106 protein-coding genes, 1 tRNA gene and 2 pseudogenes (2 of these 109 running past the window's edge) are annotated in these 109,531 nt (G+C 67.4%); 54 read left to right on the top strand and 55 right to left on the bottom strand.

All coding sequences use genetic code 11. The annotated features are described in order from the left end of the window. The 3 genes from WIX39_RS14970 to WIX39_RS14960 form a co-directional block, all read left to right on the top strand. Positions 1–526, top strand: the 3' portion of a protein-coding gene (locus WIX39_RS14970; RefSeq protein WP_081270118.1) for an HD domain-containing protein. 65 nt of this gene lie to the left of the window's left edge; the window shows 526 of its 591 coding nt (coding positions 66–591); its start codon lies beyond the left edge, outside the window; the stop codon is at positions 524–526. 18 nt (positions 527–544) lie between these two features. Further along, positions 545–1,312, top strand: coding sequence for a class II aldolase/adducin family protein (locus tag WIX39_RS14965; RefSeq protein WP_081270119.1), 768 nt, complete (start codon positions 545–547; stop codon positions 1,310–1,312). A gap of 143 nt (positions 1,313–1,455) precedes the next feature. Further along, a complete protein-coding gene (locus WIX39_RS14960; RefSeq protein ID WP_106934850.1) occupies positions 1,456–3,741 on the top strand; it encodes a glycoside hydrolase family 3 N-terminal domain-containing protein in 2,286 nt (761 codons plus the stop codon). An 18-nt stretch (positions 3,742–3,759) separates the two neighbouring features. Here WIX39_RS14960 and WIX39_RS14955 read toward each other — a convergent pair whose 3' ends face one another. Next, positions 3,760–4,113 (bottom strand): hypothetical protein, encoded by a 354-nt coding sequence (locus tag WIX39_RS14955; RefSeq protein ID WP_106934851.1) that lies wholly within the window; start codon positions 4,111–4,113, stop codon positions 3,760–3,762. Positions 4,114–4,288: 175 nt separating this feature from the next. Between WIX39_RS14955 and WIX39_RS14950 the strand changes: the two genes are divergently transcribed. Further along, positions 4,289–4,639, top strand: a complete 351-nt coding sequence (locus WIX39_RS14950; RefSeq protein ID WP_106934852.1) for a VOC family protein — start codon at positions 4,289–4,291, stop codon at positions 4,637–4,639. Between the two features lie 19 nt (positions 4,640–4,658). On the opposite strand, the gene WIX39_RS14945 is transcribed toward WIX39_RS14950, so the two are convergent. From WIX39_RS14945 to urtA, 9 genes are all read right to left on the bottom strand, one after another. Continuing rightward, positions 4,659–5,957: an aspartate carbamoyltransferase gene (locus WIX39_RS14945; protein ID WP_106934853.1), complete on the bottom strand. Its 1,299-nt coding sequence runs from the start codon at positions 5,955–5,957 to the stop codon at positions 4,659–4,661. Between the two features lie 112 nt (positions 5,958–6,069). Next, positions 6,070–6,420, bottom strand: a complete 351-nt coding sequence (locus WIX39_RS14940) for an alpha/beta hydrolase (RefSeq protein WP_081270124.1) — start codon at positions 6,418–6,420, stop codon at positions 6,070–6,072. A gap of 160 nt (positions 6,421–6,580) precedes the next feature. Then, a complete protein-coding gene (locus tag WIX39_RS14935; protein ID WP_081270125.1) occupies positions 6,581–6,922 on the bottom strand; it encodes a zinc ribbon domain-containing protein in 342 nt (113 codons plus the stop codon). 14 nt (positions 6,923–6,936) lie between these two features. Further along, on the bottom strand, positions 6,937–8,169 hold the full coding sequence (fmdA, locus tag WIX39_RS14930) for a formamidase (protein ID WP_081270126.1): 1,233 nt from the start codon (positions 8,167–8,169) through the stop codon (positions 6,937–6,939). A 39-nt stretch (positions 8,170–8,208) separates the two neighbouring features. Then, positions 8,209–8,898: an urea ABC transporter ATP-binding subunit UrtE gene (gene urtE / locus WIX39_RS14925; RefSeq protein WP_106937481.1), complete on the bottom strand. Its 690-nt coding sequence runs from the start codon at positions 8,896–8,898 to the stop codon at positions 8,209–8,211. Between the two features lie 308 nt (positions 8,899–9,206). Then, on the bottom strand, positions 9,207–9,950 hold the full coding sequence (urtD, locus tag WIX39_RS14920) for an urea ABC transporter ATP-binding protein UrtD (protein WP_081270127.1): 744 nt from the start codon (positions 9,948–9,950) through the stop codon (positions 9,207–9,209). Between the two features lie 17 nt (positions 9,951–9,967). Beyond that, positions 9,968–11,158, bottom strand: coding sequence for an urea ABC transporter permease subunit UrtC (urtC, locus tag WIX39_RS14915; RefSeq protein WP_106937482.1), 1,191 nt, complete (start codon positions 11,156–11,158; stop codon positions 9,968–9,970). 32 nt (positions 11,159–11,190) lie between these two features. Continuing rightward, the gene (gene urtB / locus WIX39_RS14910) at positions 11,191–12,105 is read right to left on the bottom strand and encodes an urea ABC transporter permease subunit UrtB (RefSeq protein ID WP_081270128.1); all 915 of its coding nucleotides are present in this window, start codon (positions 12,103–12,105) and stop codon (positions 11,191–11,193) included. Between the two features lie 154 nt (positions 12,106–12,259). After that, positions 12,260–13,525, bottom strand: a complete 1,266-nt coding sequence (gene urtA, locus WIX39_RS14905) for an urea ABC transporter substrate-binding protein (protein ID WP_106934854.1) — start codon at positions 13,523–13,525, stop codon at positions 12,260–12,262. Positions 13,526–13,769: 244 nt separating this feature from the next. On the opposite strand from urtA, the gene WIX39_RS14900 reads away from it, so the two are divergent. The 3 genes from WIX39_RS14900 to WIX39_RS14890 all read left to right on the top strand — a co-directional run bounded on the left by WIX39_RS14900 (position 13,770) and on the right by WIX39_RS14890 (position 18,938). Beyond that, complete coding sequence (locus WIX39_RS14900) at positions 13,770–17,165, top strand: hybrid sensor histidine kinase/response regulator (protein WP_199851928.1); 3,396 nt, start codon at positions 13,770–13,772, stop codon at positions 17,163–17,165. Beyond that, positions 17,143–18,045, top strand: coding sequence for a response regulator transcription factor (locus tag WIX39_RS14895; RefSeq protein ID WP_106934856.1), 903 nt, complete (start codon positions 17,143–17,145; stop codon positions 18,043–18,045). Before WIX39_RS14900 ends, WIX39_RS14895 begins: the two co-directional genes overlap by 23 nt. A gap of 122 nt (positions 18,046–18,167) precedes the next feature. Then, positions 18,168–18,938 carry a TIGR04325 family methyltransferase gene (locus tag WIX39_RS14890; RefSeq protein ID WP_081270132.1) on the top strand — a complete coding sequence of 257 codons (771 nt, stop codon included), beginning with the start codon at positions 18,168–18,170 and terminating at the stop codon, positions 18,936–18,938. A gap of 23 nt (positions 18,939–18,961) precedes the next feature. On the opposite strand, the gene WIX39_RS14885 is transcribed toward WIX39_RS14890, so the two are convergent. Further along, a complete protein-coding gene (locus WIX39_RS14885) occupies positions 18,962–19,444 on the bottom strand; it encodes a Spy/CpxP family protein refolding chaperone (protein ID WP_409195313.1) in 483 nt (160 codons plus the stop codon). 172 nt (positions 19,445–19,616) lie between these two features. Between WIX39_RS14885 and WIX39_RS14880 the strand changes: the two genes are divergently transcribed. The 3 genes from WIX39_RS14880 to WIX39_RS14870 all read left to right on the top strand — a co-directional run bounded on the left by WIX39_RS14880 (position 19,617) and on the right by WIX39_RS14870 (position 21,657). Beyond that, a complete protein-coding gene (locus tag WIX39_RS14880) occupies positions 19,617–20,513 on the top strand; it encodes an SPFH domain-containing protein (protein ID WP_409195312.1) in 897 nt (298 codons plus the stop codon). A gap of 28 nt (positions 20,514–20,541) precedes the next feature. Then, on the top strand, positions 20,542–20,739 hold the full coding sequence (locus tag WIX39_RS14875; protein WP_106934860.1) for a hypothetical protein: 198 nt from the start codon (positions 20,542–20,544) through the stop codon (positions 20,737–20,739). 96 nt (positions 20,740–20,835) lie between these two features. Beyond that, a complete protein-coding gene (locus tag WIX39_RS14870) occupies positions 20,836–21,657 on the top strand; it encodes a substrate-binding domain-containing protein (protein WP_081270136.1) in 822 nt (273 codons plus the stop codon). A 102-nt stretch (positions 21,658–21,759) separates the two neighbouring features. Here the strand turns inward: WIX39_RS14870 and WIX39_RS14865 are convergent, their stop codons facing one another. From WIX39_RS14865 to WIX39_RS14845, 5 genes are all read right to left on the bottom strand, one after another. After that, the gene (locus tag WIX39_RS14865; protein ID WP_409195311.1) at positions 21,760–24,294 is read right to left on the bottom strand and encodes a response regulator; all 2,535 of its coding nucleotides are present in this window, start codon (positions 24,292–24,294) and stop codon (positions 21,760–21,762) included. Continuing rightward, complete coding sequence (locus WIX39_RS14860; protein WP_081270138.1) at positions 24,287–24,745, bottom strand: response regulator; 459 nt, start codon at positions 24,743–24,745, stop codon at positions 24,287–24,289. The genes WIX39_RS14865 and WIX39_RS14860 overlap by 8 nt, the downstream gene beginning before the upstream one ends. After that, the gene (locus WIX39_RS14855; RefSeq protein WP_234382857.1) at positions 24,738–27,011 is read right to left on the bottom strand and encodes an ATP-binding protein; all 2,274 of its coding nucleotides are present in this window, start codon (positions 27,009–27,011) and stop codon (positions 24,738–24,740) included. The genes WIX39_RS14860 and WIX39_RS14855 overlap by 8 nt, the downstream gene beginning before the upstream one ends. Before the next feature lie 103 nt (positions 27,012–27,114). Beyond that, positions 27,115–27,774: a biliverdin-producing heme oxygenase gene (locus WIX39_RS14850; RefSeq protein ID WP_106934863.1), complete on the bottom strand. Its 660-nt coding sequence runs from the start codon at positions 27,772–27,774 to the stop codon at positions 27,115–27,117. A gap of 11 nt (positions 27,775–27,785) precedes the next feature. Then, a complete protein-coding gene (locus WIX39_RS14845; RefSeq protein ID WP_081266746.1) occupies positions 27,786–28,202 on the bottom strand; it encodes a response regulator in 417 nt (138 codons plus the stop codon). Between the two features lie 165 nt (positions 28,203–28,367). On the opposite strand from WIX39_RS14845, the gene WIX39_RS14840 reads away from it, so the two are divergent. Then, positions 28,368–29,120, top strand: coding sequence for a transporter substrate-binding domain-containing protein (locus WIX39_RS14840; protein WP_106937483.1), 753 nt, complete (start codon positions 28,368–28,370; stop codon positions 29,118–29,120). Between the two features lie 4 nt (positions 29,121–29,124). Here WIX39_RS14840 and WIX39_RS14835 read toward each other — a convergent pair whose 3' ends face one another. The 4 genes from WIX39_RS14835 to alaS form a co-directional block, all read right to left on the bottom strand. Further along, positions 29,125–29,544, bottom strand: coding sequence for a hypothetical protein (locus WIX39_RS14835; RefSeq protein ID WP_106934864.1), 420 nt, complete (start codon positions 29,542–29,544; stop codon positions 29,125–29,127). A gap of 14 nt (positions 29,545–29,558) precedes the next feature. Continuing rightward, positions 29,559–31,805: a M1 family metallopeptidase gene (locus tag WIX39_RS14830; RefSeq protein ID WP_106934865.1), complete on the bottom strand. Its 2,247-nt coding sequence runs from the start codon at positions 31,803–31,805 to the stop codon at positions 29,559–29,561. A gap of 705 nt (positions 31,806–32,510) precedes the next feature. Next, positions 32,511–33,527 (bottom strand): 2-dehydropantoate 2-reductase, encoded by a 1,017-nt coding sequence (locus WIX39_RS14825; RefSeq protein WP_285413320.1) that lies wholly within the window; start codon positions 33,525–33,527, stop codon positions 32,511–32,513. 36 nt (positions 33,528–33,563) lie between these two features. After that, a complete protein-coding gene (gene alaS, locus WIX39_RS14820; RefSeq protein ID WP_106934867.1) occupies positions 33,564–36,188 on the bottom strand; it encodes an alanine--tRNA ligase in 2,625 nt (874 codons plus the stop codon). 249 nt (positions 36,189–36,437) lie between these two features. On the opposite strand from alaS, the gene WIX39_RS14815 reads away from it, so the two are divergent. From WIX39_RS14815 to WIX39_RS14805, 3 genes are all read left to right on the top strand, one after another. Continuing rightward, positions 36,438–37,259, top strand: a complete 822-nt coding sequence (locus WIX39_RS14815; protein WP_106934868.1) for a ferritin-like domain-containing protein — start codon at positions 36,438–36,440, stop codon at positions 37,257–37,259. Between the two features lie 192 nt (positions 37,260–37,451). Then, positions 37,452–37,766, top strand: coding sequence for a hypothetical protein (locus WIX39_RS14810; protein ID WP_081266740.1), 315 nt, complete (start codon positions 37,452–37,454; stop codon positions 37,764–37,766). 773 nt (positions 37,767–38,539) lie between these two features. Then, positions 38,540–38,809 (top strand): hypothetical protein, encoded by a 270-nt coding sequence (locus tag WIX39_RS14805; RefSeq protein ID WP_106934870.1) that lies wholly within the window; start codon positions 38,540–38,542, stop codon positions 38,807–38,809. Positions 38,810–38,851: 42 nt separating this feature from the next. Here WIX39_RS14805 and WIX39_RS14800 read toward each other — a convergent pair whose 3' ends face one another. Then, a complete protein-coding gene (locus WIX39_RS14800; protein ID WP_106934871.1) occupies positions 38,852–39,553 on the bottom strand; it encodes a Crp/Fnr family transcriptional regulator in 702 nt (233 codons plus the stop codon). A gap of 94 nt (positions 39,554–39,647) precedes the next feature. Continuing rightward, positions 39,648–39,929, bottom strand: coding sequence for a hypothetical protein (locus WIX39_RS14795; RefSeq protein WP_409195310.1), 282 nt, complete (start codon positions 39,927–39,929; stop codon positions 39,648–39,650). A gap of 95 nt (positions 39,930–40,024) precedes the next feature. On the opposite strand from WIX39_RS14795, the pseudogene WIX39_RS14790 reads away from it, so the two are divergent. The 5 genes and pseudogenes from WIX39_RS14790 to WIX39_RS14770 all read left to right on the top strand — a co-directional run. Next, a pseudogene (locus WIX39_RS14790) lies at positions 40,025–40,156 on the top strand (helix-turn-helix domain-containing protein); the annotation flags it as partial. A 264-nt stretch (positions 40,157–40,420) separates the two neighbouring features. Continuing rightward, positions 40,421–40,903, top strand: a complete 483-nt coding sequence (locus tag WIX39_RS14785) for a hypothetical protein (protein WP_106934873.1) — start codon at positions 40,421–40,423, stop codon at positions 40,901–40,903. A gap of 42 nt (positions 40,904–40,945) precedes the next feature. Next, complete coding sequence (locus WIX39_RS14780) at positions 40,946–41,077, top strand: hypothetical protein (RefSeq protein ID WP_267898716.1); 132 nt, start codon at positions 40,946–40,948, stop codon at positions 41,075–41,077. Positions 41,078–41,107: 30 nt separating this feature from the next. After that, entirely contained in the window at positions 41,108–41,254 is a 147-nt protein-coding gene (locus tag WIX39_RS14775; RefSeq protein ID WP_159053621.1) for a hypothetical protein, read from the top strand. 38 nt (positions 41,255–41,292) lie between these two features. Then, complete coding sequence (locus WIX39_RS14770) at positions 41,293–41,730, top strand: immunity protein Imm33 domain-containing protein (RefSeq protein ID WP_159053622.1); 438 nt, start codon at positions 41,293–41,295, stop codon at positions 41,728–41,730. 64 nt (positions 41,731–41,794) lie between these two features. On the opposite strand, the gene WIX39_RS14765 is transcribed toward WIX39_RS14770, so the two are convergent. Next, positions 41,795–42,244, bottom strand: a complete 450-nt coding sequence (locus WIX39_RS14765; RefSeq protein ID WP_106934875.1) for an SMI1/KNR4 family protein — start codon at positions 42,242–42,244, stop codon at positions 41,795–41,797. A gap of 134 nt (positions 42,245–42,378) precedes the next feature. Here WIX39_RS14765 and WIX39_RS14760 point away from each other — a divergent pair, with 134 nt between their 5' ends. Further along, the gene (locus WIX39_RS14760; protein ID WP_106934876.1) at positions 42,379–42,678 is read left to right on the top strand and encodes a hypothetical protein; all 300 of its coding nucleotides are present in this window, start codon (positions 42,379–42,381) and stop codon (positions 42,676–42,678) included. Between the two features lie 89 nt (positions 42,679–42,767). Here WIX39_RS14760 and WIX39_RS14755 read toward each other — a convergent pair whose 3' ends face one another. Then, positions 42,768–43,214: a hypothetical protein gene (locus WIX39_RS14755; RefSeq protein WP_409195309.1), complete on the bottom strand. Its 447-nt coding sequence runs from the start codon at positions 43,212–43,214 to the stop codon at positions 42,768–42,770. 193 nt (positions 43,215–43,407) lie between these two features. On the opposite strand from WIX39_RS14755, the gene WIX39_RS14750 reads away from it, so the two are divergent. Continuing rightward, a complete protein-coding gene (locus WIX39_RS14750; protein WP_106934878.1) occupies positions 43,408–43,761 on the top strand; it encodes a hypothetical protein in 354 nt (117 codons plus the stop codon). 239 nt (positions 43,762–44,000) lie between these two features. On the opposite strand, the gene WIX39_RS14745 is transcribed toward WIX39_RS14750, so the two are convergent. Together WIX39_RS14745 and WIX39_RS14740 are read right to left on the bottom strand one after the other, a co-directional pair. Continuing rightward, positions 44,001–44,219, bottom strand: a complete 219-nt coding sequence (locus tag WIX39_RS14745; RefSeq protein WP_106934879.1) for a hypothetical protein — start codon at positions 44,217–44,219, stop codon at positions 44,001–44,003. Positions 44,220–44,225: 6 nt separating this feature from the next. Further along, on the bottom strand, positions 44,226–44,981 hold the full coding sequence (locus tag WIX39_RS14740; protein WP_409196345.1) for an integrase arm-type DNA-binding domain-containing protein: 756 nt from the start codon (positions 44,979–44,981) through the stop codon (positions 44,226–44,228). A gap of 299 nt (positions 44,982–45,280) precedes the next feature. Between WIX39_RS14740 and WIX39_RS14735 the strand changes: the two genes are divergently transcribed. Further along, positions 45,281–45,354 (top strand) — tRNA-Gly (locus tag WIX39_RS14735). 20 nt (positions 45,355–45,374) lie between these two features. On the opposite strand, the gene WIX39_RS14730 is transcribed toward WIX39_RS14735, so the two are convergent. Next, entirely contained in the window at positions 45,375–46,286 is a 912-nt protein-coding gene (locus tag WIX39_RS14730) for a LysR family transcriptional regulator (protein ID WP_409195308.1), read from the bottom strand. Positions 46,287–46,410: 124 nt separating this feature from the next. Here WIX39_RS14730 and WIX39_RS14725 point away from each other — a divergent pair, with 124 nt between their 5' ends. The 3 genes from WIX39_RS14725 to WIX39_RS14715 all read left to right on the top strand — a co-directional run bounded on the left by WIX39_RS14725 (position 46,411) and on the right by WIX39_RS14715 (position 49,507). After that, on the top strand, positions 46,411–47,406 hold the full coding sequence (locus tag WIX39_RS14725; protein ID WP_081266734.1) for a Bug family tripartite tricarboxylate transporter substrate binding protein: 996 nt from the start codon (positions 46,411–46,413) through the stop codon (positions 47,404–47,406). A 10-nt stretch (positions 47,407–47,416) separates the two neighbouring features. Beyond that, entirely contained in the window at positions 47,417–48,964 is a 1,548-nt protein-coding gene (locus WIX39_RS14720; protein ID WP_409195307.1) for an amidase, read from the top strand. A gap of 168 nt (positions 48,965–49,132) precedes the next feature. Further along, positions 49,133–49,507 (top strand): hypothetical protein, encoded by a 375-nt coding sequence (locus WIX39_RS14715; protein WP_285413326.1) that lies wholly within the window; start codon positions 49,133–49,135, stop codon positions 49,505–49,507. A gap of 5 nt (positions 49,508–49,512) precedes the next feature. On the opposite strand, the gene WIX39_RS14710 is transcribed toward WIX39_RS14715, so the two are convergent. Further along, a complete protein-coding gene (locus WIX39_RS14710) occupies positions 49,513–50,421 on the bottom strand; it encodes a LysR family transcriptional regulator (RefSeq protein ID WP_409195306.1) in 909 nt (302 codons plus the stop codon). A 113-nt stretch (positions 50,422–50,534) separates the two neighbouring features. Here WIX39_RS14710 and WIX39_RS14705 point away from each other — a divergent pair, with 113 nt between their 5' ends. The 4 genes from WIX39_RS14705 (at position 50,535) to WIX39_RS14690 (ending at position 53,697) form a co-directional block, all read left to right on the top strand. Then, on the top strand, positions 50,535–51,806 hold the full coding sequence (locus tag WIX39_RS14705) for an SGNH/GDSL hydrolase family protein (RefSeq protein WP_409195305.1): 1,272 nt from the start codon (positions 50,535–50,537) through the stop codon (positions 51,804–51,806). 78 nt (positions 51,807–51,884) lie between these two features. Further along, positions 51,885–52,106: a hypothetical protein gene (locus tag WIX39_RS14700; RefSeq protein ID WP_081266774.1), complete on the top strand. Its 222-nt coding sequence runs from the start codon at positions 51,885–51,887 to the stop codon at positions 52,104–52,106. Positions 52,107–52,116: 10 nt separating this feature from the next. After that, on the top strand, positions 52,117–52,635 hold the full coding sequence (locus tag WIX39_RS14695; protein ID WP_409195304.1) for a 2'-5' RNA ligase family protein: 519 nt from the start codon (positions 52,117–52,119) through the stop codon (positions 52,633–52,635). Positions 52,636–52,668: 33 nt separating this feature from the next. After that, positions 52,669–53,697: a phosphotransferase gene (locus WIX39_RS14690; RefSeq protein ID WP_409195303.1), complete on the top strand. Its 1,029-nt coding sequence runs from the start codon at positions 52,669–52,671 to the stop codon at positions 53,695–53,697. A 16-nt stretch (positions 53,698–53,713) separates the two neighbouring features. On the opposite strand, the gene WIX39_RS14685 is transcribed toward WIX39_RS14690, so the two are convergent. From WIX39_RS14685 to imuA, 4 genes are all read right to left on the bottom strand, one after another. Beyond that, positions 53,714–54,643 carry a hypothetical protein gene (locus WIX39_RS14685; RefSeq protein ID WP_409195302.1) on the bottom strand — a complete coding sequence of 310 codons (930 nt, stop codon included), beginning with the start codon at positions 54,641–54,643 and terminating at the stop codon, positions 53,714–53,716. A 71-nt stretch (positions 54,644–54,714) separates the two neighbouring features. Then, entirely contained in the window at positions 54,715–58,068 is a 3,354-nt protein-coding gene (locus tag WIX39_RS14680) for an error-prone DNA polymerase (RefSeq protein WP_409195301.1), read from the bottom strand. Next, positions 58,061–59,413, bottom strand: a complete 1,353-nt coding sequence (locus WIX39_RS14675) for a Y-family DNA polymerase (RefSeq protein WP_409195300.1) — start codon at positions 59,411–59,413, stop codon at positions 58,061–58,063. Before WIX39_RS14675 ends, WIX39_RS14680 begins: the two co-directional genes overlap by 8 nt. Next, positions 59,382–60,191 carry a translesion DNA synthesis-associated protein ImuA gene (gene imuA, locus WIX39_RS14670; protein ID WP_409195299.1) on the bottom strand — a complete coding sequence of 270 codons (810 nt, stop codon included), beginning with the start codon at positions 60,189–60,191 and terminating at the stop codon, positions 59,382–59,384. Before imuA ends, WIX39_RS14675 begins: the two co-directional genes overlap by 32 nt. Positions 60,192–60,365: 174 nt before the next feature. On the opposite strand from imuA, the gene WIX39_RS14665 reads away from it, so the two are divergent. Together WIX39_RS14665 and WIX39_RS14660 are read left to right on the top strand one after the other, a co-directional pair. After that, entirely contained in the window at positions 60,366–61,214 is an 849-nt protein-coding gene (locus WIX39_RS14665) for a CmcJ/NvfI family oxidoreductase (protein WP_409195298.1), read from the top strand. Continuing rightward, positions 61,211–61,816: a 2-hydroxychromene-2-carboxylate isomerase gene (locus WIX39_RS14660; RefSeq protein WP_106934892.1), complete on the top strand. Its 606-nt coding sequence runs from the start codon at positions 61,211–61,213 to the stop codon at positions 61,814–61,816. Before WIX39_RS14665 ends, WIX39_RS14660 begins: the two co-directional genes overlap by 4 nt. Here WIX39_RS14660 and WIX39_RS14655 read toward each other — a convergent pair. Beyond that, a complete protein-coding gene (locus WIX39_RS14655; RefSeq protein ID WP_081266724.1) occupies positions 61,805–62,719 on the bottom strand; it encodes a LysR substrate-binding domain-containing protein in 915 nt (304 codons plus the stop codon). The two genes, WIX39_RS14660 and WIX39_RS14655, sit on opposite strands and share 12 nt — an antisense overlap. Positions 62,720–62,833: 114 nt before the next feature. Here WIX39_RS14655 and WIX39_RS14650 point away from each other — a divergent pair, with 114 nt between their 5' ends. After that, positions 62,834–63,757 carry an aldo/keto reductase gene (locus tag WIX39_RS14650; RefSeq protein WP_409196344.1) on the top strand — a complete coding sequence of 308 codons (924 nt, stop codon included), beginning with the start codon at positions 62,834–62,836 and terminating at the stop codon, positions 63,755–63,757. On the opposite strand, the gene WIX39_RS14645 is transcribed toward WIX39_RS14650, so the two are convergent. The 7 genes from WIX39_RS14645 to WIX39_RS14615 form a co-directional block, all read right to left on the bottom strand. Then, a complete protein-coding gene (locus tag WIX39_RS14645; protein WP_409195297.1) occupies positions 63,744–64,715 on the bottom strand; it encodes a Bug family tripartite tricarboxylate transporter substrate binding protein in 972 nt (323 codons plus the stop codon). The genes WIX39_RS14650 and WIX39_RS14645 overlap by 14 nt on opposite strands. Before the next feature lie 14 nt (positions 64,716–64,729). Then, positions 64,730–65,857 carry a porin gene (locus WIX39_RS14640; protein WP_409195296.1) on the bottom strand — a complete coding sequence of 376 codons (1,128 nt, stop codon included), beginning with the start codon at positions 65,855–65,857 and terminating at the stop codon, positions 64,730–64,732. Positions 65,858–65,982: 125 nt separating this feature from the next. Next, positions 65,983–67,683 carry a dihydroxy-acid dehydratase gene (locus tag WIX39_RS14635; protein WP_106934895.1) on the bottom strand — a complete coding sequence of 567 codons (1,701 nt, stop codon included), beginning with the start codon at positions 67,681–67,683 and terminating at the stop codon, positions 65,983–65,985. Then, the gene (locus WIX39_RS14630) at positions 67,680–68,132 is read right to left on the bottom strand and encodes an aconitase X swivel domain-containing protein (protein WP_081266720.1); all 453 of its coding nucleotides are present in this window, start codon (positions 68,130–68,132) and stop codon (positions 67,680–67,682) included. The genes WIX39_RS14635 and WIX39_RS14630 overlap by 4 nt, the downstream gene beginning before the upstream one ends. Further along, positions 68,129–69,424 carry an aconitase X gene (locus WIX39_RS14625; RefSeq protein ID WP_409195295.1) on the bottom strand — a complete coding sequence of 432 codons (1,296 nt, stop codon included), beginning with the start codon at positions 69,422–69,424 and terminating at the stop codon, positions 68,129–68,131. The genes WIX39_RS14630 and WIX39_RS14625 overlap by 4 nt, the downstream gene beginning before the upstream one ends. A 53-nt stretch (positions 69,425–69,477) precedes the next feature. Beyond that, on the bottom strand, positions 69,478–70,320 hold the full coding sequence (locus WIX39_RS14620) for an IclR family transcriptional regulator (RefSeq protein WP_106934898.1): 843 nt from the start codon (positions 70,318–70,320) through the stop codon (positions 69,478–69,480). Positions 70,321–70,405: 85 nt separating this feature from the next. Continuing rightward, positions 70,406–71,860, bottom strand: a complete 1,455-nt coding sequence (locus WIX39_RS14615; RefSeq protein ID WP_409195294.1) for an FAD-dependent oxidoreductase — start codon at positions 71,858–71,860, stop codon at positions 70,406–70,408. A 155-nt stretch (positions 71,861–72,015) separates the two neighbouring features. On the opposite strand from WIX39_RS14615, the gene WIX39_RS14610 reads away from it, so the two are divergent. Then, a complete protein-coding gene (locus WIX39_RS14610) occupies positions 72,016–73,011 on the top strand; it encodes a Bug family tripartite tricarboxylate transporter substrate binding protein (protein ID WP_081266717.1) in 996 nt (331 codons plus the stop codon). Then, positions 73,008–74,024, top strand: a complete 1,017-nt coding sequence (locus tag WIX39_RS14605; protein ID WP_081266716.1) for a Bug family tripartite tricarboxylate transporter substrate binding protein — start codon at positions 73,008–73,010, stop codon at positions 74,022–74,024. The genes WIX39_RS14610 and WIX39_RS14605 overlap by 4 nt, the downstream gene beginning before the upstream one ends. A gap of 15 nt (positions 74,025–74,039) precedes the next feature. On the opposite strand, the gene WIX39_RS14600 is transcribed toward WIX39_RS14605, so the two are convergent. Next, complete coding sequence (locus tag WIX39_RS14600) at positions 74,040–74,897, bottom strand: alpha/beta fold hydrolase (RefSeq protein ID WP_409195293.1); 858 nt, start codon at positions 74,895–74,897, stop codon at positions 74,040–74,042. A gap of 8 nt (positions 74,898–74,905) precedes the next feature. Further along, positions 74,906–75,478, bottom strand: coding sequence for a cytochrome b (locus WIX39_RS14595; protein WP_106934902.1), 573 nt, complete (start codon positions 75,476–75,478; stop codon positions 74,906–74,908). Positions 75,479–75,606: 128 nt separating this feature from the next. On the opposite strand from WIX39_RS14595, the gene WIX39_RS14590 reads away from it, so the two are divergent. After that, complete coding sequence (locus WIX39_RS14590; RefSeq protein WP_409195292.1) at positions 75,607–77,064, top strand: glycosyltransferase family 2 protein; 1,458 nt, start codon at positions 75,607–75,609, stop codon at positions 77,062–77,064. Positions 77,065–77,068: 4 nt separating this feature from the next. Here the strand turns inward: WIX39_RS14590 and WIX39_RS14585 are convergent, their stop codons facing one another. The 6 genes from WIX39_RS14585 to WIX39_RS14560 all read right to left on the bottom strand — a co-directional run bounded on the left by WIX39_RS14585 (position 77,069) and on the right by WIX39_RS14560 (position 83,874). After that, the gene (locus WIX39_RS14585; protein WP_409195291.1) at positions 77,069–77,893 is read right to left on the bottom strand and encodes a DODA-type extradiol aromatic ring-opening family dioxygenase; all 825 of its coding nucleotides are present in this window, start codon (positions 77,891–77,893) and stop codon (positions 77,069–77,071) included. A 123-nt stretch (positions 77,894–78,016) separates the two neighbouring features. Then, positions 78,017–78,901, bottom strand: coding sequence for a LysR family transcriptional regulator (locus WIX39_RS14580; protein WP_409195290.1), 885 nt, complete (start codon positions 78,899–78,901; stop codon positions 78,017–78,019). Positions 78,902–78,977: 76 nt separating this feature from the next. After that, a complete protein-coding gene (locus tag WIX39_RS14575) occupies positions 78,978–79,700 on the bottom strand; it encodes an ABC transporter ATP-binding protein (RefSeq protein ID WP_081266711.1) in 723 nt (240 codons plus the stop codon). 34 nt (positions 79,701–79,734) lie between these two features. After that, complete coding sequence (locus WIX39_RS14570) at positions 79,735–81,660, bottom strand: branched-chain amino acid ABC transporter ATP-binding protein/permease (RefSeq protein ID WP_409195289.1); 1,926 nt, start codon at positions 81,658–81,660, stop codon at positions 79,735–79,737. Between the two features lie 25 nt (positions 81,661–81,685). Continuing rightward, complete coding sequence (locus WIX39_RS14565; RefSeq protein ID WP_409195288.1) at positions 81,686–82,561, bottom strand: branched-chain amino acid ABC transporter permease; 876 nt, start codon at positions 82,559–82,561, stop codon at positions 81,686–81,688. Between the two features lie 83 nt (positions 82,562–82,644). Next, positions 82,645–83,874 (bottom strand): ABC transporter substrate-binding protein, encoded by a 1,230-nt coding sequence (locus WIX39_RS14560; RefSeq protein WP_081266708.1) that lies wholly within the window; start codon positions 83,872–83,874, stop codon positions 82,645–82,647. A gap of 219 nt (positions 83,875–84,093) precedes the next feature. On the opposite strand from WIX39_RS14560, the gene WIX39_RS14555 reads away from it, so the two are divergent. Continuing rightward, a complete protein-coding gene (locus tag WIX39_RS14555) occupies positions 84,094–85,950 on the top strand; it encodes an ABC transporter ATP-binding protein (protein WP_199851930.1) in 1,857 nt (618 codons plus the stop codon). A 14-nt stretch (positions 85,951–85,964) separates the two neighbouring features. On the opposite strand, the gene WIX39_RS14550 is transcribed toward WIX39_RS14555, so the two are convergent. Then, positions 85,965–86,396, bottom strand: a complete 432-nt coding sequence (locus WIX39_RS14550) for a VOC family protein (protein WP_081266706.1) — start codon at positions 86,394–86,396, stop codon at positions 85,965–85,967. 83 nt (positions 86,397–86,479) lie between these two features. On the opposite strand from WIX39_RS14550, the gene WIX39_RS14545 reads away from it, so the two are divergent. From WIX39_RS14545 to WIX39_RS14535, 3 genes are all read left to right on the top strand, one after another. After that, a complete protein-coding gene (locus WIX39_RS14545; protein ID WP_409195287.1) occupies positions 86,480–87,061 on the top strand; it encodes a TetR/AcrR family transcriptional regulator in 582 nt (193 codons plus the stop codon). Between the two features lie 346 nt (positions 87,062–87,407). Then, positions 87,408–88,811, top strand: a complete 1,404-nt coding sequence (locus WIX39_RS14540) for a DUF2868 domain-containing protein (protein ID WP_409195286.1) — start codon at positions 87,408–87,410, stop codon at positions 88,809–88,811. After that, positions 88,808–90,232 carry a GTPase/DUF3482 domain-containing protein gene (locus WIX39_RS14535; protein ID WP_081266703.1) on the top strand — a complete coding sequence of 475 codons (1,425 nt, stop codon included), beginning with the start codon at positions 88,808–88,810 and terminating at the stop codon, positions 90,230–90,232. The genes WIX39_RS14540 and WIX39_RS14535 overlap by 4 nt, the downstream gene beginning before the upstream one ends. 6 nt (positions 90,233–90,238) lie before the next feature. Here WIX39_RS14535 and WIX39_RS14530 read toward each other — a convergent pair whose 3' ends face one another. Beyond that, positions 90,239–91,234: a sialic acid TRAP transporter substrate-binding protein SiaP gene (locus tag WIX39_RS14530; RefSeq protein WP_409195285.1), complete on the bottom strand. Its 996-nt coding sequence runs from the start codon at positions 91,232–91,234 to the stop codon at positions 90,239–90,241. Between the two features lie 177 nt (positions 91,235–91,411). Between WIX39_RS14530 and WIX39_RS14525 the strand changes: the two are divergent. The 5 genes and pseudogenes from WIX39_RS14525 to WIX39_RS14505 all read left to right on the top strand — a co-directional run. Beyond that, positions 91,412–91,552 (top strand): annotated as a pseudogene (locus WIX39_RS14525) (O-acetyl-ADP-ribose deacetylase); the annotation flags it as partial. A gap of 5 nt (positions 91,553–91,557) precedes the next feature. Continuing rightward, positions 91,558–92,328: a class I SAM-dependent methyltransferase gene (locus tag WIX39_RS14520; RefSeq protein WP_409195284.1), complete on the top strand. Its 771-nt coding sequence runs from the start codon at positions 91,558–91,560 to the stop codon at positions 92,326–92,328. Between the two features lie 136 nt (positions 92,329–92,464). Then, the gene (locus tag WIX39_RS14515; protein ID WP_409195283.1) at positions 92,465–93,877 is read left to right on the top strand and encodes a glycerophosphodiester phosphodiesterase family protein; all 1,413 of its coding nucleotides are present in this window, start codon (positions 92,465–92,467) and stop codon (positions 93,875–93,877) included. 37 nt (positions 93,878–93,914) lie between these two features. Then, positions 93,915–94,538: a PAQR family membrane homeostasis protein TrhA gene (trhA, locus tag WIX39_RS14510; RefSeq protein WP_409195282.1), complete on the top strand. Its 624-nt coding sequence runs from the start codon at positions 93,915–93,917 to the stop codon at positions 94,536–94,538. A 47-nt stretch (positions 94,539–94,585) separates the two neighbouring features. Next, entirely contained in the window at positions 94,586–95,443 is an 858-nt protein-coding gene (locus tag WIX39_RS14505) for an amidohydrolase family protein (RefSeq protein WP_409195281.1), read from the top strand. A 10-nt stretch (positions 95,444–95,453) separates the two neighbouring features. Here WIX39_RS14505 and WIX39_RS14500 read toward each other — a convergent pair whose 3' ends face one another. Continuing rightward, positions 95,454–95,771: a hypothetical protein gene (locus tag WIX39_RS14500; RefSeq protein ID WP_081266698.1), complete on the bottom strand. Its 318-nt coding sequence runs from the start codon at positions 95,769–95,771 to the stop codon at positions 95,454–95,456. 202 nt (positions 95,772–95,973) lie between these two features. Beyond that, positions 95,974–96,861, bottom strand: a complete 888-nt coding sequence (gene bla, locus WIX39_RS14495; RefSeq protein WP_409195280.1) for a class A beta-lactamase — start codon at positions 96,859–96,861, stop codon at positions 95,974–95,976. Positions 96,862–97,319: 458 nt separating this feature from the next. On the opposite strand from bla, the gene WIX39_RS14490 reads away from it, so the two are divergent. The 4 genes from WIX39_RS14490 (at position 97,320) to WIX39_RS14475 (ending at position 102,036) form a co-directional block, all read left to right on the top strand. Beyond that, complete coding sequence (locus WIX39_RS14490) at positions 97,320–97,580, top strand: hypothetical protein (protein ID WP_409195279.1); 261 nt, start codon at positions 97,320–97,322, stop codon at positions 97,578–97,580. 153 nt (positions 97,581–97,733) lie between these two features. Next, positions 97,734–98,297 (top strand): hypothetical protein, encoded by a 564-nt coding sequence (locus WIX39_RS14485; RefSeq protein ID WP_409195278.1) that lies wholly within the window; start codon positions 97,734–97,736, stop codon positions 98,295–98,297. 84 nt (positions 98,298–98,381) lie between these two features. Further along, a complete protein-coding gene (locus WIX39_RS14480) occupies positions 98,382–100,493 on the top strand; it encodes an ATP-dependent nuclease (RefSeq protein ID WP_409195277.1) in 2,112 nt (703 codons plus the stop codon). Between the two features lie 676 nt (positions 100,494–101,169). Continuing rightward, entirely contained in the window at positions 101,170–102,036 is an 867-nt protein-coding gene (locus WIX39_RS14475; protein WP_409195276.1) for a DUF2272 domain-containing protein, read from the top strand. Positions 102,037–102,061: 25 nt separating this feature from the next. Here WIX39_RS14475 and WIX39_RS14470 read toward each other — a convergent pair whose 3' ends face one another. Genes WIX39_RS14470 through WIX39_RS14460 form a run of 3 tightly spaced genes read right to left on the bottom strand, consistent with a single transcriptional unit; the run spans position 102,062 to position 103,375 of the window. Next, positions 102,062–102,337: a DUF3297 family protein gene (locus tag WIX39_RS14470; protein ID WP_409195275.1), complete on the bottom strand. Its 276-nt coding sequence runs from the start codon at positions 102,335–102,337 to the stop codon at positions 102,062–102,064. Positions 102,338–102,384: 47 nt separating this feature from the next. Further along, positions 102,385–102,852 carry a ribonuclease HI family protein gene (locus WIX39_RS14465; RefSeq protein ID WP_409195274.1) on the bottom strand — a complete coding sequence of 156 codons (468 nt, stop codon included), beginning with the start codon at positions 102,850–102,852 and terminating at the stop codon, positions 102,385–102,387. Positions 102,853–102,865: 13 nt separating this feature from the next. Then, the gene (locus WIX39_RS14460; RefSeq protein WP_409195273.1) at positions 102,866–103,375 is read right to left on the bottom strand and encodes a hypothetical protein; all 510 of its coding nucleotides are present in this window, start codon (positions 103,373–103,375) and stop codon (positions 102,866–102,868) included. Positions 103,376–103,428: 53 nt separating this feature from the next. Between WIX39_RS14460 and WIX39_RS14455 the strand changes: the two genes are divergently transcribed. From WIX39_RS14455 to WIX39_RS14430, 6 genes are all read left to right on the top strand, one after another. Beyond that, positions 103,429–104,169 carry a glutamine amidotransferase gene (locus WIX39_RS14455; protein ID WP_409195272.1) on the top strand — a complete coding sequence of 247 codons (741 nt, stop codon included), beginning with the start codon at positions 103,429–103,431 and terminating at the stop codon, positions 104,167–104,169. A 111-nt stretch (positions 104,170–104,280) separates the two neighbouring features. After that, complete coding sequence (locus WIX39_RS14450; protein ID WP_106934925.1) at positions 104,281–104,919, top strand: CDP-alcohol phosphatidyltransferase family protein; 639 nt, start codon at positions 104,281–104,283, stop codon at positions 104,917–104,919. Between the two features lie 27 nt (positions 104,920–104,946). After that, positions 104,947–105,528 (top strand): glutathione S-transferase family protein, encoded by a 582-nt coding sequence (locus WIX39_RS14445; RefSeq protein ID WP_081266686.1) that lies wholly within the window; start codon positions 104,947–104,949, stop codon positions 105,526–105,528. A gap of 94 nt (positions 105,529–105,622) precedes the next feature. Continuing rightward, positions 105,623–108,025, top strand: coding sequence for an acylase (locus tag WIX39_RS14440; protein ID WP_409195271.1), 2,403 nt, complete (start codon positions 105,623–105,625; stop codon positions 108,023–108,025). A gap of 13 nt (positions 108,026–108,038) precedes the next feature. Next, positions 108,039–108,689 (top strand): histidine phosphatase family protein, encoded by a 651-nt coding sequence (locus tag WIX39_RS14435; RefSeq protein WP_409195270.1) that lies wholly within the window; start codon positions 108,039–108,041, stop codon positions 108,687–108,689. A 58-nt stretch (positions 108,690–108,747) separates the two neighbouring features. Beyond that, positions 108,748–109,531, top strand: partial view of a DnaJ C-terminal domain-containing protein gene (locus WIX39_RS14430; protein WP_081266683.1) — the 5' portion only. 179 nt of this gene lie beyond the right edge of the window; 784 of the gene's 963 nt are visible here — the first part of the coding sequence; the start codon lies at positions 108,748–108,750; its stop codon lies beyond the right edge, outside the window.

Below are 109,531 nucleotides of genomic sequence, written 5' to 3'. Positions count from 1 at the left end.
CGGCGAATTCATGCAGTTCACGGGCGGCCTGCCCGCGCGCGTGATCAAGCATCTGCAGATCCTCGAGGGCGACTACGGCGGCTTCCCGGTCGACCGCTACACCCATTCGCTGCAGACCGCCACGCGGGCCCTGCGCGACGGCCGCGACGAGGAATACGTGGTGTGCGCGCTGCTGCACGACATCGGCGACACGTTGGGCAGCTTCAACCACCCCGACATCGCCGCCGCCATCCTGAAGCCCTTCGTGAGCGAGGCCAACCACTGGATGGTGCAGAACCACGGCATCTTCCAGGGCCACTACTTCTTCCACCACATCGGGCTGGACCGCAACATGCGCGACAACTTCAAGGACCATCCGCACTACGAGCGCACGGCCGAGTTCTGCGCGCTCTACGACAACCCCGCCTTCGACCCCAAGGCCGAGACGCTGCCCATCGGCGAATTCGAGCCCATGCTGCGCCGCGTGATGGCGCAGCCCAGGCAGAGCATCTACAAGGCCGCGCTGACCGAACCCGCGGCCGCCTGACATCGACAAGAGGAAACCATGAACGCCTTCTCCCAACCCGAAATCCAGAAGCTCGTCTCCGCCGAGGAGTGGCAGCTTCGCGTCGACCTCGCCGCCTGCTACCGCCTGGTGGCGCTCTACGGCTGGAGCGACCTGGTGTTCACGCACATCAGCGCGCGCATCCCGGGCCCGGAGCATCACTTCCTGATCAACCCCTACGGCCTGATGTTCGACGAGATCACCGCGTCGAGCCTGGTCAAGGTCGACCAGCAGTGCAACAAGATCATCGACTCGCCCTACCCTGTGAACCCGGCGGGCTTCGTGATCCACAGCGCGGTGCACGCCGCGCGCGAAGACATCCAGTGCGTGCTGCACACCCACACCAAGGCCGGCATTGCCGTGAGCGCGCAGAAGAACGGCGTGCTGCCCATCAGCCAGCAGTCGACCTTCGTGCTGGCATCGCTGGCCTATCACGACTACGAAGGCGTGGCCTTCCGCGACGACGAGAAGCCGCGCCTGCAGGCAGACATGGGCAACGCCAACTTCCTCATGCTGCGCAACCACGGCCTGCTGACCTGCGGCAAGACCATTGCCGACGCCTTTCTGTCGATGTACACCTTCGAGAACACCTGCCAGATCCAGATCGCGGCGCAATCGGGCGGCAGCGAACTCACGCACGTGAACCCGAAGATCGTCGAAGGCGTGGGCCAGGCCATGAAGGTGCAGACCGGCGGCCTCGGCGGCTCGTTCGTCTGGCCTTCGCTCATTCGCAAGCTGGACCGCATCGACGACAGCTACAAGCAATAAGCCACGCCGGCGACCGGTTTCCACGGCTGCCACCGCCTGCGCGACGGGTGTTGGCGGCCATTTTTTTGCCTTGCCACGCGGCTCGGGACAGCGCGCATCCATTTCTGCCGGGGCGACGGCCGCCATCTGCAGAATAGAGGCCCATGCACGTCCGATTCCCGCGCCCTTCGGCGCCCTCTTTCGCCCCCGCCTGCGCCCTCCTGCTCTGCCTCGCGCTCTTCCTGCCCGCCGCATCGGCCGCCCCCGACGCGGCGGACGCCGATGCCCGCATCGAGGCGCTCATCGCCCGCATGACGCCGCAGGAAAAAGCCGGGCAGCTCAGCCTCTACGGCCCGGCCGAGATCGACACGCCCAACAACCCCCAGGCCGGCTGGCGAAACGCGCAGCAGGAAACGGCCGACGTGCGCGCCGGCCGCCTCACCGGCCTGTTCAACAACGCGGGCCTCGAAGGCAAGCGGCGGCTGCAGCAGATCGCGGTGAAGGAGTCGCGGCTGGGCATTCCGCTGATCTTCGGCGCGGACGTGATCCACGGCTTCAGAACCATGTTCCCGATGCCCCTGGCCGAGGCCTCGAGCTGGGAGCCCGCGCTGGCCGAGCGCACGGCGCGCGCCGCGGCGGTCGAGGCCACGGCCGATGGTTTCCGCTGGACCTTCGCGCCGATGGTCGACATCGCACGCGACGCACGCTGGGGCCGCGGCCTGGAGGGCGCCGGCGAAGACGTGCTGCTGTCGAAGCGCTTCGCCGCCGCCCGCGTGCGCGGCTTCCAGGGGAGCGATCTTTCGCGCCCCGACGCGATGCTGGCCACGCCCAAGCACTTCGCGGCCTACGGCGCGGCCGAGGGCGGGCTCGACTACAACGTGAGCGACATTTCGGAGCGCACCTTGCGCGAGGTCTACCTGCCGCCGTTCCGTGCGGCCATCGACGCGGGCGCGCTGTCGGTCATGAGCGCCTTCAACGAGATCGGCGGCATCCCCTCCACCGCCAACCGCGACCTGCTGACCGGCGTGCTGCGCGACGAATGGAAGTTCAAGGGCTTCGTGGTCTCCGACTACACCGCCGACGAGGAACTGGTCGAGCACGGCTACGCCGCGAACCCGCGCGAGGCCGCCAAGCAGGCCTTCCTGGCCGGCACCGACGTCAGCATGCAGAGCGGCCTCTACATGCGCTACCTGCCCGATCTCGTGGCCTCTGGCGAGGTGCCGATGGCGCGGCTCGACGAGGCAGTGCGGCGCGTGCTGCACGTCAAGCAGAAGCTCGGCCTGTTCGACGACCCGATGCGCGGCCTGGACGGCCCGCCCGCGTCGCAGCGCGCGGAAAACCCCGAGTTCCTTGCGCTGGCCCGCGAGTCGGCGCGCCGCTCCATCGTCATGCTGAAGAACGACCGCATGCTGCTGCCGCTGCCCAAGGCCGGCACGAAGATCGCGCTGATCGGCCCCTTCGCCGAAGGCACCGTCGACCTGATGGGCGCCTGGAGCCTGTTCCCCGGGCAGTCGGCACCCGTGGGCATCGACCAGGGGCTGCGCGCGGCGCTGGGCGCCAACTCGTCGGTCACCGTGGTGCGCGGCTCGGGCATCGGCACGGCACTGCCGGGCGGCATCGACGCCGCGGTGGCCGCCGCGCGCAACGCCGACGTGGTGGTGCTGGCCATCGGCGAGAGCGAGAAGATGTCGGGCGAGGCGCGTTCGCGCAGCGACATCGGCCTGCCGCAGGCGCAGCAGGACCTGGCCGAAGCCGTGGCGGCCACCGGCAAGCCGGTGGTCGTGCTGCTGAGCAACGGCCGCGCAATGGCGCTGAAGGGCGCGGTGCGCAACGCACGCGCCATCCTCGTCACCTGGTTCCTGGGCGTGCAGACGGGCGGCGCCATCGCCGACGTGTTGTTCGGCGACTTCAATCCCTCGGGCCGGCTGCCTGTGAGCTTTCCGCAGACGGCGGGCCAAGTGCCCTACTACTACGCCCACAAGCGCACCGGCCGGCCCTCACCCGAGAGCGCGCCGGGCATGTCCTTCAAGAGCCGCTATCTCGACGCGACCCACGAAGCGCTCTACCCCTTCGGCTTCGGCATCGGCTATGCGCCGGTGCGCTACGACGACGTGGAGCTGAGCCAGGAGCGCATCACCATGTCGGACACGCTGCGCGTGCGCGCCACCATCACCAACACCGGGCAACGCGATGCGGAGGAAGTGGTGCAGCTCTACGTGGCCGAGCGCGCGGCCAGCGTGACGCGGCCTGTGCGCGAGCTGAAGGACTTCCGCAAGCTGAGCATCGCGCCCGGTGCGTCGGCGCAAGTCGAATTCACGCTCACCAAGGACGACCTGCAGTTCATCGGCCGGGACATGAAGCCCACGGTCGAGCCCGGCGAGTTCGACCTGTGGGTGGCGCCTTCGGCTGCCGGCGGCATCCGCAAGCGCTTCGTTCTCACGCGCGACTGAACGCGGCCGCGCGCAGCTTCATTCGCCGGACGCGCTCGATGTGCTTGGCAGGTTCGCGGAAGCCACCGGCGGCGCCACCTGCGATTCCATGACCTCCGTCGGATGGATGCCGGTGTTGGCACGGATCGCGTCGGCCTGCACCTGTGCGCGGTCGAGGCCGCTCACGGCCGGCGCGGGCTGCGACTCCAGCACTTCGGTGGCGTGCATGCCGTTGTTGGCGCGCACCGCATCCGCGGACACCGCATCGCGCGACTGCGTCGAATGCGACATCTGCGGGTAGTCGGGATCGGCGCGCCCGCTCGCATGCGCGAACGAGGCCAGCACCAGCGCGGGCACTGCGGCAATGCACAGGGTAACGGTACGGACTTTCATGTCTGTCTCCTTGAGTAGTAGCGACGCTTTCACTCTAGGACGGCGCACTTATTGGCCTCTGAGGGGCTGCTTATGCTGCGGTGAGAGTCGGCTTAGAGGGCCGTGAGAGTTCGGTTAGCAGCGTGTGAGGACCGTATATTCGCGAATCAAAGGCCACCATCAGGAAGCCCACCCCATGAAAGTCAAGCGCATCGTCGCCAACATCGCCACGCCCGCTCCCGCGCGCGCCGCCGTTTTCTACAAGGACGTGCTCGGCCTCGACCTGCTCATGGATCACGGCTGGATACAGACCTACGGCTTGCAAGCGGAAACGGCTGTGCAGCTGAGCTTTGCGTCGGAGGGCGGCTCGGGCACGCCGGTGCCCGATCTCTCCATCGAGGTGGACGACGTGAACGAGGCCTTCGAGCGCATGAAGGCCGCGGGCTTCGCCATCGAATACGGTCCGGTCGACGAGCCCTGGGGCGTGCGCCGCTTCTACGTGCGCGATCCCTTCGGCAAGCTCGTCAACATCCTCGCGCACGCCTGAGCGGCTGCGCGGCGCCGGCTCAGTCGAGCCCGTGGAACACGCTGTCGTCAGGCCCGATGTGCGACGGCGGCGTCCATGCGGCGTCGCGCATGGAGCGGCTCACCAGCTTGTCCACGCCCAGCAGCGTGGCGAAGATCGCCATGCGCACCGGAATGCCGTTGTCGGTCTGGCGGAAGATGGCCAGGCGCGGGTCGTTGTTCAGGTCGGTGCTCAGGTCGTGCGAGCCGGGCCGGCCGTCGCGCGGCAGCGGGTGCATCACCACCACGTCCTGCTTGCAGGCCGACTCGATCAGCGCGCGATTGATCTCGAATGCGTTGTCGAAGCCTTCCAGCACCTCGTCGTTCGCGAAGCGCTCTTTCTGGATGCGCGTGGCGTAGATGATGTCGGCGCCGGCCAGTGCCCGAGCCGGCGTGGCGGCGGTTTCCACCACGTGGCCGTTGCGGCTCACGGCTTCCAAGATGGCGGCCGGCATCGCCAGCGAAGGCGGCGAGATCAGCGTGAACTTCAGGCCCTTGTACAGCGCGAGCAGCTTGATGAGCGAATGCACGGTGCGGCCGTATTTCAGGTCGCCGACCATCGCGACGTGCGCGCCGTCCACCAGCTTGCCCAGGCGCGAGAACTCGCGCTGGATGGTGTACAGGTCGAGCAGCGCTTGGCTCGGGTGCTCGCCCGGGCCGTCGCCGCCGTTGATGACCGGCACGTTGGTGGCGCGCGCGAATTCGGCGACCGAGCCCTGCTCGGGGTGCCGCACCACCATCGCGTCGACATAGCCGCCGATCACGCGGCTGGTGTCGTAGATCGACTCGCCCTTGGCCATCGACGAGAAGGTGAAGCCAGTGGTGTCGCACACCGCGCCGCCGAGCCGGCAGAAAGCCGCGCCGAAGCTCACGCGGGTGCGTGTGCTGGCCTCGAAGAACAGGTTGGCCAGCACGGCGCCCTCGAGCACGCGGCTGACCTTGCGCCTGCGCGCAATGGGCTGCATGACGTCCGCGAGCTGGAACAGTTCGTCGATGGCGTCGCGGTTGAGCTGGTTGACTGAAAGCAGGTGATGCGCCCCGCCAGTGGCCATGGCCTTGCGCAAGGCGCCTTCATGTGCGCTCTGCGTATATTCTTCGCGCCGACCGTCCGAAGCCAAGATTTCGCTCACGAAGCGCCGCGCGACCTCGGGCATGGCCCTGAATTCGTTGGATTCGTCTGGCAGGAGCCAGGCGTCAAGAGCCCTCCTCCGGCTGCCGATGCGTTCGGCAAAAGCGTCGCGCGTCATGTTGAGTTGACGCATCGCGTCGCGGAGGAGCACCTGCTGCGGCATGTTGTTCATGGGCCGCGAATATATACTCAATGCGTATATTTTTGAAACGCTGAAGAAAAATGAACTCCGGAAATGAAGAAAGGGCCGTGAGGCCCTTCTTCATTCCTGCTCATGCAACGGCTTACAGGCCGGCCTGGCGCGTGAACGACACGCTGGGCTTCTTGTAGGCTTGCGGCACTTCGTCGCGGTAGAACGCGCGGCGGTCGAGGCTTTGCAGCGGGTCGTGCGCCTTGGCGACGGCTTCGGCCTGCACGGTGGCGCGGTTGGCGGTCGACGTGAAGGCTTGTGCGCCGGCGCTGGCGGCATCGCTGTATTCGTTGCCTGCACGTGCGGCGGCAACGGCTTGCGGTGCCACTTCAGCGCGGGAAACGGACGAGTTCACGACGTGCACGCCGTCGTAGGTTTCTGCATGGGCTCCGGCGGCAGCCAGGAGCGAGAGGGCAGCGGCGGCGAGGATCTTCGAGGCATTCATTTCAATCTCCTTCAGGGCAGACGGTTGGTTGGTGAGGAGAAGTTTGATCCTGAATGACCCCAAAAAACGCTCGCGAAAAGAACCGCGGCGTTCACAGGATTGAAACAATCCGGGCCTTGAAAAGCGCCCGGTCAATAGGGGTTGCCCCTGCGAAACCGCCTCAGTGGCTGATCATCCACGGCCGGCGCGACGGCGCGGACTTGGCGCCGTTGGGCGCGGTCACCGTCGCGCCCCGCTTGCCCGAACCGCAGCAGCCACAGCCCGCCGGATGCTTGAAGCGCGCATAGTCCCGCGAGCTGCCCGGCTCGTGTCGCGCCCGCTCGTTGGTCTCCATGGCACGGCGCGTGCCCGACGCCATCAGCGCCAGCCGCGGCGCGGCCGAGAGCACGCGCGGAGAAGCCGTTCCGCAATCCGGGCAGCAGGCGGGTTCGTCTCGCAGCCCCGAGGGCCGCAGCGCCTCGAAGCCGCCGCATTGCCCGCAGGCGTAGTCGTAGGTGGGCATGGGCTGGCCGTCCTTCAACGCAGGTCGTGCGACAGCGGCATGTCGATGCTGCCGTCGATGAACTTCACCGGGCCCGATGCGTTCGGGTTGATGTCGAAGTCGAAGATGCCCGTGGGCAGCCACAGCGTGGCGCACGAGTTCGGCACATCGACCACGCCGCTGATGTGGCCCTGCACCGGCGCCGTGCCCAGGATCGAATAGGCCTGCGCGCCCGAATAGCCGAACTTCTTCAGGTACTCGATGGCGTTCAGGCAAGCCTGGCGGTAGGCCACGTTCACGTCGAGGTAGTGCTGCTTGCCGCTCTCGTCGACCGAGATGCCTTCGAAGATCAGGTAGTCGTTGTACTGCGGCGTGATCGGGCTGGGCTTGAAGATCGGATTCTTGATGCCGTACTTGGCCATGCCGCCCTTGATGAGCGTGACCTTCATGTGCACCCAGCCGGCCATCTCGATGGCGCCGCAGAAGGTGATTTCGCCGTCGCCCTGGCTGAAGTGCAGGTCGCCCACGCTCAGGCCCGCGCCGTCCACGTACACCGGGAAGAACACCTTGGAGCCGCGAGACAGGTCCTTGATGTCGCAGTTGCCGCCGTGCTCGCGCGGCGGCACGGTGCGCGCGCCCTCCGCCGCAGCCTTGGCGCGTGCCTCGCCGGTCATCTTGCCCATGTGGGCCGTGCCGGCGAACGGCGGGTTGGCCAGGCCGGGCACGCGGTCCGGGTCGGTGGCGATGAGCGCCTTCTCGCGTTCGTTCCACATGTCGAGCATGGGCTTGTCGGGCAGGCAGCCGATGAGGCCGGGGTGGATCAGCCCCGCGAAGTTGACGCCCGGCACATGGCGCGAGCTGGTGAACATGCCCTTGAAGTCCCAGATCGATTTCTGCGCCTCGGGAAAGTGATCGGTCAGGAAGCCGCCGCCGTTCTTCTTCGAGAAGAAACCGTTGAAGCCCCAGAGGCTGTCCTGCTTGGCGCCGATGTCGAGCAGGTCGACCACCAGCAGGTCGCCGGGCTCGGCGCCCTTCACGCCCACCGGGCCCGAGAGGTAGTGCACGGTGCTCAGGTCGATGTCGCGCACGTCGTCTGCGCTGTCGTTGTTCTTGATGAAGCCGCCGGTCCAGTCGAAGGTCTCGAGGATGAAGTCGTCACCGGGGTTGACCCAGCAGGCCATCGGGATGTCCGGGTGCCAGCGGTTGTGGATGTTCTCGTTCTCGGTGGGCGACTTGGTCAGATCGACCTTGATCAGCGTGTCCGTCATTTGCGGTGGCTCCTGGTTGGGTTGTGGTTGAACGGAAAATCAAACGGAGAGGTAGGCCTTGATGTGATCCACGTCGGTCTTGTCGCGCGCGGTCTCGTGCACGAGCCGCCCGCCCTCGATGACGAAGAGCCGGTCCGCCACGTCCATCGCGAAGCTGAGCACCTGCTCGGACACGACGACGGTGATGCCGCGCAGCTTACGGATCTCGTTGAGCGCCTTGGCGATGTCCTTGATGATCGAAGGCTGGATACCCTCGGTGGGCTCGTCGAGCAGCAGGACCTTCGGGTCGGTGACGAGTGCGCGCGCTATGGCGAGCTGCTGCTGCTGGCCGCCGGAGAGGTTGCCGCCCTTGCGGCTCTTCATGTCCCACAGCACGGGGAACAGTGCGTAGATTTCCTCGGGGATGCGGCGGGTCTTCGAGTTCTCCAGGCCGGTCTGGATGTTCTCTTCCACTGTGAGCGTGGGAAAGATCATGCGGCCTTGCGGCACGTAGGCGATGCCTTTTGCCACGCGGCGGAAGCTCTCGTCGCGCGACACGTCTTGCCCCGCCACTTCGATGCGCCCGCTCTTCAATGGCAGCACGCCCATCAAGCTCTTGAACAGCGTGGTCTTGCCCATGCCGTTGCGGCCCATGATGGCGATGGTTTCGTTGGCCTTGCCTTCGAACGAGATGCCGTGCAGGGCCTCGCTCTGGCCGTAGGCTACGTGCAGGTCTTGCACCTTCAGCATGAGGTTGCTCATATTGCTGGGATCCTTTGGGTTGTGTTCGGGGGGCTTGCACAGGCCATCGGGTACTCCCCTCCGCGAATGTCCCCCGGGCTTCGCCCTCCTCCTTTATTTCGCTGCGGGGAGCACCCGACGCCCTGTGCAAGGGGACACGCTGCTGGTGCACGACTGATCAACGACTGCGCCGTCCAACGCTCGCGTCGATGGGGTGCCTTGCGCAGCGAAATAAAGGAGGAGGCCGCAGGCCGGGGGACATTCGCGGAGCAAGGTACCCCATCGACGCGAGCGCGCCCTGAAAAACCGCGCGTCATCTAGTGCCCCAGATAAACGTCGATGACCTTGGGATCCGCCTGCACCTTCTCCATGGGCCCCTCGGCAAGGATCTTTCCCTGGTGCATCACGGTGACCTTGTGCGCGATCTGCTTCACGAAGGCCATGTCGTGCTCGATGACGATCACCGCGCGGTTCTGGCAGATGCGCTTGAGCAGGTCGGCCGTGAGCTCGCGTTCGCGCGCGCTCATGCCGGCAATGGGCTCGTCGAGCATCAGCAGTTCGGGCTCCTGCATCAGCAGCATCCCTATCTCCAGCCACTGCTTCTGGCCGTGGCTCAGCAAGCCGGCTTCGGTATCGAGGCGGTCCGCCAGGCCGATCTCTTCCGCAACCGCCTGCACCTTGGCCTTGACCTCGTCGTCGCACTTGAAAGCCAATGCGCCGAACACCGAGCGCCCCTTGGGGAACGACACCTCCAGGTTCTGGAACACGCTCAGGTTCTCGTAGATCGACGGGGTCTGGAACTTGCGCCCTATGCCAAGCCGCACACGCTTGTGCTCGGCCATCTTCGTGAGCTCGGTGTTCTTGAACTTGATGCTGCCGGCGCTGGCGCGCGTCTTGCCGCAGATCAGGTCGAGCAGCGTGGTCTTGCCGGCGCCGTTGGGGCCGATGATGACGCGCAGTTCATTGCGGTCGATGTACAGCGTGAGGTCGTCGATGGCCTTGAAGCCGTCGAAGGACACGGTGAGGTCTTCCACCGCCAGCGCGAAGTCTGTGTTGCTCATGAATGTGTGGCTCCGGTTCAGGCGCGCTGGCTGCCGACGCCTTCTGGCAGCGCGGGCTCGGGTGGTTGTGCTGCGGGCGGTACGGGTGCGGTTGATGCCGGCGGCTTGACGGCGGCATCGCGCAGCGCCTGTCGGCGCGACTTCCACCACGGGCGGATCTTTTCTTCCCACACCCCGGCCAGCCCCATCGGAAAGGCCATGGTCACGCCGATGAACAGGCCCGCCATCAGGAACAGCCACAGGTCGGGGAAGCTCTCGGAGAACAGCGTCTTGCCCGCGTTCACCAGCAGCGCGCCGTACACCGCGCCCACCAGGCTCATGCGTCCGCCGACGGCGCAGAAGATCACCATCTCGATGGAGGGCACGATGCCCACGAAGCTCGGCGACATGAAGCCCACCTGCAGCGCGAACATCGCGCCGCCGATGCCCGAGAGCCCGGCCGCGAGGCAGAAGATGAAGACCTTGAAGTTCGACACGTCGTAGCCGGAGAAGCGCACGCGGTCTTCCTTGTCGCGCATGGCCAGCAGCAGCGTGCCCAGCTTGCTGGTCTGGATCCAGCGGCACAGCAGGATGCTCAGCACCAGCAGGCCGACGCACACGTAATACAGCACGTACTTGGCGCCGTCGGTGCGCGTGTCCCAGCCCAGCAGTGTCTTCAGGTCGGTCATGCCGTTCACGCCGCCGGTGTAGCCCTGCTGGCCGATGATGAGCACGGTGCAGATCAACGCCACCGCCTGCGTGATGATCGCGAAGTACACACCACCCACCCGGCGCTTGAACATCGCGAAGCTCACGAGCCAGGCCAGCGCCATCGGCGCCAGCACCACCAGCGCGAGGCTCAGCGGCAGGCTCTTGAACGGCAGCCACAGCGTGGGCAGTTCGGTGATCTGGTTCCAGTCCATGAAGTCCGGGATGCCGGGCGTGGTCTGGATCTTGGTGGCGACGGGGTCGGAGGCTTCGAGCTTGAGGAACATCGCCATCGCATAGCCACCGATGCCGAAGAACACGCCCTGCCCCAGGCTCAGCACGCCGCCGTAGCCCCACACCATGACGAGGCCCACGGCCACGAAGGCGTAGGTGAGGTACTTGCCCACGAGGTTGAGGCGGAAGATGTCGAGCGACAGCGGCAGCACCACCGCGAGCAGCAGCACCAGGAGCAGCAGGCTGCCGAGCTGGTAGCGCTGGATCGAGGCCTTGATGAAATTCATCGGAACGTTCTCCTGCAAGGGAATCGGGTTCATCAGCGGCGGACCTTGACGGCGAAAAGTCCCTGCGGCCGCATCATCAGGATCAGCACGATCAGCGACAGCGTCAGCACCTTGGCCATCGAGCCGGTCATGAAGAACTCGGAGATCGACTGGGTCTGCGCAATGCCGAAGGCCGAGACCACGGTGCCGAAGAGGCTCGCAGCACCGCCGAAGGTGACGACCAGGAACGCGTCCACGATGTAGAGCGAGCCCGAGGTCGGCCCGGTCGAGCCGATGGTGGTGAAAGCCGCGCCCGCCACGCCGGCAATGCCGCAGCCGATGGCGAATGTCAGGCGGTCGGTCTTCTTCGTGTCGATGCCGGTGGCGTTGGCCATCGTGCGGTTGGCCACGGTGGCGCGCACCCGCAGGCCCCAGCGGCTCTTGTGCAGCGCGACCAGCACACCGCCCGTCACCAGCGCGGTGAGCGCCAGCACGAAGAGGCCGTTGATCGGAATGTCCAGGCCCTCATGCGGCGTCCAGGAGCCCATGAGCCACTCGGGCAGCGTGGGGCTCACTTCCTTGGGGCCGATGAAGGTGCGAAAGATCTGCTGCAGCCCCAGGCTCACGCCCCAGGTGGCGAGCAGCGTGTCGAGCGGCCGCTTGTAGAGATGGCGTATCAGCACCCACTCCACGATCCAGCCGGCGATGAAGGCGAACACGAAGGCCAGCGCGATGGCGATCGGGAAGTAGTACGGCATGAACTCGGGCGCCAGGCTTTCGGTGACGCGCGCGGCCAGGTAGATCGAATAGGCGCCGATGGTCATGAACTCGCCATGCGCCATGTTGATCACGCCCATCTGGCCGAAGATGATCGCCAGGCCCAGCCCCATGAGCAGCAGCACCGCGAAGAGGCTCAGCCCCGCGAAGCCCTGCATGAGGCCGATGTTCATCATGTCCGACAGAGTCATGGCAAGCTGTTCCGAAGTTGGGGTGTTGGCTCCTTCCCCCTCTGGGGGAAGGCTGGGATGGGGGCCTACCGGCGATCGCAAGCGCAAGGCTTCATCAACTGCCGCCGAGCCCCCACCCCTGCCCTCCCCCAGAGGGGGAGGGAGAAAGACAGGATTACTGGTAGCCCTTCGGGAACGGATCGGGCTTGATCAGCTCAGCCGACTCCGCCACCACCTTGAAGGTCCCATCCGGTTGCCCCTGCCCGATGCGTGCCTTGCTCCACAGGTGGTGGTTGGCGTCGAGCTTCACGTAGCCCTCGGGCGCCGTCTTCAGTTCGATGCCGGGCGAGCTGGCCACGACCTTGTCCACGTCGAAGCTGCCGGCCTTCTCCACCGCCGCCTTCCAAAGCCACGGGCCGAGGTAGCCCGCCTGCGTCACGTCGCCGATGACGGCGTCCTTGCCGTACTTGGCCTTGAAGGCTTCCACGAACTTCTTGTTGTTCGGGTTGTCCAGCGTCTGGAAGTACTTCATCGACGAGTAGAAGCCCGCGAAGTTCTCGCCGCCCACGCCGGTCATCTCGTCTTCCGTCACGGCCAGCGTCAGCAGGAACTGCTTGTCGCCGGTGATGCCGGCGGCCTTGAGCTGCTTGTAGAAGGCCACGTTCGAGCCGCCCACCACGGCCGCAAAGATGCAGTCGGGCTTGGCCACCTTGATCTTGTTGATCAGCGAGTTGAAGTTGGTGTGGCCCAGCGGGTAGTACTCCTCGCCCTTGACCGAACCCTTCTGGAAGTTCTCGATGTGCTTGCGCGCGATCTTCATCGAGGTGCGCGGCCAGATGTAGTCGGAGCCCACCAGGAAGAAGGTCTTGGCCTTCTTCTCCTTCGCGCCCCAGTCCAGGCCCCAGATGATCTGCTGCGTGGCTTCCTGGCCCGTATAGATCACGTTCTTGCTCTGCTCCAGGCCTTCGTAGAAGGTCGGGTAGTACAGCAGGCCGTTCTCCTTTTCGAACACCGGCAGCACGGCCTTGCGCGATGCGCTGGTCCAGCAGCCGAACACGGCCGCGCAATGGTCGTTGACCAGCAGCTTCTTCGACTTCTCGGCGAACGTGGGCCAGTCGGAGGCGCCGTCTTCCTTGATGACCTTGATCTTGCGGCCCAGCACGCCGCCCATTGCGTTGATCTGGTCGATGGCCAGTTGCTCGGCCTGGATCGAGCCGGTTTCCGAGATGGCCATGGTGCCGGTGGACGAATGCAGCTGGCCCACCGTCACCTCGGTGTCGGTCACGGCGAGCTTGGTGGTGTTGACCTTGGCCGTGGGGAACTGCCCCTGGCCGAAGCTCAGGCCGCTCAGGCCCATCACGGGCAGCGCCGCGGCGCCCTGCAGCAGACGGCGGCGGCGCAATGCCAGGGCATCGAGGGAAGAATCGGAATCACGCGACATCAGGAAACTCCAGGCAGGTTGTTGGAAAGGAAGGCCGCGCACCATCGCAGTGCATCGGACGGTGCCCCGAGCACCATGGCTGGAACTTTAGAAATCAGCGGCGTATGCGCGAATACGTCATTCAACGTAGCGGCGACAACCGGCCCTGCCCGCAGACTCGCGAGCCGGAGATCGGCGAAAAAAGGGCCCAGGGAGCGCTTCTTGCTGTACCCGCCCCATGCAACCGCCGCCGCGAGAACCCGCCATGCAATCCGTCTCCGGACAGAAGATCTTTCGCATCCGCCGCGACTACAACGCCTGGGTCGCGAACGAGACGCTGGAGGACTACGCCCTGCGCTACACGCCGCGCAGCTTCCGCAAGTGGTCGGAGTTCCGCGTGGCCAACGCGGCCTTCGGCGCCACCTCGTTCCTGGCGCTGGAGGCCATCGGCGGGGCCATCGCCCTGAGCTACGGCTTCTCGAACGCGCTGTGGGCCATCCTGGTCGTCGGGCTCATCACCTTCCTCACGGGCCTGCCGATCTCGTACTACGCGGCGCGCCACGGCGTGGACATGGACCTGCTCACGCGCGGCGCGGGCTTCGGCTACCTGGGCTCCACCCTCACCTCGCTGATCTACGCGAGCTTTACCTTCATCTTCTTCGCGCTGGAGGCCGCCATCCTCGCGCTGGCGCTGCAGATGTACCTGGACTGGCCGCTGTGGCTGCTGTACATGGTGTCGTCGATCGTCATCATTCCGCTGGTGGCGCGCGGCATCACGCTCATATCGGGGCTGCAGCTGTGGACGCAGCCGATCTGGATCGTGCTGTTCGTCTGCCCCTTCGTGGCGGTGCTGGTGAAGAAGCCCGAGCTGTACGCCGACTTCACCGGCCTCGTGGGCCGCACCTCGGACAGCAGCGGCTTCGACCCGCTGATGTTCGGCGCCGCCGCCACGGTGGCCTTCTCGCTCGTCGTGCAGATCGGCGAGCAGGTCGACTACCTGCGCTTCCTGCCCGAGAAGACCGCCGCCAACCGCGTGCGCTGGTGGACGGCGGTGCTGGTCGCCGGGCCGGGCTGGATCGTGCCGGGCATGCTGAAGATGATGGGCGGCGCCTTCCTCGCCTTCCTGGCGCTGCAGCACGAGATACCGGGCATCCACGCGATCGAGCCCACGCAGATGTACCTCACCGGCTTCTCGTACGTGCTGCGCGATCCGGCCTGGGTGCTGGGCGTGACGGTGCTTTTCGTGGTGGTCTCGCAGATGAAGATCAACCTCACCAACGCCTACGCGGGCTCGCTGGCGTGGTCGAACTTCTTCGCCCGGCTCACGCACAGCCACCCGGGGCGCGTGGTGTGGCTGGTGTTCAACGTGGTCATCGCGATACTGCTGATGGCGCTGGGCGTGTTCGCGGCGCTGGAGCATGTGCTGGGTTTCTACAGCAACATCGCCATCGCCTGGGTCGGCGCGCTGGTGGCCGACCTGGTCATCAACAAGCCGCTGGGCTGGAGCCCGAAGGCCATCGAGTTCAAGCGCGCGCACCTGTACGACATCAACCCGGTGGGTCTCGTCGCGATGCTGGTGGCGGCGGCGCTGGCGATGCTGGCCTACTCGGGCGCGCTGGGGCATTGGGCCAAGGCTTTTTCGCCCTTCATCGCGCTGGTCACGGCCATGGCCGTTTCGCCGCTGCTGGCGTGGCGCACGCGCGGGCGCTACTACCTCGCGCGCAACGACATCGAGCGCTGGGCGCCCGGCCAGAGCGTGAAATGCTCGGTGTGCGACAACAGCTTCGAGTCGGAAGACATGGCGCACTGCCCGGCCTACAGCGCGCCCATTTGCTCGCTGTGCTGCACGCTCGAATCGCGCTGCCACGACCGCTGCAAGACCGACTCGCGCGCGGCCGAGCAGATGAGCGGATGGCTGCAGGCGCTGCTGCCGCCGGCCCTGTCGGCGCGGCTCAACTTCCGCGTGGCGCACTACCTGCTGGTGGCCACGTCGCTCATCGCGCTGCTGGCCACGGTGGTGGGCGTGGTCTATGCGCAGGAGGCCATCGCCGGCACCAGCGACTCGACCATGGCCACGGCCCTGCTGAAGGTGTTCGCGCTGCTGTCGGTGGTGGCCGCGGTGGCGGCATGGTGGGTGGTGCTGGGCAGCGAAAGCCGGCAGATGGCGCAGGAGGAATCGAACCGCCACAACAACCTGCTCGCGCTGGAGATCGAGGCGCACCGCCGCACCGACGCCGCGCTGCAGACGGCCAAGGAAGCCGCAGAGGCCGCCAACCAAGCCAAGACGCGCTATGTGGCCGGCATGACGCACGAGCTGCGCACGCCGCTCAACAGCATCCTGGGCTACTCGCAGATCCTGCTCAAGGGCGATGCAGTCACGCCGCCGCGCGAAGCGGTGCAGACCATCCACCGCAGCGGCGAACACATGCTGGGCCTGATCGACGGGCTGCTCGACCTGGCGCGCATCGAGGCCGGCCGGCTGCAGCTGGAGCCCGCGCCGCTGGCGCTGCCGGCCTTCCTGGACCAGCTGGTGCACATGGTGCGGCCGCAGGCCGAGAACAAGGGCCTGGCGTTCGTCTACACGCACGCCGGCCGGCTGCCGCCCTGGGTGCATGCCGACGCCAAGTGGCTGCGGCAGATCCTCATCAACCTGCTGACGAATGCGGTGCGCTTCACCGACAGCGGCACGGTGACGCTGCACGTGGATGCGCGCCGCGAGGTGCTGCGCTTCGACGTGGTCGACACCGGCATCGGCGTGGCGCCGCAAGACCACCAGCGCATCTTCCTGCCCTTCGAGCGCGGCGCGGCCGGCCGGCGCAGGGGCGAGCCCGGCACGGGGCTGGGCCTCACCATCACCGGGCTGCTGACCTCCCTGATGGGCGGCGAACTCAAGCTGGCCTCGACCTCGTCGCAAGGCAGCACCTTCAGCGTGCGCGTGTACCTGCGCGAGGTGGCCGACCCCGGCCCGCAGGCCAGGGCGGGGGCGCCGCGCCAGCCGGTGTCGGGCTACCTCGGCGCGCGCCGCACGCTGCTGGTGGTCGACGACCAGCCGGTGCAGCGCCAGATGCTCGCCGGCATGCTCGTGCCGCTGGGCTTCGAGGTGCGCGAGGCCGCGAGCGGCACCGAGTGCCTGGACAGCCTGCGCGAGGAACTGCCCTCGGCCATCCTGCTCGACCTGACGATGGACGACATGGACGGCTGGCAGACCGCCACGTCGGTGCGCGCCTCGGGCTTTCGCGACATCCCGATCATCATCGTCTCGGCCAACATGTTCGAGAACCAGGCCGAGCGGCTGCGCGCCGCGGGCTGCCAGGCTTTCGTGGGCAAGCCGGTGATCGAGTCGGAGCTGATCGCGACGCTGGAACGCCACCTCGGGCTCGAATGGCTTTCGCCCGGCGATGCGCAGCCACCCGCCGCCGATGACGACGAAACGCCCCTGCGTCCGCCCCGGCTCGACCTGTCGGAAGACGACCGCGCCGAACTCATGCGGCTGGTGCAGATGGGCCACGTGCGCGGCCTGCACACCGCGCTCGACCGGCTGGCCGCCGCATCGCCCTCCGCGGCGGCCACCTGCACCTGGCTGCGCGGCATGGTCGCGCGCTTCGAACTCGACAACCTCCGCAACGCACTGGCAGAAGATGCTGACACCCTCTCCCCTTGAATCGCCCTCGGCCGAACGCCCCGTGGTGCTGGTGGTCGACGACGCGCCCAGCAGCCTGGGCATGCTGTGCGACACGCTCGAGGCCAGCGGCTACACCGTGCTGGTGGCGGCCGACGGCGAGGCCGCGCTGCAGCGGCTCGAGCTGGTGGTGCCCGACGCGATCCTGCTCGACGGCCTGATGCCCGGCCTCTCGGGCTTCGAGACCTGCCGGCGCATCAAGGCCAACCCGGCGCTCGCGCACATTCCGGTGCTGTTCATGACGGGGCTGTCCGAGACTTCGCACGTGGTCGAGGGCTTCGAGTGCGGCGGTGTCGACTACGTGGTGAAGCCGATCCGCGCGCAGGAAGTTCTGGCGCGGCTGCACACGCACGCGCGCAACGCCCGCATCACGCGCATGGCGCGCGACGCGGTCGACGTGGCCGGCATGGGCGTGGTGTTCGTCGACACGCGCGGGCGCATCGCGTGGCGCTCGCCGCAGGCCGCGCTGTGGCTGCATGCGCTGGAAGACCCGGTGGCACCGGGCCTGCTGCCCGCATCGCTCGAGGCGGCGCTGGCGCCGGGCGCGGCCGTTGCGGTCGGCACCGCCACGGGCATGCGCCTGTCGGTGCGCAACCTGGGCGCCGCGGCGCTCGGCGAGACCATGCTGCTGTTCGCGATGCAGCGCGAAGGCCCGGCCACGCGGCTGGCGGAAGCGGCGCTTACGCCGCGCGAGACCGAGGTGCTGTCATGGCTCGCCAAGGGCAAGACCAACCGCGACATCGGCGAAATCCTGGGCACCAGCCCGCGCACGGTGAACAAGCACCTGGAGCACATCTTCGAGAAGCTGGGGGTGGAGACGCGGGCTGCGGCCGCGGCGCTGGCGAGCGGGCAACTGGTGTGATGCCGGACACCCGGGGCGCGAACGGTAGGTAACCCCCGCGGGGTAACCGCCCCAACGGCGCAGGGCTTTGCCCCTTCGAGGCCCCTGTCGCGCTCAGAATCAGGCGCCACCGGAGCAAACAAATGCTGTCAAGCCTTCTGCAGTTTCCGCCCCGCGAAAGCGCCTACAAGCGCAAGTTCCTCAACAACCAGGACGAGAACCTCTTCATGGGCTCGTTCGAGAGTTTCGCCGCGGCCGAGGCCGGCGCGCCGCCCAGCAAGGCGGTGGGCTACGACAACGCGGAGGCCGCCAAGCTCTACAGCCCGCAGATCTATTTCTACGACTACCCGGCGCTTTTCTGGCTCGGGCGTTCGATCGATGCGGGCCTCACGCGGGTGTTCGACCTGGGCGGGCACATCGGCATCAAGTACTACGCGTTCCGGCGCGTGCTGAGCTACCCCGACAACCTGCACTGGACCGTGTGCGACGTGCCCGGCGTGGTCGAGAGCGGGCGCGCGCTGGCGGTGCAGCGCGAGGCCACGGCGCAGCTCGACTTCACCACCGACCCGCGCGACGCCAGCGGCTGCGACCTGCTGTATGCATCGGGCAGCCTGCAATACCTGCCGCAGCGCATCGACGCGATTCTTGCGTCGCTGGCGGTGAAGCCCAGGCGCATCATCCTGAACACGACGGCGGTGCATCCCGAGCGCACGATCTACACGCTCAACAGCATCGGCGTGGCGGTGTGCCCCTATCGCATCGAACACTACGACGAGCTGATGGCGGAGCTCATGCGCTCGGGCTACAAGAAGCGCGATGCATGGCGCAACGAAGGCAAGCCGATCGAGGTGCCCTTCGTGGACGGCGGCGACAAGCCCTACTACGCGGGCTGCTGCTTCGACCTCGGCACCTGAAGCCGCGAAGCCGCGAACCCCCGTCAGGGAATGACGGCGGGCAGGTTCTGGTCCGCGATGTGGCGCTGCTCGGGCGACAGCGTGTCGTAGAGGCTGGAGAGCGCATCGCTCACTGCCTGTGCGCGGCGGGCCCGGTCTGCTGCCAGCGTTGCGCGCTGCTGCGCGAACTGCACCGCGGTCTGGTCGTCCGCCGACGCCGCGCTGGCCAAGCCGCCGCGACCGGCCAGGTCCCACACGGCATCCGAGAAACGGTCCCATAGCGGCGACTGTTCCGGGGTGACCATCAACTGCAGCCGCAGGTCGTAGAGCTTGTCGCGCACCTTGGCCGCCGCGGTGGCGGGCGTGGACAGGCCGTCGCCCGTGCGCTGGCTCGACGCGTTGTCGCTGCGCGCGCCGCGCCGGCCGCCACCCATGCCACCGCCGCCGAACTGAGCGAAGCCGTGGCCGCTCACCGCGATCAATACCGCGGCCAGCGCGAACCGCTGCAGGGGTCGTTTCATCGTCATCCTGGAATCCTTTGATGCAGGCCCGGAAAGGGCCAGAGTGCATTTCTGGAGCCGCGGCTGTCTAGCGGATTGCGCGCCGGTAAACCAGGGGTAAAGGCGGATCGCCGTCAGAAAAATCTTGAGCGGGCTCAAAAAAGATATTAAAGTGATATCACTTTCAACGGAGGAACCCATGAACGAGACGCCCCCCGCAACCCCGCGCTCCATCCGCAAGGAGCGCCCCTACCGCTCCATCAACGGCTACGGCATCGTCGCGGCGGCGGTGCTGCTGATGGTGCTCGGCGCGGTCGCCATGGCGCAGCGCCTGATGCCGCCGCCAGCGAGCGTGCTGCTGATCGTGGCAGGCCTCGCGCTGGTGCCCGGTCTCTACATGCTGCAGCCCAACGAGGGCATCATCCTCACGCTCTTCGGCGAGTACCAGGGCACCGACCGCACCGAAGGCCTGCGCTGGACCAACCCGCTGCAGACAGGCAAGAAGATCTCGCTGCGCGCGCGCAACCTCAACACGCCGCCGCTGAAGGTGAACGACAAGCGCGGCAACCCGGTGGAGATCGGCGCGGCGGTGGTGTGGAGGGTGCACGACACCGCGCAGGCCGTGTTCGAAATAGACGACTACAACAAGTTCGTCGCCATCCAGGCGGAGGCCGCCATCCGCCACCTGGCCACCCTCTATGCCTACGACAGCGGCGACGATCTGTCCAGCGACGAGACCACGCTGCGCGCCGGGCTCGACACGGTGGCCGATGCGCTCAAGGCGGAGCTCAACCAGCGCTTCGCGAGCGCCGGCGTCGAAGTGCTCGACGCCAAGCTCACCCACCTGGCCTACGCCCCCGAGATCGCGCAGGTGATGCTGCGCCGCCAGCAGGCGGTGGCCATCGTGAGCGCGCGGCAGCAGATCGTGGCCGGCGCGGTCGGCATGGTCGAGGCGGCATTGCGCGGCCTGTCGGAGCGCAACCTCGTGGTGCTCGACGACGAGCGCAAGGCGTCGATGGTGTCGAACCTGCTGGTGGTGCTGTGCTCCGACCGCGAGACCCAGCCCGTCGTCAACACGGGTACGCTTTACACCTGACCCCGCCCAGCCCCGCCCCCGTTCCCTGATGGCCAGTCCCGGAAAAAAATCCTATCCCCTGCGCATCGATCCCGCCCTGTGGGCCGAGATCGAGCGCCTGGCGGCGCAAGAGCTTCGAAGCGCGAATGCGCAGGTCGAGTTCCTGCTGCGCGAAGGGCTGGCCAGGCGCGGTCGGCTGCCGGCCGCCGACGCGAAGGACGACGACAAGCCGGCGCCGCCTCGGTGATAACCCCCAATCCGCCGTGGGCGGAATGACAGCCAGGGCTTCTACGATGACAGCTGCGGGCGGCACCGTTCGCCGCCGCTTCCTACTGGAGACACCGTGACGAAGCCCTCTTTCTCTTCCTTCACCCGCCGCGCCGCCCTTCCCCTGCTCGCGGCCTTGGCTCTCGCCGGTTGCGGCGGCATCGGCGGCACGCAGCCCCCTGCAGCCAGCGCGGACATCCACGTCATGACCTCCGGCGGCTTCACCGCCGCCTACAACGACCTGCGCCCGGCCTTCGAGCGCAGCAGCGGCCGCAGCGTCAAGACGGCCTACGGCGCGTCGATGGGCAACGCCGACGACTCGATCCCCAGCCGCCTGGCGCGCAACGAACCGGCCGACGTGGTGATCCTCGCGCGTCCGGCGCTCGACGCGCTGGTCGCGCAGGGCAAGGTGGTGCCGGGCAGCCAGGTCGACCTGGTGCGCTCCTCCATCGGCTTCGCGGTGCGCAAGGGCGCGCCCAGGCCCGACATCAGCACTGTCGATGCGTTGAAGCGCACCCTGATCGCCGCGCCGTCGATCGCCTATTCGGCCAGCGCGAGCGGCACCTACTACGAGACCGAGCTGCTCAAGAAGCTGGGCATCGAGGCCCAGGTGAAGCCCAAGAGCAAACGCATCCTGAGCGAGCGCGTCGGCTCGGTGGTGGCGCGCGGCGACGCGGCGCTGGGGCTGCAGCAGGTGAGCGAGCTGCTGCCGATAGAAGGCATCGACTACATCGGCCCGCTGCCCGCCGAGGTGCAGCGCGTGACGGTGTTCTCGGCCGGCATCGCCACCGCTTCGAAGCAGCCCGAGGCGGCGAAACAGCTGATCCGCTACCTCAACTCGCCGGCCGCCGCGCCGACCATCGCGAAGACCGGGCTGGAGCCGCTGACCGCGCGCTGAGCGCAACACAAGCGCTGCGGTAGCCGGGGGAAGTCCGGCACCGCGCGGCCCGCCGCCCTTCGATCCGGGCGACGAGGCGGCACTCACGGCGTCCGCCCAGCCCTAGCGGCTTTCGATCAGCTGCTTGACGCGGCGCGCCAGCACGTCCATCTCGAAGGGCTTGGTCATCACGTGCATGCCGGGGTCCAGGTGCCCGTGGCTCAGCACGGCGTTCTCCGCGTAGCCCGTGATGAACAGCACCTTGAGGCCGGGCCGCGCGATGCGTGCGGCGTCGGCCACCTGCCGGCCGTTCATGCCGCCGGGCAGGCCCACGTCGCTCACCAGCAGGTCGATGCGCTGGCGCGGCGACTGCAGGATGCGCAGCGCCTCGGCGCCGTCGCCGGCCTCCAGCGTGGCGTAGCCCAGCCCCTGCATCACCTCGACGATGATCATGCGCAGCGCGGGTTCGTCGTCCAGCACGAGCACGGTGTCGCCCTGGTCCGCGCGCGGCGCGAACACGGCCTCGGCCGGCGCGGCCGGCACCTCTTCCTGCATGTCGTGCCGTGGCAGGTAGATGCTGACCGAGGTGCCCTTGCCGACTTCCGAGTAGATGCGCACCTGCCCGCCCGACTGCTTGGCGAAGCCGTAGATCATCGACAGGCCCAGGCCCGTGCCCATGCCGATCGGCTTGGTCGTGAAGAAGGGATCGAAGGCGCGCGCCACCACTTCGGGCGGCATGCCCACGCCGTTGTCGCTGACGGTGAGCGACACGTACTGCCCCATCGGCAGCTCGCGGTCGCGCGCGGTTCGCGAATCGATCCAGCGGTTGGCGGTCTCGATGACCAGCGTGCCGCCCTCGGGCATGGCGTCTCGTGCGTTGATGCACAGGTTGAGCAGCGCGTTCTCCAGCTGGCCTGGGTCGGCATGCACGTTCCACAGGCCCACGGCCGCCACCGTCTCCAGCGCGATGTGCGGGCCGAGGGTGCGGCGCAGCAGCTCCTCCATCTCCGTCACCAGCCGGTTGGCGTTCAGCGGCTTGGGCTCCAGCGTCTGGCGCCGCGAAAAGGCCAGCAGCCGGTGCGTGAGCGCCGCCGCGCGCTTGACCGCGCCCTGCGCCACGCCCACGTAGCGCTCCATGTCGGCCGGCTTGCCGTCCAGGCCGCGCCGGCGCATCAGTTCCAGGCTGCCGCTGATGGCGGCCAGCAGGTTGTTGAAGTCGTGCGCCAGGCCGCCGGTGAGCTGTCCCACGGCCTCCAGCTTCTGGCTCTGGCGCAATTGCTCGCGCGCGGCATCGAGCTCGGCCTCGCGCTCCTTCTGGTCGGTGATGTCGCGCGCGGCGGCATACAGCAGGCCGTTGTCGGGCACGGCTGTCCATGAGAGCCAGCGGTAGCCGCCGCTCTTCGTGCGGTAGCGGTTCTCGAAGCCGGTGGTGCGCTCGCCTCGCATCAGGCGCTCCAGCTCGGCCTCGGTGTGGATCATGTCGTCGGCATGCACCAGCGAGCGGAACGGCATGGCGCGTATCTCGTCGGCGCTCCAGCCCAGCACGGTCTCCCACGCCGGGTTCACGCTCACGAAGTAGCCCTGCTCATTGGCGACGCCCAGCAGGTCCTGGCTCAGGGCCCAGGTGCGGTCGCGCTCGTGGGTGCGTGCCTCGACCTGACGCTCCAGGGATTCGGCGAAGGCCATCAGCTCGATCTGCGCCTCGCGCCGCGCGATGGCCGAGCGCACGCGGTCGCCGACTTCGCGCACGAAGTCCAGTTCGTCGCGCGACCACGGGCGTACCTGCCCATGGTTGAGATAGAGCAGCCCGACCAGCCCACCGCGTTCGGTGAGCGGCATGTTGACCACCGCGCGTGCAGTGATGGCTTCCAGCGCATCGGCGTTGTCGCGGGTGCGCGGGTCCAGGCGCGCGTCGGCGAAGGCCACGGTCACGCCGCGGCGCAGGTCTTCGATGTAGGAGCCGTAGTCGCGAAAGTGCAGCAGGCCCGCCAGGCTGGCCACGCCGGGCGCGGTCCAGTCGCGGGCGATGGCGATGGTCTCGGCCGCCGTGTCCACCAGGCCGTAGCCGGCGCGGTCCACGTCGAGGCGCTGCCCGAGCATTTCCGACGCCGCATAGGCGATGTCGCCCGGCTCGTCCATGTCGCGGATGCGGTCGCCCAGTTCCATCAGCGCGAGGCGGCGCGCCTCGGCTTCCATGATGGCCGCGTTGGCGGCGTTCAGCCGGCGCTCCGCCAGCCCCTTGGCGCGCCGGTCGGCGGCCTCCTTGAGCGCGCGGTCCAGCACCACCGGCAGCCGCGCGAGGCGGCCCTTGCTCACGTAGTCGGTGGCGCCGCTCTTGAGCAGCTCGACCGCGTTGTCCTCGCCGATCACGCCCGAGACGAAGATGAAAGGCGTTTCCGGCGCCATGCGGCGCGCCACCTCGAGCGCATGCGCGCCCGAGAACCCCGGCAGCTCGTAGTCGGACAGGATCAGCGAGAAGCCGCCCTTGTTCAGCGCGTCGACGAAGCCGCGCTCGTCGCGCACCACGTGGGTCGTGGCCGACGGCAGGGCCTGCGCCAGCGCCTCGATCAGCAGTTCGACGTCGAAGCGGGAGTCTTCGAGGATCAGGATGCCCGGAGGCTGCGGTGTCGCGGCAGCGGCGCCGCCCGCGCTATTCATGCTTGCGCGCCGCCTTCAGCGAACCCGGCGGCGGCTCGTTGAGCACCGCCCAGAACACGCCCAGCTCGGCAATGGCCGAGACGAAGCGATCGAAAGCCACCGGCTTGACCACATAGGCGTTCACACCCAGCTCGTAGCTGCGCAGCACGTCCGACTCCTCCTGCGACGAGGTGAGCATCACCACCGGAATGCTGCGCAGCGCCGGGCTGGCGCGCACCGCCTGCAGAACTTCGAGGCCGGTCACCTTGGGCAGCTTCAGGTCCAGCAGGATCACGGCCGGGTTGCCTTCGATGCGGTCCGCATGCTCGCCTTCGCGGTGCAGGTATTCGAGCGCCTGCGCGCCGTCGCGCAGCACGACCACGTCGTTGGCGAGTTGGCTGCGCTCCAGCGCGATGAGGGTGAGTTCGAGGTCTCGCTTGTCGTCCTCGACAAGCAGGATCGGCTTAAGCATGTCCTTCTCCATTGGCGGCCGGCGCCGTCGGGGCGGCCGCGTTGTCGGGGCCCGCGCGCGGCAGGATGAAGCCGAAGCTCGCCCCCGCGTCGACTTCCCCTTTTGCCCAGACCGTGCCGCCATGACGCTCCACGATCCGCTTCACATTGGCCAGGCCGATGCCCGTGCCTTCGAAATCTTCGGCCTGGTGCAGCCGCTGGAACACGCCGAACAGCTTGTCGACGTATTTCATCTGGAAGCCCACGCCGTTGTCCTGCACCTCGAGCCCGTCGCCCAGGTCGCTGCGGATGGCGCGCACCGCGATGCGCGACGGGTTGCGGGTGCGCGAATACTTGACCGCGTTGGCCAGCAGGTTGCGCACCGCCACCTGCAGCAGCAGCGGGTCGGCGTAGAGCAGCGGGAGATCGGGGTCGATCTGCCATTCGACATTGCGCTGCGGCTCCAGCCGCTTCAGCTCGCGCACCAGGCCATCGACCAGCGAGCCGCTGTCGACCTCGCGCTGCTTGAGCGCGGAGCGGCCCATGCGCGAGAAGTCGAGCAGCGCATCGACCATCTGCCCCGCGAACGCGGCGGCGTCCTTGACGTGCGAAAGGTAGCGATGGGCCCGGGCACTGAGCTGCTTGCCCTCGCTCTGGGCCACCAGGTCGACGTAGCCTGAAATATGCCGCATGGGCGCGCGCAGGTCGTGCGACACGGTGTACGAAAAAGCCTCCAGCTCCTTGTTGACGCGGCCCAGCTCGGAGGCCACGGAGGCCAGCTCCTCGGCTCGGCGCAGCACGATGCCGATCAGCGCCTGTCGCAGCTCGCCGGCCGCACCGACTTCTGCCGCCGTCCAGGCCGTGGAGCGGCCCCGGATGTGCTCGACCCAGCTCGCGAAGCTCAGGCGCGGATGCATGCGTCCGTTGACCACGGCCTGCGGCTTCTGCGGGTCGCCAGCCCAGCGCACGGTCTGCACGATCTCGGGTCGGAACCAGAGGATCAGGTGCCGGTGAACCTGCGAGATGGAGATGGCGAGCACGCCCGCCGCAACGTCGATGAACTGCCCCGCGGGCGCGAAATGCTCGGCCAGCGCATTGCTTTCGTAGACCTCCACGCCGAGCCCGGCGATCCATTCCGCGAGTTCCTGCACATGCGCCCGGGCGGGCACCTCGCCCACGCACCAGACCTCGTCGTCGAGCACCACCGCGGCACCGGTGGCGCGCATCACGCGCAGCATCAGCGACACCTCGGCCGTGAGGTGCTGCAGCGTGGCGTCGCTCTCGGACAGGTGCGAGACGATCTGCAGCGTGAGCTGGCGCAACTCGAGCCGCTCGGCCACCTCGCCGTTGCTTTCCTTCGACTGGATCTGCAGCGACAGCAACTGGCCCAGGTGCTCGCACGCGAGCCGCGTGCCCGTGTCGAGAAAGCGCGCAGCATGGTCGTGGCACGAGATCAGCCCCCACAGCTTGCCGTCGATGATGATCGACACCGACATGGACGCCAGCGTGCCCATGTTGCGCATGTATTCGAGGTGGATCGGCGAGACGCTGCGCAGTTGCGCCTGCGACAGGTCGATGTCCGCGGCAGTGAGCGCAGCGTCGGTGGCGAGCAGGCGCACCGGCTGGTAGTTGGCATCGGCGATCAGCCGGAAATGGTTGACGAGGTACAGCGCCCTCGCCTGGCGCGGAATGTCGGAAGCGGGGAAGTGATGGCCGTCGTAGCTGTCGTAGCCGGGGTCGGCCTCCTCGGCCAGCACCTCGCCGTGGCCGGCCGCGTCGAAGCGGTAGACCAGGCAGCGGCCGAAGCCGGTGAGCCGTTTCATCTCGCGCGCGGCCAGGCCGCACAGCTCGGCCACCGTGGCGGCCTCCTGCAGCCGCGGCAGGAAGACGCGGCCCAGCGAGTAGATGGGCGCCTCGTTGCCGCCCGGGGGTGAAGCCGCCTCGAACTCGACGATCAGGTGGTTGTCGCTGCGGTGCGCGGAAGTGTCGAAGAAGGCGTGCGCCAGGTTCATCGCGCCGAGCGACACCGGCGAGCCGCCCGGCTGCAGCGCCGGCAGGGCCATGCCGCGGACCGCCGCCAGCGCGGCGGACAGTTCGGCGTCGGGCCAGTTCTCGCTCCATGCGACGAGCGCCAGCGACTCCGGCTGGAGCACCAGCATGCGGCCGTGCGGCTGGATCGAGCCCGGCACGCGGATCGGCTCCAGGTCGCAATTGGACAGGTCGACCTCGACGGGCTCTATGGCCCGCGAACCGGCCAAAAGGTCGGTGGGAGTGATGGGCGGTGGCACGTTGGACAAGGTCAGGCAGCGCGGCCGGGGCCGCGCGTGTTCTCATGAGAATAGGTCGAAAGGATCATGCCAGCGTGTCCCGGGCGCTCTCGTCGGCCAGTTCCTACAGCGCGGCCACCTGCAGGCCGAAGCGCGGCATCAAGGTTTCGAAGCCGGCCACCGCGCCGCGCTGGGCCGAGCCCACGGCGGCCGGATCGCGCAGCGCAGCCGCCAGTTGCGCGACAAAGTCCTTCCACTGGGCGGCCAAGCCGTCGGGCGCGTCGACCGGCTGGAAGTATCGCATCGGGTGCGGCGCCAGCCTCGGCCCCAGGCGCTTGTGCATGGCCATGCCGCCGAGCTGGGAGCCCTCGAGCACGTAGGCCAGGCCCCATGCGAAGGCAGGTTCGCGGGCGGCTTCGGCCAGTTGCGGGGCAAATGGTAGCTCGGGTGGCTCGGGCAGCTCGGCCGATGCGGCCGCGCCCTCCCCGGCCGGCGCCGCGCCGGCGTCTTCGAGGTCGAGCGCGAGCGCGGCCAGGCGCCGGTCGGTGCGCCGCGCCACCCGGTCGAGCCCCGGATCGCCGGGCGCGGCCAGCGCCTGCCGCACGGCCTCCAGCCATGGGCGCAGGGCGCGCAGGTGGGCGGCATAGTCCGCCAGCGAGGCGTTCTCGCGCGCAATCGGCAGGCGGCTGTCCAGCGCTTCATGCAGCGCTTGGGTGGCGTTGCGCAGCGGGCGAAGCACCTCGGCCACGGAGGGCTGGGCTGCCGTGCTTTCCGTACTTTCCATGCTTCCCACGCTCATGGCGCGAGGCTTTCCATCGGCTTGCCGCCGCTCTCCCGCCCTTCGGCCTCGAAACTGGCGCACAGCGAGAAAAAGCCGTCCAGGTCCGCGGCCTTGTCGAACACGGCGTCGGCGCCGAGCTCGCGCGCCCAATCGGCGATTTCCCCGGTGGCGTAGTTGGTCAGCACCACCACGCGCTGGCCGGGCCGGCTGCGGCCGCAGCGCTTGACGATGCCCAGGCCGGAGCCTTCGTGCAGGAACAGGTCGACCACCAGCAGGTCCCAGGCGCCCGGGTTGTCGCCGAGCCAGGCCACCGCGTCCTCCTCGGTGGTGGCGGTGCCGATCAGGTGGATGTCGACCTCGTCCTCCATGGCGGCGATCAGGTTATGGCGAATGTGGGCGTTGTCTTCGACAAGAAAGGTAGAAAGCGGCACGGCGGAGACAAAATTGTTTCTTCGAATATCCCCAAGGGTAAGCGAATCCGCGAGCCTCGCCCGGTGAGCGCGCTTCCCTACATCCGGTAGGAAATGTGGCAAGCGCCCCCGTAAACTGGCGCGCTACCCATCTCCCCCGGCGGCGCCTGCCGACGAATGAACGCCATGACACAGCCTCAGCCGACGACGATCTCCCCCGCCCTCGTTTCAGCCTTCGCGCCCGGCGGCACGCTGCGCGCCTCCATCAACCTCGGCAACCCGATCCTCGCCAACAGGAACCCCGCCGGCGGCGAGCCGGTGGGCGTGTCGATCGACCTGGCGCGCGAATTCGCTCGGCGGCTGGGCGTGGGCATCGAGCTGGTCGTGTTCGAGAAGGCCGCAGCCTCGGTCGACGCGGTGAAGAACGAGAAGGCCGACATCGGCTTCTTCGCCATCGATCCCGCGCGCAGCGAAGGGCTGCTGTTCACCGCGCCCTACGTGCTGATCGAGGGCAGCTACCTCGTGCCCTCGGCCAGCGCCCTGACCGACAACGCGCATGTCGATGCGCCGGGTCATCGCATCTCGGTCGGCGCGGGCAGCGCCTATGACCTGTTCCTGACGCGCGAGATCCAGCAGGCCGAGATCGTCCGGCTGCAGGGCGCCGGCCCGGCGCTGGCGGCACTGCGCGCGGGCGAGGTCGAAGTGGCGGCCGGCATCCGCCAGTTGCTCGAAGGCGAGGCGCAGCGCGCGCCGGGCGTGCGCGTGCTGCCGGGCCGCTTCATGGTGATCCAGCAGGCCATGGGCACGCCGGCCAGCCGGGGCGCCGATGCCCAGGCGCTGCTGGCGGCCTTCGTCGAGGAAATGAAGGCCGCCGGCTTCGTGGCCGACGCGCTGGAGCGCCATCGCATCGAGGGCGCGAGCGTCGCGCCCTCGGCCTGAACGCTCAGAGCTTGTACGCCTCGACCGGCCCCTGCGAATAGAACAGGAAGTAGCCGGTCGAGGTCTGGAAGCCGTTCTTCTTCCAGCCCGCCGGCACCTTGAAGATGCCCAGCTGCCCGCTCGCCACGCCGACGAAGGCGGTGTTCTCCTTGTCGGTGGTGATGCGGCTCCATTGCTCGCGCGTCACGGGCCGCATCTGCATCTTCGGTTCGCTCCACTCGGGTGTGCGCACCTTGTCGCGCATGACGTAGGCGTCGCCCTGGCGCTCGATCTTGATGAGCTCCTTGAGCGCGCCGTTCTGCCTGACGGCGTAGACGCCGACCAGGTCCGCCTCCGGCGCGCCGTTGCCGCTGCCCGCGCCGCATGCGGCCAGCAGCAGCGCCGAAGCGCCGGCGGCCAGCCATTTCTTCGATGCCGTGTTCATGGCTGTCCTCCTTCTCAGCGCTTCGTGTTCTCGCGCAGCTTCAGGTTGCCCTGGAAGCGCAGCGCGTGCGGGTATTCCTCCTTCTCGGCGCCCGCGTCCACGGCGGCCATCTTCTGCTGGCTCTCGCTGGTCTTGGCCAGCAGCGCCGCCGGCAGGTTCACGATGCCCTTGATCTGGTCGTACTGCACCTGAGTGATGCGGCCCACCTGCAGCAGCCGGAAGGCGTCGCGCTCGATGTTCAGCAGCAGCGGCTTGTTGTCGGCAAAGCTCTGCGCCTTGGCCAGCAGCGCGCTCCACGACTGCGCGCTGTAGTTGCTCACGTAGTAGTCCTGCCCGGTCGGCCCGGCCAGCACCGCGGTGCAGCCCGGCAGCTCCACCTGCACCGCGCCCGTGGACATGACGAAGGTCTTGCGCTGCTCCATCGCATCGCCGTACGCCAGCGTGACCGGGATGTTCCAGGTCGAGGCCGGGAACTGGTTCTGGTTGGGGAACGACTCCTGCGTGATGTTGACGTAGGTGCGGTCCGCCGCGCATTGCGCGTCGACCGTGAGCAGCGGCACGCCGGTCTGGCGGATGAAGCTGTCGCCGATGTCGGCCACCTTCTTGCCGCCGCTCACCTTCTCCAGCGAAGTCCACAGCCGCGAGGGCGTGACGTTGCCGAAGCCGTAGTCCTTCAGGTAGATCTGCAGGCCCTTCTGCATCGCCTCTTCGCCGATGTAGTTCTGCACCGTCTCCAGCACGTGGCTGCCCTTGTTGTAGACGAAGATCGACGGGCTGATGAAGCCGAAGGAACCGGCGTCGTTGAGGTTGCGCTGCACCGGCACCGCCGTGTTCTTCAGGTCGGCCACGATCACGTTGTGCTTGTCGAGCACGTAGTCGGAGAAGCTGTAGTACTCGGGGTGGAACTTGATGGTGGTGCGCCTTTCGAACCAGCGCGCGAACGACTCGTTGAGCCACACGTTGTCCCACCAGTCGAGCGTGACCAGGTCGCCGAACCACTGGTGCGCGATCTCGTGCGTGACCACCGTCACCGAATACAGCGTGGGCTTGTCGCCCGGCTTGGTGAGCACCGCGTCGGCAAACTCGAAGATCGCGCCCCAGTTCTCCATGCCGCCGAAGCCGGTGTTGGGCTTGTTGTCGTAGCTGTCGTTGGCGGCGATGGTGTCGAACTTCTTGATCGGCAGCGGGATGCCGGTGTACTTGTAGTAGTAGTCCATGGCCACCTTGGTCCACTCCATCGGGAAGGTCGCCCAGGTGGAGCGGCCCGGGGGCGTGAACCAGCGCAGCGGAATGTCGCTGCCGTCGAGCGGGTTCTTGAAGGTGTCGGGCAGGATGTCGAACTTGCCGCCGCCGAAGAAGGTGAGGTACATCGGCATCGACGGCGTCTTCTCGAACGACACCTGCTGGTAGCCGTCGGGCAGCTTGACGGCGGAAATCTGCGCGCCGTTGGACACCGCCTTCCAGTCGCCGGGCACCTCGGCGGAGATCTCGAAGGTATGGCGGAAGGCCGGCTCGTCCCAGCCCGGGAACCACTGCCGCGCGTAGTTGGTCTCGCCCTGCGTCACGATGGCGTCGCTGCTCACGCCCTCGGGTGTCGAGAGGCCGACCTTGAAGATGCCGGTGGCTGCCGAGCAGAACGGGTTGCGCTGCACTTCCGCGGGCGGACAGAACTCCGCGTCGGAGAACTGGATCTTGCCGTCCCACTCCATGTGCAACAGGTACTTGCCCTTGGCGATCTGGCCGTCGCTCAGCCGCAGCTGCACGAAGTCGCCGAGCGTCTGCGGCGTGGGAATCAGCGGTATCGCCTCGCCGGGGTTCGACACCTTGCGCAAGGTGGTGCGGCCCTTGGCAAAGTTGAGGTTGTGCGCGGCCACGACGATGGCATCGACCGGCTTGAGCACCTCGATCTCCACGTCGCCGCGGCCCACGAAGGTCTTGAGCGCCGCATCGGGGCGGAACCACAGCTTGTAGTTGCTGGGCCAGACGGTGTCGGGCAGTTCCTGCGGCTTGGCCGAGCGGTCCACCGCCGCGGCGGCCAGGTCGCTGGCGGCCACGGGCACGCCGTCGTCGGGCGCCTTCTGCGTGGGATCGACCGCGGGCGCCGAAACCACCGGCCCCGACGACGCGCCGAGGCCGACGCCGCCTCCGCCGAGAGAAGCACCGCCGCCGCTGTCTCCGCCGCCGCCGCAGGCCGTCAGCACGGCGAGGGTCACCGCCGTGATGGCAAGATGATTGACGACGGGTGTGTTGAATTTTTTCATGATCGCCTCTGGGTACTCTTGGTAAGAAGAAGATGCGCCGCCCCGCAAGCGCCGGCGGATAGCCAGCGATGCGCATGGCACGCGCGGATGAGATGGATGAACAACTGCCCATGCAGCGGGCAGCACGGTGCCCTCCCGGCGAACAGGTGGTTCGTCAGGACAGCACACGCACGCAGGAGCCACACCGCGCAGAAAGCGGTGGTCCCAGGATGCGAGGGATGAGCTCGTCCATTCCCGTCAGGCAGCGGGTTGATCGGATGCGGGATGCGCAGCGGGGGCTGGCGGCGCGGAGGGTGCGTTCAGCGCCGCGAGATCGACAGGGCGCGTTCGCGCGTGTCGTCGTCAACGGCACAGGCCATGCTGGCGATGGCAAGAATCTTTGCGGCTCTTCTCGTTGGTTTCACGCGCATTCCCTCGTCCATTGAAGTGCGCCAGTTTTAGCTGATCGAATGCGACGGCTCAACGACTGCCGGAACTTTTCTCTCTCAAAATGTTCGCGCGCCATAGGCCGAATGGAGTCATGGGCCACAGCGCAGCATGCACGCTACGAAGATGGTTCAGCAGCGGCAACACATGCTCACGCAGATGACAAAACTCGAGGGCAAAGACTGTGCGTGCATCGCCACAGTACGAAGGTTCGTGTCGTAGATAAAGCCATGAAAGTTGCGTACCCGAGGCCGCATGTGCCCGGGCACGCCGCGAGCGCTACAGGCCCAATGCGTCCTGCAGCTCGCGCGCCGTCCAGCGCCGGGGCTGCTGCGGCCATGCGCCCAGCAGGCCCACCATGCGCGCGTTGCGCGGCGCGCTCAGGCCATGCTCCTGCGCGAGACGCACGACCTCGCCGCTGAGCGCGTCGATCTCGGTGCGGCGGCCCAGTGCCAGGTCGTCGGCCATGCTGGAGCGCGCCTTGGCATCGATGCGCAGCATGCGCGCCGCGACGATGCGAAACACCCAGTCGGGCAGGCGCAGCAGGCTCGACAAGCGCCGCGCCGGCACCGCAGCCACCTGCGCCGGCGCAATGCCTGCAACGTTGAGGATGCTCAATGCTTCGTCGATCAGCGACGCGAAGCAGCGGCGATAGCCGCGCAGCATCAACTCTTCGCGCAGCGGCAGACCCGAGAGCGCGTTGACCGGGTTGTTGAGGTTGAGCAGCAGCTTGCCCCACTGCACGGGCAGCAGGTCGGCATGCAGGTCGAGCGGCACGCCGGCGCGCTCGAACACCGGCAGCCAGGGGCGCAGCGCAACGTCGTCCTGCGCGGCCAGCCGGCCGGGCGTGCCGCGGTGGAAGGCGCCGGCGCCGATCTCGGCCACGTTGTAGGGCACCATGCCCGACAGCACGTTGAGCGACGGCCCGGCCTGCGATGCGGCGTCGCTGTTGGAAATGCCGTTCTGCAGCGAAACGACCGTCGTGCCCGCGGGCAACGCGAAGGCCAGTTCGCCAGCGGCCTCGGCCGTGGCGCCGCTCTTCACGCACAGCAGCACCAGCGCGGGCCGGGCACCGACGGGCACCTGCTCGCACAGCCGCAGCCCGGCGGCCGGCAGCTTGTGGCGGCCGCCGTCCATGTCGGAGAGCGTCAGCCCGTGCGTCGCGAGCTTTTCGAGCACGCGCGGACGGCCGACGAAGGTGACGGGCACGCCCGCCGCCGCAAGGCTGCCGCCGATGAAGCACCCGATGGTGCCGGCCCCCATCACGAGCACTTCACCGGGCATCGCGTCTGGCATGAAACGAAGTGCTTGCGCGCTGGGGGCGTGGCGGCGTCAGGCGCGTTCCGCGACCCAGGCCTGCACCGACTGCAGCGCGGCCGCGAGGCCCGCCGGGTTGGTGCCGCCGGCCATGGCCATGTCGGCCTTGCCGCCGCCCTTGCCGCCGACCTGCTGGGCCACGAAGTTGACCAGCTCGCCGGCCTTGACCTTGGCCGTGCTGTCGGCAGTGACGCCGGCCGCGATCTGCACCTTGTCGCCGTCGACGGCGGCCAGCACGATGGCTGCCGTCTTGAGCTTGTCCTTCAGCTTGTCCATGGTGTCGCGCAGCGTCTTGGCGTCGGCGCCGTCGAGCTTGGCGGCGAGCACCTTGATGCCGTTGACGTCGACCGCCTGCGCCAGCAGCTCGTCGCCCTTGGACGACGCGAGCTTGCCCTTGAGCGAACCCACCTCGCGCTCCAGCGCCTTCACCTGCTCGAGCACCTGCGTGAGCCGGCCCTGCAGCTCGGCGGCCGGCGACTTGAGCGTGGCAGCCACGCTCTGCACGGTCGATTCGAGGTCTTGCAGGTAGGACAGCGCGTTGGCGCCGGTCACGGCCTCGATGCGCCGCACGCCGGCGGCCACGCCGCCTTCGCTGACGATCTTGAACAGGCCGATGTCGCCGGTGCGGTTCACGTGGGTGCCGCCGCACAGCTCGCGGCTGGTGCCGATGTCGAGCACGCGCACGGTCTCGCCGTACTTCTCGCCGAACAGCATCATGGCGCCGGTCTTCTGGGCCGACTCCATGTCCATCACGCGGGCCTGCGTCGGCGCGTTGGCAAGGATCTCGGCGTTGACGCGCTTCTCGATCTCGGTGATCTGCTCGCGCGTGACGGGCGCGTTGTGCGCGAAGTCGAAGCGGGTCTTGTCGGCGTCGACCAGCGAGCCCTTCTGCTGCACGTGGTCGCCCAGCACTTCGCGCAGGGCCTTGTGCATCAGGTGGGTGACCGAGTGGTTGCGCATGGTGGCGGCGCGGCGGGCGGTGTCGACCGCGGCCTTCACCGCGTCGCCGACCTTGAGCGTGCCCTGGGTCTGCGTGCCGTGGTGGCCGAACACGTCGGCCTTGATCTTCTGGGTGTCTTCGACGCCGAACTGCACGCCCTCGGACACGATCACGCCCTGGTCGCCGACCTGGCCGCCGCTCTCTGCATAGAACGGCGTGGTATCGAGCACCACGATGCCGCTCTGGCCTTCCTTGAGCTCCTGCACGGCGGCGCCTTCGAGGTAGAGCGCCACGACCTTGGCGTTTTCCTCGAGGTGCTCGTAGCCGGTGAAGGTGTTGCCCGCGCCGGCGTATTCGACGTTGCGGTCCATCTTGAACTTGCCGGCGGCACGGCCCGCGGCCTTCTGCTTTTCCATGGCCGCGTTGAAGCCGGCCTCGTCGACGCCCACGCCGCGCTCGCGGCACACGTCGGCCGACAGGTCGAGCGGGAAGCCGTAGGTGTCGTGCAGCTTGAACGCCACTTCGCCCGGCAGCGTCTTGGCGCCGCCGGCCAGCGCCGCGTCGAGGATTTCCATGCCGTTGGCCAGCGTCTCGAAGAAGCGCTCTTCCTCGGCCTTCAGCGTGTCGGTGATGCGCTTTTCATCGGCCACGAGCTTGGGGTACGCATCGCCCATGAGCTTGACGAGGTCGGGCACCAGCTTGTGGAAGAACGGCTTCTTCTGGCCCAGCTTGTAGCCGTGGCGGATCGCGCGGCGGATGATGCGGCGCTGCACGTAGCCGCGGCCTTCGTTCGACGGGATCACGCCGTCGGCCACCAGGAAAGAGGTGGCGCGAATGTGGTCGGCAATCACCTTCAGCGAGTTGTTCGACAGGTCCTGCGTGCCGGTTTCGCGGCCAGCGGCCTTGATGAGCGCGTCGAAGATGTCGATTTCGTAGTTGCTGTGCACGTGCTGCAGGATCGCCGCCAGGCGCTCCAGGCCCATGCCGGTGTCGACGCAGGGCGCGGGCAGTTTCTTGACCGAGCCGTCGGGCTGCATGTCGAACTGCATGAACACGTTGTTCCAGATCTCGATGTAGCGGTCGCCGTCTTCATCGGGGCTGCCGGGGGGGCCGCCGGGGATCTCGGGGCCGTGGTCGTAGAAGATCTCGGAGCACGGGCCGCAAGGGCCGGTGTCGGCCATCATCCAGAAGTTGTCGGACATGTAGCGTCCGCCCTTGTTGTCGCCGATGCGCACGACGCGCTCTGGCGGCAGGCCGATTTCCTTGGTCCAGATGTCGTAGGCCTCGTCGTCCTCGATGTAGACGGTGGCCCAGAGCTTGTCGGCCGGCAGCTTGTAGACCTCGGTGAGCAGCTCGAAGGCCCACTTCAGCGATTCGCGCTTGAAGTAGTCGCCGAAGCTCCAGTTGCCCAGCATCTCGAAGAAGGTGTGGTGGCGCGCGGTGTAGCCCACGTTCTCGAGGTCGTTGTGCTTGCCGCCGGCGCGCAGGCAGGCCTGGACCGAGGCGGCGCGCACGTAGGGACGCTTGTCTTCGCCCAGGAACACGTCCTTGAACTGGACCATGCCCGAGTTGGTGAACATCAGGGTGGGGTCGTTGCCGGGCACCAGCGAGCTGGACGGCACCACCGTGTGGCCCTTGGAAGCGAAGAAATCGAGAAAGGTCTTGCGGATGTCCGCGACCGTGAATGTGGGCTGGCTCATCTTTGGATTCGTCTTCTGTCGAGGGCGGCGCGGCGATGGCGACCCTCTTGTCGAACCCACTGCGGCGAACCGGCCTAACTGCTTGATTTGCTTGAACAAACGATTATAGGTTTGGCCACGGTTCCCGGGCTGTCCAGGGCAAAACAGCATGATCCGGGCGCCGCGGCTAATATGCGGCCCTGACGGAAAAGAGAACCAAATACGGGCGACGTCATCCGTACTTGTACGGACTTGAAGCAAGGAGCGCGCATGGCAAGGCAAGAGGCGGAACACTGGAAGATCGAAGATCTGGACTTTTCGCGCATTGCGCTCGATGAAGTCCGTGCGGACGAAAACCTCTTCTACCTGGTGGTCTCGGCCTCTTTCATCGAGAGCGGCTCCGACCTCTACACCCAGAACCTGATTGATTTCTTCCAGGGCGACGACGAGGTCACCGACTGGCTGTCGAACCACTGGGAAAAGGAAGAACTGCAACACGGCAAGGCGCTGCGCGCGTACGTGCGCCACGTGTGGCCCGAGTTCGAATGGGACACTGCCTACGCGGGCTTCCTGGAAGAGTATGCGACCTACTGCAAGGTCGAGTTGCTGGCCCCCACCCGCGCCCTCGAAATGACCGCGCGCTGCGTGGTCGAGACGGGCACCGCCACCTATTACCGGGCCATGGCCCGCAGCACCACGGAGCCGGTGCTGCACGACCTGGCCAGCCGCATCGCGACTGACGAGGTCAACCACTACAAGCACTTCTACCGCTTCTTCCGGCGCTACCGCGAGCAGGAAAGGCTGAGCCGCTTCCGGGTGTTCGGCACCATCGGCCGACGCACGCTGGAGCTCAAGAGCGAGGATGCCGACTGCGCCATTCGCCACGTGGTGCAGGCCCGCTCGCCCAGCCGCGCCAGCGACACCGCCTACGTGCAGCAGTTGAGCGCCAAGATGAACAGCACCATCCGCACCAACCTGAGCGCCGGCACCACGCTCAAGATGCTGATGCGGCCGCTGGAATTGCCCGCGCGTGTGCAGACCGTGATCCAGTACCCGATCAAGCAGTTCATGCAGCACGTGTTCCTGCGCTGAGCGCGCCCGCCTACAACAGCCACGCCGGGGGCTCGAGCGTTTCTAAAGCAGAAAACCGGAACGGCCGTCTCGTTTCCGGCAACCGGCGTCTCGCTAGTATCTGCCCCCACACCTCTAGCGGCAGGGCGGAGACCTTCGGATGAGCGCCCTGCGCTCCTGGCAAGTTGCTCGCAGTCCCTGCATGCGAGTCCGATGTTCGAAAACAAAGCCAATCGCGACCAAGCCTATACAGTGCGCCTCGAAGGCACGAGTCTCTCCATACGGGACCTGATGGAAGTGCGTTTCACCTTTCTGCGGGTGCTGGAGCAGCGCATCGGGCCGCCGACGCGCGTGGTGAAGTGCTACCGGGCCTGGTCGAGCCAACTCGAGTGGGGCACGGAGTCGATGACGGACACGCAGATTGCCAATGCCCGCGCATGGCGCGAAGCATGGGAGCACGCTGTCGGTGTGGCTGCACCACTGCTCAGCCACCCTCGGAACACGAAATTTCACTTCGAGCTCCTTTGATCAGAAATCGAACAAAAAAAACCCAGCACTAGGCTGGGCTGAACCTCTTGAGTGCTGTCACACACAGAGAACTCGCACTTCGAAGCGAGCAAACAAAATCTAGGGCTTCAAGCGCCGCCGCCTTGTCGGACGGCACCGACAATTCCAATATGGTGCTGTGGCACAACAACTTCCGACCCTGAAAAAACTGCCAAATAGTTCACGTTTTAATGAGTGTCCTACGGCTTCTGACTGTTTCCGGCTGACAGGCTTCCAGCCGGCCTCCCAGGACCATGCAATTGCTGTCACGCAACAGGGCCGCAAATAGAAGAAGAGCTCTCTGTTCGTTCTTAGAGCGCCCTCATGGGCTCCTCGCAACCCGCTTCGGCGGGTATTTTTTTGCCCGCATACCAGCAGCGCTTCGACGGGTCGGGCGCGGTCACTGCGGCCTACCACAAGGCAATTACATGTTTTCCCTTTCCGATGGGGACAATGTTGTGGAAAACCTTGTGTGCAGCGCCCGGAAGCCTTGTCTGGCGTGGCCTGCAACGCGATGCCCGCAAAAGAGGCAGCGCTTGAAAAAATCTTCACAACGGGTTGAATTCGGGGTTTTCGCGCAACGCTCGAGGGTTCCCGGAGACTCGGCGGCTGTCAGCAACGGTCGGTTCCGGCTGACACGCCATCCCGCAGCCTCCCGGGAAATTGCGACCATGCAGTCGCCGGATTCGTGCCAGCCAGGGAGGCGCTGCCAATGACATTCCGACGTGGCACCGCAGCACTACAGAGAGTTTTCCGTGGTCGAATATTTCAAGGTTGGTCTTCCCTACATACGAACGCGCTTCAAGGTTCCCGCGCGGCGTGGCGGCCGTGTGGAACTCAAGGGCCGCTTCGGCACCATCCGGGGCTCGAGCGGCGAATACCTGCTGGTCAAGTTCGACGACGACGAAACCGCGGCCATCGTCCACCCGGTCGAGCCCAACTATGTCGAGAATGGCGAAGCGGCAGAGATGCCGCTTTCCCCGCCGTCCGACGACGGCGCTGCGCCCACGCGCGGCGGCGCCTGATCAACCTCCGAAGCCCAACCCCCGAAGCCGCTTCGCAAGACGTCAGGCCGCGCTGAAAGTCCGAGGCGGTGGGGCGATGTCGCGCAACGTGCCGAAATCTGTCGTCGCCATTCCATCGGTCAGGTAGAGCGCCTCATCATCGCGACGCATGAGGCCACGGTTCTCCATGCCGCGCATGGTCTTGTTGACCACCTCCCGCGAAAGGCCCGCGTACGACGCGATCACCGACTGCGAAATGCGCTTGTCGAACCCGCCTGCGCTCGCCGGGGCCAGGTCGGCCAACTGGTGCAGCACGCGATGCACCACCGCCTCGGGCGGCAGCGACGAGATGCGGCGCATCTGGGCGCGCAGCATGCTCATTCGCTTCATCGCGAGGCCCAGCAGGCCCAACGCGACCTCGGGATGCCTGGAACACAGGCCGCGCATGACGGCGATGGGCACGAAATAGACCGCCGACGGCAGCGCGGCAACGAGGGTATGCATCGACTGGTAGCGGTCTTCGCGGATCGACAGATCGAAGAAGAAGTCGTTGCGTGCGACGAACTCGGTCGTCACTTCGGTGCCTTGGTCACGCGAGGGCGTGACGACACGGAGCAGCCCGCTTGCCACGCAACAGATCTGATCGGTCGACTCACCCGCATTCAGCAAAGTGTCGTTGCGCTTGTAGTGGCGAAGCTCGCTGCACTTGATGAGCGCCTCGCGCTCCGCGGCCGGCAGGTTCGCCGTGAGAGGGTGAAGGTACATGCAGCGATGGTGAGCCGTCGGTACCCTCCAAGCAATCCCGCAGATTGGGTATTGGGCGCATTGCGATACGCGCTATAACCCCCGGCCCGGACACTCAGTCCTCGGTTTCGGACTCGTCTTCCTCTTCGTCGTCGTCTTCGCTCTCTTCGGCACGGCGAATCGTCACGAAATTCTCGGCATCTTCCACGAATGCCATGAGCTTCTCGTCAGGCTCAATGCCGCGCACTTCGGTCTGCGGGCCGTCACCATTCTTGTAGTCGACCTGGACCAGCGCGAAGCACGCCAGGGGCTCTTCCATCTCGCCGTCGTCGCCTCCGTCATACACGGCAACCCAGCCTTCGGCGGGCATGATCTGCAGGATCTTCACGTCTTCCATTGATTGATTCCATGACTATCGGCAGCCGCATCAAGGAATCCAGGTGCGCGATTGGTTGGAGCCAGGTCCAACTGACGGACTAAGCTGGAGTTACCCAGAGCGCCATTGGGAACATCGAGTCTGGGCTCAGGCAACGACCGCGGGAACTCGTGTCCATAGCCAAGGCGCTGCGGGTCTCACCGGAATGGCTGGAGACGGGCAAGGGGCCCAGGGCCGGGCGCGCCTAGCTCAAGCTCGTGGGAGCCGATGGCGGGCCGTCAGTGCGAGCGTTGGTGGAGTACCTGGCCGACATCGCCGCTCAGCAGCGGCCGACTCTTCGAAAGAACTTGGCGAACCTGCTGGTCGATCTGGTCGAGCATTCCGAGGACACGATAACCATCAGGGACATTGAGCGGTCCTTCGCTCCGCCCCAGAAATAGCAGGGTTCTCGCCCATGAACCAGCCGTAACAAAAGGTTAGGATGTCGGCTCGAATTTCAGAGGAGCGAGGGAATGAAAAAACTCGGCATCGCCTTGCTGGCAGCCGCATGCTCGATGGCGCACGCCGTCGGCTGGAACTACGACTCTTCCACCGACAAAATGACGGGTAAGAAGTCAGCAAGCGCGCAAACGGTATCTGACAACTCTCTAAGCTTTGGGTTTCCGTACCAAGGCGTCAATCGTGGCAACTTGATCGTGCGCCAGCACCCACAGTACGGTCTTGATGTTCTGATCACTATCGACAAGGGGCAGATGCTTTGCAGCAGCTACGACTGCAAGGTCTCCATCAAATTTGACGACGCACCTCCGGTCAAATTCAGCGGTAGCGGTCCGGCCGACCACAGCAGCCAAACGATCTTCATCGAAGGAGCGGCGAAGTTCATCGCCTCCGCTAAGAAGGCGAAGAAGATCCTGGTTCAGTTCAATGCCTACCAGAATGGCGCACCTGTGCTTGAGTTCAGCACACCGCAGCCACTGGACTGGCCTAAAAAATAGCACGCGCCGCGATCTCACAATCCATCGAACCAGCAAAGATAAATGAGCCTGTTCGAACTACGCGTGACGGCACTAGTGCCAGCGATTGGAAAGGGTAAAACCCTGAAGACTAACGCGATCGCTGAAGATGGCTTTGACTACCTCACCGAACTTCGACAACAAGGTTTCCATTAGACTGATGGCCAGCCCGACTCTGCTGGCCGCGTGGAGTTCAACTCAGACCTCTTCCGAGGTACGGACAGCGAGGTAACGGTGCAGGTGTACGCCGTCGATCAAGAAGAGCTGGAACGTGAGGTCATGCCAACGCTTGAGGCGCTGCTGCCCTGGAACATCGACCTCATCGCAGCGTAATCTGTCCAGATGTCAGAATTCACTATTCAGTCCTACGAGTGCTTTCTGATCCGGAGCACGCGCGCCATCCCATTGGTTGCGCTTGGCTCTGTCAGCCGTTTGCAAAACGTCGAGGAGCAAAAATCGATATGTGGCCGTTTAAAAAGAAGAAAGAGCCTTGGGAAGACAAGTTCGCCGCACTCGCGCCGCTCGTCCTGGCATCGGACCAAGTCATGGGCCCGAACCGGCTATCCGTGTGCTTTGCCTATCGGGTCAAGCCGAACAACCCACACGATTCGGGCTGGATTTTTCTCAGTGGCAGGGAGAGCCAGCGCGTGCTCGATGACAACCCACCAAAGGTATGTCCTCTGAATTCCTTCCTCAAGATGGACCCGTCGTTGAGCACGATCACAGACAAGCCTATCGGCTCAGCGTGGGAGCGCAATAGCGCCGATGCGCCATGGGAAGAGGTGTTCGATTTCAAAACGCGCGACTGAAGCGACCTCTATGCCTGTCGTCGCAAAACATTGCGCAAGGGCGTAGAACATTGATCGCTTACGGTCAAAGCACTCCGGCAAGCCCATTCATGTCGTTCAACAGAAACTCGGAGAAGCGCCCCGCGGGTCGAGGCTCGCTCACACCATCGGTCATGAACCAGCACTCGGGATCTGGGACCGCCGCCTCAGCCTCAAACCAAGCCGCCATGTAGCCTTGATGCGAGAAGAAGACGACGTGAGAGTCCTTCAGTTGGTACTCGACTTCCTCCTCTTCGAGCAGATCCCGAAGCATGCCGTGATTCGAGAAGATGCAGTCGATGAACCAGGCTGAGCCGCGAAAGATACCGTCGCAGTCCCGGCCCATCCAAAGCAGGTAATCCCTGTAGGCCTGAGGAAGCTGGAAACCCAGCTTGCGCTCAAGCGCTTCGACTTCCGCCTCGCTGGCGCCGATTGGAGCGCCTATCCTGGGCTCAATGTGAAGCGCGTGGAACTGTTTTGCGGCTTCGATGGGCATGAGATGGTGAGTTGTCAGGTCGAGTATGCCGAAGCTGACGGTACGTCCCCTGCTTTTTCGGCTCGACCGGACTGCACCCTATCGCGACAAACACGAAATCCCGCTAAATTTGGCGCCACTGGAGGTGAAAGTAAATGCTGGAACTGCTCGATACGGGTCGGATTGCGCACAAGCTTGGGAGGTGGCGGTGGACCGCCTACTTCGCTTCTGGGGTGTGCCTGTTTTTAATCGGTTGGGGAATCGCCGAGGTCCTCATGATTCCCAGCCTTATGAGCCCGGTCGCCGCCGACTCATCGCCCGCGTTTTGGACGTTTGCGGCCTTCTCGCTGGCTTCGCTACTTCTGATCATCTACAGCGTTCGCCTTTGCTACATCGACGAGATGCATGGGACTTACATCGAAGATGCGCAGCATTACAAGACCCACGGCTGGTAGCGCAGTCGTATAGCACTCCGAAGCCCGCCCCAAGCGGGCTTTTTCGTTCCCGGGGCCGGCATCGAACCGGCACATTGCCGTTTCCACCGTCAGCCCATTTCCGATCGCTTGCAATCAAAGACCGCGCTCGGCTCAATCGCCTTCAACGCCGGCGTATTGCCGACGAACGTCACTCCTGCACCGATGAGGCGCCAGTCATCCAGCGACTTGAATAGCTTGAAGAGGTGGGTGACCTCGACGCCAGCAGCGGGAATTGTGTTGAAGACATAGATCGGCTCGCCAAACTGGGCGTCTGTCGAACTCACCAACTCGGCTTTCAGTTTGCCCATCGTCTCCGAGTCCTTGGTCCTGAAACGCACGATGTCCATGTTGACAGTTCGCGAAGGCTCATCGATGGAGATTCTGCGAACCCAGTGCAGGTATGGCGTGTCCTTGCTCGCAACCGGAACGCATGTGATCGTCTTTGCCGACGCCGAGCCCGCGGCCAAGAGCAGCAGCAGCGCCTGGCAAGCGAGACGCCTAGTTTGAATTTTCATGGTCGCCCTCCTCTGTTATTGAGTGGTCCACTTTAGCGCCTCGCGTCGATGTCCAACTTTTGCGCCCCTTCCCTCGTGTTGATGGCAATATCACGGGTGTGTTTGAACCGTTGGCGCGCGAGGTCGACGAGGCTGGTGATCAGCTCTTAGCGCAGTACCAAGAGGCCCGCAACCTGGCCAACGAGGCGCAAGCATGAACGCCGTCCTCGAAAGGCCCCGCGCCAAGGCTAAGCCGAAGGCCACGAAGGGCGGACTGCAGACACGGCTCGAGTCGATATTCACCAACCTCAAGCTCGACCAGGAAAAGCTGCAACTCGCACACCAGTCAGTCGAGCTGAAGCACCCCGGCGACACCGCAGACGTGCTTCTGCGTGCCGTCATCGAAGACCTGCTGCCAGCCGCCATCGCGCCGATGTACCGGCAGCCCCTGACGCGCAACGACACCGACGCGGCCTACACCGGCATGTTCACGTCGCTCGCAGCGATCGAAGGGACCATCGCGCTGTCGCGCGGCCAAGTGATCGAGCCCGTGCTTCGTGAAGCATAGGTGCTGCTCGACGAAGCGAACAGCCAGATGGACTTCGGCGACATGGGCGACGTACTGCCACAGCGCTAGGACATCACGGAAGCCGACCAGATGCAAGGCGATATTGCAGCACGTCTACCAGCCGCCGCCGCCGCCGAGCATGAAAACGTAGCCAGCCGCATTTTCGGCGCACACGACAGAACCATCGAAGCCCACGCGATTCTCGACTCTCGCGTAGCGGAGATGAACACCGGAGCCGCCTATGGCGCTCGCTCGCTGGTGAAGGTCGCCGTTGATGCAACTAGCGCCGCGGATGCGACCAACACGCGCAACGACTGCGAGCACGCGAGCTGCGCCAGCCCAGACTTGCCCACGGCCTTGAGGCGGCGCTGCACGATCTTCAGTGCACGCCCCACCAGCGGCACGCGCAGATCGACGGCTTCCTCGAAGCGCGCGTTCGTTGTCGCTTCCTTCGGCACGGTCCACTACCAGCCATCCTTCTCTTCGGTGATGTGCTCCGGGCGCATGGCCGGGATCTCAACGCCGCGCGCGCAGGTCCACAGGTAAATCTGCGTCGCATCACGGCCGAGTTCGTGCATGTTCGGCAGCCACGCCAACAGTTCTCCGACCTCATCGTCGCGCAGCACGCGCCGCTTCTGGCCCTGGTGCTCACCGCCGACGATCTTCCCTTTGCTTTTCAGCTTGCCCTTCATCAGGGTGGGCCACCAGTTCGGCACGTCCTGGTCGAGGCGGCCAACGTCCAGCGCACGCGACCACGCCGCGCCGAGCATCGAGCGTAGCTTTTGCGCCGCCGTTGGCGTAGCTTTTCGGGCATCGAGCAGGTCGAAGCACGTAGAGCGGGTCACGGCAGCAGCCGGCGCATCGGCAAATGCCGGCTCTTCGTCCAACAGCCTTTCGAGCGCCCTCCTCGCCGCGATGGCACCCGCTTCCTGGCGCTCCTGCTCGATGTGGTTGGTGATGTAGTCCTGCACCAGCTTGCGCACGGTGAACACCTCGGCATCCGCCGGCACCGCAGCGGCAGGTTTGCGCTGCTGCCGCTGGAACGCCTTCGGGTCCACGCCGTCGGCGCGCAGGATGCGCAGCCGCTCCACGGCCTCGGCCGCTTCGGATGGCCGCATGCCGGGATACGTGCCGATGCGGGTCTGCTTCATCAGCCCCGTGACGGGCTGCTTGTAGCGGTAGGTCCACGTTATCTTGGACGCAGAGGCGACAAGGCGCAGTCCCTAGCAACCTTCAACGACGAGATGCTCGCCTGGCTTGAGCTGCTTGGCAGCGCGAACATCGAAGAACATGGCCCTATACTCCCGGCTGTCGTCGCTCGCAGGCATGCGGCCGACGGGTGGTTTCGGGTGTAGTTTCTATCAAAAAAACCTACGCCAAAACCTACGCCAAGGTGCCAAGTGGACAGGGGTGTGACCGGGTGACGTTGGGAACACGGTCGAAGTCGAAAGACCTTCTTTACTCTGTAAGATCAGGCACTTAGGTGGATAACTCGTTAGAAATCAACGGGTTGCAAAATGCGGGTGTAGTTCAATGGCAGAACGGCAGCTTCCCAAGCTTCATACGAGGGTTCGATTCCCTTCACCCGCTCCACTCCCTCTTCCCGGACCGCATCACGTAGCCTTCACCGCGTCGACCAGAAAGCGCACGAAGGCTTTTCCCGCATCGGGCAGCGAGCGGCCCGCCATGGTTTCTATCTCCAGATGACGCTCGTTCATCTCGCGGTCCTTTAGCGGAATGACGACCAGCGCCTTGCTCTGCAGCAGCGAGCGCATCGACAGCGCGCCGTAGAAGGCGATGCTGTCTCCACCCGTCGCCACAAAGCTCAACAGCGCGCTCGCGTGGTTGCTGGACATGGCCTGCACATAGCTAAGCCCCTGCCGGCTGCAACTGGCGTCGAGCAGGCGCCGTATCGAACTGTCTTCCTGCGGCAAGCCCAGCGGGTACGCCACCACCTGGCGCAGCGACAACTGCCGCTGCGACGCCAGCGGATGGTCCTTGCCCATCACGGCCAGGATGGGGCTGGGGTGCCGCAGCTCGATCTCGATGCCGGGCTCGGGCACGGCGCTCAAGGTGATGCCGACATCGGCTTCGCCGTCGCGCACATGCCTGGAAATGTCCGCCGGAGAGCAGACCTGCAAATGAAAGCGCACGCCCTCGTGCTTGCGCCGGAAGCGGGCGATCAGGGTCGGAATGAAGTCGAAGGCGAAGCCCTCGGTGCTCGCCACGCGCACATGTCCGCTGCGCAGGCCGCGCAAGCCGGCGATGTCGTTCGCGACCCGCTCGATGTCCTGCTGCGCCCGCTTGGCGTGCGCTGCCAGCATTTCGCCGGCGGCATTGGGCACCATGCCTCGCGCGTGGCGGTCGAACAGCAGCGTGTCGAGTTCGCGCTCCAGGCGCGCCACCTGCCGGCTCACCGCCGAAGGCGCGACGTTGAGTTTGAGCGCCGCTTCCTTCACCGAGCCGGTCTTCACGACCTCGAGGAAATAGCGGACCGCGGTCTCCTGCAAGGCACGAAGTGACATGGAATTCTCCGATTCTCGATTGCTGATTCGGCAATGAAAGATTCTAAACATTGCGCTTGTTGCATCGACTGCCGACTCCTAGGATGACTTTCTTTCGCACTCTCTCGAACCATCAGGAGCTCCGATGAACCGTCTTCCGCTCATGGCCCGCGCGGCCCTCGCCTTGCTGTACGGATTCAGCCTTGCCGCGGTGCCGCTGACCGCGCCCGCCGCCGAGACGGCCTTCCCCTCGCGCCCAATCACGCTCGTGATTCCCTTTCCGCCCGGGGGCGCGACGGACGTCAACGGCCGCGTGATCGCGCAGCGGCTCGGCAAGGAACTCGGGCAGCCCGTCGTCATCGAGAACCGCGCAGGCGCCGGCACGGTGATCGGCGCAAGCTACGTCTCGAAGGCGGCGCCCGACGGCTACACGCTGCTGGTCAGTTCGGGCTCCACATTCACCGTCAACCCCGCCATCCGCGCCAACCTGCCCTATGACCCCGTCAAGAGCTTCGACCCGATCGGCATCGCCGGGCGCATCGCCCTGATCCTGCTGGCCAACAGCGACGTGCCGGTGCAGACGGTGAAGCAGTTCGTCGACTACGTGAAGGCGTCGCCCGGCAAATATTCGTATGGTTCCTTCGGCACCGGCACCACCTCGCAGTTCGCCGGCGAAAGCATCCTGCACGCGGCCGGCCTGAAGATGACGCACGTGCCCTACAAGGGCAGCGCTCCGGCCATGACCGACCTGATGGGCGGGCAGATTCCCTTCAGCATCGACACCGTGAGCGCAGCGATCCCTCAACTCAAGAGCGGCAAGATCAAGGCAATTGCGCTGACCACAGCCAAGCGCTCCGTCTTGCTTCCCGACGTGCCGACCATGGCCGAGAGCGGCTATGCCGACATAGACATCGACGCCTGGCTGATGCTGGCGGCGCCGAAGGGACTGCCCGCCGATGTGAAGGCCAAGCTCGAGAAGGCCCTTGCGGCGACGATTGCCGACCCCGACACACGCGCCAAGCTGCTGGGCCAAGGGCTGGAGCCGGCTTACAGCAATGCTGCCGCGGCCAGCGAACTCATCAACCGCGAACTGCCCGTGATGCGCGCCGTGGCTGCGCGCGCGAGCATCACGGCCGATTGAAGAGCGACCGATGAACGCAGCACCGAACACATCGCCACCCGCCGCCGAGCTCGTCGAGCACTCCGCCGTCGAATTGCGCCGCCTCATCGGCAGCAAGGAGATCTCGCCGGTCGAACTGCTGGAAGCATGCATCGCGCGAATCGAACGCGTGAACCCCTTCGTCAACGCGGTGACCGCCACCTGCTTCGAACGCGCGCGCGCGGAAGCCAAAGGCGCGGAAAGCGCGCTCATGCGCGGCGACCCGCTCGGACTGCTGCACGGGCTGCCGCTGGGCGTGAAAGACCTCGAGCCCACGCAGGGCCTGCTCACGACCTGGGGCTCCGCCATCTATCGCGATCACGTGCCGGCGGAAGACATCGAACTGGTGGCCCGCCTGCGCCGCGCGGGCGCCATCGTGACGGGCAAGACCAACGTGCCCGAGATGGGCGCGGGCGCCAACTCGCGCAACGAAGTGTGGGGCGCCACCGGCAACCCCTTCAACCCGAACCTGAATGCGGGCGGCTCTTCGGGCGGGTCGGCGGCGGCGCTGGCCTGCGACATGCTGCCCGTGTGCACCGGCTCCGACACCGGCGGCTCGCTGCGCATTCCCGCGGCCAAGTGCGGCGTGGTGGGCTTCCGGCCTTCGCCGGGCATCGTGCCGAGCGTGCGCAAGCCGCTGGGCTGGACCCCGATTTCGGTCGTCGGCCCCATGGGCCGCACGGTGGAAGATGCGTGCCTGCAGCTGGCCGCATCCGCCGGCATGCACGCGGGCGACCCGCTCAGCCATCCGCTGGATCCGTTGTCCTTTCTCAAGCCGGCTCCGGTCGACCTGGCCAACCTGCGCGTGGCATGGACCGAAGACTTCGGCACCTGCGCGGTGGACGACCGCATCCGCGCCACTTTCCGCCGCAAGATCGAGGCCATGCGGCACTTGTTCCGGCGCTGCGACAAGGTCGAGTTCGACATGGGCGAGGCGCATCGCTGCTTCGACGTGCTGCGCGCCGAGGCTTTCGTGGCGGGCATGCAGGCAGCCTACGAGCGCGACCCCAACAGCCTGGGCCCGCACTCGCGCGCGAACTACGAAATGGGTGCGCAGATGAGCCTGCTCGACAGCGCCTGGGCGCAGGCCGAGCAGACCCGCCTTCTCAAGCGCTTCCAGGCGACCTTCGCCGATTACGACCTCGTGCTGTCGCCGACCACCCCGGTCTCGCCCTTCCCCTGGACGCAGCCGTACCCCGACACCATCAACGGCGAGAAGCAAGCCAACTACTACCGCTGGCTGGCGCTGACCTACGTGGTCACGCTCACGACGCACCCGGCGATTTCGCTGCCTTGCGGCGTCGACCACGCAGGCATGCCCTTCGGGCTGCAGGTCGTAGGCGGATTCAGGATGGACCACCAGGTGCTGGGTGCGGCGCATGCCATGGAGGCGGCGTTCTCTCGCGATGCGCAGCTGCGCAGGCCGCGCCCCGACCTGGCCGCGCTGCGAGCGGCGGAGCCTGCCTTGACATCGATCGTCACGACACCGCCCGTCTTCGACCGCGGCCTCGTGGAGACAGCCGCGATATCGGCTGTCTGAGCCTCGCCGGCGGGTATCGGCCAGTTTGCTTGCACATCAAAATACTGTATATTCAAACAGTACTTCACGGGAGTTCTGAAATTCCCAATCCCGGTCAATTGCCCCAAGCACGCCAGGACGATGAACCAAGCTGAACTGTTCTTTCCCCGCGCAACCACGCCAGCCCCCATGCCTGCCGCATCGTTGCCCGAATTCGAAGCCCCGCTCCACTTCGTGGAGGTCGAAGCAGCGGCTGAAGAAGCCGATGCCTCGCCACCAGACGCCTACACCGTGCGGCTGGCGGATTACGCACTTCCATCGGCAGACGCCGCAAGAGTGGCCGAGCAGCGCTTCCGCCGCGAAATCGACCGGCAGCTGGGCAACGATGTCATTCCCGCGCTGCGCGCCTTTCAAAATGCCAGCGAGTCGACCGAAAGCGAACTCTCGAAGGCAGAAATCGCAATGGCCAAGCGCTGGGCAAAGGCCTACGACGCCGCGCGAACCGCGGGCTTTCGCGATCTGGGCGAAACCGACGAGGCGTACTTCGAAATCCGCATCGACTGACGGCGTCAGCCTTGCCGGGGCGACAAGGCTCCAGGCAAGCGCGACACCCGCTCGGCCAGGAAATCCACCATCACGCGCACCCGCAACGGCAGATGGCGGCGCGGGGCATACAACAGGTGAAGCTCCTGCGCCGGCCCTGTGTGCCGGCCAAGCACCCGCACCAGCCGGCCTTGCGCCAGCAGGTCCGCCACCATCCACGTCGGCTGCAATGAAATGCCTGCGCCGCCGAGCACGCTGTCGAGCAGCGCCACGGCGTTGTTGACGCGATAGCGGCTGCGCACCGGCACCGCCTCCGGCCCGTTCGGCCCCTGCAGCAGCACGCCGTCGTCTCCGCCCGCATAGCGAAGGTAGTCGTGCATCAGCAGATCCTGCGGCTTGCGCGGTTTGCCGCGCGCGGCGATGTAGTCGGGCGACGCGACCAGCACGCGCGGCCATGTGCCGAGATGCCGGGCAACGAGATCGGGCGGCAGCGTGCCGCCGACCCGCAGCGACACGTCGACGCGTTCCTCCAGCGGATCGACGAATCTGTCGTCGAGCACCAGTTCCAGCTCGATGTCGGGGTACAGCGCCAGGAACTCCAGCACCATCGCATTGAGATGCCGCTGGCCCAGCGTCACCGGCGCGCTCACGCGCAGCAGGCCGCGCGGTTGCTGGATGCCTTCGCGCGCATCGGCCACCGCGTCGCCGTAGTCTTCGAGCACGCGCCGCGAGCGCTCGTGAAAGCGCTGGCCTTCCTCCGTCAGGCGCAGGCCCGCGGCGGTGCGCCGCAACAGCCGCACGCCGAGCGAGCGCTCGAGCCCCGCGACGAGCTTGCTGACGGTGGGCTGCGTGGTGTCCAGCGCACGCGCGGCGCCCGACAGGCTGCCCAGTTCGACGCTGTGCACGAAGGCTTCGATGGCGCGCAAGGTGTCCATGGCGGATGTATTCGAATTTGGAATGGGCTGGATGCCATTCTGCCTTCTACACATACGTATCTGCATGAATGAAAGTCGTGTCATCGATCCGCTTTTCATCCAAGGACATGCAAATGACACCCTCTGCATTCACGTCGCTCATCCGCCACGGCGCCCTGGCGCTTTCACTCGCCACCGCGGTCTCCGCGTCCGCGGCCGAACCCGCAACCGCCTATTGGAGCCCCAGCTGGGTCGCCAGCACGCAGCCCATCTGGAGCGGCGACTTCGTGCTGCCCCCGGGCCTGCCGTTCCAGTTCAACCGGCAGACCGTTCGACAGGTGGCTCGCCTGAGCATCGGCGGTACGCGGCTGCGCGTGGTGGTCAGCAATGAAGGCGGCACGTCGCCGCTGCACATCGGCGCGGCTCGCGTGGCACGCCATGCGGAGGGCTCCGGGATCGTCGAAGGCACTGACCGGCAACTGCGCTTCGGCGGACAGGCCGAAGTGGCCGTGCCGCCCGGTGCCCGGCTCGTCAGCGATCCGGTCGACATCGTGTTGCCCGCACTCGGCGAGGTTGCGGTGTCGCTCTATCTGCCGCGCCCCAGCCAGCCCGCGGGCTTTCATTTCGATGCCCGCCAGATCGCCTACGTGGCAGACGGCGACCTGACCGGCGCCCCGCGCATGCCGGCCACCGCGAGCCAGTGGAGCACCCGCGTTTACGTCAGCGGCCTGATCGTGGAAACGCCCAAGCCCCCGGTCACCGTCGTCACCCTCGGCGATTCGCTGACCGACGGCAACGGCTCCGCCCCCGGCGCCAACACCCGATGGCCCGATGCATTGGCCGAGCGGCTGGCAAACCGTGGCGTCGCCGTGCTGAACGCCGGCATCTCCGGCGGCCGGCTGCTGAAGGACGGCATGGGCCGCGCCGGCTTGGAGCGCGCGGGCCGCGACGTGTTCGCGCAGCCGGGCGTGCGGGCCATGGTCGTGCTGCTGGGCACCAACGACATCGGCTGGCCCGGCGGTCCGTTCGCGCCCGACGAGCCTGCGATGCGCGCGGAAGAATTGATCCAGGGCTTCAGGCAACTGATAGAGATGGCCCGTGCCCACAACGTACGCATTGTGGCCGGAACCATCCCGCCCAATGAAGGCGCCTTGCAAGGCACGCCACTCGCGGGCCACTACGCACCCGAAAAAGACAAGGTGCGCCAGGCCGTGAACCGCTGGATCCGCGAAGGCGGCGCGTTCGACGCGGTGGTCGACTTCGACGCACTGATGCGCGACCCGGCCCACCCATCGCGCCTGAAGGCGACCATGGACTCGGGCGACCACCTGCATCCGGGCGACGCCGGCTACAAGGCGATGGCCGCCGCCATCGACCTGGAGGCCCTGCTGGGCACGGCGCCGTGAGCTCGCAAATATACTGTACATGCATACAGTATTTCTCTAAAATTGGTCGTCTCCAAGAACAACATCGAGGCGACGCCGATGACCACCGCCAACCCGCCCGCGCCCTCCGCGCAGGCTCTTTTCTTCTCGAGGTTGCATCCGTTGCAGCCCCGCTCACGCAAGGGCCGGGTCTCGACCTGGCCCTTCAAGGTGGCTCGCGAACAGGGCCAGTACGACATCCATGACAAGGACGACGTTCGCGTCCAGGCGGCGCGCGTCATCCGCACGACGGCCGAGAGTTGGTGGCCGTCAGTTTCCTGAAGGATCGACAATGACCGAAGGCACAAGGCTCCTCATCGGACTTTTCCCCACCGCAGACGTGCAAGCTGAAATCCAGGCACACCGCCAGGATTGGTGGTGGCCAAGAGATTGCTCGTTTCCGCCTGAAGAGCGCCTGCACCTGACGCCTCAATCCCTCGAGGATCAGCAGGGCAAAGCCGAGCTGCGACTGCGTGCCGCACTCGCCGAAGTTCCCACGCGGCCGCTGAACATCAAGCTCGACAGCTCATGCACATGGCCCAACGACGTCTCGGTGGTGCGGCCCTCCGCGCACGAGGGATTGCGGCGCCTCCAATACGACATCAGCCTTGCGCTGCGGCGCTCGGGCTTTTCCTTGTTGCTGTCAGGCCGGTGGACGCCACACATCACGATCGCACGCAATTCAGAGCATGCCGCCGCCCCCATGCCCCTCGAGCCTATTCACTGGTTCGCCCATGAATTCCGCCTGGTCCGCTCGCACTTCACCCGCTCGTTCCGCCACGAGCTGCTGGACTCATATCCTCTGCATTGAGACGAGGCATTCGCAAGGCACTACAGTGGCCTTATGCCGACACCCTCAGACATCTCGCACGAGACCATCGCCCAGCACCTCGCGCAGGCCTACCGGCTCCGCGTTGCACGGGCTGAACTTCTTCTTGCGGGCGCAAGCGCCACATCCGCTGCCTTTCGCGTCGTCGCGGATGACGAGACGCGGTATTTCCTGAAGCTGCAACAGGGCACCATCGATCCTGCCGCTCTCGCCCTCTGCGCCTTTCTTCATCAAGACAAGGGCATCGACGCCGTGATGGCCCCCATGCCCGCCACAGACGGCACGCTGAGCACCCAGGGCCACGGCTTCGACTGGACGCTCCACCCATTCTTCGACGGACAGAGCGGCTTCGACCGCACCTTGTCGGACCGGCAGTGGCTCGCACTCGGCCAGGCGCTCGGCGCCATCCACCGCACCCAACTCCCCGAAGCCCTGCTGGCCAAGCTCCCCAAGGAAAGCTACGCGCACCAGTGGCGCGAAGGCGTGCGCCGCTATCAGCGCCGCTTCATCAACGGCACCGCTGGCGACGGCATCGTCCAGCGCTTTCTCGCCTTCTGGGAAGAGCACGCCGAAGAGATCGACACTGTCGTCTACCGCAGCGAGCAACTGGCGTCCATCCTGCTGGAACGCCCACCGCGGCTCGTGCCGTGCCACTCCGACATCCACGCGGGCAACGTCATCGTGGGCGAAGGCGACCGGCTGTCCATCGTCGGCTGGCACGCGCCCATCCTCGCGCCCAAGGAGCGCGACCTGATGTTCATCGGCGGCGGCGTCGGCAACGCGTGGAGCAAGCCTCGGCAGCAAGCGCTGTTCTACGAAGGCTATGGCCCGTCGGACATCGACGCAGTCGCGCTGGCCTACTACCGCTACGAGCGCATCACCAGGGACGTGCTCGAACTCTGCGACCGGATACTCGACAGCGCAAAGGCCAACGCCAACGCCAGCGCGGAAGGGCGCGAAGAAGGCATGCGCCGCATGCAGAGCCTGTTCGTGCCGAACGGCGCGGTGGCCATCGCCCACCAGAGCTACGACGCCGTGACCTGACACGGTCACCGGCGCGTCAGATCAGCAGATCCTGCGCGTCTTCCTCGAAGCCGGCAATGGGCTTCGCCTTGGCCAGCGCCAGCCACACCCCGAACGGGATGCGCTCGAAGCTGCGATGCACAGCCGCACGCGCCACCACGAGCCGTTCGCCTTCGAGCACCATCACGCCGCATTCGGCCGGCACCTCTTCGGGCTTGGCGATGCAGCGGCCCTTCGCGTCGTTGCCCAGCACGTACCAGCACTCGCCGCCCAGGTCGAGGTACGCCGCGCGCTTGTCGGGCTTGCGCAGGTCGCCCAGCAGATCGGCGCGGCTCACCTTCACCTCGTGCACGATGGGGTGTGCATAAGCCTCGACGCTGGTATTGCGGATCGAGAACACATCGGGCCGCGCGATGCACCAGCGCGGCTTGCCGCCCTCTTCCAGCGGCGGCAGCCGTGCGCGCAATCCGAGGCCGCGCCATGCGATGCGGCCGCCGCGTGTCATCTCGCGCGCCACGCGCTCGACCAGCGCCTCGTGCGGCGACAGGGCCGCGCGGTTGATGGTGAGCGTGGTCGCGATGCGCGCAATGCCGGCGTCGGTCACGCGCAGCGTCTCGTGGCCGTGCATGCTGCGCACGCGCTCGAGAAAGCCGCCCGCCAGCAGTTCGACCTCGATGCCGTCGCAGCAGGGCCAGCCTGCGGAGCGGTAGATTTCGCGAAGGCGCCGTGCGTGCAGCTTGCCGAAGGGCACCTCGACAGCTTCGCAGGAGGCGGTCTGCATCGGCGGCGGCTCGACCACCGGCGGCGGAAAACCGGGGTCGGTGACCGGCGGAACCCCCGGCGGCGGATCGCCCTCCGGCGGTGGCACGGATGGCGGTGGCGGCGGCATGGGCACCGGCACGTCGGGTGCGGGCGGCGGTGGACCGATGGGCGTGGCGACGACGGGGTCAAGGACGAGTTCGGGCATGGCTCTGGCAGGTTAGCGAAAAGTCTTTCGGAACGCGAGGCATGGAACGATCGGTTGCATCGATCGATCCGTCAATGGAAGTCGCGGCTGGTGTTGCTCTGCGCGAGCCGACCCATGAGCGGCGTCAGGTCCTTGAAGCCGGTGGCCACGAGGTGCTGCACCTTGCCGCCGGTTTCATCGTCGCGCTGCCACGTGCCCTGCACCGCGAGCAGGTGCGACTTGAGCAGCGGCTCGCGCCAGGCCTCGATGACATGGCTCCAGACGATCACGTTGACGTTGCCGGTCTCGTCCTCCAGCGTGACGAAGATGGTGCCGTTGGCCGTCTGCGGCCGCTGCCGGCCCTTGACGATGCCGCAGGCGCGCGCAGTCTGGCCGTTGGGCACCGAACGCAGCTCGGCCGCGCTCATGAGCTTCATGCGCGCCAGCCGCGGGCGCAGCAGCGCGAGCGGATGGCGGCGCAGCGTGAGCCTGAGCGACGCGTAGTCGCCAACGATCTCCTCGCCCTCGGTCGCGGCCGGCAGCAGCAGCGCCTGCTCGTTGATGGGCACGCCTCGCAGCAGGGCCGGCGCCCGGCGTTGCGCCGTGGCGTCCCACACCTGCTGGCGGCGGTGGCCGGAGAGGGACATCAGCGCATCGGCCGCGGCCAATGCGGCCATGTCCTTGCCGTCGAGTTCGGCGCGCAGGGCGAGGTCTTCGGTGCTGGTGAAGGGTGCCGCGGCGCGGGCCCGCAGCAGGCGCTCGGCGCCGCCCGCGCTGAGGCTGGCAATGCGGTTCAGGCCCAGGCGCACCGCAGGCTGGTTCTCGTTGCCGAGGCGGCCGGCATAGCGTTCATCGATGCCGCAAGGACGCGGTGCATCCGGGTCCCGCGCTTCGAGCGTGGTGTCGAAGTCGCTGCGCGTCACATCGACCGGGCGCACCTCGACGCCATGGCGGCGCGCGTCCTGCACCAGCTGAGAGGGGCTGTAGAAGCCCATCGGCTGCGAGTCGAGCAGCGCGGCCAGGAAGCAGGCGGGCTCGTAGTGCTTGAGCCAGCTGCTCACCGTGACGAGCAGTGCGAAGCTGGCGGCGTGGCTTTCGGGGAAGCCGTAGTCGCCGAAGCCCATGACCTGCTTGAAGATGGCTTCGGCAAAGGCTTCCTTGTAGCCGTTGTCGACCATGCCGCGCACGAGCTTGTCGTGGAACTTGCCGAGGCCGCCCTTGCGCTTCCATGCGGCCATGGCTCGCCGCAACTGATCGGCTTCATCCGCCGTGAACCTGGCCGCGATCATGGCGATCTGCATCACCTGTTCCTGGAAGATCGGGATGCCCAGCGTTCGCTCCAGTGCCTCGCGCAGTTCCTCTTTCTCGTAGTGAATCGCCAAGCCCTTGCGCACCCGCTCCCGCTGCTTGAGGTACGGATGCACCATCCCGCCCTGTATGGGCCCCGGCCGCACGATCGCCACCTCGATCACCAGGTCTTCATAGCTGCGCGGCTTCAGGCGCGGCAGCATCGACATCTGCGCCCGGCTCTCGATCTGGAACACGCCGATGGTGTCGGCGTCGCAGATCATGTCGAACACTTTCTGGTCGTCGTTCGTTATCTGGTGCATCTCCACCGTCGAGCCCCGCCAGCGGTTCATGTGCTCGAGCCCGCGGCGAATGGCGCTGAGCATGCCGAGCGCCAGCACGTCGACCTTGAGCATGCCCATCGCTTCGAGGTCGTCCTTCTCCCACTGGATGACGGAGCGGTTTTTCATCGACGCCTTCTCGACCGGCACCAGCCGCGTGAGCTTGGTGTGCGTGAGCACGAAGCCGCCCACGTGCTGGCTCAGGTGGCGCGGAAATCCCTTGAGCTTCTGCGTGAGCTCGATCCACTGGACCAGCTTGAGTTCGTCTTCTTCCACGCCTGCACGCGCGGCAGCCTGCAGCAGCTGTTCGCCTCGCACGGTGTCGTCGAACCAGTAGTGGTCCTTCGCGAATTCGTCGATCAGCCGTTCGTCGATGCCGATGGCCTTGCCCACGTCGCGCAATGCGCTGCGCGAGCGGTAGCAGATGACAACGGCGGCGATGGCGGCGCGATGCCGTCCGTATTTTTCGTAGATGTACTGGATGACTTCTTCGCGCCGCTGATGTTCGAAGTCGACGTCGATGTCCGGTGGCTCATGGCGCTCGCGGCTGAGGAAGCGCTCAAACAGCAGCGTGCCCTTGTCCGGATCGATGGCGGTGATGCCCAGGCAGAAGCAGACGGCGGAGTTGGCCGAGGAGCCGCGCCCCTGGCAAAGGATCTTCTGCGACCTGGCGAAGCCGACGATGTTCTCCACCGTGAGGAAGAACATCTCGTATTTGAGCTCGATGATGATGTCGAGCTCTTTCTGCACCTGCTTTTGCACCTTGTCGGGAATGCCGTCGGGGTAGCGCCCGCGCGCGCCTTCCCATGTCTTGCGCACCAGCGTCTGCGCCGGCGTTTCATTGGTGCCCAGGGTCTCGAGCGGGTACTTGTAGTTCTCCCTGATCACATCCGGATCGAACTTGCACCGTTCGGCCACCACCAGCGTGTTGTCGAGCATCTGCCGCAGATGAATCTCGGCCAGCCGCATGCGCGGCCGCAGATGCCGCTCGGCATTCGACTGCAGCGCAAAACCGCATTCGGCCACCGTCTTGCCCTCTCGTACGGCCGTCAACACGTCGTGCATCGGCTTGCATGAGCGCGCATGCATATGCACGTCGCCGGCCGCCACCAGCGGCACGCCGGCTTGCTCGCCCGCCTCCATCAGCGTGACCAGCCAGAGGTCGTCATCGAGTTCGCTGAACAGCTCCACGGCCAGCCAGAGGTTCTCGCCGTACAGCGCCCTGGCGGCCATCAGGTCTTCATGCAGCGTGGCCGTGTCCATGGCGCCGCCCGGGTTGCGGTCCGGCACGAAAAGGATCTGGCAGCGCTGCAGGGAGGCCACGTCGCTCTCCTCCCAGCTCACGCGGTACTCCCCCTTGGGCAGCTCGGTGTTGCGTGCTGCGGTGATGAACTCGCACAGGTTGCCCCAGCCTTCGGTGTCATTGGCGATCACCACGAGCCTGAAGCGCTCGAACTGGAACTCGCTGCCGAACAGCAGGCGGAAAGCCGGGTTGCGCGGGATCTTCGGCTCGTCGGGGTTTTCGCGCTCGTATTCTTCGAGCTTCGCGGGCAGGTCGCGCAAGCCCACATGCGCCCGCACGATGCCGGCCACCGAGCACTCGTCGGTGATCGCCAGCGCCGTGTAGCCGAGCTGATAGGCCCGCTCCACCATCTCCTCGGGCGTGGATGCGCCGCGCTGGAAGCTGAAGTTGGTCAGGCAGTGCAGCTCCGCGTAGTCGGGCAGCGTGAACGCGGGTGGCTTGCGCAGCCTCACCGGCAGCGCATGCACCTTGGCGGGCTGGCGCCTGCTTTCCTGCTTCTCGCTCAGCTCAGGCATAGAACCCCTGCAGGTACCAGCGCACCTCGCCCGAAGAAAAGCGCGCAGCGGGCCGCTCGCGAAAGATCCACACCAGCCCGGCTTCGGGGCTTTCCGCGACGTAGTAGTCGCGCATGGCGGGCTGGCCGCCCTCTTCCTTGTCGCCCCACCAGCCTGCCTCGACGCGCTGCGGCCCGACCAGCCTGCTCAGCGTGCCGCGATAGCACGGGCGCTCGCCGTCCATCTCGAGCCGCAGCGGCTCGGGCAGCAGCCACGGCGGATAGATGGCATCGGGCTGCGAGGCGGCGGCCTGCGCCTGCCTGCGTGCCTTGTCGGGCGGGGCTTTGTCCTTGTGCAGCGCGGGCCGCCACGCCTGCTTGCGCTCCGGCCGGTGGTCGGCCTGTGCCGAGGGCACCAGCACCTGCGACGGGCCGAGCCGCACGCTGAGGCGCTCGACCATCTCGTGCAGCCTGTCGCCCTTGCGGTTGTCCTCGGGCAGGAAGCTGGTGCTGGCGCCGGCCCACGGATCGGTCTCCAGCGTGCGCAGCCGCAGCCAGCTCGCGGGCGCCGAGAGCGTGGTGAGCGCGAGTTTTTCGGACATCAGCCGGCGCAGGTGCGCCATGTCCTGCGTGGGCTCGGCCGTGCGCACGGTGACCTGCTGGTGCGGCGGCAGGTTCACGCCGTTGAAGCGCTTGAGGTCGAGCGTCCATTGCAGCTCGAGCGCGCGCGCACCGCGCTGGCGGGCACGCAGCCACAGCTGCAGCGAAGCCAGCAGCCGGTTGGCCGACCACATGAGTTCGGGCGCGGTTTCGGCCAGCGCGGGCAGTTCGAGCTTCTGCTCGAACACGTCGGGCAGCGTGAGCCAGGCATGGCTTTCGGGGCGCAGGCCCCAGGCGGCATCGAGCGCATCGCGCAGCTCGGCACCGAAGCGCCGCGTAAGGCCGCCGCGCGGCAGCGCAGCCACGTCACCCCAGGTACGGCAACCGAGGCGCGCGAGCAGGTCGAGGTGCGCGCGCGCCGCGCTCAGGGTGTCGAGCGGCAGGCCGGCGGGCACGTCTTGCGGCCGCTTCTCTTCGCGCGCGAACAGCCGCAGCCGGGCCAGCGCGATGAGGCTGGTGGCGCCCTGCGTACCCAGCATGCGCGCGTCGGGCGCGGGGTTGTCGGCCAGCAGCAGGCGCATCAGCTGCAGCCGGCCGCCCCAGAGGCGTTCACAGGCCGAGACTTCGAGCATCAGCGCTTCGTCCTGCCAGGCGACGTGGGGCGTGTAGCGCAGCGCCCACCAGCCGAGAGCCTCGGGCGTGGGCAGGACCGGGCCCTCGGGCGTGCCGGCGTCGTCAAGTAGCCACCGCAAGGCGATCCAGTGCACCTGGGCCTCCTTTCCACGCGTCGATGCGCACCACCTTGGCGGAGGTTGCCGTCTCGCCGGCTTCCACCACGGTGCCTTGCTGCTGCAGCCGCAGCTTGCGGCGCACCCGGGCGGCGGCCAGCAGCGCGGCCATGCGCTCGTTGCGCGCAGGCAGCATGACCGGCAAGGCCAGCGGCGGCCCGCGGCGCTTGAGGATGTGCAAAGCGATCTGCGAAGCATCGGCCTCGCAGCGGTCGGTGCGAAGGCGCAGCCGCGCGGGCGAAGCCGACAACGCGACCGAGTCGGGCCGGCACACGAACAGCAGCAGTTCATGCTGCGCCGCCGCCAGTTGCAGCCGCCGCAGTTCGGCCACCCGTGCCTGCGGCAGCCACGCCACCACGGCCGCCACGTCGGCGCAGCGCAGCGCCTGCTCGCAGGCCCAAAGCCGCGCGGCCGGTGCCTCGCTGCGCACCCACATCAGCGCTTCCACCGGCAGCCCCTGCGCCGCGAGCGACGGCCCGCAGGGCTCGAAGGGCGGGCCGACCAGCACCACCGGCCCGCCGCGCGCCTGCACCGCCTGCGCCAGCGCCGGCAGCAGCAGCCGCCAGACATGGGCTTCGGGCGCGGCCTGCAGCAGTTCCGTCATCGCGCCGACCGGCCATCCGCCGCCCGGCAACTCCGCGTCGAGCGCGGCATGGCCGGTCGCGACGACCTGGGCGTCGGCCAGGCCGAGTTCGTCGGCATGCCAGACGCCGCGGCCCGCGGCAGCGGAAAAGGAATCGAGGAAAGGAAGGCCCATGGCGAAGACTGTTAACTGTATTTTTATACAGTATTCCATGGGCTGCGGGAAAAAAGCTGTTTTTCTTCGTCACGGGGATTTTCATATTCCCACTGCTCATGCGAAGGCGCCCAGAAGTCGTTTGAGCCGGGGCTGCCGCTTCGCTCCAATGGAGCCGTCCAACAGGAGCACCGCATGACCACCCCCAGCACAGCCGTCACAGCCGTCACCGCAGGCCTGAACTACCTCCAGCCGTCCGCCCTGCGCCCCGTCAGCTACACCTTCCAGCCGCCGCCCGACACGCCCTGGGAAAGCGGCAGCTACGAACTGCGCCCCATGCCCATCGCGGATGCGCGCGCAGCCGCAGCGCCACCCGACATCGAGCGCGAAGGCTTCGTGCTGCGCGACGCGCCCACGGCCGTGCGCGACTTCCTCGACGACGCGGAGGTCACGGCCATCTACCATCGCGAGGTGGCCGAACTGGCACTCGCCGTCACGGGCGGCACGCGTGCCCATGTCTTCGACCACCTGGTGCGCAGGCGCGAAGCCGACCGCGCCGCCCTGAGCTTCGGCCGCCGCGCGACCGACGGCCGGGCCGCCGCCAACGGCCGCATCCACAACGACTACACCGAGGAATCTGGCCGTCGCCGGCTGTCCCTGGTGCTGCCCGACCCCGAGGAAGCCGCGGCCGTGCGGCGCTATTGCATCGTCAATGTCTGGCGTTCGATAAGGGGGCCGGTGCTCGACACGCCGCTCGCCGTGTGCGATGCCCGCTCGGTGATGGCCTGGGACCTGGTCGACGCCGAGGTGCGCTATCCGCGCCGCACCGGCGAGATCTACCTCGCGACGCATTCGCCCTCGCACCGCTGGTCTTACTTTTCCGCGATGGACCGGCACGAGGCGCTGGTGTTCAAGCAGTACGACTCGCAGCTCAGCGGCGTCTCTCGCTACACGCCGCATGCCGCCTTCGACCACCCCGAGGCGCCCGCCGACGCGCCGCTGCGCGAGAGCATCGAGGCCCGCTGCCTGGTGGTGTTCGAATGAACACGCTCGACTTCTGGTTCGACTTCGGCAGCAACTACAGCTACCTCAGCGTGATGCGCGTGGAGCAGGAGGCGGCCGCGCACGGCATCGGCATCCGCTGGCAGCCCTTCCTGCTGGGGCCGATCTTCCGATCCTTCGGCTGGGAGACGTCGCCCTTCGTTTTGCAGAAGGAGAAAGGCGACTACACGTGGAAGGACATGGCCCGCCAGTGCCGCAAGCATGGCCTGCCGTGGCGGCAGCCAACGCGCTTTCCGCGCCCGGCCGTGCTGCCGCTGCGCATTGCGCTGATGGGTGCCACGCAGCCGTGGATGGGCGAGTTCTGCCGCCGCACCATGACGATGAACTTCGCCGAAGACAGCGACATCGATTCGCCGCAGGCCATGCGCGACCTGCTCGCCGGACTGGGCCTGCCGGCGCACCGCATCCTCGAAGAAGCGCTTTCCGACGCCAACAAGCTGCGGCTGCGGCGCCAGACCGAGATGGCCGCGGAGAAAGGCATCTTCGGCGCACCGACCTTCTTTGCCGGCAGCGAGATGTTCTGGGGCAACGACCGCCTCGACGAGGCGATCGCGTATTGCGAGGCGATGCCCTCAGTGCCCTGACGACTGCCGGGCCTCGTCCATCAGCCATTCGGCCACGTGGCGCACGTCTTCGCGCGGCGCCTCGTCGGCGTGGATCAGCCAGTAGGCATGGCCCGAAGGCTGCGCCGGCGCGGGCGCGGCCACGCGCACCAGCCGCCGGTCGTCGAGCAGCGGCTGGATCAGTTCCAGCCGCCCCAGCGCCACGCCCTGGCCGGCCAGCGCCGCCTGGATCAACTGGTCGTACTGGTTGAAGTGCAGCACGGCGCGCGGCTTCGCATCGGCCCAGCCCACCGCCGCGAGCCAGTCGCTCCATTGCAGCCACGGGTGCTGCGGATCGTCGAAGGCCAGCAGGCAAAGCTGCGACAGCGCCTGCGCCGACGCCAGCGACGCCAGCCCGAGCGAAGGGTGCGCCACCGGTGCCACGGTTTCCCCGAAGAGCCGCACCGCCCCGGCCGGCGCGAGCGCGGGCGTCGTGTAGCGGATGGCAAGGTCGATGCCGTCGTTGCGCATGTCGGCCAGGCGGTTGTTGGACGACACGCGCACGTCGACGCCCGGATGCAGCTTCTGCACATTGCCCAGCCGCGGCAGCAGCCACAGCCCCGTCATGCCGATGCTCGCGCTCAGCGTCACGGGTCGCTGCTCGCCGGACTGGCGGATGCCGCCCATCACGTCCTGCAGTTGCTGCACCGCGCCGTCGGCGCTGCGAAAGAGCCGCTCGCCTTCGGCCGTGAAGGCGATCGAGCGGTGGCCGCGCACCAGCAGTTTCACGCCGAGCAGCGTTTCCAGCGCATGCACCTGCTTGCTCACCGCCGACTGCGTGAGGCAGAGGTCTTGCGCCGCGAGCGAGATGCTCATGCGCCGGCCTACCGCCACGAAGCCCCGCACCAGGTCCAGCGAAGGCATGCGAAGCAGCGAGAGTGGCATTCCCATGATGAATGTGAGGCGGCGAAAAGCCGGATTGGAGCACAGGCCGCAAGCTTGCGTGCGGCGCCTTCCGCCGGATACTGGCCGTCGATGCCGCCCCTGAAGGATTTCCCCATCACCCGCGCCGAGCTGCTGCGCACAGGCGTTGCGCTGTGCGCCGGCGCCATGCTGCCCGCCCTCGCGCAACGACCGCCCATGCCCGCCATCAAGCCCGCCATGAACACCCGCCCCATTCCCTCCACCCGCGAAGCCCTGCCCGTCATCGGCTGCGGCACCTGGATCGGCTTCGACCAGCGCCCCGGCACCGAGGAATACAAGCGCCTGCCCGGCGTGCTCGATGCGCTGTTCGCGGCCGGCGGCACGGTGATCGACAGCTCGCCGATGTACGGCCGCTCCGAGGAAACCACCGGCGAGCTGCTGGCGGCTTCGGGCCAGCGCGACAAGGCCTTCCTCGCCACCAAGGTCTGGACCTCGGGCCGCGAGGCCGGCATCGCGCAGATGGAGCAGTCGTTCGCGCGGCTGCGCACGCAGCGCATGGACCTGATGCAGGTGCACAACCTCGTCGACTGGCGCATCCACCTGGCCACGCTGCGCGGCTGGAAGGACAAGGGCCGCGTGCGCTACATCGGCATCACGCACTACACCGCCTCGGCCTACGGCGAGGTGGAAGCGGTGCTGAAGGCGGAGAAGCTCGACTTCCTGCAGATCAACTACTCGCTCGACGCCCGCGAGGCGGAACAGCGCCTGCTGCCGCTGGCGGCCGAGCGCGGCGTGGCGGTGATCGTCAACCTGCCATTCGGCGGCGGCGGCCTGCTGCGCCGCCTGCGCGACAAATCGCTGCCGCCGTGGGCCGGCGAGATCGGCTGCACGAGCTGGGCGCAGGTGCTGCTGAAGTTCGTGCTGAGCCACCCGGCCGTGACCTGCGTGATCCCGGGCACGAGCCGCGCCGAGCACATGGCGGACAACGCGGCGGCAGGCAGCGGCACCTTTCCCGATGCCGCGTTCTGGCGCCGCGAGGCCGACGCTATTCGAACTTGACGTTGTGCTCGCGCACGGTGGCGCCGAAGGCGTCGTACTGCGTGCGGAAGAACTCGGTGAACCTGGCAGGGCTCATGCCGTAGCCCTCGAAGCCCTGCTGCACCAGCTGGGCATGCACCTCGGGCCGCTTGAGGGTGTTCTGCAGCTCCTGCGAGAGCCTGTCGGCAACGGCCTGCGGCAAGCCCGGCGGCCCGAAGAAGCCGGCCCACGGCGTGATGGTGAGCTTGCCCAGCCCCAGCTCGCCGCCGGTGGGCACGTCGGGCAAGAGGCCGCTGCGCTGCGGCAGCAGCGTCACCAGCGCGCGGATGCGCCCTTCCTTCACGAAGCCCGGCGCCAGCGTGCCGGTGGTGAACATCATGTGGATCTGCCCGCCCAGCAGGTCGGTCATGGCCTGCATGTCGCCCTTGTAGCGTGCGTTGACCACCTTGCGCTCGCCCAGCAGCTGCAGCATCGCGAGTTCCGAGGCACTGTTGCTCGATGCGGAGTTGAGCGCGCCGGGCTTGGCCGCAACCAGCGCGAGCAGCTCGTTCACGCTCTTCACCGGCAGGCTGGCCGGCACCACCAGGAACATCGAGAACTGCCCGGCCGAGCTGATCGGCGTGAAAGCCTTGAACGGGTCGTAGGGCGGCGTGGGCCGCAGCGTGGGCGCGGCCACCATCGCGGTGTTGGTGCCCATGAGCAGCGTGTAGCCGTCGGGCCTGGCCGACGAGGTCGCCTGCGCGGCGAGCACGCCGTCGGCACCGGGACGGTTCTCCACGATCACCTGCTGGCCGAGCTGCTTGGCCAGCCCCTCCGCGATGATGCGCGTGAGCGAGTCGGCGCCGCCGCCCGCGGCAAAGCCGACGATCAGCCGCAGCGGCTTGCTCGGATACGCCTCGGCGCCCCATGCGGCGGTGCCGGGCAGCGCGGTTGCGGCAAACGCCGATACGGCCGCCAGGGTCAGGGTTCTGCGTTGCATGACGGACTCCTGTTTCAGAAGAGATGGCGTACGCCGAATTCCCACCCGGTCGAACGCTGCCCGGCCGCCGGCGCCAGGCCGCCGCTGACCACGTAGCGCGCCTGGCCGCCGTTCATCAGCCTCGCGTAGGTGCCGTAGAGCGCGGTGCGCTTCGAGAGGTTGTGCACGTAGCCGATGCCGAACTGCCGCGCATCGTCGCGGTTGCGCGGCGTGCCGTCGGCGTTGCGCACGCTGTCGTCGCTGCGGTCGTCCAGGTAGGCGTAGCTGATGCGGATGCGCCCGACCTCGAAGGCCGGGATGTGCACGCCGATCTCGGCGGTGTTCTTGCGCACCGTGCCGGCCACGATCTTCACGCGCACCATGTTGTAGAGCGCGAAGAACTTCGCGAAGCCCGCGTCCCACGAGCCGCCGATGTTGGCGTGCGTGTAGTTGCCGATGGTGGCGGTCGAATTGAAATGCGATCGCGTGACCGCCGCTGCAATGTCGAACGCGCCGGAGGCGAAGCCCAGGCGCGCGCCGGCGAAGTTGCCGTCGTCGCGGTTCGCCGCGGTGGAGTCGTTCTCGCCGGTGCCCACCATCGCCATGCCGTAGAGGCCGCCGAGCTTGGGCGGCAGCCAGTAGCTCACGGTGTTGCTGCCGGTGATGGCCGTGGGCAGCGGCCCGGTGCCCGCGCCCGCAAACGTGAGGTTGCCCGCGCGCGCCACGCCGTTGGCGTTGAAGGGGTCGAAGTAGATGCTGTTGTAGTGCGTGGGAATGAAGTCGTGCCCCAGCCGGAGCTCGCCCAGCGTGTCCGACGAGATGCTCACAAAGGACATTCGGTCGAAGGTGATCGGCCCCGCCGTGCCCGCGCCGCTGGTCTGGTTGTTGCTGTTGCTCGGCCGGCCGGTGCCGGTGTCGGGGTTCAGGCTGCCTTCGAGCCAGAAGCCCGCGCGCAGGCCGCCGCCCAGGTCCTCGGTGCCGCGAAAGCCGATGCGGCTGGTGGAAAGGCCGCCGTTCGACAGTGCCTTCACCGAGCCGTTGCCGGCACCCTTGGTGTACTGGATGCCGAGGTCCATCACGCCGAACATCGTGACGCTGGATTGCGCATGCGCCGCGCCGCTGCCGGCCAGCCCCAGCGCCGACCACATCAAGAATCTCTTCATGGTTTCCTGTCTCCTGCTTCTTTTCTTGGGTTGAAAAACTCGGAACGGACGCGACGCGCGCAGGGCTGCGCCACCGGATGCGGACGGGTGTCCGCACCGGTTGGGAAGGCCGGGTTCGAAGAAGCCTAGCCCGCGGGCTCGGGGCGCTCGGTGCGAACGAGCACGGCGCCCTTGGAAAGCGGCCCCACGTTGCGCCGGTACTGCTGCAGCCAGCCGGTGTCATGCACCGGCGGCGGGGGCTGCCAGTCGGCGCGGCGGGCCTGGAGTTCGGCGTCGGTCAGCGCGATGTCGAGGCGGCGCGCATCGAGGTCGATGGTGATCGTGTCGCCGTCGCGCACCAGTGCGAGCGGGCCGCCCAGCGCGGCTTCCGGCGACACCTCGGCCACCACCAGCCCCTTGCAGACCAGGCCCGAGAGATGGCCGTCGGTGAGAAGCGCCACCTGGTCGCCCAGCCCGGCACCGTCGATGGCGAAGACCACGCGCGACGCGCCGCCCCCCATGGCCGGGCCGCCGCAGGCGCCGGCACCGCGCATCACGACCACCTGGCCCGGCACGATCTCGCCCTTCTTCAGCGCGCCGATGGCCGCGTCCGAAGTCCAGAAGCACACGGCCGGGCCGGTGAAGCGCCGCACCTTGCGCTCCATGATGCCGGTCTTGATGAGCCCGGACTCCGGCGCGAGGTTGCCGCGCAGGAGCACGATGGCCGGCAGCGGCGCGACCGGCCGGCCGATGGGGCGGATCACCTCGGCGTCGGCGACTTCGATGTTGCGCAGGTTGTCTGCCACGGTGCCGCCGGTGACGGTCGGCGCGGTGGTATCGAGCAGCGGCTCGAGCTGCTTCATCAGCGCGCGGCAACCGCCCGCCGCCTCGAAGGCCTCGATGGAATCGCTTCCGATGGGCCGCACGCCTGCCAGCACGGGCGTCGTGGGACCGAGGCTTTCGAAGAGGCCGTAGACGTCGACGCCGCACTCCCCTTCGGTGGCGACCGCCTGCAGGTGCTTGGCGGTGTTGAGCGAGCCGCCGATGGACAGCACGGCGCGCACCGCGTTGGCAAAGGCACCGGGCGTGAGGATGTCGCGCGGCTTCAGGTCGTCCAGCACCATCTGCACGATGCGCGTGCCCGCCGCGCGCACGTCGGCCATCATCTTCGGGCTGAGCGCGGCCACCGGTGCGCTGCCCGGCAAGGCCAGGCCGAGCGCCTCGCACACGATGTGCATCGAGTTGGCCGTGCCCAGGCCCGAGCACACACCGGGCCCGCGAATCGCCTCGCGGCTCATGCCCACCAGTTCCTCGACCGGAAGATTGCCGGTGACGGCATGCATCGCGCCGATGAACACTTCCTCGATGTCCATGTGATGGCCCCGGTACTCGCCGCTGGGCTGGTAGCCGCAGGGCACCAGCAGCGTCGGGATGTTCAGCCGCGCGGCCGCCATGAGCTGGCCCGGCACCGTCTTGTCGCAGGAAGTGAGGCAGACCATGCCGTCGAGCTGCGCGCCCTCGACGGCCACCTCGATGTCGTTGGTGACGAGGTCGCGCGCGGCCAGCATGTAGGCGCCGCGTGCGCCGGCACCGGTGATGAAGTCGCTGGGCGCGGCGGTGCGGATCTCGAAGGGCACGCCGCCCGCGGCGCGGATGGCGGCCTTTACTTCCACCGCCACGCGGTCGAGGTGGCTGAAGCAGGCCGCCAGCTCCGAGGAGCTGTTGACGATGGCGATCTTGGGCTTCTCGCAGTCCTCTTCCGGAATGCCGAGCGCGCGCCAGTGCGCATTGCGCACCGACCACAGGTAGGAGCCGCGCGGGAAGTTGCTGCGCAGGGGACGGGTCATGCGGCACCTCCGGCCTTCTTCTTCGTGATCTCGATCACGCCGCGGTCGGCGTCCACGCGCACCCGGTCGCCGGTTTCGATGCATTCGAGCGGGTCGCGCTCGAAATCGGTCATCGAAGGCGCGTGCGTGACCACGGCGCCCAGCGCCATCTTGGTCGTCATCTCGTTGAACAGGAACGCTGCGGGGGCCGAGTTCATGAGCCGCGTCATGTGGAACATGGCCGACCAGCCCGACGAGCCCTTGGCCCCCGGAAACACCAGCACCTTGCCGGCGAAGCTCTGGCCGCGCAGCTCGTGCCGGGTCTCGACGACGGTGCCGGTGCGCGGATCGATACCGCCCCAGCCGGAAATGCGGTCGCGCGTGACCAGCGCCTCGCCTTCGGCCACGCCGCCCACCACCTTGCGGCCGCGGATGACGATGGTTTGTCCGGTGACGACTGCGGCGCTCATGCGTAGCCTCCGTTCCAGCGGCCGGTGCAGGCCGCGTCGATGCATTCGGCCGTGCTGCCGAACCAGGCCTGCACGCCGAGGATGGCGGGCAGGTAGTGGGCCTGCTTGGCCGAGTCGAGCGCCACGGTCTTCGTGCCCTTGGGCACGGCGCGGCTCATGGCGGAGCAGCTGTCGCTCATGATGATGCCGCCCGCGTCCTCGATGATCTTGGTGTAGCCGTTGCGGTCGGCCAGCGACTTGATGGCGCGCGGCGTGAAGATCCACAGCTCGCAATCGGGATGCACCTTGCGCCCTTCGATGAGCTGCGCGGCCTCCCAGATCTGCTCGATGGTGTAGTGCGGGCAGCCCAGCATCACGTACTGCACCTCGGCGTCCTTGCCCGTGGTGTTGATCTTCTCGTAGGTGGCGCGGCGCTCGGCCTCGCCGTAGCGCAGCACCTCGACGGGTGCCTTTGCGCCGAGCGCCTGTTCCAGCGTCAGCGCCTCGGGCGTGACGCCCGCGATGTGATACATCTCCACGCCGCCCGAAGACGAGGCCGCCGCGCCGAAGTGCTTGAGCCGCGGCAGGTTCGGCACCCGCGAAATTCCGCGCCGGCTGTGCACCACCGGCACGCGTTCCTGCACATGCTCGCCGATGTAGTAGCCCAGCAGGCCCCAGTCCTGCACCGATTCGACCTCGATGTCGAGCTCGACCACGTGCGTGGCCCGGCGGTTCTCGTCGAGGTGGTAGCCCCAGTAAGGAATGCGGCCGGTGAGCATGGCGGCGCCGGTGCTCTCGCGGCCTTCGGTGTTGGTGCGCGCGCCCAGCACCGAATTGCAATACACCACGGCGGACGACTCCATCCATGCGCAGTGCTCGCCGCGCGTCGGGATGTTGCCGACCTGGTACGGCGTGCAGGTGTTCATGATCTGCGCACCCAGGCCGGCGGCGTGCCGCTCGCTCTTGTTGTAGAACTGGACGATCTCCTCGCTCACGCCCATGCGCTCGGGCTGGCCGGGGTCGAAGCCCAGTTGCAGGTGGCTGGTGAAGACCTTGAATTTCGGAATCTCGACCGTCTCCTGGCTGTCGAGGCTGAACTCGGAGAACACCGCATCCATGCCGCCGCCCTTGGCGAGCGCGAAGTCGCGCTGGAAGGGCGTGGTCGACGTGATGGTGGCGCACACGTTGCGCGTCTCCACCAGCCGCTCGGCGCCCAGCGCTTCGCCGTAGCGCATCAGCAGGTCCATCGCCTTCTGCACGGCCGGGCCGTCGCGGCCGTCGTACATGGCTTTTTCTTCATCGCTCAGGTGCATGGCCTGTGTCTCCGTTCTTCTGTCGTCATGGGGAATGAACCCCGGCCGGGCTGCTAACCCGGCGAGGGCGTGGGTACGTGGCCGCCGATGTCGCGCGCAATGCTCAGCGCGATGTCGTGCAGGCGCGGCGCAAGTTCGTTGCGCAGCCGGTCTTCGGTGAAGACGAAGGCGGCGCCGCCGCCGTTGAGCGCCATCACCTCGCCGTCGGGCCCGATGAGGGGCACCGACACCGAGTTGATCTCGCGGTGGAATTCGCCGAGCGACAGGCAGTAGCCCAGCCGCTTCGACTCGCCGATGGCGCGGTTCATGCTGGGCGCGATGCTGTCCCACTCGGGGCCGCGCAGCAGTCGCATCGAATCGACCAGCTGGTTGCGCTGCGCCTCGGGCAATGCCGAGAGGTACGAGCGGCCCAGCGCCGAGTTGGCCAGCGGCGCGCGCGAGCCGACGTCGAGCCGCGCCGAGAGCATCGACGAGCGCGGGCGGCAGGCTTCGATCAGCACCATCTCCATGCCGTCTCGCACGGCCAGGTAGACCGAGGCGCCGACCTCCTCCGCCATTGCCTGCATGCTGGGCCGCGCGGCGGCGCGCACGTCGAGGCTGCCGAGGAACACCCGCGACAGCGACACCACCCCAGGCCCGAGCATGAAGCGGTCGGGGGCCTGCGCCGCCTTGAGCATGCCCAGCGAAAGCAGCGTGGCGACCAGCCGGTTGACGGTGGGACGCGGAATGCCGGTGATGCGTGCGATGTCGGCATGGCCCAGCACCGGGCGTTCTTCGCTGAAGCAGCGCAGCACCGAGATGCCGCGCTCCAGTGCGCTCACCGTGTCGGAACGCTCGCCGCGCGCATCGGCCGGCTCGGCCGCGGAAAAGGAGGTGTCGTTTTTTTCAGTGGACATGGAGGGACCCTTTGCAAGACTCTTCTCAGGACTCTCCAATGTAGAGGCTTGCGAAGAGAGGGCTTTCGGGCTCATGGCCGCTGGCTCACACGCCGGCCTCGGCCGCCGCGGGCGACGCTGCCGCCGCCTGCCCCGCCCCGGCGCGCAGGTACACGCCCTGGTTCAGCAACTCGGCCTGCAGCGCTCCCACGTCGACGAAGCGCGGCGCGATGCCGCCGCGCGATGCCAGCGCCGCCGCCGCGCCCGCGGCCTGCCCGGTGATCCAGCATTGCGGAATCTCGCGCATGAAGCCGTGCGAGTTGCGGTCGCAGGAAATGTGGCGTCCGCAGGCCAGCAGGCCGTCGAGCTTCTGAGGCACCAGCGCGCCGTAGGGAATGGAGATGTTCGGGAATTTCGGCGACACCGCGGGCGACACGCCGATCTCGTCCGCCAGCGGCACGCCGTCGGGCCACTGGCTGCGCAGCACGGAGCCCACGCCGACGAGGCGCCGGGCGTGGCGCACGCCGATCTGCGGTGCGCTCAGCATCAGGTAGGCGTTCTCGAAGCCCGGCGCATGGGCGCGGAAGTAGTCCAGGTGCGCGGCCATGGCGCGGTGCGAGCGCACTTCCACGGCGGTGAGGTCGTCCACGTCGAGCGCCGAATAGCCCGACTGGCGCGGCCCCATGAACAGCGCCACGTCGTTGCGCCACGAGACGAAGGGCCGCTCGAACAGGCCGCACTGCTCGCGCCCGCCCGCCATGAAGGCGGTGAATGCCTCGGGCTGGCCGGCCTTGAACTCGATCCAGCGGTTCATGTCCACGCCGCCGAACAGCCACGAGGTGTTCATGCAGTGGTGCACGTCGGCCTCCTCGATGTCGTTCACGTAGTCGGCGCCGGCGCGGGCGAACAGGTCGCCGTCGCCGGTGGCGTCGACCACCACGTCGGCCATGATGGCCATGCGGCCTTCCTTGCTCTCGAACACCACGCCCTTCACGGCGCCGTCCTGCACGATGGGAATGGCGGCCCACGAGTGATAGATGAGCTTGACCTTGCGCTCCAGCACGATTTCCTGCGAGAGCAGCTTGAGCCGCTCGGGGTCGATGGTGGGCGACCAGGTGACCACGCCGTGGTAGGCCGCCGTGCGCTGCGACCAGTGCGCGGCCTTGGCGGCGTCCTGAGAGCCCCAGTCCTCGCGCACCGGGCCGGCGATGGCGTCGGCCGGCAGTCGGTCGAACAGCTCTTCGGCAAAGCCGCGGATCACCAGCTGGCCTTCCCAGTCGGTCATGCGGTCGATCCAGATGACGAGGCCACCGGTCGACAGGCCGCCCAGGTGGTTGTAGCGCTCCAGCAGCGCGACGTCGGCGCCCGCGCGGGCGGCGGCGGCCGCAGCCGCCGTACCCGACGGGCCGCCGCCCACCACCAGCACGCCGCAGCGGTGATAGACGGGAATGCGCTTGCCCGGCTCGGCCCAGCTGCCGTGGTCAGGCCGCTTGACGCGGCTGTCGCGGTCGAAGATGTCGGAGGTCAGGATGCGCTCGTCGGTACGTACGACAGTTTTCATGAATGCGATCTCGGCTTGGCTTGTTTCGTCGTATTTTGATTTCACTTTCCATTTTGTCAAAACAAAAAGCGCATCTTCTGGGGTATTCCCTAGAAGATATGGATTTTTATGGATTTCAAGATCAATATAAAAGAAACATTCCAACGGAGACATCGATGAAGAAACTTCGGGGCACGCGCCGTGCCTTCAGTTCGGCCCTTGGTGCCGCGGCCTTCCTGGGCCTGGCGCCCCTGGCCCTGGCGCAGGACTTTCCGGCGCGCGGCAAGCCGATACGCATCGTGGTGGGCTTCACCGCCGGGGGCGGCACCGACGCGCAGGCGCGCATCGTGGCGCAGAAGCTCGGCGAAGTGCTGGGCACCAGCGTGATCGTCGACAACAAGCCGGGCGCCAGCACCATGCTCGCGGCCAACGAGGTGGCGCGCGCCCTGCCCGACGGCTACACGCTTCTGTACGCGCCCTCGTCCACCATGGCCCAGAACCCGCACACCTTCAGCCAGGTGCCCTACGACCCGTTCAAGGACTTCACCGCCATCTCGATGGGCGGACGCGGGCCGCTGGTGCTGTCGCTGAGCACCACCGTGCCGGTGAACAACGTGAAGGAACTGGTCGCCTACGTGAAGGCCCATCCGGGCAAGGTGAGCTATGCCTCTTTCGGGGCGGGCACCTCCTCGCACATCTACGGCGAGGCCTTCGTGAAGAAGACCGGCATCGACGCGGTGCACATCCCGTACAAGGGCGGCTCCGACGCGGCCAAGGACCTGATCGGCGGGCGCGTGCAGTACATGTTCGACTCCGCCTCGTCGGCCGTCATCACCTCGGCCACCGGCAAGGTGAAGATCCTCGCGGTGGCCGCCGGCGCGCGCATCGCGGCACTGCCCGACGTGCCCACCTTCGCCGAGCAGGGCTACGCCGGGCTCGACCTGCCGAGCTGGCTGGGCTTCTACGGGCCGGCGCGCATGCCCGCGCCGGTGATCGCCACGCTCAACGCCGCACTCACGAAGGTGCTGGCGATGCCGCAGGTGCAGGAGTTCTACCGAAGCGGCGGCTACGAGGCCGGCGCCTCCACGCCCGAGGAATTCGCCGGCATCACGCGCTCGACCTACGACCGCTGGGGCGCGATGGTGCAGCAGGTCGGGCTGGCCAAACAATGAGCGGCATGCACACCATGCTTCATCGCCGCCGCTTCACCGCCGCGCTCGCGGCCAGCGCCCTCGGCACGGCACTGGCACCGCTGGCCGCCCGCGCCGCCGCGCCGTTCCCGCAAAAGGGCCGCCCCATCCGCATCGTGCTGGGCCTGGCGGCCGGCGGCGCGTCGGACACGCAGGCGCGCTTCGTCGCGCTCAGGCTGGCCGAAGTGCTGCAGACGCCGGTGATCGTGGAAAACCGGCCGGGCGCGAGCTTCATCCTGGCAACCGAAGAAGTGATCCGCGCCGCGCCCGACGGCTACACCTTCATGTACGCGCCGTCTTCCGTGGTGGCGCAGAACCCGCAGACGCTGGCGCAGGTGCGCTACGACCCGTTCAAGGACCTGACGCCCATCTCGCTCGGCGCGCGCGGCCCGCTGGTGCTGACCGTGCATGCGAGCGTGCCGGCGCGCACGGTGCAGGAACTGGTGGCGTACATCAAGGCCAACCCGGGGAAGATGAGCTACGCCTCCTTCGGCACCGGCACTTCGTCGCACATCTACGGCGAAGCCTTCGCGCGGCAGGCCGGGCTGGACGTGGTGCACGTGCCGTACAAGGGCGGCGCCGATGCCGCGAAAGACTTTCTCGCGGGCCGCGTGCAGTACTACTTCGACGCCGCGCCCAACGCCATCCAGAACACGGCCACCGGCAAGGTGCGGATGCTGGCGGTGGCCGCGCCCAGGCGCAGCCCGATGCTGCCCGACGTGCCCACCATGGGCGAACAGGGCGTGAGCGGCGTGGACATGCCCAGCTGGCTCGGCTTCTACGGGCCGGCGCGCATGCCGGCGCCGGTGGTCGAAAAGCTCAACGCCGCGCTCGCGCAGGTGCTGGCGATGCCGGCCACGCGCGACTTCTTCCGCCAGGGCGCCTACGAGGCCGAGTCGTCGAGCCCGCAACAGCTGGCCGAGCTGACACGCGCCACCTACGACCAGTGGGGCGACATCATCCGCAAGCTGGGGCTGGTGAAGCAGCAGCAGTGACGCGCTCGGGAAGCGTCAGGCCAGGAACTGCAGCAAGCGCGCATTGACCTCGTCGGCGCGCTCGTACTGCGCCCAGTGCCCGGCGCCGTCGATCACCGCGCCCTCGCGCCCCGGGCCTTCGGCCACCAGCCGCGCCACCAGCGGGCGCGGATCGGCGGTGACGTCGAACTCGCCCCACAGCAGCAGCGTGGGCACGCCCAGCGTGTCGATGGCCTGCTGCAGGCCGCCCGAAAGCGACACCTCCTTGCTGCGAAAACGCGTGCCGTGGCAGGAAATGTCGTGGATCTCGAAGGCCAGCGCGTCGATGGCGGCCTTGTCGTGCAGCATCAGCGCGGCCAGGTTGTGCAGCAGCGCGGCGCGCTCGCGTTCGCGGTCGGGCGCGGAGCGCCAGTTGATCATCTCGACCGTCATGCGCCGCAGCGTGCCGTGGCCGCCGCTGCCCACCAGCGCAAGCCGGCGAATGGCGCCGCGCCGCACGGCAAAGCGCGCCGCCGTCAGCCCGCCGAAGGAAAAACCGCCCAGGTCGATGGGCGTGCCCGCGCCGATCAGCTGGTCGAGCGTGCCGCCGAGCGCATCGAGCAAGGGCGGCAGCGAGTCTTCGCCGGGTGGCACGCGCGGCGGCGCGTCGGATTCGTTGAAGCCCGGCATGTCGGGCAGCCACAGCGTGCGGCCGGCCGACAGCGCCTCGGCGTTGCGCAGCCAGTGCATCCAGCTGCCATGGCCGCCGTGCAGCAGCACGAGCGGCGGCCGGCTGGTGTCGCTGCCGAAGCGGCGCCAGCGCACGCGCACGCCGCCGTGAACCGGGTCGTGATGGGTGGAAAGCGCATCGACGCGCGCGATGGCTGCGCGCGCTTCCTGTTCTTCTTCGTTCATGCCGCCGCTCATCCGCGTGCTCCCGGCCACATGCGCTGCAGCTCGCGCTCGCCGTCCAGGAACTGGTGCTTCAGCGCGCCCAGCACGTGCAGCCCGAACATCGCGTACAGCACATAGCCGGCCCAGGCGTGCACCCCGCCCAGCACGGTGTGCCAGGTTTCCTTGAGGGTGGGCTCGATGGCCATGATCCAGCCGATGCGCGGCCACTCGAACAGGCCGAACAGGTACATCGGGTGGGTGCCGGCGTCCTTCCAGGCCGAGTCGTGCATCCAGCCCGACAGCGGCAGCAGCACCATCAGCAGGTACAGCACGCCGTGGGCCGCGTGCGCGGCGAAGCGCTCGAACGCGCCGTAGGAGCCCGGCATGGCGGGCGGCTTGTGCGTGAAGCGCCAGAGGATTCGCAGGATGACCAGCCCCAGCACCGTGATGCCGATCGATTTGTGGGTGTCGACCGCCGGGCGCACCCAGTCGTCGGGGTAGCGGTCGACCAGCAGGATCAGCGCGATGTTGACGGCCATGAGCAATGCGATGACCCAGTGCAAGGCGATCGCGGTTCGGGTGTAGCGGGTTTGTGGGAGCATGCGGGGAATTTTCAGGCGTGGGCCGAGTCTGTCGGTGGGTTTTGCGATTGTCCCGGTTGTATCCGGGCCTTTGCGAAACCACCGACCATGTTCTTGCGTAAGACAGTTCGTCGCCCAGGCATCTTCTCTTGAACAATTCCCTTCATTCCGCGTTCCTGGCCGCATCGCCGCGCCTGTCCCCCCCCGCCACGCCGCTGCGAAGCTGGCTGATCCACGGCGGCGTGCTCGTGCTGTGGGGGCTGCTCTTCGCCATGGCCTTCCGCGTCGGCAACGTCGGCGCCTGGTCGGTGGGCGTGGCCTATGTGGTCTACGACACGGTGCTGCTGCTGTTCGTGGGCTGGATGACACTGCCGATCCTGCGCCCCCGCCCTCCTTCCCAGCCGGCCGTCACCGGCCGCCGCACCACGCTGGGCGTGATCGTCGCCTCGCACAACGAATCCGCCGTGCTGCCCGTCACGCTGGCCGCCCTGCTCGGCCAGACCGACGTACCCGACCGCATCGTGATCGCCGACGACGGCTCGAGCGACGGCACCGCCGAGCTTCTCACCACGCGCTACGGCCTGGTCGCGCCGGCCCTAGGCGAACTGAGCGCAGCCAGCGCCACGCACCCGGCGCTCTACTGGCTGCGGCTGCCGCACGGCGGCAAGGCGGTGGCGCTGAACGCGGCCATCCTGTGCATCGACACCGACACCGTGCTCACTGTGGACGGCGACACGCTGCTCGACAGCAAGGCCATCGGCGCGGTCCGACGCGCTTTTTCGGAAGAGCCCGACCTCGTGGCCGCCACCGGCGTCATCACGCCGGTGTGCAGCCGCACGCTGGCCGGGCGCTGCTTCCAGTGGTTCCAGACGTACGAGTACATCCGCAACTTCCTGTCGCGCTATGCGTGGATGCGCGTCAACGGCCTGCTGCTGATCTCGGGCGCCTTTGCCGGCTTTCGCACCGATGCGGTGCGGGCCGTGGGCGGCTTCGACACCGACTGCCTGGTCGAAGACTACGAACTCATTCACCGCCTGCACCGGCACGCCCAGGCCCACGGCCTGCCATGGACCGTGCGCGTGCTCGGCGACGCGCAGGCCCACACCGACGCGCCCAGCAGCACCGGCGCCTTCCTGCGCCAGCGCCGCCGCTGGTTCGGCGGCTTCCTGCAGACCCAGTACTGGTATCGCGCAATGGTCGGCGACCGGCGCTATGGCTGGCTCGGCATCGCCATGCTGCCGGTGAAGGCCATCGACACGCTGCAGCCGCTCTACGGACTGGCCGCCTTCGGCCTGCTGCTGATGTACCTGGTGCGCGGCAACTTCGGCGTGCTGGCGCCGGTGGCCGGCGTGATCGGCGCGAAGATCGTGCTCGACCTGGTCTTCCACCTGTGGTCGGTGTTCCTGTACCGCCGATGGATCGGCCAGCAGAGCGAGGCCAACATGGCGCAGGCGTTCCTGGCGGCGCTGGTGGAGCCCTTCACCTTCCAGATCCTGCGGCACACGGGCGCGGCCTGGGGGTGGTGGAGCTTCCTGACCGGGCGCGGAACCTGGGGGCGGCAGACGCGCGTCGGGCTGGTGGATGCCGACGGCGTGCGCCGCAGTTGAGCCCTCAGGCGCCGAAGCGGAAGCTCGACACCACGAGCCCGCCCATGAAGGCGTCTTCGTGATAGACCCGCTCGCCGGCTTCGCTCTCGGCTGCACCAACAGCCACCATCAGCGGAATCAGATGCTCTTCGCGCGGGTGCGCCATGCGCGCCGCGGGCGCTGAAGCCCAGTCGAGCAGCTGCGCGCTGCGCCCGGCGGCGTCGCTTTTCACCACCGCTTCGTCGAGCCAGTCGTCGAAGGCCTTCGAGACGCCGTGCGCCTGCGGGCCGAAGTTGCGCAGGTTGTGATAGCTCAGGCCGCTGCCGACGATCAGCACGTTCTCGTCGCGCAGCGGTGCAATGGCGCGGCCCAGCGCCAGGTGCTCGGCCGGGTCAAGCCCGCGCCGCAGCGACAGTTGCACCACCGGCACGTCGGCCTGCGGATAGATGGCCGCCATCGGCGAGAACATGCCGTGGTCGTAGCCGCGCTCGGGGTCGATCTGCACCGGCAGGCCGGCTGCTGCGATCAGCGAATGCACGCGCTGCGCGAGTTCCGGCGAACCGGGCGAGTCGTAGTGCACTTCGTAGGTGTGGGCGGGGAAGCCGCCGTAGTCGTAGATCATCGGCGGCTTGGGGTTGCCCTGCACCGTGAAGGCGGGCGCCTCCCAGTGCGCCGATACCATGAGGATGGCACTCGGCTTGCGGCCGATCTGGCGCGGCATGTCGGCCAGCGAGGCGGCGAGCTTGTCGTAGGTGGCGCCCATTTCCTTCTTCATCCAGGGCCAGGGGCCGCCGCCGTGGGAAATGAAATAGGTCGGCAGGCGCGAGGTGGGGGTGTCGTCGTGGGTCAAGTCGATGCTCCTTGAAAGCGTTGCATCGACTGTAGACATTTCCTGCGAGGAAATCGACAGGCGCCGATGCATCGAATCAGTTCCTTGCAGGAAACATTGAAGCGGCAGTTTTGGTGGGCCGCCCTACCCAAGCCGCTCGCTCAGAAAGTCGATGAAGGTCCGCAGCTTCGACGACATGTACTGCCGGCTCGTGTACACCGCAAACAGCGTGACCGGCACGGAATGGAACTCCGCCAGCAGCCGCAGCAGCCGCCCGGTGGCAATGTCTTCTTCGACCAGCCACGAGGGCATGTAGGCGATGCCCATGTCCGCCCGCACCGCATGCAGCGTGAGCGTGGTGTCGTCGGAGCGCATGGCCGGCGCCAGCCGCAACGGGAACATGCGCCCGCCCGGCCCCTTGAGCGCGAGGTTGTCCAGGTTCACGTAGCTCGGCACGATGGCGCCCAGCCTCGCCAGGTCGGCCGGCAGCGCGGGCAACCCGCCTGCCCGCTCGACGCAGGCCGGCGTGCCGACCAAGTGGAAAGGCACGCTGCACAGCGGCCGCGCGATGAGCGCCGGCGACGGCTCCTGCGTCGCGCGCAGGGCCAGGTCGTAGCCGTCGGCCGCGAGATCGACCTTGCGGTTTTCCAGGTGCATGTCGACCAGCACTTCGGGGTACCGGGCGCGGTAGTCGGCCAGCATGCGCGCGAAGCGCGGCGTGGCGCACCACACGGGCGCGCTCACCTTGAGCTGGCCGCGCGGCGTGTCGTGGGTCTGGCCGATGGCGGCCTCGGCGGCGTCCAGCAGGTCGAGCGCGCGGCGGCTCTGCTCATACCAGGCGGTGCCCGCCTCGGTCAGGCTCAGGTGGCGGCTGGAGCGATGCAGCAGCCGCGCGCCGAGCGATTTCTCCAGCTGCGCCACATGCTTGCTGGCCATCGGCGGCGACATGCCCAGCCGCTCGGCGGCAGCCACGAAGCTGCCGGCTTCGACGACTTCGCGGAACACGCGCAGGCTGGTCATGCGGTCCATGGCGGTCTCCGCAAGATGCCAGGCGCGGGGGTGTCGGTTCCTTCAGGTTTCACGCGGGGAGTCTAGCGGCCGGCACCTAATGCCCACCCCCCAAGTAGGCGGCCTTCACCGCCGGGTCGCTGCGCAATTTCTCCGCCGGCCCGTGCAGCGAAATGCGCCCGTTCTCCAGCACATAGCCGTAGTCGGCCACGCCGAGCGCGGCTGCGGCGAACTGCTCCACCAGCAGCATCGTCACGCCCTCGCCCTTGAGCCGCTCGATGATGCGGAACACCTCGGCCACCAGGATCGGCGCCAGGCCCATCGAAGGCTCGTCGAGCAGCACCACCTCGGGGTTCAGCATCACCGCGCGGGCCATGGCCAGCATCTGCTGCTCGCCGCCCGACAGCGTGCCGGCCAGCTGCGTGCGGCGCTCCTTCAGGCGCGGAAAGAGTTCGAGCGCGCGCTCCAGGTCGCCCGCCACGTCGCCGCGCGGGCGGCTGCCGGTCAGGCGCGGGAAGGCGCCCAGCGTGAGGTTGTCGGTGACGGTCATGGTCGCGAACACGCGCCGGCCTTCGGGCGAATGCGCCAGGCCCTGCTTGGCGATGTGGAACGACTCCAGGCCGTCGATGCGCTTGCCGTTGAGCGTGATCTCGCCGGCCGTGGGCGCGATCATTCCCGACACGGCGCGCATGGTGGTGGTCTTGCCGGCGCCGTTGGAGCCGATCAGCGTCACGACCTTGCCCTTGGGCACCTCGATCGAAATGCCGTGCAGCACCTGCACCTTGCCGTAGCCCGCAAAAAGATTCTGGATGGTCAGCATGTTGGGGTTCCTGGTCTTGCGTTGCCGGCGCCCGTCATGCGCCGCCGCCCAGATAGGCCTCGATCACCTTCTCGTCGGCCTGCACCCTGGCCGGCTCGCCTTCGGCGATCTTCTGGCCGAAGTCGAGCACCGAGACGGTGTCGCACATGCTCATCACCACGTCCATGTGGTGCTCGATCAGGATCACGGTCACGCCGTGCTCGCGGATCTTGCGGATGATGGTGAGCAGCTCCTTGATGTCGGGCGCGGTCAGCCCGGCGGCCGGCTCGTCGAGCAGCAGCAGTTGCGGGTCGAGCGCCAGCGCCCGCGCGATTTCCAGCAGGCGCTGCTTGCCGTAGGGCAGGTTGCGCGCCTCCTCGGTGGCAAACGACTCCAGGCCGACGAACTTCAGCAGCCCCAGCCCGCGCTGCACCGCGGCTGCGCTCTCGCGCCGGTAGCGCGGCGTACCGGCCGCCACGTCGAGCAGGTTGCTGGCAAAGCTGTGGTGCAGGCCGACCTGCACGTTCTGCAGCGCCGTCATCTCGCCGAACAACTGCACGTTCTGGAAGGTGCGCGCGATGCCCGACAGCGCGATGTCCGCCGAGGTGCGCCCCACCAGCGAACGCCCGCCGAAGGAGATGGCGCCGGCCGTCGGCACGTAGATGCCGGTCAGCACGTTCATCATGGTGCTCTTGCCCGAACCGTTGGGCCCGATCAGGCCGTGGATGGTGCCGCGCTTGATGCGCAGGTCGACGTTGTTGAGCGCCTTCAGGCCGCCGAACTGCATCAGCACGCCCGAGGCCTCCAGCACGTCTTCGGTGCCGCCGGCATGGGCCGCGGTGGACACCGCGTCGGCCGGCGCCGCGTCGACATCCGACGCCACCACCGACGCCACGGGCCGGCGCATGTTCAGCGCCTTGCGCACGAAGCCGACGATGCCGTCCTGCAGGTAGTAGATGACGAACAGCATGATCACGCCGAAGATCGACAGCCGCCAGTCGGTCATTGCGTCCAGCCAGAAGGCCAGGCCCGCCAGCGCGATGCTGCCGACCACCGGAATGGCCATCTGCCCGGGCGTGGCGCGCTGGCGCCGCACGGCGACCACCGCCGCCACCAGCACCGCCACGGCCAGCCCCACCGACACGTAGCGGAACAGCACCACGTCGTCCAGCAGCTTGGGCAGCAGCACGATGATGGTGGCGCCCAGCATGGAGCCGATGCGGCTCTTGCGCCCGCCCATGATCACCGCCAGCAGGAACAGCACGGTGAGCTCGAAGTTGTACGAGTTTGGCGAGATGTACTGCTCGGAGTACGCATACAGGCAGCCCGCCAGCCCGGCAAAGCCGGCGCTGATGACGAAGGCATAGACCTTGTAGCGGTACACCGACACGCCCATGCAGTCCGATGCCACCGGGCTGCCGCGCAGCGCCTCGAAGGCCCGCCCCAGGTGCGAGCGCAGGATGCGGTGCACCACCACCAGCGAGAGCACCATCAGCACCGCCACCACCCAGTAGTACTCGCGGTCGTCGAGCTTGTGGCCGAAGAGCGCGGGCTTCTCCAGCTTGATGCCCATCGGCCCGTCGGTCAGGAAGCTCATCTCGTTGATGAGGATCTGGATGATGGTGCCGAAGGCCAGCGTGACCATCGCCAGGTAAGGCCCCGACACGCGCAGCGCCGGCAACGCCAGCAGCGCGCCGAAGCCGGCCGTGAACACGATGGCGAACGGCACCGTGATCCAGAACGGCGCCGACAGCTTGAACACCAGCACGCCGGCCGCATAGGCGCCCAGGCCGAACAGGCCCGCGTGGCCCAGCGAGACCTGGCCGGTGTAGCCCACCACGATGTCCAGCCCGAACAGCAGGATCGCGTAGATCATGATGGTCTCGAGCAGGTGGATGTAGTACGGGTTGTCGACGCCGATCGGGAACAGCAGCAGCGCCGCCACGCCCGCTACCGCCAGGAGGAGATGGCTGGTTTTCATTTTTTCGGAATTCATGGCCACGCGCTCACACCTTCTTGATGGCGGCCTTGCCGAACAGGCCCGACGGGCGCACGGCCAGCACGATCAGCAGCAGCACCAGCCCGGGCACGTCCTTGTAGCCGGTGCTCAGGTAGAAGCCGGTGTTGGTCTCGGCAATGCCCAGGATGATCCCGCCCACCACGATGCCCATGCCGCTGGTCAGCCCGCCGATGATGGCGACCGCGAATGCCTTCAGGCCGAGCACCGCGCCCATCGAGGCGCCGGTCAGCGTGAGCGGCGCGATCAGCACGCCGGCAAAGGCCGCCGTCATGGACGACAGCGCATACGAGAAGGTGATGACCAGTCCGGTGTTGATGCCCATGAGCTTGGCGGCGTCGCGGTCGTTGAAGGTGGCGACCACCGCCTTGCCGTAGATCGAGCGGCGGTTGAACAGCTCCACCGCCAGCATCATGAGCAGCGCGCCGACGACCACCAGTATTTCCATCGGCAGCACGTTGGCGCCCAGGAAGTGCATCGGAGACTCCGGCAGCGGCGACGGGAACTTCAGGTCGTCGCGCCCCCAGACGTTCTCTGCCACGTTGGTGAAGATGATGCCCAGCGCGATGGTGGACATGATCCAGCCGAACTCCGACTTGATCTTGATCGCGGGGCGCACCGCGATGCGCTCCACCACGGCCCCCTGGAAGGCGCCGAACAGGCACACCAGCGGGATCATCAGCCAGTAGTTCAGCCCCATGTTCACCAGCGTGAGGCCGACCATCGCGCCTAGCATGAGGGCGTTGCCCTGGCCGAAGTTCAGTGTGTCCGAAGTGGCGAAGGTGAGCTGATAGCCGAACGCGATGACGGCGTAGATCATGCCCAGCGCAATGCCGCTGAATATGAGTTGGGTAAGGATTTGCATGGCGGCTCGCAGGAGGCGGTGGACCAAAAAATGCGCCGCCGCAGGAACAGGTCCCGGGGCGGCGCCGACGCTCGATCCGGCGGCTACTTCTTCAGCAGCGCGTCGTTGGCCGCCACGTCCTTCAGGCGGACGGTGCCGGCGTTCTTCTGGTCGTCTGCGTTGGCGAACACCACGCGACCGCCCTTGACCTCGCCGAACACCGGAATGTTGGCGGTGATGGCGTCATGGTCGGTCTTGGTGAAAGGCTTGTTGTAGGTCGTCACCACGCCTTCGACCGGCGCCTTCAGGTCTTCCAGCGCGGCCTTGATCTTCGGGCCGTCGGTGCTGCCGGCCTGCTTGATCGCGGCGGCCAGCAGGTAGATGGAGTCGTAGCCCTGCGCCGCCGACACCGGTGAATCCATGCGGTTGTTCTTGGGCTTGAACTTGCCGACGAAGGCGTCGATGAAGGCCTTGCGCTTGGGGTTCGTCGGCTCCTGGATGAAGGTCTGCGGCATGCGCGCGCCGTCGCCGCCGGGGCCGGCGTTGTCGATGAAGTTGGCCATGGCCAGCGTCCAGCTGCCGATGATCGGCACCTTCCAGCCCAGCTTGGTCATGCCGTTGGCGATCTGGGCCAGCTCGGGGCCGATGCCGTAGGTGAGCACGGCCTCGGCGCCGGCTTCCTTCGACTTCAGCAGCTGGGCCGTCATGTCGACGTCCTTGATGTTGAATTTCTCGACCGCCACGGGCGTGATGCCCTTGTTCTTGAGCGCGCGCTCCAGGTCTTCGCGGCCCAGCTGGCCGTAATTGGTGGAGTCGGCCAGGATCGCGACCTTCTTGTAGCCGCGCCGCGTGATGGCCTCTTCCACGATCATCGGCGCCTGGATGCTGTCGTGCGCGGCATTGCGGAAGACGTAGTTCTCCGGGTCCTTGTCGAACTGGTGGGTGATGACCGAGCCCGTGGCCACGTTGTTGAGCACCGGGATCTTCGCCTCCTGGAAGAAGCGCTGCGAGGCCAGCGCCACGCCGGTGTTGATGTAGCCCACGGCGGCCACCACCTTTTCCTTGTTCACGAACTCCTGGGCGATCTGCACGCCGCGCTCGTTCTTGGCTTCGTCGTCGCGCTCGACCAGCTGGATCTGCCGGCCCAGCACGCCGCCGGACTTGTTGATCTCCTCCGCGGCCAGGCGAACGCCGTCGCGCATGCTCACGCCCATGGAGGACGAGCCTCCGGTGAAGGGGCCGTCCACGCCGATCTTGATCGGATCGGCAGCGAGGGCGCCCATCGAGAAGGCGAGCGCGCTGGTCAGCGCCAGCAGCTTGAAACGAAAGTGCATGGAAAACGTCTCCAACGTTGTTGTGAAATTTCTGGGTCGGACCGACAGCGACGACGCGCAAGCGCGAAGTCACCAAAACATAGTCGATAAAGATTCGGCCTCCGGAGAGTGACAACCCTAGCCGGACTGTCCACGTGCGACACGTGGACAACGCACCTTTTCGGGGCAAGGTCATGCATGCACGGCTACAGTCAGCGGCTCTCCGGGAGACCGTTCGCCTTGTTCCGCTTCTTCGAAAAACTGCTTCACCCCTACCCTGCCGCCGAGCCTTCGCTGCCGCCACAGGGCTTCTTTGCCTTTCTCTGGGCCTGCACGCACGGCGTGCGCGGCAAGATCGCGGCCATGGCCGCGCTCACGGCCGTCATGTCGACCTTCGAGGCGGCGCTGTTCGCGATCCTCGGGCGCATCGTCGACTGGCTCGGCGGGCAGGTGCCCTCGCGCCTCTGGGAAGAGCGCGGCACCACGCTGATGTGGCTGGCCGCCTTCCTGGTGATCAGCATCGGGGTGGTGGCGCTGCAGACCATCGTCAAGCACCAGACGCTGGCCGTGAACCTGCCGATGCGGCTGCGCTGGAACTTCCACCGCCTGATGCTGGGCCAGAGCATGGCCTTCTACCAGGACGAGTTCGCGGGCCGCATCACGGCCAAGGTGATGCAGACCGCGCTCGCGGTGCGCGAGACCATCTTCGTGCTGGCCGACGTGCTCGTGGCCATGGGCGTCTACGTGGCCACCATGATCATCCTGGTGGGCGTGCTCGACGCGCAGCTGGTGTGGCCGTTCCTGGTCTGGCTGGTGCTGTACGTGGTGTCGCTGATCTACTTCGTGCCGCGCCTGGGCAAGGTCGGCAAGGCGCAGGCCGACGCCCGCGCCCTCATGACCGGCCGCGTGACCGACGCCTACACCAACATCGCGACCGTCAAGCTGTTCTCGCACACGCAGCGCGAGGCCGGCTTCGCGCGCGACGCCATGCGCGAGTTCATGAAGACCGGCTACGGCCAGATGCGGCTGGTGAGCGCCTTCGAGATCGTCAACCACGCGCTGAGCATGGGCCTGACCGCCGGCATGGCGGGCGTGGCGCTGTGGCTGTGGTCCAACGGCGCGGTCGGCGTGGGCGCCGTGGCAGCGGCCACCGCGATGGCGCTGCGGTTGCAGGGCATGTCGCACTGGATCATGTGGGAGATGACCAGCCTGTTCGAGAACATCGGCACGGTGCAGGACGGCATGAAGACGCTGTCGCGCCCGCGCACGGTGCTCGACGCAACAGACGCCACCGTGCTCCAGGTGCCGCAGGGCGAGGTGCGCTTCGAGCATGCGAGCTTCCGCTATGGAGACGGCGGCCGCCGCGTCATCGACGACCTGAACCTCACCGTGAAGCCCGGCGAGAAGATCGGCCTGGTGGGCCGCTCGGGCGCGGGCAAGTCGACGCTGGTGAACCTGCTGCTGCGCTTCCATGACCTGGAAAGCGGCCGCATCCTGATCGACGGACAGGACATCGCGCACGTCACGCAGGACTCGCTGCGCAGCCACATCGGCATGGTCACGCAAGACACCTCGCTGATGCACCGCTCGGTGGCCGACAACGTGGCCTACGGCCGCCCCGACGCCACGCACGCGGAAATCGAGGCCGCTGCCAAGCGGGCCGAAGCGCATGAATTCATCCAGACGCTGGGCGACGCGAGCGGGCGTCGCGGCTACGAGGCGCACGTGGGCGAACGCGGCGTGAAGCTGTCGGGCGGCCAGCGCCAGCGCGTGGCCATCGCGCGGGTGATGCTGAAGGACGCGCCGATCCTGCTGCTCGACGAAGCCACCAGCGCGCTCGACTCCGAGGTGGAGGCCGCCATCCAGCAGAGCCTCTACACGCTGATGGAAGGCAAGACCGTGATCGCCATCGCGCACCGGCTATCGACCATCGCGGCGATGGACCGGCTCATCGTGCTCGACGAGGGCCGCGTGGTGGAAGAAGGCGACCACCGCACGCTGATGGCACAGGGCGGGCTGTATGCGCGGCTGTGGGCGCACCAGAGCGGCGGCTTCCTGGGCGACAGCCTCGACGAGGACGAGGCCCTGCGCGCCTGATCGCCTGATCCCGTTCAGGCGGCCGGCAGCGCCCCCGCCTCGTACTGCGCAACGAACTCCCCCGACGGCGGGATCGGCTTGATGACGTCGATCAGCACGCCGTTCGGGTCGCGGGTGATGAAGTGACGCTGGCCGAAGGCCTCGTCGCGCAGCGGGAGAAGAATCGGCAGGCCCGCGGCCTTCAGCCGGTCGTGCACTGCATCGGCATCTTCCACCTCGAAGTTCAGCAGCAGGCCGCCCGCCACCTGCCCGCGCGCCGGTTCCGGAATGGTCTCGTGGCGCCCGTCCAGCACCGCGAGGTTCACCGAAGGTTGGCCCTCCAACTGCAGATGCACATACCAGTCGCTGGAAAAGAGCGGCACGAAGCCGAAGTGCGACCGGTAGAAGGCGGCGGTGCCCGCCACGTCTTCGGTCATGACGACGGGGTAGTAGCTCGTGACTTTCATGGAATCGGCTCCTTCATAAAACATACAGGCTGTACGTATGTTAAATACTAACCTACAGACAGCCTGCATGTAAATTACCCCGCATGGCCACCAACCGCGAACGCACCGAAAGCACCCAGCTCGCCCTGCTCGAAGCCGCACGCGCGCTGTTCGTCAGCAAGGGCTACGGCGACACCTCCACCCCCGAAATCGCCCTCGCGGCCGACATTACCCGGGGCGCGCTGTACCACCACTTCGCGGACAAGCGCGACCTGTTCCGGCAGGTGCTGGCGCGCGAGGCGATGGCCGTCGCTGCCGACATCGAAGCCGCCACGCCCGAGCGGCTGAGCCCGCGCGAAGCCCTGCTCCAAGGCAGCGAGGCCTACCTGGACGCCATGACCGTGCCGGGCCGCACGCGACTGCTGCTGGTCGACGGCCCTGCCGTGCTGGGCATGGCGGAAATCATGGCGATCGACGATGCCAACGCGGCGCACTCGCTGCGCCAAGGCCTGACGCGCGCCGGCATGGGGCGTGGCGAAGTCTCGGTCGATGCGCTTTCGCAGCTGCTGTCGGCCGCCTTCGACCGCGCCGCGCTGGAGATCGATGCCGGTGCCGACGCGAAAGAGGTTCGCGCGGCGATGCGCTGGCTGGTCGAGCAGGCGCTGGGGCCCGACAGGAAGCGCTGAGCGCGCTATCAGGGCTGCAGGCGGTGCGGCTTGTCACTTCGCAAGTCCTACATCACACGCCGCCTGCCGCCGACATTCGCGCAACCTGCGCAGCGCGATGCTGACATCGTCGTCATCAACAACGGAGTCTCGCGTGAATTCCATCATTTACATCGTCGGTCTGGTCGTGGTCGTGGTTGCAGTGCTCTCGTTCTTCGGCCTTCGCTGAGACCGGGCAAGCCCCCTACTCCGACACCTGCAGAACGGGGCCGCTCGCGGCCCCGTTTCTCATTGGGAGCCCGCGACGCGCCGGGCATAATTCGCGCGCCCCGGCACCGTGCGGGGCCTCACTTGCGAAGGGACCCTGTTGACCAACACCGCGCTGCGCGAACCTGACATCACAGATGCGGTGATCACCGAGGCGATCCGGTGGGTCGAACAGAACGGTCCGCTCGACGACGCGCAGGCCATGCGCACCGCCATCGCCTCGCGCAAGACAGACCCCCACGCACAGATCACCGAACGCGCCCGCCAGCTCGGCGAACGCATAGGGCTGCAGCATGAACTTTCGCGCGCCCGCCAATGGGCGCCCTGGGTGCTGACGGCGCTCGTGGCACTGATCGTGATGGCCGGGCTCGGCCTTGCTGGCAACGTGGTCGGCGGCGGCGAGCGCCACATCAACGTGATCGTCGCGCTCGTGAGCCTGCTCGGCCTGCATGCGCTCACGCTGCTGCTGTGGCTGGCGGGGCTCCTGTTTCCGCCGGGCACCTTCGGCACCGCATCGCTCGGCTGGATCTGGCTGTCTCTCACCGCGCGCGTGGCCGGCGGCAAGCGCGGGCAGGCGCCGGTGCTGCTGCGCTCGATCACCGGGCTGCTGACGCGCGCCAGGCTGCTGCCATGGGCCTTCGGGCTCGTGAGCCACGGCATCTGGTCACTGTCGTTCGCGGTGGTGCTGGCTTCGATGCTGTTCGCACTCGCATTCCGCAGCTACACGCTGAGCTGGGAAACGACGATCCTCGAGCCCGCCTTCTTCGTGCGGGCCGTGCAGCTGCTGGGCTGGGCGCCGGCGCAGATCGGCTTTCCCGTGCCGGATGCGGCCACGGTGCTGGCCTCCACGCCCGCGGCGGCGGGCCAGCGCACCTGGGCGCTGTGGCTCACCGGCTGCATCACGGTCTATGGCCTGCTGCCGCGCCTCGCGCTGGTGCTGTTGAGCGCCGCCGTCTGGAAGCGCCGACGCAAGGCGCTGCAGCCCGACTGGCACGAGCCCTACTACCGCAAGCTGCTCGCGCGCTTCGCCGCGCTGGCGCCCGCCGCCATCGTCGATGCCGACCCGGGCCGCACGCGCACCGGCGCGCCTGCCGGGCTGCCCGCATCGGACCTGCGCGACGGCCTCTTCGTCATCGGCTTCGAGCTGCCGCCCGACATGCCCTGGCCTCCCGCGACCATTCCGCCCGACGCGGCCATGCACGTGGAGCGCATCGACGGCAGCGCCCCGGCACGCCGAACGCTGCTCGACCGGCTCGCGCATGCCCGCCCGCGCGCCGTGCTGCTGGCCTGCAATGCCGCATCGAGCCCCGACCGCGGCACCGAACGCTTCCTGCGCGAAGTGCTGGCGCATTGCGGCGAATGCCGCCTGTGGCTCGCGGGCCCGGCCGATGCCACCGCCACGCAACGCTGGCTCGACTGGCTGCGCCACAGCGGCCTGGAAAGCATCAGCGCCAGCGAGCGCATCGACATCGCACTGCGGCCGAACGAGGCCACCGCCCCATGACGCAGCAGCAACAACCACAGCCCGTCCGCATCGCGGTCGTCGGCCACACCAACGCGGGCAAGACCTCGCTGCTGCGCACGCTCACGCGGCGCATCGACTTCGGCGAGGTGTCCCAGCGCCCCGGCACCACGCGCCACGTCGAGTCGGCCGACCTCGAGGTGGAAGACGAAACCGCCGTGCGCTTCTTCGACACGCCGGGCCTCGAAGACGCCGTCGCGCTGCGCGAGCACCTCGCGCGCTTCGACCCGCAGGCCACGCCGCCGGAGCGCATCCGCCAGTTCCTGCAAGGCCCGGAGGCACACGGCGTGTTCGAGCAGGAGGCCAAGGTGCTGCGCACCATGCTCGACATCGACGCGGCCTTCCTCGTCATCGACGTACGCGAACCGGTGCTGCCCAAGTTCCGCGACGAGATCGAACTGCTCAACGCCTGCGCGCGCCCGGTGCTGCCGGTGCTGAACTTCGTGCGCGACGCCGCCAGCCGCGAGGCGGCCTGGAAAGAGCTGCTGTCGGCCTACGGCCTGCATGTGCAGGTGCGCTTCGACGCGGCAGCGCCGTTCGTCGGTGCCGAGCAGGACCTGTACAACGACCTCGCCACCCTGCTGCGCGACCGCCGCGAGCTGCTGCGCGGCGTGGTCGATTCGCTGCAGGCCGAAGCCGCCGGCCGCCGCCGCTCGGCCTGCACGCGCATCGCCGCGCTGCTGGTCGATGCCGCCGCCGTGCGCCGCACGGTGCAGGCGACCGAATTCGCCGATGCCGCGCGCCGGCAGACGCTGGTCGCGGCGCTGCAGAAGACCGTGTTCGACAAGGCCCAGCGTTGCACCGACGACCTGCTCGCGCTCTACGGCTTTCGCCAGGGCGACGCCGACGAAGCACCGCTGCCGATCATCGAGGGCCGCTGGACGCTCGACTTCTTCAGCCCCGAAGCCATGAAGGACGCCGGCCTGCGCCTGGGCAAGGGCGCGGTCATCGGCGCCGCCGTGGGCGTGGTGGCCGACCTGGCGGTGGCCGGCATATCGCTGGGTGCGGGCGCTGCGCTGGGTGGCGCCATCGGTGGCGCGGTGTCGCAGGGCTGGGGCCCGCTGGGCCGCAAGATCGCCAACAAGCTGCGCGACGTGCATGAGCTGACGGTCGAAGACGGCGTGCTGTTCGCGCTGGTCGCATGGCAGCTCAAGCTCGCGCAGGCGCTCGAAGTGCGCGGCCATGCGGCCACGCAGCGCATCGCAGCCGAAGCACCCGCCGACGGCGATGCCCCCACCAAGGCCGCCGCCGCGGCCGTGCGCGCCGCGCAGCCCGCGCGCAACCACCCCGACTGGGAAGCGACCGGCGTGACGAGCCGCGCCTTCTGGCGACCGTCGCCGCAGCGCGAGGCCCTGGTCGCCGACTTGTCGAGCCAGCTGCTGCAGGCCTTCGAGCAGCCCTGAGCGGTCTCAGTTCGCGCCAGCCGCCAGTGCCTGCAGCTTGGCGTAGTCGCCCGGCCGCGCGCCCTGCTGTTCCGGCGTCGCACGCTTCGCGATGCGTTCGAGGAACGACTGGCGATTGACCGGCGTCACCGTCATGCCCTTGCCGCGCAGGAACTGCTCGTCTTCCAGCTCACCGGCGATCACGCCGACGTTGGTCCACTTCGCGGTCTCCACGAGCACTTTCTCGACCATCGCCTGCTGCGGCGGCGCGAGCCTGGCCCATGCCGCCTTGCCGATCACGATGCCCAGCGTGTCGTAGACGTGCGCGGTGAGCTGCACGTACTTCTGCACTTCATAGAGCTTCTTCGACCTGACGATGCCCAGCGGGTTTTCCTGCGCCTCGACCTCGCCTTTCTTGAGCGCACCGTAGAGGCTCATGAAAGGCAGCGTGACCGGCTTGGCATCGAGCGCGGTGGCGAAGAGCTGGTACGAGGCGGCGGCAGGCACATACAGCCGGAGGTCGCGGAAGTCCTCGGGCCTTGCCAGCGGCCGGGCCGACGTGACCTGCCGCGCGCCGTAGTACACCGTGGCCACCATGCGGTTGCCGCTCTTCTCGTTGTAGCCCTTCATCAAATCGGCCAGCAACGGGCTCGCCAGATACTTGCGCATGTGGTCGAGATCCTTGAAGGCGAAGGGGTAGCTGCCCAGGCTCAGCGGCGGATAGCCCTCGGCCAGCGTGGCGTCGCCGACGTAGGCGATCTGCATCGAGTCGTTCGCCAGCATCAGCGGAAAGTCGGCCTCCTGCCCCATCTTCGACGAAGCCACCACCTCGATCCTGATCTTGCCGTCGGACTGCTCCGCGATCTTGCGCGCCGCCAGTTCGGCCTGCTGATGGAAGATGCTGGTGGGCTCGTAGACATGGCCCCACTTGAACTGCAGCACCTGCTGCGCCTGCGCGGCCATTGCGCATCCCAGCGCCGCCAGCGCGAATGCGGCGCGGCGCCACGGCAAGAAGCTTTTCATCGAGTCTCCCTCGGGTTGAGAACAATCCGGCCCCATGCAAGATCGACGCCACTGCTGCAGGGCCGGCGAGCGGATCGTAAGGAGTCGCGGCAGCCACCGGGAGCGGGTTTGCCCGACTGGGGGTTGCTGGGGTTCGCGCGGCGCTATCGTCGGGCTTGCACCAGAAAGGAACACGCCATGACCGACGCGCTTCGCACCCTTCGCGCCCTTCGCGCCGACATCACCACCCTGCAGGTCGACGCCATCGTCAATGCCGCCAACTCTTCGCTGCTCGGCGGCGGCGGGGTGACGAGCGACCTCGCGGTCTACGAGGCGGCACTGGCATGACCAACGACTTCTACGACGAACTCGCCCCGCTCTATCACCTGATCTATCCCGACTGGAACGAGAGCATCCGCGCGCAGGGCGACAAGCTCGCGCAGCTGATCGATACCGAGTGGCCCGGCGGTGGCGTGCGGCGCAGGGTGCTCGACGTGTCCTGCGGCATCGGCACGCAGACACTCGGGCTCGCAGCGCTGGGCCACGCGCTGACGGCATCGGACCTGTCGCCCCGGGAGATCGAACGCGCACGGCACGAGGCCCAGGCGCGCGGGCTCGATGTGGCGTTCTCGGTCTGCGACATGCGCGAGGCGCACACGCACCACGGCGGCGGCTTCGACATCGTGATGTCCTGCGACAACTCCATGCCGCACCTGCATACCGACGATGACCTGCTGGCCACCTTCCGCCAGATGGCCGCATGCCTGCGCCCGGGCGGCGGCTGCGTGGTGAGCGTGCGCGACTACGCGAAGGAAGAGCGCGGCAGCAACCTCGTGAAGCACTACGGCGCGCGCGTGGAGAACGGCCTGCGCCACGTGCTGTTCCAGGTGTGGGACTTCACGGACGGCGGCAAGCGCGAGCACTACGACCTGGGCTTCTTCTTCGTCACCGAGGACCTGGCCACGCACGCCGTGAGCACGCGCGTGATGCGCTCGCGCTACTACGCCGTGTCGACCACGCGGCTGTGCGAGCTGATGCGCGAGGCGGGCCTGGAAAACGTGCGGCGCATCGACGGCGCGTTCTTCCAGCCCGTGCTGGTGGGCACGCGGGCCTGAAAGTGGACTGATCGCCTGGAGGTTGCCGGTCACCGTAGCGTCATGGGCCAAACCTAGCATCCGCCAGCTTTCAATCCACTTGCAACGGACGCCAGAACCAATGACAAAAAATGTGCCCGTACCCGCCCCCCGCCCCATGCGCGCTGCCTTGGTGGCCGTTGCAGGCGGCCTCATGATTGCCGCGTGCGGCGGCGGCGGGGGCGGAGGCCCCTCGATTCCGGCTTTTCCGCCCGCGCCGGCTCCGGCGCCAGCACCGGCACCACCCGCGCCTCCGCCCCCGGCGGCACTGGGCACGCTCGACGGCTCGGTGCCGCTCGTCATTGCTCACCGCGGCCTGCCGGGCCTGTTCCCGGAAGAAACCAAGACCGCCTACGAAGCCGCGGCCGATGCCGGCGCCGATTCGCTCGAGACCGACCTGCACCTCACCAAGGACTGCGTGCTGGTGGCGCGCCACAACCCCTGGCTCAGCGACAACACCAACATCGCGGAGGTGGCCAAGACCAACAGCGCCGTCGCAGCCCGCAAGCGCACCGTGCCGGGCGTGCTCGTCAACGTGAAATATCCGGCCATCCCGGAAAACGGCCCCGCGCAGTACCTGAGCGACCTGACCGACCCGAACGATCCGAAGTCCGTGCTGAAGTCGCTCGTCGTCGACGGCCAGGAACACAAGGACGACTGGTCCATCTCCGACTTCACCATGGACGAGCTGCGCCAGTGGATCCGCGGCACCACGTACGACGCAAGGGACGAGCGCCCCACCGACCTCAACGGCAAGCTGCCGATCATCAGCTTCCAGGAGCTGATCGACATCGCCAAGGCCAAGGGTGCCGCCACCGGCCGCACGTTCTCCGTGTATCCGGAAACCAAGAACCCGATCTGGAACAACGCGCAGGCCATTGCCAACGGCTGCGGCCCGGCCGGCAGCCATCCGCTGGAAGATGCGCTGCTGAAGGTCATGAACTTCAACGACCTGAACCAGAAGGACGCGCCGATCTTCGTGCAGAGCTTCGAGCCCGAGAGCCTGAAATACCTGCGCTCGGCCGGCCTGAAGGCGCGCGCGGTGCAGCTGGTGGACGGCAACGACGTCGACTACAAGACCGGCGCGATGATCTACGTGACCAACGACGAATACACCTTCGTCGACGGCCGCCCCTACAGCTGGACGCTGGCCGGCAACCCGAAGTTCTTCGGCGAAATGCTCACGCCCGCGGGCCTGGCCGAGATCAAGACTTACGCCGACGGCATCGGCCCGTGGAAGCCGCAGGTCATGGCGCACACCATCGTGCCCTTCGTCGCGGCCAACAAGGGCATGGCCGACGTGAACACCATCAAGCCCACCAGCCTCATCGCCGATGCGCACAAGGCCGGCCTGTTCCTGCACAGCTACACCTTCCGCAACGAAGCCAGGTACCTGGCCGGCATCTACAAGGGCGACCCGACGGCCGAATACCTGGCGTACTTCCGCGCCGGCATCGACGGCGTGTTCTCGGACTTCGCGAACACCGCCGTCGCGGCGCGCAAGACCTACCTGAAGGAAACGGGCCGCTGATGCGCGGCGCGGCGCGGGCAACCGGCTGAACGGCACCATGTACCCGGGCGAACGACTCAACGGATACAGCCACCTGCTGGGCCTGCTGCTGGCGCTGTCGGCCACCGCGCTGCTGCTCGCCAAGACCGTGCTCACCGGCGACCCCGCGCGCATTGCGGGGGCGCTGGTGTTCTCGCTTTCGGCGGTGGCGCTGTACGCGGCCTCCACGCTCTTCCACAGCACGCGCGGCCGCCTCAAGCGCGTGTGGGAGCGGGCCGACCACTGCGCGATCTACCTGCTGATCGCCGGCACCTACACGCCCTTCGCGCTCGTCACGCTGCATGGCAAATGGGGCTGGCTGCTGCTCTCGGCGATCTGGGGCGTGGCGCTGTTCGGCATCTGGCGCGAGCTGCGGCCGCCGAAGCCCGGCGCTTCGGCCAAGCCCTCGCTGCCGCTGTACATCGGCATGGGGTGGCTCGGCGTGCTGGCAGCCGTGCCGCTGGCCGCGCGGCTCGACGGTGCCGGGCTGGCCTGGCTGCTGATCGGCGGCGTGCTCTACACCGTGGGCACCATCTTCTACCGCAACCGGCAGGGCTTCCGGCACGCGCACGGCGCCTGGCACCTGTTCGTGCTGGCGGGCACGATCAGCCACTACATCGCGGTCGGCTGGTTCGTGCTGTAGCCGGGGCAGTGCCGGCCGCCGCGTGGCAATGCCACACTCGGCACCCCATGGACGCTTCTATTTTTTCCGCCCCGAAGATCGACTGCCACTGCCACATCTTCGACCCCGAATCCTTTGCGTACGCGCCGGGCGTTTTCTACGCGCCTTCGGGCGGCGAGATCGCCACCGCCGATTACTTCATGCAGGTGATGTCGGCCTACGGCGTGTCGCACGCGCTGCTGGTCGGCCCGAACTCGGGCTATGGCACCGACAACCGCTGCATGCTCGACGCCATCCGGCGAGGCGGCGATCGCTTCAAGGGCATTGCCGTGGTGGACAACGACGCATCGGCCTCGCAGTTGCAGGACCTGCAGGCGCAGGGCGTGGTCGGCATCGCCTTCAACATGGCGCTGCTGGGCCTTGCGCACTATGCGCAAGCCGATGCGCTGTGGGAACGCATTGCCGCACTGGGCATGTGCGTGCAGGTCCAGGTGCAGGACGACCAGATGGCAGGCCTGGCGCCGCGCCTGCTGGGCTGCGGCGCGCAGATCGTGGTCGACCATCACGGCCGCCCCGACCTCTCGCGCGGCCTCGCGAGCCCCGGCTTCGACGCACTGCTGCGCATGGCCGACAGCGGGCGCTGCGCCGTCAAGCTGTCGGGCTACGACAAGTTCTCGCGCAAGGCGCTGCCCTTCGCGGATGCCCGGCCCTTCACCGACGCGCTGCTGTCCGCCTTCGGGCCCGCCAACTGCCTGTGGGGTTCAGACTGGCCGAACATCCGCGCCACCCGGCGGCTGGACTACGGCACGCTGCTGGGCGTGCTCGCGCGCAGCGTGCCTTCGGAGGCAGACCGCCGCGCGATCCTCTTCGACACGCCGATGCGGCTGTTCGGATTCGGCAAGGTAAGCGGCACCAGCCCGGCGTGAGGCCGGGGCCTCAGCAGGCCAGCTCGAACACGAATTCCACCGTGTTCGGCGACGACAGCATCGCCTTCGCCTTGGCGGTGGCCTGTTCGCAGCTCTGGCGCCAGGCGCGGGCGTCGGCCAGTTCATGGTCGTTCAGCAGTTCGCTCCCCGGCGCCGTCTCCTTCGACCACGCACGAAAACAGGCGACCACGCGCTCCGGCGACCCGAGCGCGTCTTCGATCAACCTCAGGAAGACCTGCCGCACCACCATGGTGTCGCGCAGCGTGACACCGTCGCCATCGAGATGCACGGAATAGGGCGGCGGCGCGGTCGAGTACCTGGCGCTCATTGCGCCATGCCCGCGCAGGGCGCGCCGTTATCCACTGTCCCGTATGACTTGTCCACGCTGACCGCTCCTTTTTATCGCTGCCGAATGCTTGTGCGTCGAAATGAAATGATCTTTCGATGCTAATCGAGTAGCGGCTCGGCAGTAGTAGGAATGGAGTCAATGCCGACTGCTTTCGGCGGCTTTCGTGCACTTTCAGAGCAGATCAGCCCCCGAGCGTGTCGACGGCGATGCGCGCCGCGGCAGCCACCACGTCGTTGCGGTTCTTCGCATCCTTGTCGGGGAAGGTCAGGTAGACCGCGACCACCAGCGGCGCGCCGGCTGGCGGCCACATCACGCCGACGTCGTTGTTGGTGCCGTAGGAGCCCGCACCCGTCTTGTCCCCCACCTTCCAGCCCGGCGGCACGGCGGCCATGAAGCGTTCGGCGCTTGTCGTGTTGCCCAGCAGCCAGGTCTGCAACTGGCTGCGTTGCGCGCCAGCCAGCGCATCGCCCAGCACCAGCCGCTGCACGCTGTCGGCCATGGCCGCGGGCGTGGTGGTGTCGCGCAGGTCGCCTGGAATGGCGGTGTTGAGCTCGGTCTCCCAACGGTCGAGCCTGAAGACCTGGTCGCCGATGGTGCGCGCGAAGGCGGTCACCTCGGCCGGGCCGCCCAGCATCTGCATCAGCAGGTTGGCGGCCGCGTTGTCGCTGTACTGAATGGTGGCGGCGCACAACGCGGCAACCGTCATGCCGTCGGCCACGTGCTTTTCAGTGACAGGCGAGTTGGGAATGATGTCGGCCCTGCCGTAGCTGATGCGACGCGCCAGCAGGCTCGGGTCTTTGGCGCTGCGCTCCAGCACCGTGGCCGCCAGCATCAGCTTGAAAGTGCTGCAGAACGGAAAGCGTTCATGCGCCCGGTGCCGCAGGCGCGCGCCGCTGGCCGTATTGAAAGCCACCACCCCAAGCCGCCCGCCACATGAGCGTTCGAGTTCGGCGAGCTGGGCCTCGGCGGAAGCCTGCGGCCCCTTTTGCGACCATGCGGTGCAGGCGGAGGCGAGCGGCAGCACGGAGGCGGCGAGCAACAGGGTGCGGCGCTGGACGGGTGAGTTCATTTCTTCTTTGCTTTCTTTCGGCGAGTGGAGTGGGTTGGATGGCACGCCGGCAATCGTAGGAGCGCGGTGCCTGGCGCTCCAGCGCGCCGCCTCGGTTCTGCGTCTCCGGTGTATCGGCTGTAACTCGCTTCGGCTGAGCGGCGGCCCTTGGTCGCATGGCGCCATGGCGCGCAAATCGCGCAGATCACGCAATTGCCAAAAGCTGCATTTGTTGGCGCGAATCGAAGCTCAGTGGCGCGCCCGCAGGCCGGGCCGCCCCGCTCTTCTCTAGAGTGGATGCCCCTGTCACCAAACACCCCGCCATGGGGGCATGAAAGGCATCACCCGACCCGCCGCATCGACGAACAAGCAAGCAAGCAAGTAAGTAAGTAACGAACCAAAAGGCGACGGCCAAGGTGCGGTAACACCTCAGCCGTCTGACCAAGTGACGTGCCAACTCTCAAAAAGGAGCACACCAAATGGCTGGACCGAATATAGCCCGGCGCCCCGCGCCGCCCCCCTCCCCCAACGTCAATGCGCAAGAGCCCAGAGACCTTCTGGAAAACAAGCTGGCGCAACTGAGATCGCTCACATGGATCTGCTACGGCGGCGGCATCGACTGGCACGACGGCGCAGGCCCGCAACACCTGGACAACGTGCTGTGGCTCGTGGCTGACCTGGCGCTGGAGACCCAAGAGTTGCATCAGCGCAGCGAGGCTGCGCGGCACGCGGGGCGCTGAGGATTTTTTTGCGCTGACGCGGCAATGGCCGCAGAAAGCCCGGCGCCAGTGCGCGCCGGGCAACTCGATCACTGGAAACAGTTAAGTGTTTCCACCGGGCGCCTGGCCTGAATATGGGATGTTATTCAGGTAACTGAAATTTACACTGGCCGAATGCAATCGTTCATTCGACCCCACCTCGCTCTCGCACTCAGCGCACTCGTGTTTACTGCTGCATGCAGCAGCGTTGTCAGAACGACCTTGCCTTATCCCGCGGTGCAAAGCTCGAGCCTTCTGACGCAATACGTGTACGCATTGCGCGCCGCCGAACAACGCCAGATCGCCTACCCCGACGAGCCCCTGTGGCTGCGCGACGAAGGCGGCCGCAGCGTAGACACATCGCTGAACGCCGACAACGCCGCAATGGTGTTCTACGCGCTCGCCAACGGCGGACCCGGCAATGAACGCATCACGAGCGAAATTCTGCAAACGCTGCCACCGATGCTGCAACGGTATGAACAGGCTTATGAGAAGAGCCAGGGGAAGTGGTACCAGGACGAATACGTCGAGACGATTGGGGTGCAACTCGCAATGCTGAGTTTGCTGCCGGCGAAGCTGGCGAATCAGGCTACGAGCAAGAGCAGCTTGATTGCGAAGGCCAATGAAATGGCGAAGTCTGAACAGTTGAATGCGCCAGCTAGGGAGCGGTTGCAAGTGCTGGTGCGGAGGTATGGGTAGTCGTCGACTGGCGGCATCAGTCAGTACGGCTCGCCGCACCCTGCTGCGCTACAAGAATCCAGAAATTCTGCAGAGAGGAACAGGGTGAAGCTCAAGCACATTGCAATATCAAACTTCAAGGGGATCCAGGCCGACAACCTCAGTCCGGAGTCCTTCACATGCCTCGTCGGCGAGAACAACGCGGGCAAGTCGTCGGTCATGCAAGCCATCGTCTTTGCATTGAACCGCCCCAAGAACATACCGTCCGCTCACTTCTATGACTCGAGCCAGCCGGTGTCCTTCGATTTTGAGCTCTCAGGCGTCACTGAGGCGCACCTGGCTCGCCTGTCTGACGAAGCAAAGGGCAAGATTGCGGGACTCATCGTTGATGAGAAACTGGCGCTCCGCGTGGCCTATGCTCCAGGGGAGTCGGTCAGCATCCAGGTGAAGGCGCAGCAGCCGAAGGAGGAGCGCTACAGGTCAGACGCGATTGAAGCGGCGCTGTCCGGCAAGAAGGGGCAGGTAGCCATTGAGGAAGCCCTTTGGACGGCTTACCCCGAGTTCAAGGCAGCGTACTCCGAGCCGCTGAAGCTTCTTGGAACGGCCAAGGCATTCGTCAAGGAGCAAGTTGCCAAGCTTCCGCCCGAACAGTTCACATCGGGGTACACCGCCCTGCCCTCCGGCATCAGCGCCTCGATTTCGCCGCTCCTGCCTGAGCCCATCTACATACCGGCCGTCAAGAATTTGAACGACGACCTGAAGACATCCCAGTCGACGTCGTTCGGTCGTCTATTGGGTCTCCTGTTGGAAGACATGGCCGAAGACCTTGCCCACGTAAACACAGCATTGGAGAAGGTGAACTCGCTCTTCAACCGAGTCACCATAGAAGGGAAGGTGGTCGATAGCCGCCACGCCAAAGTCCGTGGTCTAGAGAGCGAAGTGGAAGGACTGCTAAGCGCGAACTTTCCGAATGTGAGAGTGCAGCTCGAGATTCCGCCGCCGGAACTGAAGACCATCCTAAATGCCGCTCAAATTTTCATCGACGACGGCTCGCACGACCTCATCGACAACAAGGGCGATGGCATCAAAAGGTCGTTGACGTTCGCCCTGCTGCAGGCCTACGTGAATCGGCAGGACAAGCAGAAGGTTCAGGTCGACGCTGGTGGTAAGGCGCCGCGTCCACTCATTTTTCTCTTCGAGGAGCCCGAGCTCTACCTGCATCCGCGGTCGCAACGAGTCCTCTTCAACACGCTGGCTCGCATCTCAGAGAACCACCAGGTCCTCGTGACGACACATTCGCCCCTGTTCTTCGCCCCAGGCGTCACCGCATCGTTCGTGCGGGTCGCAAAACAGGCAGCAGCGCCGAAGCCAATCGCCAAGCTGTTCCCAGTGAACTTTGCGCTCAACAAAGCTGATGCAGAGACGTTCCGCCTTGCCCGGTTCGAGCACGCAGACGCGGCGTTCTTCAGCCAGAGCGTGGTGCTCTTCGAGGGCGAATCGGACGATGCCTACTGCAAGCACGTCGCCCAGTTGTTCAAAGATGAGTGGGATTTCGAACGGCGGAACGTCGCGCTTGTTCGGGTGTCCGGCAAGGGGAACTTCCTGAAGTTCCGTAACTTCTTCGAGAGCTTCGGCATCTCGGTTCGCTTGGTCGCCGACTTGGACGCAATCTTCGACGGCTTCAAGCACTTGGGCACTGACAAGGAGTCCTCAGACCTTCGCGACAAGCTGCTGCAAACGCTTGATGGACGGATTGCGGCATTGGGCACAAAGGCAGAACCTAAGCCGCGCCAAATTCAGCGGCGTGCGAACCAGGATTCATGGAAAGAAAGGTACGAAGCCGCCAAGGCGGCGCTCCAGGCCGTACAGGCAGGCTCCCCGGTGGACGCCAAGACCTACGAGGCCCTCGAAGGTTTATTCGTCTGGGAGAAGGAAATCGCCCGGATGCGGGTCTGCACTGAAGACGCGGAAGCCGCTGCGGCCCTCGTTCCCTTGTTGGACTGCCTGCGCGGGCAAGGAGTCTGCGTTCTCTCTAGAGGCGCGATTGAGGACTACTACCCCGCTGCAGCGCCCGGGTCTGGCCCCAAACCCGACCGTGCGCTTGCGGCATGTGCGGCTGTCCTGACGCGCGAGGAGGCGGCAGCCCTGTCAAAACCGTTGGCGGCCGACCGGCCGACTGAGCTTGAAGAGGTCTTCGAAGCTCTGTTCAAGCATTGAGACGGAGGCAACCAGTTCGATGCCTGACACCCTCCCTAATGATGACTGCAGTTTGGTCAGACGCTTGATTCTCAATCCGAAGGGTCCAGGACCTGCTGGGCCATGCCGACGTGACAGACCATGATCTACAGCCAAGTGCTCAAGATTAGCGGTAGCGGCGTGCGCAGTCCCATGGATACGCTCGCGATGGTAAATCGATGCCGCGGAGCGGCAGAAAGCCGCCGTTCACCAATGACTGCTCATGCGCTCGGGCGATGCAGCCTCGACGCTTGGCCAACGACTGCAGTCGCTGCAAAGCTGCCCTCGGCACCAAAGCCCGCCACCCCGCCGCCGCCGCCGCCGTCGCCGTCGCCGTCGCCGTCGCCGTCTCCATCAAGTCTTCGCCGCGAGGTCCGCCAGCACACGCCGCCCTCACCAAGCAGAGTGCCGGCCAGCGATTGCCGCAGTAAAAAAACCAACGCCGCTATCGGCGTTCTGCCCACCCCCCTGCGCGACACACCGGGCTATGCTCCCCGCCCACATGCCGCGACAGAACGCCTCCCCCTCTTCTCTCCCGCACCAAGCCAAGTCAGCCCTGGCCGCCCTGTGCCTCGCCAGCGCCTGCGCGCCGGCACTCGCCGCCCCGGGCTGCCTCGACACCGCCCTCCAATCCCCCTCCCCCGCACGCGCCCTCGCCATGGCCACCTTCGCCACGCAGGAGCACGAAGCCTTCGGCGGGCAGACGATGGATGCCGAGGGCCGCATGACGACGGACGGCGACTCCGAGGCCGAGGACACGCGCCGCACGGTGCCAGGCCTTGCGCCCTGGGAGCGGGTGGTCGGCTACTGGCAGGCGGTCGATCCGCTGTTGCCTTCGCGAGTGCGCTACGGCGGGCTGCGGCCGGCCTACCGGCAGTTGCTGATGCAGTCGCTGAACGAGGCTTCGGCCGCGCGCCTCCAGGGCATGGGCGTGGGGCCCGACGAGGGGCTGGACTCGCCGGAGCTGCGCGCGGTCGATGTCGCATTGAAGCGGGTCGCGGTGATCGACACGCCGTGGTCGGCGGCCTTCATCAGCTGGCTCGCGCGGCAGGCGGGGCTGGCGGGAGACGAGTTCGTCTTCTCCGAAGCGCACGTGGACTACGCGGGTGCCGCGTGGCAGGCAGGCATCGAGGAGCAGGCCGGGCGCCCGACGCGCTACGCCCTGCGTGCCTGCGACCTGACGCGCACGCCGCCTCGCGTGGGCGATCTGGTCTGCCAGGCGCGCGGCGCGGGCGCGGACCTCGACACTTTCGACAAGATCGGCGAGGTGCTGGCGACGCGGCCCACCGGCGGCGATGCGCTGCCGATGCATTGCGATGTGGTGGTGGCCGTCGATGCGACGGGCTTCGACACGGTGGGCGGCAACGTGCTGCAGTCGGTCACGCGGCGCCGGCTGGACTTTGCGCCGGGCACGCGCTGGCTGGACCCGAGCTATCTGCCCGAGGGATGCACACCCGGCGCGGCGGGCTGCATCGACCGCCACATGAGCCGGCAGCCGTGGTCGCTGCTGCTGCAGTGGCGCTGATCGAGAAACAAAAAAAGCGCGCCGCTTACTTGTAGTACGCCTCGACCTTGCCCTTGAGCTTGAGCAGCAGGGGCTTGCCCTTGCGATCAAGCGTCTTGCCGGCGGGCACCTTGATCCAGCCTTCGCTGATGCAGTATTCCTCGACGTCGAGGCGCTCCTTGCCGTTGAAGCGGATGCCGATGTCGCCTTCGAAGGCGGCCGCCAGGTGGTGGGGGCTGCGCGGGTCGGAAGACAGGTGGTCGGGAAGAGGCGGGAGGGAAGAAGAAGAAGAAGAGGAAGGAGTGGGAGTGGCTTCGGTCATGGCGCGTGATGATAGGGGCTCCGGCCGGCCCCTCCCCCCGCGGCACTCTAACGACGCTTTTTCTTCCCGTGCCTGGGCGGCGGCTTGGGGCCGAAGCCGAGCGCGGCGCGTGCCAGTGCGTCGGCCTCGCCGTTGCGGTGGCGCGGAATCCATTGCACTCGCGCATGCGCGAAGCTGCCGAGCAGCGCGCGGGCATCGTCGAACAGCGGGGCCATGCGCTCGATGGGTTTGGCGCCCGGCGCGGCAAGCTGCTCGACCAGCGTGCTGTTGTCGCTGTAGGCCAGCACGGCGGTGGCGCCCTTGTCGCGCAGTGCGTGGAGCGCGGCGGTCAGCGCCAGCAGCTCGGCCTCGTTGTTGCAGCCGATGGCGTGCGTGGCCTGCGACAGCGTGTGGCGGCTGCCGTCGGGCGCGGTGATGACGGCGCCGATGCCCATGCGGCCCGGGTTGGGCATGGCGCTGCCGTCGCAGTGAACCACCCACGGAAGCCCCGTGGCCACGGAACCGTCGCCGTTCATTCGCTTTTCTTATTCAGCAGTTGTTGCGCTTGATGCCCGCCAGGTTCTGGCAGGGTCGCTGGCCGGGCGGCGGCCCGGGGTCGACCGCATGCGGGGGCCGCGGCCTGCGGATCGGACGTGCGCCGTCGTAGTAGGGGTCGTAGTACGGGTCGGGGCTCAACACGACGACGCCCGGTGGCTCCGCCGCCGGCTGCGGCTGCGTCTCGGCCGGGAAGCGCGGGATGATGGCCGGCCCCGAGGGCGGGTTGCTCGCCACCCGGCTGGGCGGCGAGGATGGCGGCGGAGACGGCGGAGCGGAGCGCTGCGGCGTGGGCGAAGAGTCGCGGCGCGCCGGGTCGGGCGGTGGCGATTCGAGGATAGGCACCTGCCGCGCCTGCTTGCTGCCTGCCGGGCATTCGACGTTGGTGTAAGAGACGGCGCCGCTGGCATCGGTGCAGCGGATCACTTCCGCGCGGGCACCGCCGGGGGACGCCGCCGCGGCCACGGCAAGGATCGCCGGAATGAGGAGTGCCAATGCGCGCATCGCGCCACTGTAGCCGCAGCGGGGCCGCAGCGCACCTGCGGCATGATCGCGTCATGGACAACAGCCCCCCGCTCCCCCTCGTCATCGTCAAGGTCGGAGGCACCTTCGACGCGCTGCGCGCCCGCCGTGGCGACTTCGAACACTGGGTTGCCGACGGACTCGGCACGCAGACACTTCCCATCCTGGTGATCGACCCGCGCCGCGGCGACACCCTGCCCGACCCCGTCCAGGTGGCCGGCGTGGTCGTCACCGGCTCGCATGCGATGGTGTCGCACCGCGAACCGTGGAGCGAAACCACGGCCGCATGGCTCGCCAAGGCCGTGGCGCTCGACACGCCGGTGCTCGGCATCTGCTACGGGCACCAGCTGCTGGCGCATGCCCTCGGCGGCGAGGCCGGCAACCATCCGGGCGGCGCGGAGGTCGGCACGGTGACGGTGTCGCTCACCGAGGCAGCCGCCACCGACCCGCTGCTGGGCGGCCTGCCCGCGCAGTTTCCGGCCAACGCGGTGCACTGGCAGAGCGCGCTGCGCCTGCCCGAAGGCGCGGTGCCGCTGGCCGCCAGCGCGCATGAGCCGGTGCATGCCTTTCGCGCAGGCAAGCACGCCTGGGGCGTGCAGTTCCATCCGGAATTCGACGCCGAGGCGATGCGCGGCTACATCGACAACCTGCGCGGCGAACTGACCGCCATGGGCGCCGACCCGCAAGCGCTGCGCAACGGCGTGAGCGAGACCGGCACGGCCGCCAGCCTGCTCGGTCGCTTTGCGCGGATCGCCGAGGCGCGCCAGGGCGTTTGAGCCCGATCGGGGTCCATCGCGGCCCTCTGTAGCCGTCGGACCGCGACTACAAGGAGCATCCGGCGCTTGGGTTAAGGTGCGGTCCATTCGCCCATCGCTCCACACCTTTCCATGACCACTCCCTCGCCCGCGCCGGCCCGCAAGCATTTTTCGATGATCCGGGAATTCCACCTGGCCGACGTCTTCACGCTCGGCAATGCGGCATGCGGGGTGGGCGCGGTGTTCCTGGCAATGGCCTTCATGGCCAGCCAGTCGCTCCCGCAGTTCCTGTGGGCGGCGGCGCTGGCGCCCGCGGCCTTCATCTTCGACGTGTTCGACGGGCGCATCGCGCGCTGGCGGCAGACGCAGTCGGCCCTGGGCCGCGAACTCGACTCGCTGGCCGACATCATTTCCTTCGGCGTGGCGCCGGCCGCGCTGGGCTTTGCGGCGGGGCTGAACGGCGGCTGGGACTGCGTGCTGCTGATCTATTTCGTCGGCTGCGGCGTGAGCCGGCTCGCGCGCTACAACGTGACGGCCGAGGCGCTGTCCGCCGGCGCCGACAAGGTGAAGTATTTCGAGGGCACGCCCATTCCCACCAGCGTGGTGCTGGTGGCCGTGCTGGCCTATGCCGCGTGGCAGGGCAGCATCGGTGCATCGGCGTGGGGCGGCGCCTGGACCATCGGCCCGTGGCAGCTGCATCCGCTGGTGCTGATGTTCGCGCTCTCGGGCACGCTGATGATCAGCAAGACCCTGCGCATTCCGAAGTTCTGAGTTCCGCCAGACCCAGGAGACACCGCGATGACCATGAAGCTCTACTTCGACCCGCAAAGCCGCTCGCAGGTCGCCAAATGGATGCTCGACGAGACCGGCGCGCCCTATGAGATCGTGACCACGCTCATCCGCGAGAAGGCGCACAAGAAGCCCGAGTACCTGAAGATCAACCCGGCGGGCAAGCTGCCCGCGCTGGTGGACGGCCGCGCGCGCGTGTTCGAGAACGCGGCCATCTGCATGTACCTGGCCGAGAAGTTTCCCGGCAAGCGGCTGGCACCGCCTGTCGGCTCGGTCGACCGGGGGCGCTACCTGTCGCTGATGGTCTATTCGACCTCGCAGCTCGAGCCCGCGATGGGCGACAGCCTCTTGAAGATCCGCAGCAACAACAGCGCCCGCGGCTGGACCGACTTCGAGGCCGCCAAGGATGCGGTCGAGCGCGAACTCGGCGACGGGCCCTACCTGTTCGGCTCGCAGTTCACGGCGGCCGACGTGATGATCGGCTCCATGTTCATCTGGCACCGCGCATTCGGCGGCCGCTCGAACCGCCCGAAGATCGACGCCTACATCAACCGGCTGCAGGCCCGCCCCAAGGGCATGAAATTCGGCTGAATACGGCGCGGCATGCCGCGCTGGTGACATCGCGCGGCAAAGGCTCGTCCTTTAATCGGCTTGCTTGTTCCATTCCAACAATAGAGACGCCCGCATGACATCGAAGAACGCCACGCCCTCCCGCTTTGCGCTCACTGCCCTTTCCATGGGCCTGGCCGCCCTGCTCGCCGGCTGCGCGAGCACGCCGCCGCCCGGCGGGCGCAGCGTGACCATCGAGCGCACCACCTTCGGCATCGCGCACATCACCGCGCCCGACTACGAAGGGCTGGCGTACGGCAGCGCCTATGCGCATGCGCAGGACAACGTCTGCCAGACCGCCGAACACCTGCTCACGCTGCGCGGCGACCGCTCGCAGTTCCTGGGGCCGCAGAACACCGGCGACCTGGGCCTGGGCCGCGCGCCGAATGCGCAGATCGACCTGTTCATCCGCTATCACATGGACGACGCGGCACTGGCGCGCGCGGGCGCCACCACCAGCCCCGACGTGCAGGCAGCGCTGCGCGGCTACGTGGCCGGCTACAACCGCTACCTGCAGGATGCCGGCCCGAATGGCCTGCCCGCCGAGTGCCGCGGCAAGCCCTGGGTGCGGCCGATGACGGCGGCAGACCTGTCGCGCGCCACCGAGATGTCGATGATCCAGGGCGGCGTGGGCGCGCTGGCCGGCGCGGTGCTGGCCGCAGTGCCGCCCGCCCCCGGCGCCAGGACGAGCGCCGCGCCGGTCGCGCTGAAGGAAGCCGTCGCCGAAATCGGCCGCCACAGCTTCAACGCCAACCCCGAGGGCGGCGAACTCGGCTCCAACGGCTGGGCGTTCGGGCGCAACGCCACGCCGGACGGCCGTGGCCTGCTGCTGGGCAACCCGCACTTCCCCTGGACCGGCACCAACCGCTTCTGGGAAATGCACCTCACCATTCCCGGCAAGGTCGACGTGATGGGCGCCACCGGCGGCCTGAGCCCGGTGGTGGCCATCGGCTTCAACAAGGACGTGGCCTGGACGCACACCGTGTCGACGGGCAAGCGCTTCACGCTGTACGAGCTGAAGCTCGACCCCAGCGACCCGACGGTGTACCTGGTCGACGGCCAGCCGAAGAAGATGGTGGCGCGCACCGTGGTGCTGCCGGCCGCGGCAACGGGCGGCAGCGCCGCGCCGCTGCAGCACACCTTCTATTCGACCGACTGGGGCCCGGTGATCTCGCTGCCGCGCGCCGGCCTGGGCTGGACCGCGCAGAAGGCCTACGCCATCCGCGACGCCAACACGCTGAACGTGCGCTCGGCCGAAAGCTGGATGAAGATGGCCCAGGCCCGCAACGTGGCCGAGCTGCGCGCCGCCATGGGCAACCAGGGCATGCCGTGGATCAACACTATCGCGGCCGACCGTGACGGCAACGCCATGTACGCCGACCTGTCGGTGGTGCCAGACGTGTCGGCCGACATGCTCAAGGCCTGCGCGCCCTCGCCCGCCGCCGCCGCGCTGCTCAATGCGGCCGGGCTGCCGGTGCTCGACGGTTCGCGCAGCGCCTGCGCCTGGAACCGCGACAGCGCGGCCGCCGCGCCCGGCGTCATCGCGCCGGCCCGCATGCCGGTGGTCATCACGCCGGACTACGTGCAGAACAGCAACGACAGCTTCTGGCTCAGCAACCCCGAGACCGCGCCGATGGCGGGCGTCTCGCCGCTCGTAGGCCCCGTGGGCGTGCCGCAGCGGCTGCGCACGCGCAGCGCCATCATGGAAATCCGGGGCCGCCTGGCGGGCAGCGACGGCCTGCCCGGCAACCGCATGGGCGCGGCCGAGCTGCGCAGCGTGATCTTCCGCGACAAGAACCTCGCCGGCATGCTGGTGATGGACGACCTGCAGGCCGCCTGCCGGGCCAGTGCCGGCACGCTGAATGCCGACCAGGCCCTGGGCTGCCGCGTGCTGTCGGCCTGGGACCGCACCAGCAATGCCGATTCGAAGGGCGCGGCGCTGTTCCGCGAGTTCTGGCGCAAGACCAAGGACGTGCCGAAGGTCTGGCGCGTGCCCTTCGACCCCACCCAACCCGTGGCGACGCCGGCCGGCCTCGACATGGCCGCGCCCGCCACGCGCGACGCGGTGTTCAAGGCGCTGGGCGAGGCGGTCGGCATCCTGCGCACCGCCGGCTTCGCAGCCGACGTGCCGCTGGGCGTGCCGCAATCGCGCCTGGTGCGCGGCCAGAAGATCGCGCTGCATGGCGGCGACGAGTTCGAGGGCGTGCTCAACAAGCTGGAGTCGCAGGGCCAGTCGCTGATCGACCCGAAGGGCTACAACGTCAACTACGGCAGCAGCTACATGCAGGTCGTGACCTTCGACGCCAACGGTCCGGTCGCCCAGGGCCTGCTGACCTACGGCCAGAGCAGCGACCCGGCCTCGCCGCGCGCCTTCGACCAGCTGCCGCTGTTCGCGGCCAAGCAGTGGCACCCGCTGCCGTTCCACCCCGCCGACGTGCGGGCACAGCGCGAGGGCGCGCCGCTGCAGCTCGCGTACTGACATCATTTCGCCCATGCCGCAACAGACTTCCCCTTCCCACACCGCCGCGAGCGGGCTCGACGAGCTGATCCGCATCGCGGCGGCGCAGCCGCTCGCGCCGGCCTGCGACCATTTCTACTTCCTGCGCCACGGCCAGACCGGGCGCAATGCGCAGCGCATCTTCCAGGCGCCGGACGAGCCGCTGAGCGAACTCGGCCTGCAGCAGGCGGCACGCGCCGCCGGGCTGCTGGCGGGCGAGCCGATCCGCACCATCGTCTGCAGCGATGCGCGGCGCGCCTTCGACACCGCGAACACGGTGGCCGCCGCGCTGCGGCTGGCGCCCACGGCCCACGAAGCGCTGCGAGAGCGCAATTTCGGCGCGTTGATCGGCACCTCGTCGGCCAACATCGACTGGGCCTGCGAGCCCGAGGGCGGCGAGACGCTCACGCAGTTCGTCGTGCGCAAGCGCGCCGCGCTCGACGCGGCCCTGCGCCAGCCCGCCCCGGTGCTGGTGGTGGCGCACGGCGGCACGCTGTATGCACTGGCCGCGCTGCTGGGCGTGCCGGTCGATTTCAAGCTCCTGGGCAATGCGCAGCCATTGCGTTTCGAACGCAGCGGCCCCACATGGGCCGTGACGCCGCTGCTGCGGCATGCAGACACAGACGGCGAGGCGGCCCTGGCCTAGCACCCCGCGAAGCGCCCCGAGCCATACCAGCCGTCCATACAACGAACCGCCACACACCATGGAATTCAAGGACTACTACAGCGCTCTGGGCATCGACCGCACCGCGTCCGACGACGAGGTGCGCAAGGCCTATCGCAAGCTCGCCCGCAAGTACCACCCCGACGTCAGCAAGGAGCCCGACGCCGAGAAGCGCATGCGCGACATCAACGAGGCCAAGGACGTACTGGGCGACAAGGAAAAACGCGCCGCCTACGACGCGCTGGCCGAGCGCGTCGCGCGCGGCGGCAGCCCCGACGGCCACTTCCAGCCGCCGCCGGGCTGGGACGAAGGCTTCGAGTTCCACCGCGGCCCCAACCAGGGCCCCGCGGACCACGCCGACTTCAGCGAGTTCTTCTCTTCGCTCTTCGGCGAGGCCGAGCGGCGCGGCGCCACGCGCAAGAACTACAAGGCGCGCGGCGAAGACCACCACGCGGCCATCGAGATCGCCCTCGAAGACGCGCTCAACGGCGCCGAGCGCGAGATCACGCTGCGCGCGCAGACGCTCGACGCGCAGGGCCATCCCCATTGGGAGAACCGCACGCTCAGCGTGAAGATTCCGCCGGGCGTGCATCCGGGCCAGTTCATCCGCCTCGCGGGGCAAGGCATGCCCGGCCACGGCGGCGAGCCTCCGGGCGACCTGTACCTCGAAGTGCGCATCGCGCCGCACAAGCTGTACCGCGTGGAAGAGCGCGACCTGTACATGACGCTGCCCGTCACGCCCGCCGAGGCGGCGCTGGGCGCGCAAGTGCAGGTGCCGACGCCGACCGGCGGCCTGGTCGAGGTGACCGTGCCCCGCAATGCGC

Origin of the sequence: Variovorax sp. AB1(2024), assembly GCF_037482385.2 — a bacterium.
GTDB lineage: Bacteria > Pseudomonadota > Gammaproteobacteria > Burkholderiales > Burkholderiaceae_C > Variovorax.
The sequence above is the reverse complement of the archived record's forward strand: the minus strand, read 5'-3'. Positions and strand labels throughout refer to the sequence as shown.

What these genes read in the sequence shown, in the direction of transcription:
- WIX39_RS14965 (WP_081270119.1), top strand. Translation starts at nt 545, where the DNA reads ATGAACGCCTTCTCCCAACCCGAAATCCAGAAGCTCGTCTCCGCCGAG.
- WIX39_RS14960 (WP_106934850.1), top strand. Translation starts at nt 1,456, where the DNA reads ATGCACGTCCGATTCCCGCGCCCTTCGGCGCCCTCTTTCGCCCCCGCC.
- WIX39_RS14955 (WP_106934851.1), bottom strand. Translation starts at nt 4,113, where the DNA reads ATGAAAGTCCGTACCGTTACCCTGTGCATTGCCGCAGTGCCCGCGCTG.
- WIX39_RS14950 (WP_106934852.1), top strand. Translation starts at nt 4,289, where the DNA reads ATGAAAGTCAAGCGCATCGTCGCCAACATCGCCACGCCCGCTCCCGCG.
- WIX39_RS14945 (WP_106934853.1), bottom strand. Translation starts at nt 5,957, where the DNA reads ATGAACAACATGCCGCAGCAGGTGCTCCTCCGCGACGCGATGCGTCAA.
- WIX39_RS14940 (WP_081270124.1), bottom strand. Translation starts at nt 6,420, where the DNA reads ATGAATGCCTCGAAGATCCTCGCCGCCGCTGCCCTCTCGCTCCTGGCT.
- WIX39_RS14935 (WP_081270125.1), bottom strand. Translation starts at nt 6,922, where the DNA reads ATGCCCACCTACGACTACGCCTGCGGGCAATGCGGCGGCTTCGAGGCG.
- fmdA (WP_081270126.1), bottom strand. Translation starts at nt 8,169, where the DNA reads ATGACGGACACGCTGATCAAGGTCGATCTGACCAAGTCGCCCACCGAG.
- urtE (WP_106937481.1), bottom strand. Translation starts at nt 8,898, where the DNA reads ATGCTGAAGGTGCAAGACCTGCACGTAGCCTACGGCCAGAGCGAGGCC.
- urtD (WP_081270127.1), bottom strand. Translation starts at nt 9,950, where the DNA reads ATGAGCAACACAGACTTCGCGCTGGCGGTGGAAGACCTCACCGTGTCC.
- urtC (WP_106937482.1), bottom strand. Translation starts at nt 11,158, where the DNA reads ATGAATTTCATCAAGGCCTCGATCCAGCGCTACCAGCTCGGCAGCCTG.
- urtB (WP_081270128.1), bottom strand. Translation starts at nt 12,105, where the DNA reads ATGACTCTGTCGGACATGATGAACATCGGCCTCATGCAGGGCTTCGCG.
- urtA (WP_106934854.1), bottom strand. Translation starts at nt 13,525, where the DNA reads ATGTCGCGTGATTCCGATTCTTCCCTCGATGCCCTGGCATTGCGCCGC.
- WIX39_RS14900 (WP_199851928.1), top strand. Translation starts at nt 13,770, where the DNA reads ATGCAATCCGTCTCCGGACAGAAGATCTTTCGCATCCGCCGCGACTAC.
- WIX39_RS14895 (WP_106934856.1), top strand. Translation starts at nt 17,143, where the DNA reads ATGCTGACACCCTCTCCCCTTGAATCGCCCTCGGCCGAACGCCCCGTG.
- WIX39_RS14890 (WP_081270132.1), top strand. Translation starts at nt 18,168, where the DNA reads ATGCTGTCAAGCCTTCTGCAGTTTCCGCCCCGCGAAAGCGCCTACAAG.
- WIX39_RS14885 (WP_409195313.1), bottom strand. Translation starts at nt 19,444, where the DNA reads ATGACGATGAAACGACCCCTGCAGCGGTTCGCGCTGGCCGCGGTATTG.
- WIX39_RS14880 (WP_409195312.1), top strand. Translation starts at nt 19,617, where the DNA reads ATGAACGAGACGCCCCCCGCAACCCCGCGCTCCATCCGCAAGGAGCGC.
- WIX39_RS14875 (WP_106934860.1), top strand. Translation starts at nt 20,542, where the DNA reads ATGGCCAGTCCCGGAAAAAAATCCTATCCCCTGCGCATCGATCCCGCC.
- WIX39_RS14865 (WP_409195311.1), bottom strand. Translation starts at nt 24,294, where the DNA reads ATGAATAGCGCGGGCGGCGCCGCTGCCGCGACACCGCAGCCTCCGGGC.
- WIX39_RS14860 (WP_081270138.1), bottom strand. Translation starts at nt 24,745, where the DNA reads ATGCTTAAGCCGATCCTGCTTGTCGAGGACGACAAGCGAGACCTCGAA.
- WIX39_RS14850 (WP_106934863.1), bottom strand. Translation starts at nt 27,774, where the DNA reads ATGGAAAGTACGGAAAGCACGGCAGCCCAGCCCTCCGTGGCCGAGGTG.
- WIX39_RS14840 (WP_106937483.1), top strand. Translation starts at nt 28,368, where the DNA reads ATGACACAGCCTCAGCCGACGACGATCTCCCCCGCCCTCGTTTCAGCC.
- WIX39_RS14835 (WP_106934864.1), bottom strand. Translation starts at nt 29,544, where the DNA reads ATGAACACGGCATCGAAGAAATGGCTGGCCGCCGGCGCTTCGGCGCTG.
- WIX39_RS14830 (WP_106934865.1), bottom strand. Translation starts at nt 31,805, where the DNA reads ATGAAAAAATTCAACACACCCGTCGTCAATCATCTTGCCATCACGGCG.
- WIX39_RS14825 (WP_285413320.1), bottom strand. Translation starts at nt 33,527, where the DNA reads ATGCCAGACGCGATGCCCGGTGAAGTGCTCGTGATGGGGGCCGGCACC.
- alaS (WP_106934867.1), bottom strand. Translation starts at nt 36,188, where the DNA reads ATGAGCCAGCCCACATTCACGGTCGCGGACATCCGCAAGACCTTTCTC.
- WIX39_RS14815 (WP_106934868.1), top strand. Translation starts at nt 36,438, where the DNA reads ATGGCAAGGCAAGAGGCGGAACACTGGAAGATCGAAGATCTGGACTTT.
- WIX39_RS14810 (WP_081266740.1), top strand. Translation starts at nt 37,452, where the DNA reads ATGTTCGAAAACAAAGCCAATCGCGACCAAGCCTATACAGTGCGCCTC.
- WIX39_RS14800 (WP_106934871.1), bottom strand. Translation starts at nt 39,553, where the DNA reads ATGTACCTTCACCCTCTCACGGCGAACCTGCCGGCCGCGGAGCGCGAG.
- WIX39_RS14795 (WP_409195310.1), bottom strand. Translation starts at nt 39,929, where the DNA reads ATGGAAGACGTGAAGATCCTGCAGATCATGCCCGCCGAAGGCTGGGTT.
- WIX39_RS14785 (WP_106934873.1), top strand. Translation starts at nt 40,421, where the DNA reads ATGAAAAAACTCGGCATCGCCTTGCTGGCAGCCGCATGCTCGATGGCG.
- WIX39_RS14780 (WP_267898716.1), top strand. Translation starts at nt 40,946, where the DNA reads ATGAGCCTGTTCGAACTACGCGTGACGGCACTAGTGCCAGCGATTGGA.
- WIX39_RS14765 (WP_106934875.1), bottom strand. Translation starts at nt 42,244, where the DNA reads ATGCCCATCGAAGCCGCAAAACAGTTCCACGCGCTTCACATTGAGCCC.
- WIX39_RS14760 (WP_106934876.1), top strand. Translation starts at nt 42,379, where the DNA reads ATGCTGGAACTGCTCGATACGGGTCGGATTGCGCACAAGCTTGGGAGG.
- WIX39_RS14755 (WP_409195309.1), bottom strand. Translation starts at nt 43,214, where the DNA reads ATGAAAATTCAAACTAGGCGTCTCGCTTGCCAGGCGCTGCTGCTGCTC.
- WIX39_RS14750 (WP_106934878.1), top strand. Translation starts at nt 43,408, where the DNA reads ATGAACGCCGTCCTCGAAAGGCCCCGCGCCAAGGCTAAGCCGAAGGCC.
- WIX39_RS14730 (WP_409195308.1), bottom strand. Translation starts at nt 46,286, where the DNA reads ATGTCACTTCGTGCCTTGCAGGAGACCGCGGTCCGCTATTTCCTCGAG.
- WIX39_RS14725 (WP_081266734.1), top strand. Translation starts at nt 46,411, where the DNA reads ATGAACCGTCTTCCGCTCATGGCCCGCGCGGCCCTCGCCTTGCTGTAC.
- WIX39_RS14720 (WP_409195307.1), top strand. Translation starts at nt 47,417, where the DNA reads ATGAACGCAGCACCGAACACATCGCCACCCGCCGCCGAGCTCGTCGAG.
- WIX39_RS14715 (WP_285413326.1), top strand. Translation starts at nt 49,133, where the DNA reads ATGCCTGCCGCATCGTTGCCCGAATTCGAAGCCCCGCTCCACTTCGTG.
- WIX39_RS14710 (WP_409195306.1), bottom strand. Translation starts at nt 50,421, where the DNA reads ATGGACACCTTGCGCGCCATCGAAGCCTTCGTGCACAGCGTCGAACTG.
- WIX39_RS14705 (WP_409195305.1), top strand. Translation starts at nt 50,535, where the DNA reads ATGACACCCTCTGCATTCACGTCGCTCATCCGCCACGGCGCCCTGGCG.
- WIX39_RS14700 (WP_081266774.1), top strand. Translation starts at nt 51,885, where the DNA reads ATGACCACCGCCAACCCGCCCGCGCCCTCCGCGCAGGCTCTTTTCTTC.
- WIX39_RS14695 (WP_409195304.1), top strand. Translation starts at nt 52,117, where the DNA reads ATGACCGAAGGCACAAGGCTCCTCATCGGACTTTTCCCCACCGCAGAC.
- WIX39_RS14690 (WP_409195303.1), top strand. Translation starts at nt 52,669, where the DNA reads ATGCCGACACCCTCAGACATCTCGCACGAGACCATCGCCCAGCACCTC.
- WIX39_RS14685 (WP_409195302.1), bottom strand. Translation starts at nt 54,643, where the DNA reads ATGCCCGAACTCGTCCTTGACCCCGTCGTCGCCACGCCCATCGGTCCA.
- WIX39_RS14680 (WP_409195301.1), bottom strand. Translation starts at nt 58,068, where the DNA reads ATGCCTGAGCTGAGCGAGAAGCAGGAAAGCAGGCGCCAGCCCGCCAAG.
- imuA (WP_409195299.1), bottom strand. Translation starts at nt 60,191, where the DNA reads ATGGGCCTTCCTTTCCTCGATTCCTTTTCCGCTGCCGCGGGCCGCGGC.
- WIX39_RS14665 (WP_409195298.1), top strand. Translation starts at nt 60,366, where the DNA reads ATGACCACCCCCAGCACAGCCGTCACAGCCGTCACCGCAGGCCTGAAC.
- WIX39_RS14660 (WP_106934892.1), top strand. Translation starts at nt 61,211, where the DNA reads ATGAACACGCTCGACTTCTGGTTCGACTTCGGCAGCAACTACAGCTAC.
- WIX39_RS14655 (WP_081266724.1), bottom strand. Translation starts at nt 62,719, where the DNA reads ATGCCACTCTCGCTGCTTCGCATGCCTTCGCTGGACCTGGTGCGGGGC.
- WIX39_RS14645 (WP_409195297.1), bottom strand. Translation starts at nt 64,715, where the DNA reads ATGCAACGCAGAACCCTGACCCTGGCGGCCGTATCGGCGTTTGCCGCA.
- WIX39_RS14640 (WP_409195296.1), bottom strand. Translation starts at nt 65,857, where the DNA reads ATGAAGAGATTCTTGATGTGGTCGGCGCTGGGGCTGGCCGGCAGCGGC.
- WIX39_RS14635 (WP_106934895.1), bottom strand. Translation starts at nt 67,683, where the DNA reads ATGACCCGTCCCCTGCGCAGCAACTTCCCGCGCGGCTCCTACCTGTGG.
- WIX39_RS14630 (WP_081266720.1), bottom strand. Translation starts at nt 68,132, where the DNA reads ATGAGCGCCGCAGTCGTCACCGGACAAACCATCGTCATCCGCGGCCGC.
- WIX39_RS14625 (WP_409195295.1), bottom strand. Translation starts at nt 69,424, where the DNA reads ATGCACCTGAGCGATGAAGAAAAAGCCATGTACGACGGCCGCGACGGC.
- WIX39_RS14620 (WP_106934898.1), bottom strand. Translation starts at nt 70,320, where the DNA reads ATGTCCACTGAAAAAAACGACACCTCCTTTTCCGCGGCCGAGCCGGCC.
- WIX39_RS14615 (WP_409195294.1), bottom strand. Translation starts at nt 71,860, where the DNA reads ATGAAAACTGTCGTACGTACCGACGAGCGCATCCTGACCTCCGACATC.
- WIX39_RS14610 (WP_081266717.1), top strand. Translation starts at nt 72,016, where the DNA reads ATGAAGAAACTTCGGGGCACGCGCCGTGCCTTCAGTTCGGCCCTTGGT.
- WIX39_RS14605 (WP_081266716.1), top strand. Translation starts at nt 73,008, where the DNA reads ATGAGCGGCATGCACACCATGCTTCATCGCCGCCGCTTCACCGCCGCG.
- WIX39_RS14600 (WP_409195293.1), bottom strand. Translation starts at nt 74,897, where the DNA reads ATGAACGAAGAAGAACAGGAAGCGCGCGCAGCCATCGCGCGCGTCGAT.
- WIX39_RS14595 (WP_106934902.1), bottom strand. Translation starts at nt 75,478, where the DNA reads ATGCTCCCACAAACCCGCTACACCCGAACCGCGATCGCCTTGCACTGG.
- WIX39_RS14580 (WP_409195290.1), bottom strand. Translation starts at nt 78,901, where the DNA reads ATGGACCGCATGACCAGCCTGCGCGTGTTCCGCGAAGTCGTCGAAGCC.
- WIX39_RS14575 (WP_081266711.1), bottom strand. Translation starts at nt 79,700, where the DNA reads ATGCTGACCATCCAGAATCTTTTTGCGGGCTACGGCAAGGTGCAGGTG.
- WIX39_RS14570 (WP_409195289.1), bottom strand. Translation starts at nt 81,660, where the DNA reads ATGAAAACCAGCCATCTCCTCCTGGCGGTAGCGGGCGTGGCGGCGCTG.
- WIX39_RS14565 (WP_409195288.1), bottom strand. Translation starts at nt 82,561, where the DNA reads ATGCAAATCCTTACCCAACTCATATTCAGCGGCATTGCGCTGGGCATG.
- WIX39_RS14560 (WP_081266708.1), bottom strand. Translation starts at nt 83,874, where the DNA reads ATGCACTTTCGTTTCAAGCTGCTGGCGCTGACCAGCGCGCTCGCCTTC.
- WIX39_RS14550 (WP_081266706.1), bottom strand. Translation starts at nt 86,396, where the DNA reads ATGAAAGTCACGAGCTACTACCCCGTCGTCATGACCGAAGACGTGGCG.
- WIX39_RS14545 (WP_409195287.1), top strand. Translation starts at nt 86,480, where the DNA reads ATGGCCACCAACCGCGAACGCACCGAAAGCACCCAGCTCGCCCTGCTC.
- WIX39_RS14535 (WP_081266703.1), top strand. Translation starts at nt 88,808, where the DNA reads ATGACGCAGCAGCAACAACCACAGCCCGTCCGCATCGCGGTCGTCGGC.
- WIX39_RS14530 (WP_409195285.1), bottom strand. Translation starts at nt 91,234, where the DNA reads ATGAAAAGCTTCTTGCCGTGGCGCCGCGCCGCATTCGCGCTGGCGGCG.
- WIX39_RS14520 (WP_409195284.1), top strand. Translation starts at nt 91,558, where the DNA reads ATGACCAACGACTTCTACGACGAACTCGCCCCGCTCTATCACCTGATC.
- WIX39_RS14515 (WP_409195283.1), top strand. Translation starts at nt 92,465, where the DNA reads ATGCGCGCTGCCTTGGTGGCCGTTGCAGGCGGCCTCATGATTGCCGCG.
- trhA (WP_409195282.1), top strand. Translation starts at nt 93,915, where the DNA reads ATGTACCCGGGCGAACGACTCAACGGATACAGCCACCTGCTGGGCCTG.
- WIX39_RS14505 (WP_409195281.1), top strand. Translation starts at nt 94,586, where the DNA reads ATGGACGCTTCTATTTTTTCCGCCCCGAAGATCGACTGCCACTGCCAC.
- WIX39_RS14500 (WP_081266698.1), bottom strand. Translation starts at nt 95,771, where the DNA reads ATGAGCGCCAGGTACTCGACCGCGCCGCCGCCCTATTCCGTGCATCTC.
- bla (WP_409195280.1), bottom strand. Translation starts at nt 96,861, where the DNA reads ATGAACTCACCCGTCCAGCGCCGCACCCTGTTGCTCGCCGCCTCCGTG.
- WIX39_RS14490 (WP_409195279.1), top strand. Translation starts at nt 97,320, where the DNA reads ATGGCTGGACCGAATATAGCCCGGCGCCCCGCGCCGCCCCCCTCCCCC.
- WIX39_RS14485 (WP_409195278.1), top strand. Translation starts at nt 97,734, where the DNA reads ATGCAATCGTTCATTCGACCCCACCTCGCTCTCGCACTCAGCGCACTC.
- WIX39_RS14475 (WP_409195276.1), top strand. Translation starts at nt 101,170, where the DNA reads ATGGCCACCTTCGCCACGCAGGAGCACGAAGCCTTCGGCGGGCAGACG.
- WIX39_RS14470 (WP_409195275.1), bottom strand. Translation starts at nt 102,337, where the DNA reads ATGACCGAAGCCACTCCCACTCCTTCCTCTTCTTCTTCTTCTTCCCTC.
- WIX39_RS14465 (WP_409195274.1), bottom strand. Translation starts at nt 102,852, where the DNA reads ATGAACGGCGACGGTTCCGTGGCCACGGGGCTTCCGTGGGTGGTTCAC.
- WIX39_RS14460 (WP_409195273.1), bottom strand. Translation starts at nt 103,375, where the DNA reads ATGCGCGCATTGGCACTCCTCATTCCGGCGATCCTTGCCGTGGCCGCG.
- WIX39_RS14455 (WP_409195272.1), top strand. Translation starts at nt 103,429, where the DNA reads ATGGACAACAGCCCCCCGCTCCCCCTCGTCATCGTCAAGGTCGGAGGC.
- WIX39_RS14450 (WP_106934925.1), top strand. Translation starts at nt 104,281, where the DNA reads ATGACCACTCCCTCGCCCGCGCCGGCCCGCAAGCATTTTTCGATGATC.
- WIX39_RS14445 (WP_081266686.1), top strand. Translation starts at nt 104,947, where the DNA reads ATGACCATGAAGCTCTACTTCGACCCGCAAAGCCGCTCGCAGGTCGCC.
- WIX39_RS14440 (WP_409195271.1), top strand. Translation starts at nt 105,623, where the DNA reads ATGACATCGAAGAACGCCACGCCCTCCCGCTTTGCGCTCACTGCCCTT.
- WIX39_RS14435 (WP_409195270.1), top strand. Translation starts at nt 108,039, where the DNA reads ATGCCGCAACAGACTTCCCCTTCCCACACCGCCGCGAGCGGGCTCGAC.